General features: G+C 65.1%; 99 protein-coding genes and 1 pseudogene (2 of these 100 running past the window's edge). 41 read left to right on the plus strand and 59 right to left on the minus strand.

The window, feature by feature from the left end:
* The 7 genes from HU772_RS11020 to ku all read left to right on the plus strand — a co-directional run.
* Positions 1-569, plus strand: partial view of an iron-containing redox enzyme family protein gene (locus tag HU772_RS11020; RefSeq protein ID WP_186657980.1) — the end only. Its footprint begins 751 nt before the window's first position; 569 of the gene's 1,320 nt are visible here — the last part of the coding sequence; the start codon falls outside the window, past its left edge; its stop codon occupies positions 567-569.
* Positions 569-1,522: a methyltransferase gene (locus HU772_RS11025; protein ID WP_186657479.1), complete on the plus strand. Its 954-nt coding sequence runs from the start codon at positions 569-571 to the stop codon at positions 1,520-1,522. Before HU772_RS11020 ends, HU772_RS11025 begins: the two co-directional genes overlap by 1 nt.
* Positions 1,523-1,529: 7 nt before the next feature.
* Positions 1,530-2,654, plus strand: coding sequence for a carboxylate-amine ligase (locus HU772_RS11030; RefSeq protein WP_186657481.1), 1,125 nt, complete (start codon positions 1,530-1,532; stop codon positions 2,652-2,654).
* 229 nt (positions 2,655-2,883) lie between these two features.
* Complete coding sequence (locus tag HU772_RS11035; protein ID WP_050705663.1) at positions 2,884-3,096, plus strand: PLDc N-terminal domain-containing protein; 213 nt, start codon at positions 2,884-2,886, stop codon at positions 3,094-3,096.
* A 353-nt stretch (positions 3,097-3,449) separates the two neighbouring features.
* Complete coding sequence (locus tag HU772_RS11040) at positions 3,450-4,355, plus strand: SDR family oxidoreductase (RefSeq protein ID WP_186657483.1); 906 nt, start codon at positions 3,450-3,452, stop codon at positions 4,353-4,355.
* Between the two features lie 81 nt (positions 4,356-4,436).
* Positions 4,437-4,574, plus strand: coding sequence for a PSPA7_2676 family Cys-rich small protein (locus HU772_RS11045; RefSeq protein WP_186657485.1), 138 nt, complete (start codon positions 4,437-4,439; stop codon positions 4,572-4,574).
* A gap of 9 nt (positions 4,575-4,583) precedes the next feature.
* Positions 4,584-5,420 (plus strand): non-homologous end joining protein Ku, encoded by an 837-nt coding sequence (gene ku, locus HU772_RS11050; protein WP_186657493.1) that lies wholly within the window; start codon positions 4,584-4,586, stop codon positions 5,418-5,420.
* A 15-nt stretch (positions 5,421-5,435) separates the two neighbouring features.
* On the opposite strand, the gene HU772_RS11055 is transcribed toward ku, so the two are convergent.
* The 5 genes from HU772_RS11055 to ligD are packed head-to-tail and all read right to left on the minus strand — an operon-like array spanning position 5,436 to position 10,948.
* Entirely contained in the window at positions 5,436-6,098 is a 663-nt protein-coding gene (locus tag HU772_RS11055; protein WP_186657496.1) for a glycosyltransferase, read from the minus strand.
* Positions 6,095-6,694: a class I SAM-dependent methyltransferase gene (locus tag HU772_RS11060; RefSeq protein WP_186657499.1), complete on the minus strand. Its 600-nt coding sequence runs from the start codon at positions 6,692-6,694 to the stop codon at positions 6,095-6,097. The genes HU772_RS11055 and HU772_RS11060 overlap by 4 nt, the downstream gene beginning before the upstream one ends.
* A complete protein-coding gene (locus HU772_RS11065; protein WP_186657502.1) occupies positions 6,691-7,461 on the minus strand; it encodes a PIG-L deacetylase family protein in 771 nt (256 codons plus the stop codon). The genes HU772_RS11060 and HU772_RS11065 overlap by 4 nt, the downstream gene beginning before the upstream one ends.
* The gene (locus HU772_RS11070) at positions 7,458-8,480 is read right to left on the minus strand and encodes an acyl-CoA dehydrogenase family protein (protein WP_186657504.1); all 1,023 of its coding nucleotides are present in this window, start codon (positions 8,478-8,480) and stop codon (positions 7,458-7,460) included. Before HU772_RS11070 ends, HU772_RS11065 begins: the two co-directional genes overlap by 4 nt.
* Positions 8,480-10,948, minus strand: a complete 2,469-nt coding sequence (gene ligD / locus HU772_RS11075) for a DNA ligase D (RefSeq protein WP_186657511.1) — start codon at positions 10,946-10,948, stop codon at positions 8,480-8,482. Before ligD ends, HU772_RS11070 begins: the two co-directional genes overlap by 1 nt.
* Before the next feature lie 156 nt (positions 10,949-11,104).
* On the opposite strand from ligD, the gene HU772_RS11080 reads away from it, so the two are divergent.
* On the plus strand, positions 11,105-11,566 hold the full coding sequence (locus tag HU772_RS11080; protein WP_186657513.1) for a phosphotransferase system, HPr-related protein: 462 nt from the start codon (positions 11,105-11,107) through the stop codon (positions 11,564-11,566).
* Positions 11,566-11,796, plus strand: a complete 231-nt coding sequence (locus HU772_RS11085; protein ID WP_186657516.1) for a metallothionein — start codon at positions 11,566-11,568, stop codon at positions 11,794-11,796. The genes HU772_RS11080 and HU772_RS11085 overlap by 1 nt, the downstream gene beginning before the upstream one ends.
* Positions 11,797-11,887: 91 nt before the next feature.
* Here the strand turns inward: HU772_RS11085 and HU772_RS11090 are convergent, their stop codons facing one another.
* Genes HU772_RS11090 through HU772_RS11115 form a run of 6 tightly spaced genes read right to left on the minus strand, consistent with a single transcriptional unit; the run spans position 11,888 to position 16,584 of the window.
* Complete coding sequence (locus tag HU772_RS11090) at positions 11,888-12,265, minus strand: Rho termination factor N-terminal domain-containing protein (protein ID WP_186657519.1); 378 nt, start codon at positions 12,263-12,265, stop codon at positions 11,888-11,890.
* A gap of 17 nt (positions 12,266-12,282) precedes the next feature.
* Positions 12,283-12,711, minus strand: coding sequence for a hypothetical protein (locus tag HU772_RS11095; protein ID WP_186657522.1), 429 nt, complete (start codon positions 12,709-12,711; stop codon positions 12,283-12,285).
* A 27-nt stretch (positions 12,712-12,738) separates the two neighbouring features.
* The gene (locus tag HU772_RS11100) at positions 12,739-13,698 is read right to left on the minus strand and encodes a lysylphosphatidylglycerol synthase domain-containing protein (RefSeq protein ID WP_186657525.1); all 960 of its coding nucleotides are present in this window, start codon (positions 13,696-13,698) and stop codon (positions 12,739-12,741) included.
* Positions 13,698-14,900, minus strand: coding sequence for a cardiolipin synthase ClsB (gene clsB, locus HU772_RS11105; protein WP_186657528.1), 1,203 nt, complete (start codon positions 14,898-14,900; stop codon positions 13,698-13,700). The genes HU772_RS11100 and clsB overlap by 1 nt, the downstream gene beginning before the upstream one ends.
* Positions 14,897-15,670, minus strand: a complete 774-nt coding sequence (locus tag HU772_RS11110; protein ID WP_186657540.1) for an endonuclease/exonuclease/phosphatase family protein — start codon at positions 15,668-15,670, stop codon at positions 14,897-14,899. The genes clsB and HU772_RS11110 overlap by 4 nt, the downstream gene beginning before the upstream one ends.
* Positions 15,667-16,584, minus strand: coding sequence for a DUF72 domain-containing protein (locus HU772_RS11115; protein ID WP_186657542.1), 918 nt, complete (start codon positions 16,582-16,584; stop codon positions 15,667-15,669). The genes HU772_RS11110 and HU772_RS11115 overlap by 4 nt, the downstream gene beginning before the upstream one ends.
* Positions 16,585-16,730: 146 nt before the next feature.
* On the opposite strand from HU772_RS11115, the gene lexA reads away from it, so the two are divergent.
* Genes lexA through HU772_RS11135 form a run of 4 tightly spaced genes read left to right on the plus strand, consistent with a single transcriptional unit; the run spans position 16,731 to position 22,464 of the window.
* Entirely contained in the window at positions 16,731-17,348 is a 618-nt protein-coding gene (lexA, locus tag HU772_RS11120) for a transcriptional repressor LexA (RefSeq protein ID WP_186657544.1), read from the plus strand.
* Positions 17,348-17,968, plus strand: coding sequence for a translesion DNA synthesis-associated protein ImuA (imuA, locus tag HU772_RS11125; protein WP_186657554.1), 621 nt, complete (start codon positions 17,348-17,350; stop codon positions 17,966-17,968). The genes lexA and imuA overlap by 1 nt, the downstream gene beginning before the upstream one ends.
* A gap of 6 nt (positions 17,969-17,974) precedes the next feature.
* Positions 17,975-19,393 carry a Y-family DNA polymerase gene (locus HU772_RS11130; RefSeq protein ID WP_186657556.1) on the plus strand — a complete coding sequence of 473 codons (1,419 nt, stop codon included), beginning with the start codon at positions 17,975-17,977 and terminating at the stop codon, positions 19,391-19,393.
* The gene (locus HU772_RS11135) at positions 19,390-22,464 is read left to right on the plus strand and encodes an error-prone DNA polymerase (RefSeq protein WP_186657558.1); all 3,075 of its coding nucleotides are present in this window, start codon (positions 19,390-19,392) and stop codon (positions 22,462-22,464) included. Before HU772_RS11130 ends, HU772_RS11135 begins: the two co-directional genes overlap by 4 nt.
* Before the next feature lie 53 nt (positions 22,465-22,517).
* On the opposite strand, the gene HU772_RS11140 is transcribed toward HU772_RS11135, so the two are convergent.
* Together HU772_RS11140 and HU772_RS11145 are read right to left on the minus strand one after the other, a co-directional pair.
* Positions 22,518-23,339: an aldo/keto reductase gene (locus HU772_RS11140; protein WP_186657560.1), complete on the minus strand. Its 822-nt coding sequence runs from the start codon at positions 23,337-23,339 to the stop codon at positions 22,518-22,520.
* Positions 23,327-24,232, minus strand: a complete 906-nt coding sequence (locus tag HU772_RS11145) for a LysR family transcriptional regulator (protein WP_186657562.1) — start codon at positions 24,230-24,232, stop codon at positions 23,327-23,329. The genes HU772_RS11140 and HU772_RS11145 overlap by 13 nt, the downstream gene beginning before the upstream one ends.
* 120 nt (positions 24,233-24,352) lie before the next feature.
* Between HU772_RS11145 and HU772_RS11150 the strand changes: the two genes are divergently transcribed.
* The 4 genes from HU772_RS11150 to HU772_RS11165 all read left to right on the plus strand — a co-directional run bounded on the left by HU772_RS11150 (position 24,353) and on the right by HU772_RS11165 (position 29,696).
* Positions 24,353-25,051 carry a CoA transferase subunit A gene (locus HU772_RS11150; protein ID WP_134693009.1) on the plus strand — a complete coding sequence of 233 codons (699 nt, stop codon included), beginning with the start codon at positions 24,353-24,355 and terminating at the stop codon, positions 25,049-25,051.
* A gap of 35 nt (positions 25,052-25,086) precedes the next feature.
* A complete protein-coding gene (locus tag HU772_RS11155) occupies positions 25,087-25,743 on the plus strand; it encodes a CoA transferase subunit B (RefSeq protein WP_110739718.1) in 657 nt (218 codons plus the stop codon).
* A 142-nt stretch (positions 25,744-25,885) separates the two neighbouring features.
* The gene (locus HU772_RS11160; RefSeq protein WP_186657564.1) at positions 25,886-27,304 is read left to right on the plus strand and encodes a short-chain fatty acid transporter; all 1,419 of its coding nucleotides are present in this window, start codon (positions 25,886-25,888) and stop codon (positions 27,302-27,304) included.
* A gap of 166 nt (positions 27,305-27,470) precedes the next feature.
* Positions 27,471-29,696, plus strand: a complete 2,226-nt coding sequence (locus HU772_RS11165; protein ID WP_186657566.1) for a TonB-dependent siderophore receptor — start codon at positions 27,471-27,473, stop codon at positions 29,694-29,696.
* 117 nt (positions 29,697-29,813) lie between these two features.
* On the opposite strand, the gene HU772_RS11170 is transcribed toward HU772_RS11165, so the two are convergent.
* Entirely contained in the window at positions 29,814-30,698 is an 885-nt protein-coding gene (locus HU772_RS11170) for a dihydrodipicolinate synthase family protein (RefSeq protein WP_186657575.1), read from the minus strand.
* Positions 30,699-30,731: 33 nt separating this feature from the next.
* Positions 30,732-31,514 carry an aldolase gene (locus tag HU772_RS11175; RefSeq protein WP_186657579.1) on the minus strand — a complete coding sequence of 261 codons (783 nt, stop codon included), beginning with the start codon at positions 31,512-31,514 and terminating at the stop codon, positions 30,732-30,734.
* A gap of 154 nt (positions 31,515-31,668) precedes the next feature.
* Here HU772_RS11175 and HU772_RS11180 point away from each other — a divergent pair, with 154 nt between their 5' ends.
* Both HU772_RS11180 and HU772_RS11185 read left to right on the plus strand, forming a co-directional pair.
* The gene (locus HU772_RS11180) at positions 31,669-32,211 is read left to right on the plus strand and encodes a helix-turn-helix domain-containing protein (protein WP_186657582.1); all 543 of its coding nucleotides are present in this window, start codon (positions 31,669-31,671) and stop codon (positions 32,209-32,211) included.
* 10 nt (positions 32,212-32,221) lie between these two features.
* Positions 32,222-33,064 carry a helix-turn-helix transcriptional regulator gene (locus tag HU772_RS11185; RefSeq protein ID WP_186657584.1) on the plus strand — a complete coding sequence of 281 codons (843 nt, stop codon included), beginning with the start codon at positions 32,222-32,224 and terminating at the stop codon, positions 33,062-33,064.
* Here HU772_RS11185 and HU772_RS11190 read toward each other — a convergent pair.
* Complete coding sequence (locus HU772_RS11190) at positions 33,009-33,590, minus strand: LysE family translocator (RefSeq protein WP_186657587.1); 582 nt, start codon at positions 33,588-33,590, stop codon at positions 33,009-33,011. The two genes, HU772_RS11185 and HU772_RS11190, sit on opposite strands and share 56 nt — an antisense overlap.
* 314 nt (positions 33,591-33,904) lie before the next feature.
* On the opposite strand from HU772_RS11190, the gene HU772_RS11195 reads away from it, so the two are divergent.
* The gene (locus HU772_RS11195; RefSeq protein WP_186657589.1) at positions 33,905-35,476 is read left to right on the plus strand and encodes a TerC family protein; all 1,572 of its coding nucleotides are present in this window, start codon (positions 33,905-33,907) and stop codon (positions 35,474-35,476) included.
* On the opposite strand, the gene rarD is transcribed toward HU772_RS11195, so the two are convergent.
* Positions 35,439-36,326 carry an EamA family transporter RarD gene (gene rarD / locus HU772_RS11200; protein WP_186657605.1) on the minus strand — a complete coding sequence of 296 codons (888 nt, stop codon included), beginning with the start codon at positions 36,324-36,326 and terminating at the stop codon, positions 35,439-35,441. The two genes, HU772_RS11195 and rarD, sit on opposite strands and share 38 nt — an antisense overlap.
* Before the next feature lie 34 nt (positions 36,327-36,360).
* Entirely contained in the window at positions 36,361-37,947 is a 1,587-nt protein-coding gene (locus HU772_RS11205; RefSeq protein ID WP_186657607.1) for an EAL domain-containing protein, read from the minus strand.
* Between the two features lie 314 nt (positions 37,948-38,261).
* Between HU772_RS11205 and hppD the strand changes: the two genes are divergently transcribed.
* Positions 38,262-39,335 (plus strand): 4-hydroxyphenylpyruvate dioxygenase, encoded by a 1,074-nt coding sequence (gene hppD, locus HU772_RS11210; RefSeq protein ID WP_134691997.1) that lies wholly within the window; start codon positions 38,262-38,264, stop codon positions 39,333-39,335.
* Between the two features lie 85 nt (positions 39,336-39,420).
* Here hppD and HU772_RS11215 read toward each other — a convergent pair whose 3' ends face one another.
* The gene (locus HU772_RS11215) at positions 39,421-40,107 is read right to left on the minus strand and encodes a type 1 glutamine amidotransferase domain-containing protein (RefSeq protein ID WP_186657608.1); all 687 of its coding nucleotides are present in this window, start codon (positions 40,105-40,107) and stop codon (positions 39,421-39,423) included.
* A 127-nt stretch (positions 40,108-40,234) separates the two neighbouring features.
* Between HU772_RS11215 and HU772_RS11220 the strand changes: the two genes are divergently transcribed.
* The gene (locus HU772_RS11220) at positions 40,235-40,684 is read left to right on the plus strand and encodes a nucleoside deaminase (protein WP_225923129.1); all 450 of its coding nucleotides are present in this window, start codon (positions 40,235-40,237) and stop codon (positions 40,682-40,684) included.
* A gap of 67 nt (positions 40,685-40,751) precedes the next feature.
* On the plus strand, positions 40,752-42,731 hold the full coding sequence (locus HU772_RS11225) for an ATP-binding response regulator (protein ID WP_225923131.1): 1,980 nt from the start codon (positions 40,752-40,754) through the stop codon (positions 42,729-42,731).
* A 30-nt stretch (positions 42,732-42,761) separates the two neighbouring features.
* Here HU772_RS11225 and HU772_RS11230 read toward each other — a convergent pair whose 3' ends face one another.
* The 6 genes from HU772_RS11230 to HU772_RS11255 form a co-directional block, all read right to left on the minus strand.
* Positions 42,762-43,817, minus strand: coding sequence for a tetratricopeptide repeat protein (locus HU772_RS11230; RefSeq protein ID WP_186657610.1), 1,056 nt, complete (start codon positions 43,815-43,817; stop codon positions 42,762-42,764).
* A 229-nt stretch (positions 43,818-44,046) separates the two neighbouring features.
* Entirely contained in the window at positions 44,047-45,462 is a 1,416-nt protein-coding gene (locus tag HU772_RS11235) for an efflux transporter outer membrane subunit (protein WP_186657612.1), read from the minus strand.
* The gene (locus tag HU772_RS11240; protein ID WP_186657614.1) at positions 45,459-48,638 is read right to left on the minus strand and encodes an efflux RND transporter permease subunit; all 3,180 of its coding nucleotides are present in this window, start codon (positions 48,636-48,638) and stop codon (positions 45,459-45,461) included. The genes HU772_RS11235 and HU772_RS11240 overlap by 4 nt, the downstream gene beginning before the upstream one ends.
* 12 nt (positions 48,639-48,650) lie before the next feature.
* A complete protein-coding gene (gene mexE / locus HU772_RS11245) occupies positions 48,651-49,892 on the minus strand; it encodes a multidrug efflux RND transporter periplasmic adaptor subunit MexE (protein ID WP_186657617.1) in 1,242 nt (413 codons plus the stop codon).
* Between the two features lie 174 nt (positions 49,893-50,066).
* Positions 50,067-50,660 carry an eCIS core domain-containing protein gene (locus HU772_RS11250; RefSeq protein ID WP_186657620.1) on the minus strand — a complete coding sequence of 198 codons (594 nt, stop codon included), beginning with the start codon at positions 50,658-50,660 and terminating at the stop codon, positions 50,067-50,069.
* On the minus strand, positions 50,647-51,210 hold the full coding sequence (locus HU772_RS11255) for a TetR/AcrR family transcriptional regulator (RefSeq protein WP_186657622.1): 564 nt from the start codon (positions 51,208-51,210) through the stop codon (positions 50,647-50,649). Before HU772_RS11255 ends, HU772_RS11250 begins: the two co-directional genes overlap by 14 nt.
* 89 nt (positions 51,211-51,299) lie before the next feature.
* Between HU772_RS11255 and HU772_RS11260 the strand changes: the two genes are divergently transcribed.
* Entirely contained in the window at positions 51,300-52,031 is a 732-nt protein-coding gene (locus tag HU772_RS11260; RefSeq protein WP_186657625.1) for an SDR family oxidoreductase, read from the plus strand.
* Between the two features lie 25 nt (positions 52,032-52,056).
* Positions 52,057-52,656, plus strand: a complete 600-nt coding sequence (locus HU772_RS11265; protein ID WP_186657627.1) for a 2-hydroxychromene-2-carboxylate isomerase — start codon at positions 52,057-52,059, stop codon at positions 52,654-52,656.
* Positions 52,657-52,797: 141 nt separating this feature from the next.
* Here HU772_RS11265 and HU772_RS11270 read toward each other — a convergent pair whose 3' ends face one another.
* The 5 genes from HU772_RS11270 to HU772_RS11290 form a co-directional block, all read right to left on the minus strand.
* A complete protein-coding gene (locus tag HU772_RS11270) occupies positions 52,798-53,085 on the minus strand; it encodes a DUF7693 family protein (RefSeq protein ID WP_186657629.1) in 288 nt (95 codons plus the stop codon).
* Positions 53,086-53,092: 7 nt separating this feature from the next.
* A complete protein-coding gene (locus HU772_RS11275) occupies positions 53,093-53,638 on the minus strand; it encodes a cupin domain-containing protein (protein WP_050705832.1) in 546 nt (181 codons plus the stop codon).
* A 79-nt stretch (positions 53,639-53,717) separates the two neighbouring features.
* Entirely contained in the window at positions 53,718-54,923 is a 1,206-nt protein-coding gene (locus tag HU772_RS11280) for an MFS transporter (RefSeq protein ID WP_186657631.1), read from the minus strand.
* A 76-nt stretch (positions 54,924-54,999) separates the two neighbouring features.
* Positions 55,000-55,533 (minus strand): cytochrome b, encoded by a 534-nt coding sequence (locus HU772_RS11285; RefSeq protein ID WP_186657635.1) that lies wholly within the window; start codon positions 55,531-55,533, stop codon positions 55,000-55,002.
* Positions 55,530-56,555: a catalase family peroxidase gene (locus HU772_RS11290; protein WP_186657637.1), complete on the minus strand. Its 1,026-nt coding sequence runs from the start codon at positions 56,553-56,555 to the stop codon at positions 55,530-55,532. Before HU772_RS11290 ends, HU772_RS11285 begins: the two co-directional genes overlap by 4 nt.
* Before the next feature lie 156 nt (positions 56,556-56,711).
* Here HU772_RS11290 and HU772_RS11295 point away from each other — a divergent pair, with 156 nt between their 5' ends.
* The gene (locus HU772_RS11295) at positions 56,712-57,233 is read left to right on the plus strand and encodes a sigma-70 family RNA polymerase sigma factor (RefSeq protein WP_186657639.1); all 522 of its coding nucleotides are present in this window, start codon (positions 56,712-56,714) and stop codon (positions 57,231-57,233) included.
* The gene (locus tag HU772_RS11300) at positions 57,230-57,982 is read left to right on the plus strand and encodes an anti-sigma factor family protein (protein ID WP_186657641.1); all 753 of its coding nucleotides are present in this window, start codon (positions 57,230-57,232) and stop codon (positions 57,980-57,982) included. Before HU772_RS11295 ends, HU772_RS11300 begins: the two co-directional genes overlap by 4 nt.
* Before the next feature lie 11 nt (positions 57,983-57,993).
* Here the strand turns inward: HU772_RS11300 and HU772_RS11305 are convergent, their stop codons facing one another.
* Positions 57,994-60,429 carry a translocation/assembly module TamB domain-containing protein gene (locus tag HU772_RS11305; RefSeq protein WP_186657643.1) on the minus strand — a complete coding sequence of 812 codons (2,436 nt, stop codon included), beginning with the start codon at positions 60,427-60,429 and terminating at the stop codon, positions 57,994-57,996.
* Positions 60,430-60,539: 110 nt separating this feature from the next.
* On the minus strand, positions 60,540-61,352 hold the full coding sequence (gene xthA / locus HU772_RS11310) for an exodeoxyribonuclease III (protein WP_186657645.1): 813 nt from the start codon (positions 61,350-61,352) through the stop codon (positions 60,540-60,542).
* Between the two features lie 163 nt (positions 61,353-61,515).
* On the opposite strand from xthA, the gene HU772_RS11315 reads away from it, so the two are divergent.
* From HU772_RS11315 to HU772_RS11325, 3 genes are read left to right on the plus strand one after another with little or no spacing between them, the layout of a single operon-like run.
* On the plus strand, positions 61,516-62,166 hold the full coding sequence (locus HU772_RS11315) for a GNAT family N-acetyltransferase (RefSeq protein WP_186657647.1): 651 nt from the start codon (positions 61,516-61,518) through the stop codon (positions 62,164-62,166).
* Positions 62,167-62,219: 53 nt separating this feature from the next.
* Positions 62,220-63,962 (plus strand): autotransporter assembly complex protein TamA, encoded by a 1,743-nt coding sequence (locus HU772_RS11320; RefSeq protein ID WP_186657650.1) that lies wholly within the window; start codon positions 62,220-62,222, stop codon positions 63,960-63,962.
* Positions 63,962-67,633, plus strand: coding sequence for a translocation/assembly module TamB domain-containing protein (locus HU772_RS11325; protein WP_186657653.1), 3,672 nt, complete (start codon positions 63,962-63,964; stop codon positions 67,631-67,633). Before HU772_RS11320 ends, HU772_RS11325 begins: the two co-directional genes overlap by 1 nt.
* A gap of 122 nt (positions 67,634-67,755) precedes the next feature.
* On the opposite strand, the gene HU772_RS11330 is transcribed toward HU772_RS11325, so the two are convergent.
* Entirely contained in the window at positions 67,756-68,136 is a 381-nt protein-coding gene (locus tag HU772_RS11330; RefSeq protein ID WP_186657656.1) for a Mor transcription activator family protein, read from the minus strand.
* A 399-nt stretch (positions 68,137-68,535) separates the two neighbouring features.
* Between HU772_RS11330 and HU772_RS11335 the strand changes: the two genes are divergently transcribed.
* Positions 68,536-68,724, plus strand: a complete 189-nt coding sequence (locus HU772_RS11335; RefSeq protein WP_186657660.1) for a hypothetical protein — start codon at positions 68,536-68,538, stop codon at positions 68,722-68,724.
* A gap of 34 nt (positions 68,725-68,758) precedes the next feature.
* On the opposite strand, the gene HU772_RS11340 is transcribed toward HU772_RS11335, so the two are convergent.
* The gene (locus tag HU772_RS11340; protein WP_186657663.1) at positions 68,759-69,121 is read right to left on the minus strand and encodes a fe2+ zn2+ uptake regulation protein; all 363 of its coding nucleotides are present in this window, start codon (positions 69,119-69,121) and stop codon (positions 68,759-68,761) included.
* Positions 69,122-69,321: 200 nt separating this feature from the next.
* Between HU772_RS11340 and pvdQ the strand changes: the two genes are divergently transcribed.
* Entirely contained in the window at positions 69,322-71,634 is a 2,313-nt protein-coding gene (gene pvdQ, locus HU772_RS11345; RefSeq protein WP_275959741.1) for a bifunctional acylase PvdQ, read from the plus strand.
* A gap of 47 nt (positions 71,635-71,681) precedes the next feature.
* Here the strand turns inward: pvdQ and HU772_RS11350 are convergent, their stop codons facing one another.
* Positions 71,682-72,689, minus strand: coding sequence for an aldo/keto reductase (locus HU772_RS11350; RefSeq protein ID WP_186657678.1), 1,008 nt, complete (start codon positions 72,687-72,689; stop codon positions 71,682-71,684).
* A gap of 224 nt (positions 72,690-72,913) precedes the next feature.
* Between HU772_RS11350 and HU772_RS11355 the strand changes: the two genes are divergently transcribed.
* The 3 genes from HU772_RS11355 to HU772_RS11365 are packed head-to-tail and all read left to right on the plus strand — an operon-like array spanning position 72,914 to position 78,603.
* Positions 72,914-74,056 carry a MexC family multidrug efflux RND transporter periplasmic adaptor subunit gene (locus HU772_RS11355; RefSeq protein ID WP_186657681.1) on the plus strand — a complete coding sequence of 381 codons (1,143 nt, stop codon included), beginning with the start codon at positions 72,914-72,916 and terminating at the stop codon, positions 74,054-74,056.
* Positions 74,057-74,071: 15 nt separating this feature from the next.
* Entirely contained in the window at positions 74,072-77,200 is a 3,129-nt protein-coding gene (locus tag HU772_RS11360) for a multidrug efflux RND transporter permease subunit (protein WP_186657683.1), read from the plus strand.
* Positions 77,200-78,603 carry an efflux transporter outer membrane subunit gene (locus HU772_RS11365; RefSeq protein WP_186657686.1) on the plus strand — a complete coding sequence of 468 codons (1,404 nt, stop codon included), beginning with the start codon at positions 77,200-77,202 and terminating at the stop codon, positions 78,601-78,603. The genes HU772_RS11360 and HU772_RS11365 overlap by 1 nt, the downstream gene beginning before the upstream one ends.
* A gap of 230 nt (positions 78,604-78,833) precedes the next feature.
* Here HU772_RS11365 and mobA read toward each other — a convergent pair whose 3' ends face one another.
* The 3 genes from mobA to HU772_RS11380 form a co-directional block, all read right to left on the minus strand.
* Positions 78,834-79,409: a molybdenum cofactor guanylyltransferase MobA gene (gene mobA / locus HU772_RS11370; RefSeq protein ID WP_186657689.1), complete on the minus strand. Its 576-nt coding sequence runs from the start codon at positions 79,407-79,409 to the stop codon at positions 78,834-78,836.
* 61 nt (positions 79,410-79,470) lie between these two features.
* The gene (locus HU772_RS11375; protein ID WP_186657693.1) at positions 79,471-82,596 is read right to left on the minus strand and encodes a multidrug efflux RND transporter permease subunit; all 3,126 of its coding nucleotides are present in this window, start codon (positions 82,594-82,596) and stop codon (positions 79,471-79,473) included.
* A gap of 11 nt (positions 82,597-82,607) precedes the next feature.
* On the minus strand, positions 82,608-83,777 hold the full coding sequence (locus HU772_RS11380; RefSeq protein WP_275959743.1) for an efflux RND transporter periplasmic adaptor subunit: 1,170 nt from the start codon (positions 83,775-83,777) through the stop codon (positions 82,608-82,610).
* 164 nt (positions 83,778-83,941) lie between these two features.
* Between HU772_RS11380 and HU772_RS11385 the strand changes: the two genes are divergently transcribed.
* Both HU772_RS11385 and HU772_RS11390 read left to right on the plus strand, forming a co-directional pair.
* Positions 83,942-84,643 carry a response regulator gene (locus tag HU772_RS11385; protein WP_186657701.1) on the plus strand — a complete coding sequence of 234 codons (702 nt, stop codon included), beginning with the start codon at positions 83,942-83,944 and terminating at the stop codon, positions 84,641-84,643.
* Positions 84,644-84,649: 6 nt separating this feature from the next.
* The gene (locus tag HU772_RS11390) at positions 84,650-85,948 is read left to right on the plus strand and encodes an ATP-binding protein (protein WP_186657703.1); all 1,299 of its coding nucleotides are present in this window, start codon (positions 84,650-84,652) and stop codon (positions 85,946-85,948) included.
* Positions 85,949-85,976: 28 nt separating this feature from the next.
* On the opposite strand, the gene HU772_RS11395 is transcribed toward HU772_RS11390, so the two are convergent.
* From HU772_RS11395 to wecB, 5 genes are all read right to left on the minus strand, one after another.
* The gene (locus HU772_RS11395) at positions 85,977-87,065 is read right to left on the minus strand and encodes a GGDEF domain-containing protein (protein WP_186657705.1); all 1,089 of its coding nucleotides are present in this window, start codon (positions 87,063-87,065) and stop codon (positions 85,977-85,979) included.
* A gap of 171 nt (positions 87,066-87,236) precedes the next feature.
* Positions 87,237-88,085: a DUF4434 family protein gene (locus HU772_RS11400; protein ID WP_186657708.1), complete on the minus strand. Its 849-nt coding sequence runs from the start codon at positions 88,083-88,085 to the stop codon at positions 87,237-87,239.
* The gene (locus HU772_RS11405; RefSeq protein WP_186657710.1) at positions 88,085-91,087 is read right to left on the minus strand and encodes a phage receptor; all 3,003 of its coding nucleotides are present in this window, start codon (positions 91,085-91,087) and stop codon (positions 88,085-88,087) included. Before HU772_RS11405 ends, HU772_RS11400 begins: the two co-directional genes overlap by 1 nt.
* The gene (gene nfrB, locus HU772_RS11410; protein ID WP_186657712.1) at positions 91,084-93,258 is read right to left on the minus strand and encodes a cyclic di-3',5'-guanylate-activated glycosyltransferase NfrB; all 2,175 of its coding nucleotides are present in this window, start codon (positions 93,256-93,258) and stop codon (positions 91,084-91,086) included. Before nfrB ends, HU772_RS11405 begins: the two co-directional genes overlap by 4 nt.
* Positions 93,255-94,409, minus strand: coding sequence for a non-hydrolyzing UDP-N-acetylglucosamine 2-epimerase (gene wecB / locus HU772_RS11415; protein ID WP_186657714.1), 1,155 nt, complete (start codon positions 94,407-94,409; stop codon positions 93,255-93,257). Before wecB ends, nfrB begins: the two co-directional genes overlap by 4 nt.
* A 316-nt stretch (positions 94,410-94,725) precedes the next feature.
* Between wecB and HU772_RS11420 the strand changes: the two genes are divergently transcribed.
* Positions 94,726-95,163 (plus strand): PACE efflux transporter, encoded by a 438-nt coding sequence (locus HU772_RS11420; protein WP_186657723.1) that lies wholly within the window; start codon positions 94,726-94,728, stop codon positions 95,161-95,163.
* A 99-nt stretch (positions 95,164-95,262) separates the two neighbouring features.
* Here the strand turns inward: HU772_RS11420 and HU772_RS11425 are convergent, their stop codons facing one another.
* The 9 genes from HU772_RS11425 to pnuC all read right to left on the minus strand — a co-directional run bounded on the left by HU772_RS11425 (position 95,263) and on the right by pnuC (position 103,928).
* Entirely contained in the window at positions 95,263-97,464 is a 2,202-nt protein-coding gene (locus tag HU772_RS11425) for an LTA synthase family protein (protein ID WP_186657725.1), read from the minus strand.
* 137 nt (positions 97,465-97,601) lie between these two features.
* Positions 97,602-98,888: a fibril amyloid transporter FapF gene (gene fapF, locus HU772_RS11430; protein ID WP_186657727.1), complete on the minus strand. Its 1,287-nt coding sequence runs from the start codon at positions 98,886-98,888 to the stop codon at positions 97,602-97,604.
* A 45-nt stretch (positions 98,889-98,933) separates the two neighbouring features.
* Entirely contained in the window at positions 98,934-99,680 is a 747-nt protein-coding gene (fapE, locus tag HU772_RS11435) for a fibril amyloid subunit FapE (protein ID WP_186657729.1), read from the minus strand.
* A gap of 35 nt (positions 99,681-99,715) precedes the next feature.
* Positions 99,716-100,396, minus strand: a complete 681-nt coding sequence (fapD, locus tag HU772_RS11440; protein ID WP_186657731.1) for a fibril amyloid maturation endopeptidase FapD — start codon at positions 100,394-100,396, stop codon at positions 99,716-99,718.
* Between the two features lie 61 nt (positions 100,397-100,457).
* Positions 100,458-101,432 (minus strand): amyloid-like fimbrin subunit FapC, encoded by a 975-nt coding sequence (gene fapC, locus HU772_RS11445; RefSeq protein ID WP_186657745.1) that lies wholly within the window; start codon positions 101,430-101,432, stop codon positions 100,458-100,460.
* Between the two features lie 53 nt (positions 101,433-101,485).
* A complete protein-coding gene (fapB, locus tag HU772_RS11450) occupies positions 101,486-102,055 on the minus strand; it encodes a fibril amyloid subunit FapB (protein ID WP_186657988.1) in 570 nt (189 codons plus the stop codon).
* A gap of 10 nt (positions 102,056-102,065) precedes the next feature.
* Positions 102,066-102,518: a functional amyloid chaperone FapA gene (gene fapA, locus HU772_RS11455; RefSeq protein WP_186657747.1), complete on the minus strand. Its 453-nt coding sequence runs from the start codon at positions 102,516-102,518 to the stop codon at positions 102,066-102,068.
* 295 nt (positions 102,519-102,813) lie between these two features.
* On the minus strand, positions 102,814-103,365 hold the full coding sequence (locus tag HU772_RS11460) for an AAA family ATPase (RefSeq protein WP_186657750.1): 552 nt from the start codon (positions 103,363-103,365) through the stop codon (positions 102,814-102,816).
* Positions 103,362-103,928 carry a nicotinamide riboside transporter PnuC gene (gene pnuC, locus HU772_RS11465; protein ID WP_186657753.1) on the minus strand — a complete coding sequence of 189 codons (567 nt, stop codon included), beginning with the start codon at positions 103,926-103,928 and terminating at the stop codon, positions 103,362-103,364. Before pnuC ends, HU772_RS11460 begins: the two co-directional genes overlap by 4 nt.
* Positions 103,929-104,135: 207 nt before the next feature.
* On the opposite strand from pnuC, the gene HU772_RS11470 reads away from it, so the two are divergent.
* The gene (locus HU772_RS11470) at positions 104,136-105,377 is read left to right on the plus strand and encodes a DUF2599 domain-containing protein (RefSeq protein WP_186657767.1); all 1,242 of its coding nucleotides are present in this window, start codon (positions 104,136-104,138) and stop codon (positions 105,375-105,377) included.
* 88 nt (positions 105,378-105,465) lie between these two features.
* On the opposite strand, the gene HU772_RS11475 is transcribed toward HU772_RS11470, so the two are convergent.
* From HU772_RS11475 to HU772_RS25260, 3 genes and pseudogenes are all read right to left on the minus strand, one after another.
* Positions 105,466-107,142 (minus strand): DUF2599 domain-containing protein, encoded by a 1,677-nt coding sequence (locus tag HU772_RS11475; RefSeq protein WP_186657771.1) that lies wholly within the window; start codon positions 107,140-107,142, stop codon positions 105,466-105,468.
* 95 nt (positions 107,143-107,237) lie between these two features.
* Positions 107,238-107,972, minus strand: coding sequence for a methyl-accepting chemotaxis protein (locus tag HU772_RS25255; protein WP_437182435.1), 735 nt, complete (start codon positions 107,970-107,972; stop codon positions 107,238-107,240).
* 186 nt (positions 107,973-108,158) lie between these two features.
* Positions 108,159-108,872 (minus strand): annotated as a pseudogene (locus HU772_RS25260) (cache domain-containing protein); the annotation flags it as partial.
* Positions 108,873-109,172: 300 nt separating this feature from the next.
* Here HU772_RS25260 and HU772_RS11485 point away from each other — a divergent pair.
* Both HU772_RS11485 and HU772_RS11490 read left to right on the plus strand, forming a co-directional pair.
* On the plus strand, positions 109,173-110,003 hold the full coding sequence (locus tag HU772_RS11485; RefSeq protein WP_186657775.1) for an undecaprenyl-diphosphate phosphatase: 831 nt from the start codon (positions 109,173-109,175) through the stop codon (positions 110,001-110,003).
* Complete coding sequence (locus HU772_RS11490; protein WP_186657777.1) at positions 110,003-110,425, plus strand: DUF1294 domain-containing protein; 423 nt, start codon at positions 110,003-110,005, stop codon at positions 110,423-110,425. Before HU772_RS11485 ends, HU772_RS11490 begins: the two co-directional genes overlap by 1 nt.
* Positions 110,426-110,580: 155 nt before the next feature.
* On the opposite strand, the gene HU772_RS11495 is transcribed toward HU772_RS11490, so the two are convergent.
* The 4 genes from HU772_RS11495 to HU772_RS11510 form a co-directional block, all read right to left on the minus strand.
* On the minus strand, positions 110,581-110,943 hold the full coding sequence (locus HU772_RS11495) for an MmcQ/YjbR family DNA-binding protein (RefSeq protein ID WP_186657779.1): 363 nt from the start codon (positions 110,941-110,943) through the stop codon (positions 110,581-110,583).
* Entirely contained in the window at positions 110,936-111,820 is an 885-nt protein-coding gene (locus HU772_RS11500) for a LysR substrate-binding domain-containing protein (RefSeq protein WP_186657999.1), read from the minus strand. Before HU772_RS11500 ends, HU772_RS11495 begins: the two co-directional genes overlap by 8 nt.
* A 186-nt stretch (positions 111,821-112,006) precedes the next feature.
* On the minus strand, positions 112,007-112,930 hold the full coding sequence (locus tag HU772_RS11505) for a LysR substrate-binding domain-containing protein (protein ID WP_225923132.1): 924 nt from the start codon (positions 112,928-112,930) through the stop codon (positions 112,007-112,009).
* Positions 112,931-113,568: 638 nt separating this feature from the next.
* Positions 113,569-113,813: the 3' end of a WYL domain-containing protein gene (locus HU772_RS11510; protein ID WP_186657781.1), read on the minus strand. The gene runs 484 nt beyond the window's last position; only the last 245 of its 729 coding nucleotides appear in the window; its start codon lies beyond the right edge, outside the window — the gene reads right to left on this strand; the stop codon is at positions 113,569-113,571.

Below are 113,813 nucleotides of genomic sequence, written 5' to 3' on the forward strand. Positions count from 1 at the left end.
ACGAGCGCGTCAGGCACGGCTATAGGCTCAATGACCTGGGCGTCGACACGCCGTCATTGATCGCGTCGTTCGACCTGAAGGCAGAGTTGCTCAGCACGCTGGAACGCAAGCGCGTCTATGGACAGTGCATGCATTCGGACCGCTGTCGCCTGCAGGGGCGTACCATCAACCAGTGGCTGGCCGAGCCCGGTGCGATGCCCGGGTTCCTGGATGCACTGCAAGCCCAGGGGTGGATCAAGCGCAATAGCGATCCTCGTCAGAGTCGATTCTGGTCGTTGATCGATGGTCCGGTGGCGGCCATGTTCGGTGTGTTTGATGCCTATGAAAAGCAGCTCTGGCACGACTGGATCGCCGGCACCTGGCAGAGTGCCGATGTGCGTCGGGTGCCGCCGGGGCAGTGGGAGCAGGCCTTGCGACTGGAGAATGACGTGCCCGGCGAAGCGCCTGCTGCGGACATGGCTGCGCTTATCGAAGCAATGGCTGGCAATCGCCACTCCACACCTCAGGGCCTGCGCGCCACCCGCGCGTTCATCCAGGCCACCGGTTTAATGCAGGGAGGGCCGAACTGATGCTGCTCGACCAGGACCAGCCCCGTGGCGACGAGGCCTTGCTGCAGCTGGGGCGGCGCCTGCGTGCCGACGGCTACCGTTTTACTTGTGTGACCCCGGCGACCCAGGCCAGGGTCAATGCCCGCGCCGAAGCAAGCCAGGCTCGCACCCTGCGCGATGTGTTTGGCTGGAGCCGACCGTTCGCCGCGTCGTTGCTCAGCGCTGACGAACTGCAACACCTGCATAACGCCGGCGTACTCGAACCACAAGGGACGCTGTGGCGCAGCAGAGTGCGCTGGTCGAGCCTGGACGACCTGCTGCTGGTGCATTCCGCCTGGCCGACCGACAGCCGCGATGCGGTGTTCTTCGGCCCCGACAGTTACCGGTTCGCCCAGGTGATCCAGGATCACCTGCGGCACAGTCCCCAGCGCGTGCAGCATGCCGTCGACATCGGCTGCGGCAGTGGCGTCGGCGCGTTACTGATCGCCCGGGCCGTGCAGCATGCGCAGGTCAGCGCGGTGGACATCAACCCTGTGGCCCTGCGCCACACCGCCATCAATGCGGCACTGGCCGGCGTGGCCAACGTCTCGGTCGAGCCCAGTGACCTGCTCGATGGTATCGTCGGCACGTTCGACCTGATCGTCGCCAACCCGCCCTACATGCTCGACGTCGCCCAGCGCGCCTACCGCCATGGTGGTGGCGCGCTGGGTGCCGAACTGTCATTGCGCATTGTCGAGCAGGCCCGTGAGCGACTGTCGATCGGCGGCACGTTGCTGCTATACAGCGGTGTCGCGATCGTCGAGGGGCGCGACGCGCTGCTTGAGAACGTACGTCTGCGCCTGGCCGGGCCTACATTCGGATGGTCCTATCGGGAGCTGGACCCGGATGTGTTCGGCGAGCAGTTGCTCGAGCCTGGCTACGAGCAGGTCGAGCGCATCGCCGCCGTCGCCCTGACCGTCACCCGCCAGGGCTGATGCCGCCATGGCGCGGCCTTGCACGTTCGGCATCGAGGAGGAATACCTGCTGGTGGACCTGGTCACGGGGCGTGTCTTGGCCGCGCCATCCCCGGCCGTGGCCCGTTGTTGCCGCGATGTGCTGGGGCCCTGGTTCGCCGAGGAAATGTTCCGCAGCCAGGTGGAGGTCGCCTCGCCGGTGTTCGATACGCTGCACCAGGCCTGTTGTTTCTTCACCGAGCAGCGTCAGCGCCTGAACCAGGCACTGGCGGGCGAGGGGGCCGGCCTCTACGGCGCGGGGAGCCACCCGAGTGCCCAGTGGTTGCGCCAGCGTCCACGGGATACCCCGCATTACCGTCAGCTGTTCGACGACTACCGGTTGGTGGCCCGGCGCAGCCTGTTGAACGGCTTGCACGTGCATGTCGGTGTGCCGGCCGGCGTCGATCGCATGCAGGTGATCAATCGGGTGTTGTACTGGCTGCCCCTGCTGTTGGCGCTCAGCACCTCGTCCGCGTACTGGGGCGGCCAGGACACGGGCTACATGAGCTATCGACGCGTGGTGTGCGGGGAGTGGCCGCACATGGGGCTGCCCGAACCGCTGCCGGACTGGGGGGCCTACGAGCGCTACCGGTCGCTGCTGCAACGCACCGGCAGCCTGGCCGAGGACGGCGACTTCTGGTGGGCAATCAGACCCTCGCGGCGGTTTCCGACCGTCGAACTGCGTATCTGCGATGGTTGTCCCCGGTTGGAAGATGCCTTGGCCATCGCCGGGCTGTTTCGCCATCTTGTCGAGCATGCGCTTGGGCGCAGTGACGCCGTCGCGAGCCGTGAAATGCGTTGGGTGACCCAGGAAAATTATTGGCGTGCCCTGCGTCAAGGCCGCCTGGGCATCTTCATCGGCGTGCAAGAACAACAGCCGGTGAGCGCCGAAGGCTGGCTGATGCAGCTGCAGATGCAATGCCCGGCCGACACCGCCGATGCCGAACGCGCCTTCATCCAGGCCCGGCGCATCTTGCGCGACGGTACCAGTGCCGATCACCAGCGCGAAACCTATGCGCTGGCCCGCGAACAAGGCCTGGATGAGCGGCAGGCGATGCGCAACGTGGTCACACAGGTCATGGACGACCACCTGTTGGCGTCCGTGGCAGGTTGAGTAAACCGTGCATACCTGGCGAATTCTGGGAATCGGATCGCTTCCTTGCCAGATCTTCGCGTAGGCCTGAAGCCTCAACTGGGCCGTCATCAATAATCGTTTGTTCTGAGCTTTTCAGCTGCCCCTTTTGACCGTTAGCGACTTGCTAGCCTGTGCGGTTGACAAGATTTGAATGAACCATGAGCCAACCGGGCCAACCAAAGCAGAACATGCCAATGGGAGAGTACTCATGGAAATCGCAACGATCTGGTTCTTTGTCGCCCTGATGGTCATCGCCCTTGAGATTTACGCCATCTGGCACATCATCGGCAGTGACCGGAGGGCTGAGCGCAAGATGCTCTGGGTGATCTTCGTCGTCTATGCCCCATTGCCAGGGTTGCTGGTATGGGCCTGGTTGGGCCCAAGGGCGGTGAAGGGGCGGGCGGTGCTGCAGGAGAAGTGAACTGAGCGGGGTCCTCAAGAGGGCCCGGCGGGAGTGTATGCCGCACTTGGGGGGGGGCCGACCCGCTGCCGGATTGGAGCGCCGACGGTGCCTTGGTCATCGCCAGGCTGTTTCGCCAGCTTGTCGAGCATGCGCTGGGGCGCAGTGACGCCGTCGCTAGCCGTGAGATGCGCTGGCCCGTGAACAAGGCCTGGATGACCGGCAGGCGATGCGCAAGGTGGTGAATCAGGTGATGGACCACCAGCTGTCGGTGCTCGGGTCTCATTGAGTAAACCATCCGCTGGTCGCCTGCCTCGAAAGCTGTATGCACCGCAATTCGGCAACACGAAGCCAAACCAGAAGGAGCCCCACCCATGCCCGGCAAGCCACAGAACCAATTCACCCTGCAAAATCCCCTGACCCAATACCCCCATCCGCCATTTCCGGCCCAGGGTCAACCTGCCCCTGGCCTGGATGCCCACATGCAACCCAAGCCCGACCACGGTGAAACCACCTATACAGGCTTTGGCCGCCTGGTCGGTCGTCGCGCCCTGATCACCGGCGCCGACTCGGGAATCGGGCGCGCCGTGGCCATCGCTTTCGCCCGCGAAGGCGCCGACATCGCCCTCAACTACCTGCCCACGGAGGAGCGGGATGCCCGAGAAGTGGTCCAGCTGATCGAGACCGAAGGCCGCAAGGTCGTGGCGCTTCCCGGCGACCTCAAGGACCCGCGCTTCTGCAGCCAGTTGGTGGACCAGGCCCACGAACAGCTCGACGGCCTGGACATCCTGGTCAACGTTGCCGGCAAGCAGGTGGCGCGCAAAGACATTGGCCAGATCACCCACGAACAGTTCGATCACACCCTCAAGACCAACGTCTACGCGTTGTTCTGGTTGTGCCAGGCCGCCGTGCCGCTGATGCCGGCCGGGGCGACCATCATCAACACCGCCTCGATCCAGTCCTACCAGCCATCGGCGACGCTGCTCGACTACGCCACCACCAAGGCGGCCATCGTTGCCTTCACCAAGGCGCTGGCCAAGCAGGTAATCGAACGCGGCATCCGCGTCAACGCGGTGGCGCCGGGACCGATCTGGACCGTGTTGCAGCCCAGCGGCGGCCAACCGCCGGAGAAGATTCCCGACTTCGGCGGGCATACACCGATGAAGCGTCCCGGCCAGCCCGCCGAGTGTGCGCCGTTGTACGTGCTACTGGCCAGCCAGGAGTCGAGCTATATCACCGGGGAGGTGTTCGGCGTCACCGGGGGTAATCCATTGCCATAGGGCAAAGTCGAATAAACCTCGGGCGCGCCGTGCAGTCAGTCCTAGTAAGAGCCCCCAATATACGGGCCAAGGAGGTGGCTGATGAAACTCGTCTGCCTGCTGCGCGGCTGCCAGTGGCGCAGCCTGCTGGTCCGGGAAATCGCCGGGCTTGACTGCCAGTGCTGCGAACGCTGCGGCGCGCTGCGCTACAGCCAGCCCGGCCAACCGTTCGAAGCGTAGGAGCCGACCATGGCCCGGGCAATCTGGAAAGGCGCGATCAGCTTCGGCCTCGTGCATATCCCCGTCTCTCTCAATACCGCCGTGCGCACCGAGCGCGTCGATTTCGACTGGCTCGACAAGCGCAGCATGGAGCCGGTGGGCTACAAGCGGGTGAACAAGGTGACCGGCAAGGAAATCGACAAGGCGCACATCGTCAAGGGCGTGGAGTACGAGAAGGGCCGTTATGTGGTGATCAGCGAGGAGGAGATTCGCAAGGCCCGGCCTGAGGCGACCCAGACCATCGATATCTTCTCGTTCGTCGATTCCGGGGAGATCCCGCTGCAACAGTTCGACACGCCTTACTACCTGAGCCCTGACCGGCGTGGCGGCAAGGTCTATGCCTTGCTGCGCGAGACCCTGGAAAGTACCGGCAAGGTGGCCCTGGCCACCGTCGTCCTGCACACCCGCCAGCACCTGGCGCTGCTGCGCTCCCTGGAGGACGCGTTGGTGATGATCACCCTGCGCTGGCCCGAGGAGGTGCGCGACCTCGCGTCGCTGGAACTGGACAAGAGCGTGACCGACAGCAAGCTGGACAAGCGCGAACTGGACATGGCCAGGAAGCTGGTGCAAGACATGAGTGGGCCATGGACACCCGACGAGTACCATGATGCCTTTCGCCAGACCATCCTCGACCTGGTGGAGGAGAAGGCCAGCAAGGGCAAGATCGAGACTGTGGACAAGGGGGAGGGTGCGCCGGCGGAGAAGGGCGCGGACATCATCGATCTCACCGAGCTGCTCAAGCGCAGCCTGGGTGGCAAGGCCAAGGCGAAGAAGCCAGCGGCCAAGCGACCACGCAAAGCGTCATAGGGAGGTTGCGCAGAGTTATGGCAGTTGCCCCTCCAGTCCATTCAGGTAGTCGCCGAAGCCCTTGCGGGCGCGGCTGTCCCGGCGACTGCTGGTGGCCACGCTGTGCGCCGCCGTCCAGACAATCTGCGCGCCACTGGCCTCGAGGGCCAGCACCAGTTGCACATCTTCGTGGGCCGGCAATGGCTGGAATCCGCCGACGCGCTCATAGGCCTTGGCGCACACGCCCAGGTTGGCGCCGTGGATATGCCGGTGCCCGTCCCGGGCCTGGTAACGGCTGCGGTACAACTGGCGCAGGGCGGCACCATGCCAGGGTTGCCAGCGCTCGATGTGCACCGTGCCGCAGACCGCGTCGGCATGCCATTGCAGTTGCGACACCAGCCAGTGTGCGGGCACGCGACTGTCAGCGTCGGTGAAGGCCAGCCATTGGGCGCCGCGCTCGATCATCCACGCCGCGCCCAGGCGTCGGGCAATGCCGACGTTGCCAGCCTGCAGTTCCAGAGTGTGCACGCCATGACGGCGAGCGATGCGCGCGCTGGCATCGACGCAGCGATCGAGCACCACCAGCACCTCGACCACCAAGCCCGCCACCTCGGCCCGCGCCACCGCCAGCTTGACGGCGGCCAGGCAGTGCCCGAGGCGGCGGGCCTCGTTGTGGGCCGGAATGATGACGGCGATCATGGGCAGGTCTCGTCCAGGTCCACAAGGCTGGGCTGGCACGACCAGTACTCGAGCAGGAAATCCGCTTCTTCGTGGCGCAGCAGCGGGTACAGCGGCAGGTGTCGGGCCAGCAGGGCATGGACCTCGCGACCCTCCTGCGGGCAACCAGCGATGGGATGGCGCCAATGGCAGGCCAGCAGGCCGCCGTCATGGCTCAGGCTGGCCACCGACTGCTCGATCACCTGCAGCCACTCGGTGGGGTCCAGGTAGTAGCCGATCTCGCTGAGCACGATCAGGTCGAACTGCCCGCCCGGCCAGTCGCCCGGCAGGTGCCCCTGTTCGACGCGGGCATGGCTCACGCCCGCCAGCCGCTGGCGGGCCAGGGCCACGGCGGTGGCGTCGATGTCCTGGCACAGCAGATCGGCGCAGCGCTCGGCCAGCAGGACGCTCAGTTCGCCGTTGGCGCACCCCGGCTCGAACACGCGTTCGTAGCACTGGCGAGGCAGGCTGGCCAGGACCAGGTCGCGCTTGCGTCGTTCGTACCAGCGGGTCCGAAAGGCCCACGGGTCATCGTTGCTGGCATACAGGTCGGCGAAGTACTGCGCGTCGAGGCTCATGGCGACTCCATTGACAGGAAGACCAGTTCGAAGGGTTGCAGCAGGCACGCCTGCAACTGTTCGGGCAATACCGGCGGACGATCGCCATCGGGTAGCAGCTGGCTGGCATGGACGGCCAGGGCCTCGCGCTTGCGCGCCAGGCGCGTTTCGTCGAGCTGGAGGCGATGTGCCTGGGGCCAGGGTAGGCGTGTATCCTCAGGGGTCGCCCAATGCCAGGCCCATACCGGCACTTCGGCCAGTTGCGCGCGGCACGACTGGGCCGCCCGCGCGCAGGCGCGGCCGGCTGCTTCATGATCGCAGTGCCCGTCGCCGCGCCAGGTAGTCAGCAGCAGGTCGTCGGGCTGGAGCAACTGTTCCAGGTGCGTGACCAGGAAAGCCTCATCGCGGGGCAGGGCGCCGTCCTTGAGGTTGAGTCGTCGCCAATCGACGCGGTTGAGGTCCAGCTCCAGCTTTTGCAGGGCATGGCGGCTCTCAAGCGGGCGCTGATGGCGCAGGCGGTGTTCGGTCCACTGGCTGGAGTGCGGATGGCTGGCCTCGCCGTTGGTGGCGGAAATCAGCACCAGGTCCTGTTCCCTGCCGTGGAAGCTGGCCAACAGGCCGCCGGCCATGAGGATCTCGTCGTCCGGATGCGGCGCCAGCAGCACCAGCCGTTTGCCGGGCGGGCACAGTCGGTCCGGCGTAAGCCAGGTGGCGCGGGCCAAGTGCGTGGATTGCTGCCAGGCGCTCCATGGCGTGCCGTCAGCGGCCTGAATCAGATTCTGGCTCATAGTTGCCATGCGCCTGCAGGCATGTCGGTCAGTTGCCGCCCCAGCTCGGCCAGGTCGCGTTCAGCGTGGCTTTGCCGCAGGTATACCGGCAGGTCGGCGCTGAGGCGGGCGAAGTGGCTGCTGCAACAGTACGGCGTGGCGCCGAGCGCCCGGCCGACGTGCTGGATGACCAACTCGACCGCCTGCTCGACCTGGGCGCGGGTGCGGCGCACCTCGAAACTGGCATCGTCGCCTGGGTGCCGGTCGATCCAGGCGGCGCATTCGTGCAGGGCGGCGCGGGCTCCGAGCAAGGCCGCATCGACGGCGCCCAGGTGGGCGTCGGCGTGTGGGTCGGGCCGGGGTTTGCGGCAGTGTTCGCGCAGGTAGTCCGCCAAGGCTGCGGCCGCGCCGTACCAGCAGGCGGCGATGCCCGCGCCGCCGTGCCAGAAGCCTGGGCGGGACAGGTACTGGTCGGGCTCGCCGATGGCCAGTCCTGGCGAGTCGTCGAACGTGATGGCGACACTGGCGGTGGTGGCCATGCCAACGGCTTGCCAGTGGTCGGCCTGAATGCGCTGGCTGGGATGGCCCAGCTCGATGGCCACCAGTTGAGGCTGGTCGTCCTGCCAGGCGGTCAGCAGCGCACGGTCGATTTGCAACGCCCCCGAACACCAGGCCTTGCGGCCCTGCAGACGAACCCGCTCGCCGTTCCGTTCGACGATGAGGGGGCGGGCATCCGGCGGCTCGGCAGCCCACACGCCCCAGATTCCGTCGTCTGCATGATGGGCGGCGCCGCATTCGGCGAGGATCGCCAAGGCGTCGGTATGGCCTTCGTAGAGTTTGGCCAGACTGAGATCGCAAGCAGCGACCCGCGCCAGGGCCCGCCAGCGCTCCAGGGTCTGCCCCTGGCCAGGCAAGGGGAGCAGGTCGAGGTGTTCGCGCTGCAGAGCCTGCAACAGTTCCGGCAGCAAGGGTTCGAGTTCGAGGGACTGCAAACGGGCAGCGAGCCGGTGTAGCAGCTGATCGAAGTGGGTCGAATCCATCAGGCAATCCCCAGTTGCTTGCGCATGCGCACGGTGATCGATTGGCGGGTCCTGGCCATTTCGGCCCACGGATCGTCCACCTCGGCAAGCCGCGCCTGCAGGTTGCCGATGTTCCATTGGTTGGCGCCCTTGAGCTGAGTCAGTTCCTCGCGCCAGATCGGCACCGACACCGGCAGGCCCTCGCGGGCGCGCAGCGAGTAGGCGGCGACGGTGGTGGCGCCCTTGCCGTTGCGCAGGTAGTCGATGAAGATCCGCCCGACCCGGTTCTTCGGCCCGGACACGGCGCTGAGGCGATCGGGGAACAGGCCGGCCATGTGTTCGACCAAGGCATGACTGAAGTCCTTCACTTCGTCCCAACCGGCGCGCCGGGTCAACGGCACGACCAAGTGCATGCCCTTACCGCCGCTGGTCTTGAGGAACACCTTCAGGCCCAGCTCATCGAGCAGGGTAAGGGTCAACTGGGTGGCCTCGAGCATGGCTTTCCAGGGCAGCGCGGGATCAGGGTCCAGGTCGAGCACGAAGCGGTCGGGCTTGTCGAAGTCCTTGGTGGTGGCATTCCAGGTGTGCAATTCCAGTGTGTTCATCTGTACCGCGCCCAGCAGGCTGTCGGCGCGATTGAGCACCATGGCCGCCTGGCCGGCCTGGGCCTTGCTGTAGCTGAGCACGTGGGGAATATGCAGCTGGCCGGCGTTCTTCTGGAAGAACAGCTCGCCGCCCAGGCCATCCGGTGCCCGGACCAGGGCGACAGGCCGATCCTTGAGCTGTGGCAGCAGCCGATCGGCGACCTGGGCGTAGTACTGTGCGACCTGGCGCTTGGTGGCCCCGGTGGTCGCGTCGACCACACGCTCGGGGTGGGTCAGGCGCAGGTTGCCCAGGCCCTTGGATCGTGTCTGTGCTGCGCGTTTGGCGGGCATCGCTCGCTCCAGGTCGATGGCGGTGGCGGGTTTGTCGTCGCGCAGACCGTGGAACACCGAATGGCGCACGATGCCTTCGCGGGTCATCTGGGCGTAGGCGACTTCCGCCAGCAGTTGCGGCTTGAGCCAGTGCACGCCGCGAGCTTCGGCCCCTGTGGGGGGGCTGGCCAAGGGCGGCTTGACGATCTGCAGCGGTTTCAGGCGGGCGAGGATGCTGTCCAGGGTGGCGGCGCTGAAGCCGGTGCCGACCTTGCCGGCGTAGCGCAGCTGGCCGCTGTCGTGGTCGTGCAGGGCCAGCAGCAGGGCGCCGAAGCCGTTGCGACTGCCCTTGGGGTCGGTGTAGCCGACAATCACGAATTCCTGGCGCTGTTTGCACTTGAGCTTGATCCAGTCGCTGCTGCGTCGGCCGACGTAGGGGCTGTCGGCACGTTTGCCGATCAGTCCTTCGAGCTCTAGACGGCAGGCGCTGTCGAGCAGCGAGTCGACTGGCTCCTTGAAGTCGGCTGAATACCTGAGCAGTGGCGAAGCATTGTCTTCCAGCAGCTTGGCCAGGGTGTCGCGACGTGCCTGTAGCTGCAGTTCGCGCAAGTCTTCATCGCCCAGCCAGGGCAGGTCGAACAGGTAATAGGTGATACGTTCGTCGTGCTCGGTGTCGAAGGCGTTCTGCAAGGCCTGGAAATCGGCTGCACCATTGTCGCCGACTACCACCATTTCTCCGTCCAGCCACGCCGCGTCGAGCCCCAGTGCCTTGAGCGCCTCGACCTGGCGGGGCATCTTCGCGCTCCAGTCGTGGCCATTGCGGGTGAACAGGCGTATGTCGTCACCGTCGATGCGGGCCAGGATCCGGTAGCCATCGAACTTGACTTCGTAACGCCAGTCGCCGCTGGGAGGTGAGTCGACCAGCGTGGCCAGTTGTGGCTGGAGCAGCGCCGGCAGGGCTTTGCGGCCGGCCTTGCGTTTGCGCGTGGAAGCGCTTGCCTTGGCCGGGCGCCGCGGTGGCAGGGTGCGCTCGCTCAGCACGCTGTCCGGCAGGGCCTCGACGATGCGGTAGTCGGTTTCGCTGCGCGCCTGTCCGTCATGGGACTTGACCAGCATCCACTGCTCTTTCTTGCCGGCCAGGTGGGTACGGAACAGATTCCAGATCCCCGATAGCTTCTCGCCTTGCAGGCGAAAGCGCAGCTTGCCCTTGGCGTAGGCTTCATGCGGATCGCCCTCAGGCTCCCAGACACCCCGATCCCAGACGATCACATCACCAGCGCCGTAATGGCCTTCGGGAATGTGTCCTTCGAAATCGGCGTAATTCAGTGGGTGATCCTCCACGTGCACCGCGAGGCGCCGGACCTTGGGATCGAGCGAGGGTCCCTTGGGGATCGCCCAGCTCTTGAGGGTGCCGTCGAGTTCCAGGCGGAAATCGTAGTGCAAGTGGCTGGCATCGTGTTTCTGGATGCAGTACTGCAGCGCGTGGGCCAAGCGTGGCCTGGCGCGTTTGCCAGCCGGCTCGGGCGTGGCATTGAAATCGCGCTTGCGCTGGTACTCCTGCAGGGGCTTGGCCATGGCGGGCTCCGGGAGGGTTCGCGGGTCTCAAGATTGGGAGGCGGCGGCGTGGCGCGGAGTTCAAAAAAAGCGCGGGGCGGTGCTTTGTGAAGAAACTCTGAATCATTGCTTCGTGGGGGCAGTCGACCGTGTGAAGCCCACTGACGGAGAACGTTCATGCCTAGACCCGATGACCCAAGACCGCAGGTCGAGATCGACGACACTGAGGATCGCATGGGCAGCGTCCACGAGCTGGATTTCAGCGAGCGTCGCGATGAACGCCAGGGGCGTGTCGGCGACCAGCGTCCGGCGCGCGAGATCGCTGAGGACTACCCGCCCCGGCGTGTCGCCGAAAGCGGCATGACGGGTGGCGAGACCCTGAGCGACAGCCTGCACGAGGACAATGTCAGCCTCGACGACCTGAGCCCGGATACGCTGTTCGATGAAACTGGCGCTCGCGACACGCATGAGCCTGGCACAGGCAGCGGACCTGCCGACCAGACCCTGCGTCAGGTGGAGGCCAATGAGATCGGCGGCGGCATCGGCCTGGACGAGGCCGAACTGGCCCGCTCGGCGCCGTTGGACGGTGAGCCGTGGACCGACGACGTGGAGCCCGATGACGATAGGAGAGAGCCGTGATGAACGAGCAACGCTGTTCCTGCAACCACTGTTCTTGCACCGTGGATGCCAATGCCGTGGTCCAGGATGGCAAGGCCTATTGCTGCGAAGCCTGCGCGACTGGGCATCGCAATGGGGAGCCTTGTCGTATGGCTGACTGTAAATGTGGAGAGATGACCCAGCCGAAGGAGAGCACTGTCGATAGCGCATTGGATGAAACGTTCCCGGCGAGTGATCCAATTTCGCCATGAGGGTCAGGTTTTTGAGGATGTAGACGGGAGAGCCAGCGCATCGTCGAGATCAAGCCGCAACTCGCCCGTCACGCATCTTTTGAGATCGACCTCACTCCTTGCTGCTCAATGCCTTGATCAATTCGTCTTTACGCATTGTGGAGCGCCCGGCAATGTGCCGCTTGCGGGCACGGTCCATCAGTTCGGCCTTGGTCATATCCTCCAGCTGCTGTCCGGAACGAGGCACGCCATGCTTCGTCGCCACCGCGCGCCGGGCTGATGAAGCCCGCGCCTGGGCCTTGGCCGCCGGGCTTTTCTTCTGCCCGGAACCGCCTATGCGCTCGCCGCCCCCGGACTGCTTGTTGACCGTGGCCCAGGCGCGGGCCTCAGCTTCATCCTTGGACACGCCCTTGTCCTCGTAGCTCTGCTCGATATGCTCGGCCTTGCGTTTCTGCTTGTCGGTGTACTTGTCTTTGTCTCCACGTGGCATGGTCGTTCTCCTCTGCGTCAGTGAGTCTGCCAGACCCCGTTGTTGCGCTCGCAATCGCTGCGCGCCTGGCCCAGGCTCGGGGTGTCGTAGTAATAGGTGATGATCCGCGCATCCTTGGGCACGGCTGGGCGGGTGGAGGGCTCGTCACGCCCAGCGGCATCGGGGTTGGCCAGGGTTTCCTGGGTCAGCGGCGCGATGCAGCTGCCGACGCTGCCGTCGGCGCAACGCTGGACCCTGCGTTTCTGGCTGTTGAGCATTTCCTTGCTTTCGTTGCTGCACGACCAGGCGATCGCTTCGGCAGGCATGTTGCCGTAGCTGTAGCAGGTGTGCTGCTGCACCGGCTTGACCGCCTCGCTGGATGAGCGGGTGACCACATCGCAGCCTTCGGCCAGCACCTGCCCGCTGGCCAAGGTGCCCAGCAGTGCCATACACAGAATGAACCGCATGATGTATCTCCCGGGCCCGATGGCCCATCAGCGCTTGTCGAGGGCCGGCCCGGCCTGTCGGCGCAAGGTCTTGGCGCGCTTCTCGAGGATCAGGTAGATAACCACCGCCAACAGCAGCGGAATCAGGTAGTACAACGTTCGATAACCCAGCAGCGCGGCGACCAGCGTGCCCTGGCCGAGCTGGCCATGGAGCAGCGCGAGGAACACGGCCTCCAGCACGCCGAGCCCAGCGGGGATATGGGCGACCACGCCGGCCACGCAACTGATCAGCAACACACCCAGCACCGAGGGATAGAATAGGTCCGGCGGCAGCAGCAGGTGGATCAGTGCTGCCATCAGCGCCCAGTTGCTCGCGCCCAGGGCCACCTGGCACAGCGCCAGGCGCAGGCTCGGCAGGGTGACCTCATGCCCTCGCAGGTCCCATGTGCGCCGCTTGGCGAAGGCGCAGGCGAACAGGTAAGCCAACGCGACCGCCACCATCAGCACGCCGATCAGACGAAGGCCGCCAGCGCCCACCACCCAGCTATCCGGCAGCTTGACCAAGCCCAAGGCGAACACCGTGCCGGCCAGCAGCAGGTAGCCCATCCAGTTGGTCAACAGGCCCAGGGTGAGGATGCGGGTGATGGTCGGGGTATCCAGCCCCAACCTGTTGTACAGGCGATAACGCAGGGCCACGCCACCGACCCAGGTGGTGAAGTTGAGGTTGAACGCATAACACACGAACGCCACCGGCAGCACCTGGCGAGCTGGCAGGCGGTGGCCGGTGTAGGCGCGGGCGAGCAGGTCGTAGCTGGCGAACACCAGGTAGCTGCACAGGGCCAGCAGCAACCCCAGGGCCAGGGTCGAGGATCGGTAGGCCAGCAGCGACTGGCGGACTTCGTTCCAGTCCAGGTTACGCGCCAGGGTGAACAGCAGCACCGGGATCAGCACCAGGAACAGCACGGTCAGCAGGCGTTTGCCCCAGGTCTTCCAGCGTGGCGTGGCCATCAGGTCTTGCCCCCGTGGTAGCCGGCCGAGGCCTCGCTGTCGGCTTGCAACGACTGCAGGCGTTGCCGGTGCGCCGGGAACCAGCCGGCGATGCGCGGGAAGTAGCGGGTGATGTGGAAGCCCAGGAAGATCAACGGCGCGCGCCACCAGTAGCCGCGCACCATGCGCTCCAGCGTCACAGCCTTGCAGTGCTCGCGGGTCAGTTCGCTCAAGTGCTGGTAGAGCACATCGTTGAACCCACGGTCGCGGATCAGCAGGTTGGCCTCGAGGTTGAACGACAGGCTCAGCGGGTCGAGATTGCTCGAACCCACCGTGGACCAGTCGTCGTCCACCAACGCCACCTTGCCGTGCAGCGGACGCTGGCAGTACTCGTGGATGCGCACGTTATCGCGCAACAGGTAGTTGTAGAGCAGCCGCGAGAGCGCGCGCACCCAGCGCATGTCCGGCTGCCCCTGGAGGATAAGCGTCACCTCGACCCCGCGCCGGGCGGCATTGCGCAGTTCGCGCAGCAGGCGATAGCCGGGGAAGAAATAGGCGTTGGCCACGACGATACGTTGCCTGGCTTCACGGAAGACCTGCAGGTAGCAGACCTCGATATCGTTGCGATGGCGGCGGTTGTCGCGTTCCACCAGCGCGGCGCTGGCCGTGCCTGCGGTGGTGCGGGTCGGCTGGACCTGGCTGGCGGCGTCCAGCACCGCTGCGAGCATACGGCACGAGGAAGCGTGCACCTGGGCCACCACCGGGCCGATGACCTCCACGGCGTAGTCCTGCTTGGCCTGCGGACCGAAATCGCCGAGGTGGTCGGCGCTGTAGTTGATACCGCCAATGAACGCGCGCTGCCCGTCGATCACCAGGATCTTGCGGTGCAGACGGCGGAACAAATTGGTGCGCATGCCGGCCAGCCGGGGTTGCGGATCGAACGAATGGAAGCGTACCCCGGCCTCGGTCATCGAGGCGATGAAATCGTCGGGTAGGTCCGCGGTGCCGTAGCCGTCCACCGCGACCTCCACCCGTACCCCGCGCCGCGCGGCGTCGATCAGGGCCTGGCGCAAGGGTTGGCCGACCTTGTCGTCATAGATGATGAAGGTTTCCAGGAGGATTTCCTCGCGTGCCTGGGCCATGGACTCGAATACGCGCGGGTAGTACTGCTCACCGTTGATCAACAGTTCGACGTGGTTGCCGTCGCTCCAGGACTGCTTCATAGCGTCACCTGCGCCACCAGTGGGGCATGGTCGGAGAGGTGTGACCACGGGTATCGGGACAACACCCGTGCCTCGCAGGCCTGTGCATTGCGCAGGTAGATGCGGTCCAGGCGCAGCAGCGGCAGGCGGGCGGGAAAGCTGCGTGCTGGTTTGCCAAAGGCTTCGCGCAGATGGCCCGACAGTCGCGCATCGGCTTTCAGGCGCCAGTCGTTAAAGTCGCCGGCGACGATGACCGGCTCGTCCGGCGGCAGGCTGTCGAGCAACGCCAGCAGCAGGCCGACCTGGCGCTGACGATGGCCTTCGCGCAGCCCCAGGTGCACGCAGATCGCGTGCACCTGCTCATGGCCGGGCACTTCGAGGAGGCAGTGCAATAGACCGCGCTCCTCGTTGCCGTGGATCGTGACGTCGAGGTTGTCGTGGGCGCGGATCGGAAACTTGGACAGCAGGGCGTTGCCATGGTCGCCCTGCGGATAGACCGCGTTGCGCCCGTAGGCGAACTGCGGCCACATGCTGTCGGCGAGGAATTCGTACTGAGGTGCCGTCGGCCAGGTCGGATGGCGTTCGGCATGCCGCTGATGGCTGCCGTGCACCTCTTGCAGGAACACCAGGTCGGCCCCGGTGGCGCGCACCGCCTCGCGCAGCTCCGGCAAGATGAAGCGGCGGTTGAACAGGGTGAAGCCCTTGTGCACGTTGAGGGTCAGCACCGTCAGGCGGTGCACGGTGGTCACCTTGTCGATGATGCAGCGGGGGGCAGGCAGGGTCCCGTTCATAGCGGCTCCTGCGGCTTGACGCCAGGCTCGGTCACCAGCTCGCCGTCAAGGTCGAGCTTGGCCAGCAGGCGGCGGGCATCGTAGGGGGCATGCACTTTCTGGTCGTTGTCGAAGTAACAGTACACGTCACGGGAGGCGCGTTTTGCCGGGGCGCGGCGTACCACGCGCTGGGCATCCTTTGGCTGGCCGCCGGCAGCCCAGGCCTGGATGCGCAGGCGCCAGCGGCGTAGTGCGCTGGCGGTGTAGCCGCTGCTATAGAGTTCGACATCGCCATGCAGGCGCAGGTACACGAAATCGGCCGTGACCTCCTCGACATAAGGCCATTTGCCCGCGCTGTCAGCGACCACCAAGGCAATCTTGTGCTTGCGCAGCAGGCTGATGAAGGTGTCGCAGAGGAAGCTGGGGTGGCGAATCTCCACGGCGTGGCGCAGGCGTGCGTTACCTCGGATGGCAGTGCCGCCGTTGCCTTGCAGGCGCTCGGCCGCCTGGCGGGCGAGGAGGCGGGCAGCGTTGCGGTCACGCGGCAGCTTGGCCAGGAAGTCGCTGAAGCGGTGCGCGTCGAACTTCAGGTTCGGCGGAAACTGCCAGAGAAATGGCCCCAACTTGTCGCCCAGCAGCAATGGGCCCGATGCGAAAAAGTTGGCAAGCGCTTCATCGATCTCGCGAAGCCTGCGCACATGGGTGATGTAACGCGGTGCCTTGACCGAGAACACGAAACCCTGCGGTGTCTCGTCACGCCAATGACCATAGCGTTCCGGTGTCTGCAGTGCGTAGAACGAACCATTGATCTCGATGCTGTTGACCGCCCGCGAGGCGAACGCCAGCTCGTCGTCCTGGCGCAGCCCCTTGGGGTAGAAGTCCTTGCGCCATGGGCCATAGCGCCAACCGGAAATACCAATGCGGATCTCGCTCACGAGAGCCCCCTGCGTTCGAGTACTCATCAGTAGCGACTGGTAGCGGGGCGGGAGGGTTCAGCACGATTGACGAGTGGCGCTGGCAGGAAAGCTAACCAATGCCGCCGACGAAGGGGGCTGTTAAGTGTTCGTCGAAAAGAGTACAAATGTACTCCATGGACAATCTACCCCCCAAACGCCGCGCCATCCTCGCGTTCATCCGCGAGCGCATCACCGATCAAGGCCAGCCGCCGTCGCTGGCCGATATCGCCGAGCGCTTCGGTTTCGCCTCGCGCAGCGTGGCGCGCAAACACATCACCGCCCTGCACCAGGCCGGTTTCATCGACGTCACGCCCAATCAGGCGCGGGGTATTCGCCTGGCCGAGCCCTTGCGCCGGCCGGAAATCCTCGAAGTGCCGGTGCTTGGCCAGGTGGCCGCCGGCGCGCCCATCGGCCCCGACCTTGATATCCACGAGCAGTTGCTGCTCGATCCCAGCCTGTTCCGGCGCACGCCGGACTACTTGCTCAAGGTGCGCGGCGACTCGATGATTGACGACGGCATCTTCGACGGCGACCTGGTCGGCATTCGCCAGCAGGGCGAGGCCCGCGATGGGCAGATCGTGGTCGCCCGGCTCGATGGCGAGGTGACCATCAAGCGTCTGCAGCGCACCCGTGGCGGCTATCGCCTGCTGCCGCGCAACCCTGCCTATGCCCCGATCGACATCAGCCCGGAGCGCGAATTCTTCATCGAAGGCGTGTTCTGCGGCCTGCTGAGGCGTGACTGATGGGCGCGGTAGTCGACCTCGAGCGGCTGCTCGACCAGCGTCAGGTCTGGCGTGGGCGGCAAGCTCAGGCGCGGCCACAGGCGTTGCAGCCCAGCGGGCATGCCGCGCTTGATGCGCGGCTGCCAGATGGCGGCTGGCCTGCCGCTGCGCTCAGCGAACTGCTGCTGGCCAGCCCGGGTTGTGGCGAGTTGCAATTGCTGTGGCCGACCCTGGCGCGCTTGACCGGCGCGGGCGAACGGGTGGTGCTGGTGGCGCCGCCGTTCATTCCCTACGCGCCGGCCTGGCAGGCGGCGGGGGTGGACCTGCGTTGGCTGGCGCAGGTCGAGGCCGAGGGCAACGATGGCTTGTGGGCTGCGGAGCAATGCCTGCGCTCGGGCAGTTGCGCGGCTGTGCTGTGTTGGCCGGCGCGCGCCGATGACCGCGCGCTGCGTCGCCTGCAGGTTGCGGCGGAAACCGGCGAGGCCCTGGCCTTTGCCTGCAGGGGGCAGCAGGCCGCGCACAACCCGTCGCCCGCGGCCCTGCGCATCGCCATCGACAGCCGGCCGGCGCAATGGCGTGTGCTCAAGTGCCGGGGCGGCTTGCCGCCGGCCGCGCCCATCGCCTGCCCGGGATGGGGCTGATGCGCCATGCTCTGGGCCTGCATCCTGTTTCCCCAGCTGGCGCTGGACACGGTCCTGCGCGAGCGCGACGACCCTGATACCCCGCTGGCCGTGATCGGTGGACCGACCCAGCGTCGCGTCCTCCAGGCGGTCAATGCGCCAGCCCGCGCCCTGGGCTTGCGCGCGGGGCAGACCCTGACCGCCGCCCGGGCCTTGGCTGACGGCTTCAGCTGTGTCGAGGTCGAGCCGGCACGCATCGACCAGGTTCAGCAACTGCTTGCGGCCTGGGCCTATCGCTTCAGTGCTCAGGTCAGCCTGCATTACCCGCGGGCGTTGTTGCTGGAGATCGGTTCGAGCCTGCAATTGTTCGGTCCCTGGCCCGCGTTCGAGGCGCGGCTGCGCCAGGAACTGGCCGAGCTGGGGCTGCGTCAGCGCATCGTCGTGGCCAGCAACCCGGTGGCGGCGCGAATCCTTGCCAATGGCCATGACGGTCTGGCGTTGACTTGCCCGCAGGCCACCCGCGACAGCTTGCAGCACCTGCCGGTCGAGCGGGCCGGCCTGCCCGCCGAGGTGGCCGAGGCGTTCAGCCGCATGGGCCTGCGTCGGCTCGGGCAGGTCCTGGCCTTGCCGCGCGAGGCCTTGGCCAGGCGTTTCAGCGCCCAGGTGCAGTTGCACCTGGACCAGTTGCTTGGCCTGCGTACCCTGGGCCTGGACTTCTACCAGCCGCCCGATCGCTTCGACGCGCGCCTGGAACTGAACTTCGACGTCGAGTCGCACCAGGCGCTGCTGTTCCCCTTGCGCCGGCTGATCAACGACCTGGCCGCGTTCCTCGGCGGACGCGATTGCGGCGTACAGCGTTTCGAGCTGCACCTGGAGCACGCCGAAGGGCCTGATACCTTGCTCAAGGTCGGGCTGCTGGCTGCCGAGCGCGAGGCCGCGATGCTGTTCGAACTGGCCCGTGGGCGCCTGGAGCCGCTACGGATTCCAGCCCCGGTACGTAACCTGCGGCTGGTCGCCGCCGACCTGCCCCCCTTTGTACCCCAGCACCAGGCTTTGTTCGAAGCCCGCGCCCAGCAGGCACAGCCTTGGGAGCAACTGCGTGAGCGCCTGCGCGCCCGCCTGGGCGATGACGCGGTCACAGGGTTGTGCGCTGCCGCCGATCATCGTCCCGAATGCGCCTGGCAGCCGGCGGAGCAGGGCGCCCAGGGCCACCTGGTGATGGCCCCCGGCAGTCGCCCTGGCTGGCTGCTGGCCGAACCCCAGGTGCTGTCCGAGGTCGGCTTGCAGTGGTTGGGGCCGGCCGAGCGGATCGAGTCCGGTTGGTGGGACGGTGGTGATGTGCGACGTGACTATTACCGGGTCCAGACCCGTGACGGCCTGCGTGGCTGGGCCTTTCGCGACTTGGCGGCGCCCGGGCCGCTGTGGTTGCAAGGCTGGTTCGCATGAGCGGGCAGGGTTACGCCGAGCTGCATTGCCTGTCGAACTTCAGTTTCCAGCGCGGCGCCTCCAGCGCCGACGAGCTGTTTCGTCGAGCGCGCGAGCAGGGCTACCAGGCCCTGGCGATCACCGATGAATGCTCCTTGGCCGGCATCGTTCGGGCCTGGCAGGCTGCAAGGCAGCATGAGCTGCGCCTGATCGTCGGGAGCGAGGTGCAGGTGCACCAAGGGCCCAAGCTGGTTTTGCTGGTGCAGGACCTTGCTGGCTACCAGAACCTCTGCGCGCTGATCACCCGTGCGCGACGGCGGGCTGAAAAAGGCAGCTACCTACTGCTCGCCGAGGATCTCGAGGCGCACCACCAAGGCTTGCTGGCCTTGTGGGTGGCGGCGAGCGACGACGGCGAAGCCGCCCGTTTGCACGCTGTGTTCGGCGAACGCCTGTGGCTCGCAGTGCACCTGCATCGCGGCGTCGACGACCGGCGGCGCCTGGCCGAGCTGCGGGCGCTGGGCGCACGCACGGGCATACCGCTGGTGGCCTGTGGTGATGTACACATGCATGTGCGCGGTCGACGCGCGCTGCAGGACTGCATGACCGCCATCCGCGCGCACTGCCCGGTGACCGAGGCCGGCCGATTCCTGTTCGCCAACGGCGAGCGCCACCTGCGCAGCCTCGAGCAGTTGCGCGAGTTGTATCCGCCGGACCTGCTGGCGCAGACCCTGGCGCTGGCCGAGCGCTGCAGCTTCGACCTGGGCGAGTTGCAGTACCAGTATCCACGTGAGCTGGTACCCGAGGGCCAGACGCCGGCCAGCTGGTTGCGCACGCTGTGTGAGCGTGGCTTGCCCGAACGTTGGCCGCATGGGCCGAGCGATAAGGTGCGCGAGGTGCTGGGCCGGGAGTTGGCCCTGATCGAGGAGCTGGGTTACGAGAGCTATTTCCTCACCGTCCACGACATCGTCGCCTTCGCCCGCCGCCAGCGCATCCTGTGCCAGGGGCGTGGCTCGGCGGCCAACTCGGTGGTGTGCTTCGTGCTCGGCATCACCGAGCTCGACCCGATGGAGCATCGGCTGCTGTTCGAGCGCTTCCTGTCCCGCGAGCGCAACGAGCCGCCGGATATCGACGTGGACTTCGAGCACGAGCGCCGCGAGGAGGTGATCCAGTACGTCTTTCGCCGTTATGGCCGGCACCGCGCCGCCTTGACCGCGGTGGTCAGCAGCTACCACGCCGCAGGCGCGGTGCGTGATGTGGCGCGCGCGCTGGGGCTGCCGGCCGACCAGGTAGACGCCCTGGCCAAGTGCTGCGGGCGCTGGAGTGATCGCATCCCGGATGCCGCGCGCCTGGCCGAGGCTGGGTTCGATGCCCAGAGCCCTTCGCTGCGACGCATCCTGGTACTGGCCGGCGAGCTGATCGGCTTCCCCCGGCACCTGTCGCAGCACCCGGGAGGTTTCGTCATTTCCGAGCAGTCGCTGGACCAGCTGGTGCCGGTGGAGAACGCAGCCATGGCCGAGCGCACGGTGATCCAGTGGGACAAGGACGATCTGGACATGGTCGGCTTGCTCAAGGTCGATGTGCTGGCCTTGGGCATGCTCAGCGCGCTGCGCCGTTGCTTCGACCTGATGGCGTTGCACCGGGGGCATGAGTACCGCCTGGCGACCCTGCCCAAGGAAGACCCGGCCACCTACGCCATGATCAGCCGCGCCGAGACCATGGGCGTGTTCCAGATCGAATCGCGGGCGCAGATGGCCATGCTGCCCCGGCTGAAGCCCGAGAAGTTCTATGACCTGGTGATCGAGGTGGCGATCGTGCGCCCCGGGCCGATCCAGGGCGACATGGTCCACCCGTATCTGCGGCGGCGCTTGAAGGAGGAGCCCGTCAGCTATCCCTCGGAAAAGCTCAAGGCGGTTTTCGAGCGTACCCTGGGCGTGCCGCTGTTCCAGGAACAGGTCATGGAGCTGGCCATGGTCGCCGCCGACTACAGCCCGGGCGAGGCCGACCAGCTACGGCGCAGCATGGCCGCCTGGAAGCGCCATGGCGGCCTGGAGCCGCACCGGGTGCGGCTGATCGAAGGCATGCTGCGCAACGGCTACGATCGGAGCTTCGCCGAACGCATCTTCGAGCAGATCAAGGGCTTTGGCAGCTACGGCTTTCCCGAGTCCCACGCCGCCAGCTTCGCCTTGCTGTGCTATGCCAGCAGCTGGCTCAAGTGCCATGAGCCGGCGATCTTCACCTGCGCGCTGGTCAACAGCTGGCCGATGGGCTTCTACAGCCCCGACCAACTGTTGCAGGAGGCGCGCCGCCAGGGCATCGAGGTGCGCCCGGTGGATGTGTTCCACAGCGCCTGGGATTGCACCCTGGAGCCAGTGGGCGAGGGTGTCCTGGCGATCCGCCTGGGTTTGCGGCAGATTCGTGGCTTCAATGAGGCGGATGCCAGGCGCCTGGAGCAGGCGCGCGCGCAGCGACCTTGGCGCGATGTCGAGGACCTGTGCCTGCGTGTCGGCCTCGATGCCCGGGCCAGGGCGCGGCTGGCGGATGCCGGGGCCTTGCGCGGGTTGGCCGGCGACCGGCACCAGGCGCGCTGGCAGGTGGCGGCGGTGCAGGCGCAGTTGCCGTTGTTCGCCCAGCTTGAGCGCGCGCCGGAGCCGGAGGTGACACTGCCGACGCCGACGCAGGGCGAGGACCTGGCCGCCGACTATCACACGCTGGGCACCACCCTGGGGCCGCATCCACTGACGTTGCTGCGCCCGCGCTTGCGGGCGTTGGGATGCCGCAGCTCCCAGGAGCTGGCCGCTGTCGAGCATGGCGACAGCGTGGCGGTGGCCGGCATCGTGGTGGGGCGACAGCGGCCGCAAACGGCCAGCGGCGTGACCTTCGTCACCCTCGAGGATGAGTTCGGGATGGTCAACGTGGTGGTCTGGCGCGCGCTGGCCGAGCGGCAGCGGCGGGCGCTGGTGGGCTCGCGGTTGCTTAAGGTCAGCGGGCGACTGGAGCAGGAGAAGGGCGTGCGGCACCTGATTGCGCGGCGTCTGGAGGATATCAGCCCGCTGCTCAATGGGCTGGATGTACGCAGCCGGGACTTCCATTGATGCCGCCCACGACGCTGTAGGAGCCTTGCCGGCTGGCCCCTACAGGCGGGTTGTCAGACCATCGCCAGGCGCTGCTTGCGTGTCGGAGGCGCAAACGCCTGGTCGATCGCCCGCAGGTCTTCTTCGCTCAACACCAGCTCAGCGGCTTGTGCATTCAAGCGCACATGCTTGGGGTTCACCGCCTTGGGAATGGCGATCACCCCTTCGTCGCGCGTCACCCAGGCCAGGCTCACCTGCGCTGGCGTGGCGCCATGGCGTGCGCCAACCTGGGCCATCACCGGGTGATGCAACAACCGTCCGGCTTGGGCCAGCGGGCAGTAGGCCATGACTGGCAGCTGCTGCGCGCGGCTCCAGGGCAGCAGGTCGAACTCGATACCCCGTTCGGCCGGGTTGTACAGCACCTGGTTGGTGGCACAGGCGGCGTTGTCCAGCTCGTGCATGTCGTCCAGGTCGAAGTTGGACACGCCCCATCGGCGGATCTTGCCCTGTTCGATCAACCGCTCGAACGCCTCCACCGTCTCTTCCAGCGGGTACTGCCCGCGCCAGTGCAGCAGGTACAGGTCGATGCAGTCGGTGCCCAGCCGTTTCAGGCTGCGTTCGCAGGCGGCCGGCACGCCGCGCTGGCTGGCATTGTGCGGATAGACCTTGCTGACCAGGAACACCTGTTCGCGACGCCCGGCGATGGCTTGGCCGACCACTTGCTCGGCAGCGCCTTCGGCGTACATTTCCGCGGTGTCGATGAGGGTCAGCCCCAGGTCCATGCCTTGTTGCAGGGCCGCCACCTCGGCGGCCTTGCGCCCGGGGTCCTCGCCCATGTACCAGGTACCCTGGCCAATGCTCGGCACGCGGTTGCCCGCCAGATTCACGTAGCGCATGTCACCTCCTGTGGATGGGTATGGGTAAGCAGGATATCGAGCAGTGCCTCGGCGGCTTTCGACAGCTTGTGATCGTTAAGGGCGATCACGCCGATGCGTCGCTCCACGCTGGGGTCGACCAGTGGCACGCAGCGGGCGCCGAGTTCCTGCATCTGCCCGATGCACAGGGCCGGCACGGCGCTGACCCCCAGGCCACTGGCGACCATGCGGCCAATGGTCGACAGTTGATGGCTCTCGAAGGCTACCGCCAGCTTGCCATGGTTGGCGGCCAGGTGTTGCTCGAGTAGCAGGCGTACCGCCGAGGGGCGCTGCAGGGCAATGAAATCCTGGGCCAGCAGTTCTTGCCAGCGCACCTGGGATTGGCGGGCGAGGGGCGAATCGGCGGGGACCACGGCGACGAACCGGTCCAGGTACAACGGATGAAAACGCAATGCTTCGCTACTGTCGGGCTCGAAGCCGATGCCCAGTTCGACGCGGCGGTGGCGCACCAACTCCAATACTTGCTCGTTGATCACGTCGTGCACGGTGACGTTGACCTTGGGGTAGCGCTGGCGAAACACCTTCAGCGACTGCGGCAGCAGGTTGCCGGCAAAGGCCGGCATGGCCGCCACCGACACCCGGCCCAGTTGCAGGGTGAAACGCTGGCGCAGCATCTCCTCGGTGTCGTCCCAGTCGGCCAGCAGGCGCCGGGCCAGGGGCAGCAGCACCTCGCCCTCGGGCGTGAGGCTGACGCTGCGGGTGGTGCGGCTGAGCAGGGCGCCGCCGAGGTTGTCCTCCAAGGCCTTGATGGTCAGGCTCAGGGCCGGTTGCGACACGTGCAGGTGCTCGCCGGCCTGGGCGAAGCTCTGGTACTTGGCCACGGTGACGAAGGCACGCAGCTGCTTAACGTTCATGACAGGCTCGACCTTTGTTTTGGAAAAGTTATCAATCGATGATGAAAACAAAATTAACAAATCAGTCGACTACAGTGAAGATGACCGTACGGTTCCAACAACTACAAAAGGCGACTGAGCATGGCCGGACTGGACAAGCGTGTAGCAACCTATGAAGAGGCCCTGGCAGGCCTGACCGACGACATGACGGTACTGGCCGGCGGCTTTGGTCTGTGCGGCATCCCGGAAAACCTCATCGCCGAGATCAAGCGCCGCGGCGTCAAGGGCCTGACCGTGGTCTCCAACAACTGCGGCGTCGACGGCTTTGGCCTGGGCGTGCTGCTCGAAGACCGGCAGATCCGCAAGATGATCGCCTCCTACGTGGGCGAAAACGCCGAGTTCGAGCGCCAGTTGCTCAGCGGCGAGCTGGAAGTGGAACTCACCCCGCAAGGCACCCTGGCCGAGAAGATGCGCGCCGGCGGCGCCGGCATCCCAGCCTTCTTCACCGCCACCGGCTACGGCACCCCGGTCGCCGAAGGCAAGGAAGTGCGCGAGTTCAAGGGCCGCAAGTACATCCTCGAAGAATCCATCACCGGCGACTTCGCCATCGTCAAGGGCTGGAAGGCCGACCACTACGGCAACGTGGTGTACCGCAACACCGCGCAGAACTTCAACCCGCTGGCCGCCACCGCCGGCAAGATCACCGTGGTCGAGGTCGAGGAGATCGTCGAGCCTGGCGTGCTGCTGCCCAGCGAGATCCACACCCCGGGCATCTATGTCGACCGGGTCATCGTCGGCACCTTCGAGAAGCGCATCGAAAAGCGCACCGTCAAGGCCTGAGCGCCGCCCTCAAGAACAACAAAGAGATCCTGACCATGGCATTGACCCGCGAACAAATGGCGCAACGCGTCGCCCGTGAACTGAAGGACGGCTACTACGTCAACCTCGGCATCGGCATCCCCACCCTGGTGGCCAACTACGTGCCCGAGGGCATGGAAGTGATGCTGCAATCGGAGAACGGCCTGCTGGGCATGGGCGAGTTCCCTACCGAAGCCACGATCGACGCCGACATGATCAACGCCGGCAAGCAGACCGTCACCGCTCGTCGCGGCGCGTCTATCTTCGACTCGGCGCAGTCCTTCGCCATGATCCGTGGCGGCCACGTCGACCTCACCGTGCTCGGTGCCTTCGAGGTGGACGTGGAGGGCAACATCGCCTCGTGGATGATCCCCGGCAAGCTGGTCAAGGGCATGGGCGGCGCCATGGACCTGGTGGCCGGTGCCGACAACATCATCGTCACCATGACCCACGCTTCGAAAGACGGCGAGTCCAAGCTGCTGCCCAAGTGCAGCCTGCCGCTGACCGGAGCCGGCTGCATCCGCAAGGTGCTCACCGACCTGGCTTACCTGGAGATCGACAACGGCGCTTTCATCCTGCGCGAGACCGCACCGGGGGTGAGTGTCGAGGAAATCATCGAGAAGACCGCCGGCAAGCTGATCGTGGCGGACGATGTGAAGGAAATGACCTTCTAAGCCTCACTCTTCAACCCTGTGGGAGCGGGTTTACCCGCGAATGCGCCGGTACATTCACCAGCGCATTCGCGGGTAAACCCGCTCCCACAGGTTTTTGCGTTTTTGCTGAAATCTCCGATAAAACCAATAAAAGGAAGTCCCCGTGGCCGCTGATATCCAAGACAGCCGCTCCGCCCGCTTTGCCCTGCGTTGCTCCAACTGGGCCGAACGCTGGTTCCCCGACTCCTGGGTGTTCGCCGCCCTGGCCGTGATGCTGGTGTCGCTCGGCGCCCTGGCCATGGGCGCCAAGCCCACCGACACCGCCAAGGCGTTTGGCGATGGGTTCTGGAGCCTGATCCCGTTCACCATGCAGATGGCCTTCGTGGTCATCGGCGGCTATGTGGTGGCCAGTTCGCCGCCTGCCGCGCGGCTGATCGATCGCCTGGCGCGGCTGCCGCGCAACGGGCGCTCGGCGGTGTGCTGGGTGGCGTTGATTTCGATGCTCGCGTCCCTGCTCAACTGGGGCCTGTCTCTGGTGTTCGGCGGTTTGCTGGTGCGGGCCCTGGCCCGGCGCAAAGACCTGCAGATGGACTACCGCGCCGCCGGTGCCGCCGCCTACCTGGGCCTTGGCGCCGTATGGGCGCTGGGCCTGTCGTCGTCGGCCGCGCAGCTGCAGGCCAACCCGGCCAGCCTGCCGCCGTCGATCCTGTCGATCACCGGGGTGATCCCGTTCACCGAGACCATTTTCCTCTGGCAGTCCGGAGTGATGCTGGCGGCGTTGGTAATCGTCTCGCTGGTGGTCGCCTATGCCACCGCGCCCGGCCCGAACAGCGCGCGCAGCGCCGAGGACTGCGGTGTCGACCCAAGCTTCAGCGCACCGCCGTCGCCGCAGCGTACCCGCCCCGGCGAGTGGCTGGAGTACAGCCCGATCCTGATCCTGCTGCTGGTGGCCCTGGCCGGTGGCTGGCTGTACCAGGAATTCGCCACCAAACCGGCGATCACCGCGATTTCCGGGCTGAACACCTACAACCTGCTGTTCATCATGCTGGGTGCGTTGCTGCACTGGCGCCCGCGCAGCTTCCTCGACGCCGTGGCCCGCGCCGTGCCGACCACCACCGGGGTGTTGATCCAGTTCCCGCTGTACGGCTCGATCGCGGCGATCCTCACCCAGGTCAAGGGTGCCGATGCCCAGACCCTGGCGCACCATATCTCGCTGTTCTTCACCCAGATCGCCACCCACGACACCTATGCGCTGCTGATGGGCGTCTACTCGGCGGTGCTGGGCTTCTTCATCCCTTCCGGCGGTGGCAAATGGATCATCGAGGCGCCCTACGTGATGCTGGTGGCCAACGACCTGCAGTATCACCTGGGCTGGGCGGTGCAGATCTACAACGCCGCTGAGGCGCTGCCGAACCTGATCAACCCGTTCTACATGCTGCCGCTGCTGGGTGTGCTGGGGCTCAAGGCGCGTGACCTGATCGGCTTCTCGTTCGTGCAGCTGCTGGTGCATGTGCCGTTGGTGCTGGTGCTGTTGTGGGCATTGGGTACGACCTTGCAGTATGTGCCACCTGTGATGCCGTGATCCCGCAGGCCCTTTCGTAGCCTGGCGCGCGAAAGGGTCTCGGCCGGGGTAAAGGCTTCCTTTCTCAGATTTCGATAATGAATCTCAAACGAGATTCGTTTTCATGTGAATGCCGCTTGTCGGCAGTCAATGGACTTCATCGAAACGAACAAGGAGAAAGGCAGCGATGTTCGCGCCCATCAGCCGTTCCATGACCCTCACCCTGGGCCTGTGTGCCAGCGTGGCCAGCCCGCTATCCCTGGCCGAGCCAACCGAGCCCAGGCCTGAAGGCGAAGCCCTGGAACTGGGCTCCACCGAAATCTTCGCCCTTGGTCTGGGGAGCACCACGGAACACACCGGCTCCTACACCACTGGCAGCATGAGCGCGGCGACGCGCCTGAACCTGTCGATCAAGGACACGCCGCAATCGGTGTCGGTGGTGACCCGCCAGCAGCTCGACGACTTCCAGCTCGGCACGCTGTCCGAGGCGATGGGGCGGGTCACCGGGGTCACCGTGCAGCGTTACGACTCCGAGCGGCCGGCCTATTACGCCCGTGGCTATGAGATCAACAACTTCCAGGTCGACGGGATGCTCAACACGTTCGCCGGGCTGAAGTCCGATTCGGACACCATCATCTATGACCGCATCGAAGTGGTGCGCGGCGCCACCGGCCTGACCACTGGGGCAGGGGATCCGTCCGGCACCATCGCCATGGTGCGCAAGCGCCCAACCGGGCAACTGGCGGTGCAGAGTGGCGTGAGCGCCGGCAGCCACGACGATTACCACAGCTATGTCGATGTCGGCGGACCGCTGGGCTGGGACGGCCGCCTGCGTGGGCGCACGGTGCTGGCCTATCGCGACAGCAAGTCGTTCATGGAGCGCTACGCCAGCCAGCGAGAGGTGGCCTACGGCATCCTCGAGGCGGACCTGAGCGACAGCACCGTGCTGGCGGTGGGTTATGACTACCAGAACAAGCATGTGCAGGGCGCCTCCTGGGGCGCCGTGCCGTACTGGAACGCCGAAGGCGGCAAGGCGCACCTGCCGCGCTCGACCAACATGGCCGCGCCCTGGTCGTCCTGGCCGCTCAAGGACCAGACGCTGTTCGTCACCCTGGACCAGGACCTGGGCAACGACTGGCTGCTCAAGGCAGCCCTTACCCATCGCTGGAGCGACAGCGACGGCAAGGTCTATTACGGCGGTTCGGGCTTCCCCGCCGCTGATGGCAGCGGCATGAGCGCCTGGTACAGCCATTTTTCCGGTGAAGAGCGGATGACCGCCGTCGATCTGAATCTGGCCGGCCCCTATCAGTTGTTCGGTCGTCGTCACGACTTCATGCTCGGCTACGGTGAGTCCGAGCGGCGCAACGAGTCGCCTTACCTGCTCGATCCCGTGGTGCCCGCCGATTACCGCAAGATTCCAGACTGGAAACACCTGAGCGCGGTCGCCAAGTTCCACGATCCCTCCACCGGACGCGATGGCTCGCGTGACGATACCCGGCAGAAGGCCGGTTACATCGCCACGCGCCTGAATGCGACCGACCGCCTGCACTTCGTGCTGGGCAGTCGCTACGGTAGCTGGGAGACCAAGAGCCGCCAGTGGAGCTACGATCAGAACCTGGCCCTGACGGGCGTGTCGACCAGCTCCCAGACCCACAACGACCAGTGGACGCCCTATGCCGGCGTGCTCTTCGACCTCACCGAGCAGTACACCCTGTACGCGAGCTATACCGACATCTTCCAGCCCCAGAATGTGCGCGACGTCAATCGCAAGTACCTGGAGCCAGTGGTCGGCAAGGTGTACGAGATCGGTTTGAAGGGTAGCCTGTTCGATGACCGCGCCAACCTGAGCGCCGCGGTGTATCGCAGCAAGCAGGACAATGTGCCGGAGATCGATGATTCGGTGCCGCTGGGCCCCAATCGTGAGCAGTACTACAAGTCGGGCGGCAAGGGCGTGGTGGTTGAGGGCTTCGAGGCCGAGTTGGCCGGCGAGGTGATGACGGACTGGCAGATGAGCCTGGGCTACAGCTACAACCATGCCATCAGCGGTGACAAGACCCGCAAGAATACCGAGCAACCGCTGAACCTGGTGCGCTTCTCGAGCACCTACAAATTGCAGCCGAAGCTGACAGTTGGCGGCACGCTCGACTGGCAGAGCGACATCTACGGTACCGGCCAGCGTCCGGTTGGTCGCGATGCCGACGGCAACCTGGTCACCGCTGCCGGGCGTATGACCCAGGGGGCCTTCGCCGTGGTTGGGCTGATGGGACGCTACCAGTTCGACGAACATGTGTCGGCGTCGCTAAATGTGAAGAACCTGTTCGACCAGCACTATTTCAACAATGTTGGTTTCTACAACGGGGTGTACATGGGCCAGCCACGCACCTTGATGGTGAGCCTGGACTGGAAACTGTAGGGCGTCGTTGCTTGCACGGCAGGTGCCTGGCACCGGCTGCGCCGGTGTTCGCGGGTAAACCCGCTCCCACAGGGATTGTGTCCTCTGTGGGGGCGGGGTTACCCGCGCAGCAAGCAATTAGCGCAGCGCGTCGAGCAGCGACTTGAGCCTCAGCTGACCCGGCTCATTCAGGCCGAACACCGGTCGACGAGGCTCGCCCACCGCCAGCCCGGTCATGCCCAGCCCGGCCTTGATGGTCGCGGGCAGTCCGCCCTTGAGAATGAACTCCAGCAGGGGCAGTTGGCGGTAGAACAGGGCCTTGGCCTGTTCCAGCTCGCCGGCCAGCACGGCCTGGTACAGCTGCTGGTTCAAGGCGGGAATCAGGTTCGCCGCCGCCGTGCACCAGCCTGTGGCCCCGGCCACGAAGGCCTCCAGCGCCAGCGGGTTGCAACCATTGTAGAACGGCACCTGGCCCTCGCCGAGCAGGTGTAGCTTGTGCATGCGCTGGATGTCGCCGGTGCTCTCCTTGACCATGGTCACGTTGTCCACCTCGCGCACGATGCGCAGGATCAGCTCCACCGGCATGTCGGTGCCGCTGGTGGCGGGGTTGTTGTAGAGCATGATCGGAATATCGATGGCCGCGCCGATGGCCCGGTAGTGCTGGAGGATCTCCGCTTCGCTGAGCTTCCAGTAGGCCGCGGGCAGCACCATCACGGCGTCCGCGCCGTGCTGCTGGGCGAAGCGTGCGCGGCGCACGGCACCGGCGGTGGTCAGGTCGGAGACGCTGACGATGCTCGGCACGCGCCGGTCGATGCGCTCGAGGCTGTACTGGGCGACCTGCTGCCATTCGCTGTCGCTCAGGTAGGCGCCTTCACCGGTGCTGCCCAGCGGTGCGATGGCCTGGACATGGCCATCGACCAGGCGGTCGATGGACTGGCCCAGGGCCGGTAGGTCGAGTTGTTCGCCATCCTGGCTGAACGGGGTGATGGTGTAGCCGATGATGCCGTGGAATCGAGTAGTCATGGGTGCAAGGCTCCGCAAGCAAGGCAGTCAGGGTCAGTTCAGGCAATCGGCGTGGGCGCGCAGGGCCTGTCGGGCGAAATAGTTGAAGGCCGCGCCGTGGCGCTTGGGCCGGTCGATCCAGTCGTGGGCATCGCGGCCCAGTTGCGCGGCGATCGGCTTGATGGTGCCGGCGGCCATCGCCAGCAGCTGCAGGCGCGCCGCGCGTTCGATCAGCTGGGCGTAGACGCAGGCCTGCTCGATGCTGCCGCCGGTGGATAACTGACCATGGTGCGAGAGCAGGATGGCGCGCTTGTCGCCCAGGGCGGCGCTGATGATCTCGCCTTCCTCGTTGCCCACCGGCACGCCTGGCCAGGCCTCGAGGAACGCGCAGTCCTCGTACAGCGGGCACAGGTCCATGTGCGAGACCTGCAGCGGTACTTCAAGCATCGACAGCGCGGCCACGTGAGTGGGGTGGGTGTGGATGATGCAGTTGACGTCCGGGCGGGCGCGGTACACCCAGCTGTGGAAGCGGTTGGCCGGGTTGGGCATGCCCTGGCCCTCGAGTACTTCAAGGTCTTCGTTGACCAGCAGCAGGTTGCTGGCACTGATCTCGTCGAAACCCAGGCCCAGTTGCTGGGTGTAGAAAGTGCCTGGTTGCGGGCCGCGGGCGCTGATCTGCCCGGCCAGCCCTGAGTCGTGGCCATGATCGAAGAGAATTCGGCAGGTCAGGGCCAGCTTTTCGCGCACAGTCCACGTATTATCGGCGAGCGAACCTTGCATCTGCGTCAGTGCCTTTTGCACCAGCTGGTCTTTGCTGAGGGAAAGGGTGTTGGCCATGGGGATCTGTCCTCGGTGGCGTGATGGTGGATGTCAGGGCTGGCCCACCCCTGTGCTTTCGACGGTGGAGGGGTGGGCCATCAAATGACACAAATAATCCTATATGACACAAAGTGTCATAAGCAAGTGCGTTTGTCCGGGAAACCTGCTTCACATGTCTATCCGACTGAAACTGCTGCGAAAGAAACTGGGAATCACCCTCGACGTGCTGGCTGACAAGGCCGGCATGACCAAGAGCTATCTGTCCAAGGTCGAGCGCGGCCTGAATACGCCGTCGATCGCCGCCGCGTTGAAGCTGGCGCGGGCACTGAACGTCAATGTCGAGGAACTGTTCGCCGATGAGTCCGAGGGCCAGGCGCGTTATAGCCTGGTGCGCCATGGCGAGCGTCAGGCGCTGGTGGGCGACGGCGAAGGGCCGGGCTATTCGGTACTGACCTCGCAGGTTGGCCAGCGCAGCCTGTTGCCGTTTCTGATTCAGCCGCCGAGCGAATTCAGTGACCCAACCTTCAAGGAACATGAGGGCGAGGAGTTCCTGTTCGTCCATGCCGGCCAGGTAGAGGTGGACTTCATGAGCGAGCGGGTGTTGCTGGAGCCCGGCGATGCCCTGCATTTCAACGCCCAGACCCCGCACCGCCTGCGCTCGGTGGGCGAGCGCCAGGCGCAGTTGCTGGTGGTGGTGCAGGGCGGCGAAGGCTGAGGGCAGGGCGATGATCGAGGGCTCGCGGTTCTGGCGTGATCCGGCATTGCCCTTCGTCGAGGCCCGCTGTGTGGGTGATGGCCGCCAGGTGTGCTACGCGGCGCATTCCCACGAGAGTTTTTCCATCGGCGTGATCACCGGCGGGCGCAGCACCTACCTGACGGGTGATCAGGCGTACCTGGTGGCGAGCGGCACTACCGTACTGATGAACCCAGGCGTGGTGCACACCTGCAACCCGATTGCGGGCGAGCCCTGGTCCTACCTGATGCTGTTCGTCGATATGCCTTGGCTGTTGGCGCAAGGTTTCGCGCTGCCCGATGCGACCATGAGTACCTCGCGCGCGCTGTACGGACGGCTGCTGGAACTGTTCGCGAGGCTGTTCGACAGCGAGGCCGAGGATAAGGCCGCACAGCTGGAAGCCTTTTTCGCGACGCTGCCAGGGTGTCTCGACCAGGGGACGGCGCTTGGTCCGGCGCCGCATCCACGCCTGGAGCTGGCTGCCGCGTTCATTCGCGCCCATCGCCTCGACCCGCTGAGCCTGGAGGACATCTGCGCCGCGGCGGAGTTGTCCCGGGCCTACCTGACGCGGGCGTTCGGCAAGCGCTTCGGATTATCGCCCCATGCCTACCTGCTCGATCAGCGGGTGCAGCATGCCCGGGCGCAGTTACGTGCGGGGCGGCCGATTGCCGAGGTGGCGCTGGAGTCCGGCTTCGCCGACCAGGCCCACCTGCAGCGGGCCTTCAAGCGCCACCTGGCCACGACCCCAGGGCACTATCGCGGGGCCAGCAGTGACACCCTCACAGCATCAAGTAAGCCGCACTCGCCACCAGCAAACCGGCCAACACCCGATTGAACAGGCGCATCCGCCGGGGCTCGCCGAGATACTGGCGGATCACACTGCCCGCCCAGGCCCAACTGGCGACTGAAACGAAGCAGATCGGCGCATAGATCCAGGTGAACAGCCACAGCAGTTGGTGTTCGCCAGCGGTATAGGCTCCGATCCCGGCCACTGCCGCCAACCAGGCCTTGGGGCTCAGCCATTGCATCGCCGCGCCGTGCCAGGCGCTGGGGGCCTGTCGGGCATCGTCACCGGTCAAGCCACCGTCGTCGCTGGCGAGCTTCCACGCCATGTACAGCAAGAACAGCACCCCACCCCAATGCAGCAGGCGCCCCAGCAGCGGCCAGCGCAGCAGCAGCTCATGCACGCCCAGCCCCACCAGCACCAGCAACAGGCAGAACCCCAGGGTGGCGCCGGCCGCATGCCCAAGGCTGGCGCGCAGGCCGTGTCGAGCGCCGCTGCCGAGCGCGACGATATTGACCGGGCCAGGGGAGATGGAGGCGGCCAGGGCGAAGGCGGCCATGGACAATGTCAGGCTCATCGAGGGTTTCCTTGTGGGGGATGGCGTGGCTATGCTGCTTGAGCTTGCGAGGTGCGTATTGAACGAAAATGCTCTCTGGGGGGATGGCTGTCGGTCAATCGGCGCTGGCAAGGATCGCGGCGAGGCACATCCGACTATTTGCTACAGCTTTTGTAATAGTTTTGCACTGTCAGAGAAAACTGCTTCGATTGTAGGATCACCTCCCCAAATTTTTATAAGGTCTATATGAGCACCTTCGCGGAGCCCCCCAGTCCCTGGCCGTCCCGGCCATCCTTCCCGCGTCCCCGTGACGCTTCCCCTGTGAGTACCCGCTAATGGAATGGCTAGCCGACCCCACGGCCTGGCTGGGCCTGTTGACGCTTATCGTCCTCGAGCTGGTGCTGGGTATCGACAACCTGGTGTTCATCGCCATCCTCGCCGACAAGCTACCGCCTCATCAGCGCGACCGCGCCCGGGTGATCGGCCTGTCGCTGGCGCTGATCATGCGCCTGGGCCTGCTGGCGAGTATCTCGTGGATGGTGACCCTGACCGCGCCGCTGTTCGAGATCTTCGGCAAGAGTTTCTCCGGCCGTGACCTGATCATGCTGTTCGGTGGTGTGTTCCTGCTGTTCAAGGCCACCATGGAGCTGCATGAACGCCTCGAGGGGCATGTCGCCCAGGCCAGCGGCGCGGTGCGTCATGCCGCTTTCTGGCCCATCGTCGCGCAGATCGTGGTACTGGATGCGGTGTTCTCCCTGGACGCGGTGATCACTGCCGTGGGCATGGTCGAGCAGTTGTCGGTGATGATGATCGCGGTGATCTTCTCCATCGGCATCATGATCGTCGCCAGCAAGCCGCTGACCCGCTTCGTCAACGAACACCCGACGGTGATCATGCTGTGCCTGGGCTTCCTGATGATGATCGGCTTCAGCCTCACCGCCGAAGGCCTGGGTTTCCATATCCCCAAGGGCTACCTGTACGCGGCCATCGGTTTCTCGCTGCTGATCGAACTGTTCAACCAACTGGCCCGTGCCCGCCGCAAGCGCAGCGTGCAGCAGCACCGGCCGTTGCGTGAGCGCACCGCCCATGCCGTGCTGCGCCTGATGGGCGGGCGCCGGGTGGAGGCCGACGAGGTCGGCGAGGAGATCGCCGACCTGGTGGAAGGCGGTGCCGAGCAGGTGGTGTTCGACCGCCGTGAGCGAGTGATGATCAGCGGCGTGCTGAACCTGGCCGAACGGCCGATCCGCACGGTGATGACAGTGCGCGCCAAGGTCGATGCGATCGACCTGTCGCAGCCTGCCGCGGCCATCACCCAGGCCTTGATCAACTCGCCGTACTCGCGCCTGCCGCTGATCCGCGATGGCCGCATCGAGGAACCCTTGGGCTTCGTGCACAAGAAAGAGCTGCTCAAGGAACTGCTGGGTGGCACCTCGCCCGACCTGGAAGCCCTGGCCCGGGCACCGTTGAACCTGCTGGAGAGCTTCAGCATCCTCAACGCCCTGGAGCAGATGCGCGGGCAGTCGACGCACATTGCCTTCGTGGTCAACGAGTTCGGTGACTTCACCGGTGTGCTGACCATGACCGACATCCTCGAATCGATCGCCGGCGAGCTGCCGGACGCCAGCGAGGTCGAAGGGCCCGGCGTGGTCGAGGAAGAGGGCGGTTTCGTGGTCAGCGGTGCGCTGAACCTGGCCCAGGTCCAGGCGCGCACCGGATTCGTGGCCCGCGCCACCGAGGACTACCAGACCCTGGCGGGCCTGGTGATGAGCCTGCTGGACCGCTTGCCGGTGGTTGGTGATCGTCTGGCCTGGAATGGCTGGGTCATGACCGTGGTCGCGGTGGAGGAGCGCCGCGTGCGCCAGGTGCGCCTTACACCGGGCGCCGACGTTGACGCAGCAGGTGCTTGAAGCCTTCGAGCACCAGCACCAGTACCGCGGCCCAGATCGGCAGGTAGGTCAGCCACTGGTCAGGGCCGATGGTCTCGCCCAGCAGCAGGGCCACGGCCACCAGCAGCACCGGCTCGACATAGCTGAGCAGGCCGAACAGGCTGAACGGCAGCAGACGGCTGGCCAGCACGTAGGCGATCAGGGCGCTGGCACTGATCGCCCCGAGCAGCGGGATCAGCCCGTACAGGCCTGGGTGTTCGGCCAGGTCTGCCGTCGACAGCGGGCCCTGGATGACGAAGTACAGGGCCCAGGGTAGCAGCAGGCACATGTCGCACCACAAACCGCCCAGGTGGTCGGTGCGGCAGCGTCGGCGCAGCACGAAGTAGATTGGGTAGCCGATCATCACCAGCAAGGTCTCCCAGGCGAAGCTGCCGTGCTGGTACAACTCGTGGCCCACCCCCAGGGCCGCGCAGCTCACCGCGACCTTCTGCAAGCGTGACAGGCGCTCGCCATAGACCAGTCGCCCGGTCAGGACCATGGCCAGCGGCAGCAGGAAATACCCCATCGACACTTCCAGGCTGCGCCCGTGCAGCGGTGCCCAGAGGAACAGCCACAGCTGCACGCCCATCAGCCACGATGTGCCGACCATGCCCAGCAACAGCAGTGGCTGTTGGCGTACGCGCCCGAGCAGTTCGCCGACCCGTTTCCAGTCCTTGGACAGCAGCATGAACAGTGTCAGGCAGGGCAGGGTCAGCAGGGTGCGCCAGCCGAAGATTTCCTCGCCGTCGAGGGGCTTGAGGAAAGAGGTATAGAAGTACATCACGGCGAACAGACAGGACGCCATGACCGACGAAAGAATGCCTTTTGACACGAATGCCTCGGAAACGGGAAGTTGAGCGAGTGGATCAGCCGCGCATGATCTCAGGGGCGTTGTCTTGCGGCAACCTTAGGCTACCGGGGCGGGCGGCCAAGGCCAGCAGCAGCTCGTTGCCGGGCATCGGTCGGGCGAACAGATAGCCCTGCTGGAAGTCCACGCCATGATGGGCCAGGTAGTCGCGCTGCACCTCGGTTTCCACGCCTTCGGCGACGATGCCCAGCTCCAGCTTGGCCGACAGCTCGATGATGGTGTCGAGGATGTGCTGGGACAGCGCGTCGCCACCGATCATGGCGACGAAGCTCTGGTCGATCTTCAGGTAGTCGACCTTGAACTGGCGCAGGTAGTTGAGGCTGGACTGGCCGGTGCCGAAGTCGTCGAGGGCGATCATGATCCCCATTGCGTGCAGCTTCTCGAACAGCTCTAGGGTGACCGGGGTGGGCTCGATCAGCTTGCGCTCGGTCAGTTCCAGGGTCAGCACCACCCGCCCGGGCGGGAAATGCTGGAGGAACGTCTGGCAGTCATCCAGCAAGGTCAGGTCGCGGCAATGGTCGGCCGTGATGTTGATACCAATATGGAAGCCGTCCTCGAGCAACGCGGCATGGGGCGACAGCATCTGCGCGGTGCTGAGCATCAGGCTGCGGGTCATGGCGACAATCTGGCCGCTGTGTTCGGCGTAGGGGATGAACAGGTCCGGGCGTACCAGGCCTTCGCGCGGGTGCTGCCAGCGCATCAGCACTTCGATACCGGCCCAGTGGTAGTCACCGTCGCGGACCACGGGCTGGAAATAGGGGACGAACTCATTGGCTTCCAGCGCGCGGTCCAGTTCCGCCCTGGGCGAGCTGGCCCGCCGCAGTTGCCAGCGGCAGGCGCCGCCGGCAATGGCGCCGAGCACCAGCAACAGGCTCAGCAGCGCCGGGTAGCGCGCGCGCATCACCGCGCCCGGCTTGTCGGCGCCATAGCCACCATGCACGCTGAACGGGTAGCGTGTGGAGGCAAAGGTCACCGCGGCGCTGGCAGCGATCGGTGGGGTGCCCTGATGAACCTTGCCATCCGCGCCCATCCAGTGGTTGCCTACCTGCACCCGCAGCACGTCGTCCTCGCCGATCAGGCGCAGGGCGGTCAGCAGGTGGCTGCCGTCCACTGTGCTGATCGCGCCGCGGCTGTCTTCGCTGACCCGGTAGACCAGCAATGGATGGCCCGGGGTCACTGAATTACCGTCCATCAGCCACAGATGCCCATCGGTGTAGTCCTGGGCATCCACAGGCTCGTCGAAATCGCCGAACAGTGACGAGCAATAAAGCGTGTCATGCTCGAACAGGTTGGTCGAGCGGACGAAGGCATTGCGGGTGACCTCGACGCGCAGTGCCAATTGCGCCCGTTCACAGGGCTGGCCGGCCATGGGCAACAGGTGATTGGCTGCGGTGGACAGGCTGTCGAGGATCTGCTCGATATGCCGCACCACCTCCTGGCTGGTGGCCTGGCTGCTGGCGCGCAGGTCATGTTCGGTCTGCCAGCGTATCACCAGCAATCCGCACAGCAGCGGCAGTACGCCGACGACCCAGGGCAGCAGCGAGCGCCAGCTCCAGCGGGCAGGGCGTTTGGCGGTCAGGGGCATGGGCAAGTGGACCTTGTGGCGGACGGGCATGATGAGACGAAGAATAGCCGTTTGTCGGCACCGGTTGCGAACTAAAGCGCGACAAAGCCATTTACGCCCTGTAGAATCGATTTACGAATAAAACAATAAGGTTTCCCGCTTCCCGGGGAATCAAGCCCGCCGAGAATGGGTCCATATGACATACCATGGGTTCAAGCTGATCATTGGTGACTTCCTTGCCCGCAGCGTGCGCGGTATTCCCTGCTCACCACCACCCCTGTTCGACATCCAAAGCAACTGATCAATCGTTATTCGCTGCAGATGAGGACACGAACATGGCAGATATCTTCGAAAATCCGATGGGCCTGGAAGGCTTCGAATTCATCGAGCTCGCCTCGCCGACCCCAGGCGTGCTGGAGCCGGTATTCCAGATGCTCGGTTTCACCAAGGTGGCGACCCACCGCTCCAAGGATGTACACCTGTATCGCCAGGGTGGCATCAACCTGATTCTGAACAACGAACCTGGCATCGCCTCGTACTTCGCCGCCGAGCACGGCCCGTCGGTGTGTGGCATGGCCTTCCGCGTGCGCAACGCCCACGAAGCCTACCGCCGTGCCCTTGAGCTGGGCGCCCAGCCGGTGGAAATCGAAACCGGCCCGATGGAACTGCGCCTGCCGGCGATCAAGGGTATCGGCGGCGCGCCGCTGTACCTGATCGACCGCTACGAAGAAGGCAGCTCGATCTACGATATCGACTTCAAGTTCATCGAAGGCGTCGACCGCAACCCGGTCGGTGCGGGCCTGAAGATCATCGACCACCTGACCCATAACGTCTATCGCGGGCGCATGGCCTATTGGGCCGGTTTCTACGAGAAACTGTTCAACTTCCGCGAGATCCGTTATTTCGACATCAAGGGCGAGTACACCGGCCTGACCTCCAAGGCCATGACCGCTCCTGACGGCATGATCCGCATCCCGCTCAACGAGGAATCGTCCAAGGGCGCGGGGCAGATCGAAGAGTTCCTGATGCAGTTCAACGGCGAAGGCATCCAGCACGTAGCCTTCCTCACCGACGACCTGCTCAAGACCTGGGATGCCCTCAAGGCATGCGGCATGCGCTTCATGACCGCGCCGCCACAGACCTACTACGAAATGCTCGAGGAGCGCCTGCCGGGTCACGGCGAGCCGGTCGACCAACTGCAGGCCCGTGGCATCCTGCTGGATGGCGCCTCCGAGGCCAACGACAAGCGTCTGCTGCTGCAGATCTTCTCGGAAACCTTGCTCGGCCCGGTGTTCTTCGAGTTCATCCAGCGCAAGGGTGACGATGGCTTCGGTGAAGGCAACTTCAAGGCGCTGTTCGAGTCGATCGAGCGTGACCAGGTACGTCGTGGCGTGCTGAGCGTCGAATAACACGCTTCAGGCCATGAACCAGCGCGGGGCAAGCCCGCTCCCAGATTGATGGGAGTGGGCTTGCCCCGCGCTGCTTTTGTGCTGGCTAGCGGTTGCCCAGGAAGCGAATGACGGCCTCGGCAACCCCGCTAGTGGAGGCGGGATTCTGCCCGGTAATCAGGCTGTTATCCTCGACCACAAAGGCTGCCCAGGGATCATCGGCCTGGCTGTATTCACCGCCGCGGGCAATGAGCTCATTTTCGGTCAGAAACGGCACTACTTTATCCAGTTCGGCCAGTTTCTCTTCAGTGTTGGAGAAGCCGGTTACTTTGCGTCCCTTGAGCAGTAGGCTGTTGTCGCTGAGCTTGATGTTGAGCAACCCGACCACACCATGGCAGACCGCTGCCACGGCGCCGCCGCGCTCATGGATACGCCGAGCCAGCTCCTGCAACGGCTGATTGTCGGGGAAGTCCCACATCACGCCGTGGCCACCGGTGTAGTAGATGGCGCTGTACTGCTCGGCCTTGACCTGGCCAGGGCTCAGGGTGGCGCCCAGGCGGTTCATGAAGGTCTTGTCGTCGTACCACCGCCAGTCCAGTTCCGGCGCCATTTGCAAACTGTGCGGGTCGATCGGCACATAGCCGCCGGCCGGGCTGACATAGTCGACCGTGAAACCGGCCTGCTGCACCGTGTCGACGAAGTGCACGGCTTCACCCAGCCACAGCCCTGTGGCGCGCTTGGTTGTCGGATACTTGGCGGTATTGGTCAGCACGACCAGGATCTTCTTGTTCATGTGTGCATACCCGTCGAGTCCATGGAGAGCGGATGATCAGGCCAGCGAAAAGCCTATAGAGCATAGCTTTGATACAGCGCGTGTTGTGCTAGTCTGCTGCAAAACAATCGCACCCCGGGAAAACACCATGGAACAGGGTTCTTGCTCCTTCATGCAGGCCGCTATCGACGAGGCCCGCAAAGGGCTGGAGGAGGGCGGTATCCCAATCGGTTCGGTGCTGGTGCACGCTGGCAAGATCATCGGTCGCGGCCACAATCGGCGCGTGCAGCAGGGCAGCGCCATCCTGCATGGTGAAATGGACGCCCTGGAAAACGCCGGGCGGCAACCGGCGAGTGTCTATCGCGATGCCACGCTCTATACCACCTTGTCGCCGTGCGCCATGTGCAGCGGGGCGATCCTGTTGTATGGCATCAAGACGGTGGTCATCGGCGAGAACGAGACATTCCTGGGCGAGGAGCAACTGCTGCGCACGCGTGGCGTGACCCTCGATGTGCGCCATGATCAAACCTGCAGGCAACTGATGGACGCATTCATCAGCAGTAAGCCTGAATTGTGGAACGAAGATATTGGCCGCTGATCCGAACCCGCTTCCCGGAGCGGTACAGGGTATCTCGTTGCGGCCGTCAGCCGCCGAAGCCACGGGCATGAGCGCGTCGGTCACCGACTTCGACTGGAGCACCACGCCCCTGGGGCCCCTGGTGTTGTGGTCGCCCGCCTTGCGCATTGCCGTGGACATGCTGTTGTTGTCACCCTTTCCTTGCGCGCTGGCCTGGGGGCCGGAGCTGACGGTCATCCACAACGAAGGCTACAAGCAGCTGCTGGCCGAAGAGACGGATTTCCAGGGTTGTCGTTTCGAGCAGTTGTGGGCCCATGCCTGGGACAGCCTGGGCGCCGCGGTGTTCATGGCCCTCGAGGGGCGGGGCAGCCTGCTGGCGGATGCCCCGCTGCCGATTGCCCACCCGGGCAGTGCGACGACGGTATGGTTCACCGGCTGCCTGTCTCCCTTGCATGACGACCGACGAACAATCGCCGGCTTTCTGCATACCTTGATCGAGACTACCGCCAGCGTCGAGACGACCCGTAGGTGGCGGGAGCTGGCGCAATCCTTCGAAGCGCGGCTGGAGCATCACCTTAGTCACTCCACGTCGACCTGGCAGTTGTCGCCCGACCTGATGTTGACGCTCGATAAGGACTTGCAGGTGCGCATGGCCAACCCGACCTGGCATAACGCGCTAGGCTGGCCGGCGGATGGCACCCCCGAATATCCATTGCCGGAGCTGTTTCACCCAGCTGATCGCACCGAAGCCGAGTTGATGCTGAGCACCTTGTTGCAGGGTGCGCAGACGGTGGCCTTCGATGGGCGTGTGCGGCATCACGATGGCCATTACTGCTGGTTTCGCTGGCACGGTACGTGCGAGCAGGACGTGCCGACGCTGGTGGGACGCGATATCAGCGAAGAGCGCCAGGCCGTGCAGCGTTTGGCACAGGCCGCGGTGGAGGAAAGCCAGCGCATGGACTCGATGGTCAAAGTGGCGGGCGGCCTGGGGCATGAGATGAACAATGTGCTGTCGGGGGTCAGCAGCAGTCTCGAACTGTTGGACCGACGGCTTGCCCAAGGGCGTTTGGAAAATCTGGCGAGCTATGTAGCCATAGCGCGCGAGGCTACCAGTCGAGCGATTGGCCTGACGCACAATCTGTTGGCGTTTGCTCGCAGCCAGCCGTTATCCCCCAACGTGCTTGACATCAAGCATTTGCTCGAGTCCGTGACGCCGCTGTTGCAACAGACCCTTGGCAGCGGTATGCGCCTGCACTGGCACATGGACCAGGCGCCCTGGCCGGTCAGGCTGGACCCCGACCTGTTACGCAATGCCTTGATGCACCTGTGCCGCAACGCCCGCGACGCCTGCCTGGGGCAGGGCAATGTATCGATTCGAATTGCCAATGAGCGGGTCGAGGGCGTGAGTGAGTATTCGGCGCAATGGGTGGCGGGTGATCATGTCGTGTTGCAGGTCGAGGATGATGGGCATGGCATGTCGCCAGATGATGTGGCCCGCGCTTTCGAACCGTTTTTCACCAGCAAGCCGCTCGGGCAGGGGGCCGGCCTGGGTTTGCCGATGGTCCACGGCTTTGTCCAGCAATCCAGTGGTCAGATCTGGATCGAGTCGCAGCAAGGCCAGGGCACGCGGGTCGTGCTGATGTTTCCGCGTTGTCACGAGAGCTTGCCTGAGCCTCTGGCAGGCATGGATGCCCAGGTCCAGGGTGGGCGCCTGTTGCTGGTCGATGACGAGACCAGCTTGCGTGGGGTGATGAAGGAGGCCCTGGTCGAGCATGGCTTCGAGGTGTGCGCCGTGGCCGATGCCAACAGTGCCCTGGCGGAGTACCGTCACAACGGTCCGTTCGAGCTGGTGGTGACCGACATCGGCTTGCCGGGTGGCTTCAGCGGGCGGCAAGTGGCCAGGGCACTGCGCTTGATCAACCCTGAACAGAAGATCATGTTCATTACCGGCTTCAACGATGATCCAGAGCAGCAGGCGCTGCTTGATGAGCCCGGGACCGACCTGTTGCTCAAGCCGTTCTCGCTGGTGACACTGGTCGAACGGATTCAGCGTCTGCTGCAGGCCTGACTCGGCGGCCAAGCATGCGCCCGGCGCGTCTCAAAGGCCTTGTTGCAGGTAGGGATCGTCGGGGTTCTGGCGTTCCAGTTCGGCCAGCAGCACCTGGACGTTCTGCAGTTGCCCGGTTTCCTTCCAGTACTGGATCAGCAGAACCCGCGCCCGGCGATTGGCCGGCTCGCGGCTGAGCACGGCCTCCAGTTGCTTCTGTGCGGCATCTACCTGCTCCAGTTCATGCAGAGTCAGGGCCAGGGTATAGCGGTAGTCGTTGTTGTCGGGCTCCAGCTCCACGGCGCGCGCCAATGCCAGCAAGGCGTATTCCTGTTGCGCATGGCGGCTGAGCCACAACCCCAGTTCGTGTTGCAGGAACGCGGAGTCCGGCCGCAGGGCCAGAGCCTTGGCCAGCACCGCCCGGGAGGCATCGTGCTGCCCCTGGGCTTCGAGCAGGCGCACCTGGGTCGCCAGGGCATCGAGGTTGTCGGGGGCTACCTCGAGGCTGCGCGCCAGTGCCTGCGCCGCGGCATCGAAGGCTTGTTCGTGCATGTACAACCTGGCCAGGTGCACCTGCGCGGCAGCGTCCTCGGGCTGTTGCTCCAGGGTCTGCTGGTATTGCTCCAGGGCGGCCTGCAAGGGGCCGAAGTACAGGCCGATGGCATCAGGGTCGAGCCCCAGCAGGGCGTCCACCGCGGCGAAGCGCACGCTTTGCTCGTCATCTTCCAGCAGGGGGCCGAGCACCAGGCTGCGTTGGGCGGCCGGCAACAGCCTGCGCACGGCCGCGATGGCGGCACGGCGTACCATCGGATCGTCGTGTTCGAGGTCCAGTCTGGCCAATTTCAACGCCTGGGGCGAGGGGTAGTTGGGCAGTTCGGCGTACAGCGCGGCGCGGCGGATCGGCGCCAGGTCGTCACGCTGCAACTGCTGGTACAGCACGCGGGCGGCTCCTGGTTGGCCTTCATGGGCCTGGCGCAGGGCTTTGGCATAGCTGTGCGGGGGCAGCTCCGGCACGCTGGGTTGCGGGGTGCGCCACAGGTAGCCGAGCGCAACGGGCACCAGTACTGCGAGCAGCAGGGCGAGCAGGTAGCGGTGGCGTCTGGGCATCGTGCGCGGCGGTCCATGGCGGAAGAAGGCAGAGCTTGGGGCAGAATGGTCCGGGCTGCAAGCACCAAGGTAGGCGCCATGCTGGCGAACCTGGCAATACAGTAGTGGCTGGCATAGGCTTTGCTGGCTCCGACGCCATGGCCATCAAAAAAAGCCCCGCGGGCCAAGGCCAGCGGGGCAAACGGTTGGGGGAGGAACCAACCAAAGGAGTCTTTACATCTGCTTGCGATCAGCGCGAGCTGGCGACCACTTCTGGCTGCCAGCCACCGCCGAGGGCCTTGTAGATCGCCACGATGCCGCTGTACAGCTCGACCTCGCCCTGGGCCTGGGCATCCTCGGCGCTCAGCCGCTCACGCTCGGCATCCAGCAGCACCAGGTAATCCACCGTCCCTTCGCGATAGCGGATCGAGGCCAGCTCGGCGGCCTTGCGGCTGGCGTCGCTCTGGCGCATCAGTGCCAACAGGCGTTGCTGGCGCTTGCCGTAGTCGCTGAAGGCGTTGGCGGACTCCTCCAGGGCCAGCAACACCTGTTGCTCATAGTTGGCCAGGGCGCCGTCGGCGTCGGCCTTGGCCCCGCGCAGGCGGGCACGCACACTGCCCAGGTCGAACGCGGCCCAGCTGATGCTTGGGCCGAGGGCCCAGGCATTGGCGGCCGAGGAGCCGATCTGCGAGCCTCGGGCGGCGGTGAAGCCGAGGAAGCCGCTCAGGCTGACCCGCGGGAACAGATCGGCAGTAGCCACGCCCACATTGGCGGTGGCTGCCGCCAGTTGGCGTTCGGCACTGCGAATGTCCGGGCGGCGGCGCAGCAGCTCGCCGGGGTCGCCCACCGGCAGGGCCTTGGCGATGGCCGGCAGGGCCTTGGGTGCAAGGTCCACGGTCAGGGCGTCCGGGCGTTGGCCGAGCAGGGTGGCGATACGGTTTTTGGCGCGTACCTGTTCGGCCTGCAATTGCGGCACGGTGGCCTCGACGCCCGCTAGACGGGCGTCGGCGCGGACCACGTCGAGCTCGTTGCCGACCCCGGTGTCACGCAGGGTCACGGTGATGTCCCGCGACTCCTGCTGGGTCTTGAGGTTGGCCAGGGCGATCTTCTCGCGTAACTGGGCACCGCGCAGTTGGCCATAGGCATCGACCAGCTCGGCGATCAGGCTGACCTGCAGCTGTTGCAGGTCGGCTTCGGCGGCGGCTTCCTGGGCCTCGCTGGCCTCGATCTGGCGCTGGATGCGGCCGAAAAGGTCGAGCTCCCAGGCCATGTCCAGGCCCAGGTCGTAGCGCTCGCTGTTGACCCGGCGTTCGGTCTGGCCGGGGATCTGGCCTTTGCCCAAGTCGCTGCTGGCGCGGCTGGTGACCACGGGGAACTGGTCGTTGTCGGCATCCTCGCGGATCGCCCGCGCCGCCTTCAGCCGGGCGAAGGCCACGCGCAGGTCGCGGTTGCCGTCCAGCGAGGCCTGCACCAGTTGGTTCAGCACCGGGTCGTCGAACTGCTTCCACCACACACTCTCGAAGCGGCTGCGGTCGAAGGCCTTGGCTTGCAGGCTGCTGTCGAGCTGCGCCGGTGCCGTGGCCGGGGTCTGGTAGTCCGGGCCCACCGCGCAGGCCGCCAGGGCCAACGCCAGCAGGCTCGGGGTCAGGGGTTTGAGCAGCTTCATGCATGGTTCTCCAATGCCGGGGCGTGCGCGGCCTTGCGGGCCTGGCGACGTTCGACGAAACGGCGGATCAGGAAGAAGAACACCGGGGTCAGGAACAGGCCGAACACGGTCACCCCGATCATCCCCGAGAACACCGCCACACCCATGGCATGACGCATCTCGGCACCGGCGCCGGAGGAGAACACCAGCGGCACCACGCCCATGATGAAGGCGATCGAGGTCATCAGGATCGGCCGCAGACGCAGGCGGCAGGCTTCCAGCACCGCGGCCAGCGGGTCGAGGCCCTTGGCTTGTTCATCCTTGGCGAACTCGACGATCAGGATGGCGTTCTTGCACGCCAGGCCCACCAGTACGATCAGGCCGATCTGGGTGAAGATGTTGTTGTCGCCACCGGAGACGATCACCCCGGTGATGGCCGACAGTAGGGTCATCGGCACGATCAGGATCACCGCCAGCGGCAGGCTCCAGCTTTCGTACTGGGCAGCCAGCACCAGGAAGGCCAGCAGCACGCACAGCGGGAACACGAACAGCGCGGTGTTGCCCGAGAGAATCTGCTGGTAGGTCAGGTCGGTCCATTCGAAGGTCATGCCGTTGGGCAGTTCCTCCTTGAGCAGTTTCTCGATCGCAGCTTCGGCTTGGCCGGAGCTGTAGCCGGGGGCCGCGGCACCGTTGATTTCGGCGGTGATGAAGCCGTTGTAGTGCATCACCCGGTCAGGTCCGGAGGTGTCACTGACCTTGAGGAAGGTCGCCAGCGGGATCATTTCGCCGAGGTTGTTGCGCACCTTCAACTGGCCGATCTGCTCGGCGTCGAGACGGAACTGCTGTTCGGCCTGGACGTTGACCTGGTAGGTGCGGCCGAAGCGGTTGAAGTCGTTGGTGTACAGCGAACCCAGGTAGACCTGCAGGGTGTCGAAGATATCGTTGATCGCCACGCCGTGGGTCTTGGCTTTTTCGCGGTCGATGGCAGCATCGACCTGGGGCACGTTGACCTGGTAGCTGGTGAACAGGCCCGCCAGTTCCGGCACGTTGTGGCTCTTGGCGATGATGTTCTGGGTTTCCTTGTACAGCGCCTCATAGCCCAGGTTGCCACGGTCCTCGATCTGCAGGCGGAAGCCGCCGATGGTGCCTAGGCCTTGTACCGGCGGTGGCGGGAAGATCGCGATATAGGCGTCCTGGATGTCGGCGAACTGGGCGTTCAGCGCGGCGGCGATGGCACCGGCCGACTGGCTCGGGTCCTTGCGCTCGTCGAATGGCTTGAGCGGGGTGAACACGATGCCGCTGTTCGGGCTGTTGGTGAAACCGTTGATCGACAGGCCCGGGAAGGCGACCGAATCGGCCACGCCCGGTTGTTTCAGGGCGATCTCGCTCATGCGCTTGATCACCGCCTCGGTGCGGTCGAGGCTGGCGGCGTCGGGCAATTGGGCGAAGGCCACCAGGTACTGCTTGTCCTGGGCCGGGACGAAGCCGGTCGGGGTGGACGAGAAGCCCAGGTAGGTCAGGCCCATCAGGCCGGCATAGACGAACAGGGCAATGCCGCTGGAGCGGATGACCCGGCGCACACCGCCGACATAGCGGTGGCTGGCGCGGTCGAAGAAGCGGTTGAACGGCGCGAACAGCCAGCTGCCGAGCAGCTTTTCCAGGATCCGCGAGAAACGGTCCTTGGGCGCGTGATGTTCCTTGAGCAGCACCGCGGCCAGGGCTGGCGACAGGGTCAGCGAGTTGAACGCCGAGATCACGGTGGAGATGGCGATGGTCAGGGCGAATTGTTTGTAGAACTGCCCGGTCAGGCCAGAGATGAACGCCGCCGGCACGAACACTGCGCACAGCACCAGGGCCGTGGCGATGATCGGCCCGGTGACTTCGCTCATGGCCTTTTGCGTGGCCTCCAACGGTTTCAGGCCCAGGCCGATGTTCCGCTCGACGTTCTCCACCACGACGATGGCGTCGTCCACCACGATACCGATGGCCAGCACCAGGCCGAACAGCGACAGCGCATTGAGCGAGAAGCCGAACAGGTGCATCACCGCGAAAGTACCGATCAGCGACACCGGCACGGCCATCAGCGGGATGATCGAGGCACGCCAGGTCTGCAGGAACAGGATCACCACCAGCACGACCAGCACCAGCGCTTCGAACAGGGTGTGCACCACCGCCTCGATGGAGCCGCGGACGAACACGGTCGGGTCATAGACGATGCTGTAGTCCATGCCTTCCGGGAAGTCCTTCTTCAGCTCGGCCATCTTCGCCCGCACTTCGTCGGAGATTTCGATGGCATTCGAGCCTGGGCGCTGGAAGATCGGCAGGGCCACCGCCGGCTGGTTGTTCAGCAGCGAGCGCAGGGCGTACTGGCTGGAGCCGAGCTCGACCCGGGCGATGTCCTTCAAGCGGGTGATCTCGCCGTCGGCGCCGGCGCGGATGATGATGTTCTCGAACTCTTCCTCGTTGACCAGGCGGCCTTGGGTGTTGATCGACAACTGGAAGCTGGTCGAGCCGGGGGCGGGCGGGGCGCCCAACTGGCCGGCGGCGACCTGGCGGTTCTGCTCGCGAATGGCGGCCACCACGTCGCTGGCGGTCAGGTTGCGCGAGGCAGTCTTGTTCGGGTCGAGCCACACCCGCAGCGAGTAGTCGCCCATGCCGAACAGCTGCACGTCGCCGACGCCGCCCAGGCGCGCCAGCTCATCCTTGATGTTGAGGATGGCGTAGTTGGACAGGTAGAGCATGTCGTAGCGGTTGTCCGGCGACGTCAGGTGCACGACCATGGTCAGGTCGGGCGAGGCCTTGTCGACGGTGATACCGATGCGCGTCACTTCTTCCGGCAGCTTGGGCTGGGTACGGGTCACGCGGTTCTGCACCTGCACCTGGGCGTTGTCCAGGTCGGTGCCCAGGGCGAAGGTAATGGTCAGGGTCAGCTTGCCGTCGGCGGTGGACTGTGAGGACATGTACAGCATGTTCTCGACACCGGTGATGGCCTGCTCCAAGGGCGCGGCGACGGTCTCGCCGATCACCTTGGGGTTGGCGCCGGGGAAGTTGGCGCGCACCACCACGGTAGGCGGCACCACTTCGGGGTATTCGCTGATCGGCAGCTGGAACAGCGAGATCGAACCCGCGATCAGCAGCACCAGCGACAGCACCGCGGCGAAGATCGGCCGGGTAATGAAGAATTTCGAAAAGTTCATCGGTGTGGTCCCTTAACCGCGCGGCGCTTGGGCGCTGGCGACTTTTACATTGGCGCCGGCAACCTTGGGCGCCGGGTTGCTGGCCTCCAGGGCCTGGCGCTGCTGGGCGAGGGCGGCGAGGGTCTGTTCGCTGGCCATCGGCGTTTCCTCAGGCGTCACCGGCGAGCCCGGGCGTACCCGCTGCAAGCCCTTGACCACGATGCGGTCGTCCTTGTCCAGGCCGCTGCGCACGATGCGCAGGCCTTCGAGCTTGGGCCCCAGTTCCACGGCGCGGTAGGCGGCCTTGTTTTCCTTGTCCATGACCAGCACGAACTTCTTGCCAAGGTCGGTGCCGACCGCTTCGTCGTTGATCAGCACGGCGTCGTACTGGGCGCTGCCGACCAGCTTCAGGCGTGCGTAAAGGCCGGGGGTGAACTGGCCATCGCGGTTGTCGAACACGGCGCGGCCACGGATGGTGCCGGTGCGCGGGTTGACCTGGTTGTCGACGAAGTTCATCTGGCCCAGGTGCGGGTTGCCGGTTTCGTTGGTCAGGCCCAGGTACACCGGGGTGCTCTGGCCGCGCTGGCCTTCGCGGGCCAGTTGGGTGTACTTGAGGTACACGCGCTCGTCGGCGTCGAAGTAGGCGTAGACCTTATCGGTGGAGACCACGCTGGTCAGCGGGGTGACGTCGGCTGTGACGATGTTGCCGGCGGTGAACTGGGCACGGCTGACGCGGCCGCTGATCGGCGCGCTGACCCGGGTGAAACTCAGGTTCAGGCGGGCCAGGTCGAGCTGGGCCTGGATCGCGTCGACCCCGGCGCGGGCTTCGGCGGCGGCGCTGCTGCGCGACTCGGCCAGTTCCGCGGAAATCGCGTTGCTGTCGCGCAGGCGTTCGCCACGGCGGGCTTCGTTGGCACTGCGGATGGCGGTGGCCTTGGCCTGTTGCAGCTGGGCTTCGAGGCGGCGCACTTCGGCCTGGAACGGGCGTGGGTCGATCTGGAACAGCAGGTCGCCTTTTTTCACCTGGGCGCCTTCGGTGAAGGCTACCTGGTCGATCTGGCCGGAGACGCGTGGGCGCACCTCGACGGTTTCCGGGGCTTCCAGGCGCCCGGTGAACTCGTCCCATTCGTTGATCGGCTGTTCGATGACCTTGGCGACGCTGACTTTGGGCGCGGCGGGAGCCTGCACGGCGTCAGGTGTGCGGCCACAAGCGCTGAGCACCACCACGGCCAGGGCAGCGAGGGGGAAGCGCAAGGGTTTGAGTGAGTGATCCATGGAGAACTCCGCCAATGTATTAGTAGTGGGCGGAGTGTGAGTGTCTTGCGTGTGGCGCACGAATCAAACGGAGCGAAGGTTATTATCACGCGCAATGATAGGTCGCAGGACTTCATCGATCCGCACGCATGATCCCAGGCCGACATCATTCCAGGGGATGGTGTAACTCGGCCGTCAGCGTGGCCCGCCGGATGCCTTTTCGCGCGACGCCTTGGCCACCTGCGCCTCGACCTCGTAGGCCGGCCCTTCCAGCGCCTGATAGTCGCGGGTGTAGCGCCTGGCGAATTCCTCCACCCCCAGTTCCTGGTACTGCTGCACGTGCTTGAGCTCATGGGCCCATAACGCCACGTTGTCCTCGGCATCGGCGGTGCGGCGGAAGATGATGGTGTCGATCAGGGTCACCGCATTGACGTCGGGGTTCTGCAGCAATGCATTGGCGGCGCTGATCTGCTGTTCGTCACCCACCCGGTAGCGCGCCGCATCGAGCACGGCGAAGTCGTACCAGGGTTCGAGCTGTGCACGAATATGCAGAGGGATTGGTTGGCTGCCGCTGGCAGTCGCCTCGTCGCGGGCCTGGCGCAGGGCGAACACCAGGCTGGCGCTGGCCATGCGTTCGACGTCCTGCAATACCTGGCCACCCTGGTTGGGATCGACAGGAGCGCAGAAGCACACCACCAGGCACACCGGATATTGCCCGACGGGGCAGCTCTCCTGGGCGAAGACCGGAGGCGTCAGCAGCAGGCCGAGCAGTGCGCTAGCGGCCCTCATCAAAGACCTGGTCAACCAGTTTGCGGCTTGCCTGCAGCAGCTGTGCCTGGAGCGGTTCGCTGGCCAGCATACGGCCAACCACCAAGGCGCCGACGCACTGGCTGAGCAAGGCCCAGGCCAGCTCGGGATCCTCGAGTGTTTCGCTCCAGGCCTGGTGCAGCGTCACCACCCAGTGTTCGGCTTGCTCGCGCACTGGCCGTTCGGCGCGGGCGATTTCCACCCCCAGCGGCGGCAGCGGGCAACCACCTTCGGCATTGTGCAGGTGGGCGAGGGTCAGGTACTGCTCGAGCAGGCGCTTGAGCCGCGGGCGGTCGGCGCCGCGCTCGATCAGCCGGCCCAGGGGGCTGTTGTCCAGCTCGCGGCGGACAATCTCGCTGAACAGGTCGTCCTTGGAAGGGAAGTGATTGTAGAAGGCACCGCCCGTCAGGCCGATGGCCTTCATCAACTCGGCCACGCCGGTGGCGGCGAAACCGCCGCGCTTGGCCAGGGCGCCGCTGCTGGCCAGCAGTTTCTCGCGGGTCTGTTGCTTGTGGTCGGTGGCGTAGCGCATCCGTGGAACCTCGTGCTGCGGGCTTGACGATGACGGCATCGTAGCATAGCGTTCGTTTACTAAACGATCATTCATCAATGGAGCGGTCCATGACAGAACAACAAAAGGTCGTGCTGGTGATCGGCGCGGGTGACGCGACCGGTGGCGAGATCGCCAAGCGCTTTGCCCGCGAGGGCTATATCGCCTGTGTGACCCGGCGCCAGGCCGAGAAGCTGCAACCCTTGCTCGATGAAATCCGTGCCGAAGGTGGTCAGGCCCATGGCTTTGGCTCGGATGCGCGCAAGGAAGAAGAGGTGACCGACCTGGTGGAAACCATCGAGCGCGATATCGGCCCGATCGAGGCGTTTGTTTTCAATATCGGCGCCAATGTGCCTTGCAGCATTCTTGAGGAAACGCCGCGCAAGTACTTCAAGATCTGGGAAATGGCATGCTTTGCGGGGTTTCTCACCGCCCAGGCGGTGGCCCGGCGCATGGTGACCCGCGAGCGCGGAACCATTCTTTTCACCGGCGCCACCGCCGGTACGCGTGGCGCGGCCGGTTTCGCCGCCTTCGCCGGGGCCAAGCACGGCCTGCGTGCCCTGGCCCAAAGCATGGCGCGGGAACTGGGCCCACGAAACATCCATGTCGCCCATGTGGTGGTCGATGGCGCCATCGACACCGCGTTCATCCGCGACAGCTTCCCCGAACGCTATGCGCTCAAGGACCAGGATGGCATCCTCGACCCTGCGCACATCGCCGACAGCTACTGGTTCCTGCACGCCCAGCCACGGGATGCCTGGACCTTCGAGCTTGACCTGCGCCCGTGGATGGAGCGCTGGTAAGTCCCCCTCATACAAGGATCGAATCATGAGCAAGACCGTCGAGTTCTTCCTGGACCTGGGCAGCCCGGCCACCTACCTGGCCTGGACCCAACTACCTGGCCTCTGTGCTCGCCATGGCGCACAGTTGGTGTACAAGCCGATTCTGCTGGGCGGCGTGTTCCAGGCCACCGGCAATGTTTCGCCGATCACGGTACCGGCCAAGGGGCGCTACGTGTTCATCGACCTCGCGCGCTACGCCGATCGCTATGGCGTGCCATTGACCTTGCCTACGGGGTTTCCGGTCAACACCCTGACCCTGATGCGCGGGTTGACCGGTGTCCAGTTGTTTGCCGAAGAGCATTTCGAGGCGCTGTTGAAGGTGTTGTTCGAAGGGCTGTTCGTGCACGGACGCAACCTGGCGGATCCTGCGGTCCTGGATCAAACCCTGGCTGGCGCTGGTTTCGAGGCCGAGATGTTCCACGAGCTGGCCGCTCGGCCCGAGGTCAAGGATGCCTTGCGCAAAGCCACCGAGGAGGCGGTCGAGCGCGGCTTGTTCGGAGCGCCGACGTTCTTTGTCGGCAAGCAGATGTTCTTCGGCCAAGACCGGCTGGACTTCGTCGAGCAGGCCTTGGCCCGGCAGGCTTGATGTCTGGGCCATACCACCCCCTGTAGGAGCGGCCTTGTGTCGCGATTGGGCCGCGAAGCGGCCCCGGCGATCTTTGCGTCAACGCTGAAAACCTGGGGCTGCTTCGCGACCCAATCGCGGCACAAGGCCGCTCCTACAGGGTCAAACCAGCAGTCGTTCTATTTGACCGCGTTCCCAGAGGCTCAGGTGATCCACCGGATTGGTGCCGTAGCGGTGCCAGTCATCCAGCGTGCCTCGGCGCCCATGGGGGCACTGGCATTGGCTGCAATGGGCCAGGCCTTCGTTGTCACACACCAGGGTCAGCCGCCAGCCGTCGACTAGCACCTCAACCTGCCCGCCGGCCTGGCGGGCGACCGTCACCAGCGAACGGACGCCAAGCGCGGCGTCGCGCAGGCACTGGTAAGCCTCGCGGCTGGTGACGGTGGGCATGTGCAGGTCAGAAATTCGCCGGGGTGTTGGCGCTGATGATCTCGGCCTCGTCCGGGCCGATGTTCTTGAAGGTGTGGGGCAGGGTGGTAGGGATGTAGTAACCGTCGCCAGCATTGAGCACGCTAACCTGGCCATCGACCCACAACTCCATGGTGCCGCGGGTGACCAGGCCGCATTCCTCGCCCTCGGCGTGCACGATCGGCTCGCCGGAGTCGGCGCCGGGAGCATACAGCTCGCGCAGCATGCGCATCTGCCGGCCTTCGACGCTGGCGCCGACCAGCAGCATGCGCAGGCCGTTGCGGCCCAGGTCTGGCTGTTCGCCGCCACGGAACACGTAGCGCTCTTCGCGCACCGGTTCGTCGAAGCTGAAGAATTCCGCCAGGGACATGGGGATCCCTTCGAGCAACTTCTTCAGGGAACTGACCGAAGGGCTGACCCGGTTCTGCTCGATCTGCGAGATGGTCGAGTTGGTCAGGCCGCTGCGGCGGGCCAGTTCCCGTTGGGAGAGGTTGTTGCGTTCACGCACCAGTTTGAGTCGTGTCCCCGTGTCCATAGCCGCCTTGTTTGCAGAGGTGTCAAAAATAATGGGCGACGCATTAAAACACACTCTGCCGTCTTGCGCGCTGTGCGCATCAGTGGCGCTGGTCGGGCGTTTTCGGCCACAGGCCGACCACCAGCAACAGCAGGCCTACGGCCAGGAACGGCAGGCGTGGATCGAGGGCATAGACCAGGGTCCCGGCCAGTGGTCCGACCACCGCACCCATGCCTTGGGCGGCGCCGATCGAGCCTGCCGTGGCACCTTGTTCGCCGGCCTCCATGGCATTGGCCGCCAGGGCGGAAAACGCCGGGAAGACGAAGCCCATGCCGAACGCGGCGACGAAGAATGCACTCCACAGCCAAGGCGCGTGCGTAGCCAGCGCGGCAGCGGCAAACCCCAGCCCAGAGACGCAGGCACCGATGCGAATCATCTTCGCCGGCGGCCAGTCGAGCTTGCGCAGGAACACCTGGGCCAGCATCAGCGCCACACCCACGCAGGTCAGGGCGATGCCCGCGGCCTGGGCGGCGTCCCCGGCTTCCAGGCGCAAGCGGTCGAGGGCGAAGAACCCGACGGCGATCTGCGACACAGTGATGCTCAGCATGGCGCTGAAAGCCACCAGCAGTGGGCGACGCAGGCGCGGGTCGGACAGCCGTACCGGATTGGGCGCGTGGACTTGCGCCAGTGGCTGGGGCTTGAGCTTGAACAGCAAGACCAGGAACGCCGAGGCTGGCAGCAGTGACATGGCATAGAACGGCAGGCTCAGGCTATAGCGCGACAGCAGCGCGGCCAGGGCTGGGCCCACCACCAGGCCAACGGCATTGGCCGCGCCCAGCGATGCCATTGCCCGGGCGCGGCGCTGCGGCTCAACATGGTCGGCAATCAGTGCGTTGCCGCCTACCGGGAGCGCGGCATAGAACGCGCCGATCATGCCGCGGGCCAGCATCAGCCCGAAGAACGCCAGGGTCGCGCCCGGCAGCCAGCGCAAGGCGCCATCGATGAACAGGCACAGCACCCAGTAGGCCAGGGTAAAACCGCCGCTGCCTAGCAGCAGCACCCGGCGCCGGCCATAGCGGTCGGCCAGGCGCCCCCACGGACGGGCCAGGATCACCCAGACCACGCCAGCCACGGTCACCGCCGCGCCAGCCTGCCAAGTGGCCATGCCCAACAATCGGGCGATCGGGCCGATCAGGGCGACGAACGCCATCATCGACATGGTGCAGGCCATGTTGACCAGCATCAGCGGACGCAGGTCCAGGGTGCTGGCGGGGGTGAATGCGGCAGGGTCCTTTGCAACGTTCATGGGGTATCCGGATCGGTTCGACAAGATGAGTGTCGATGTTAGTAATAATTATTTACAGTTGTCGACCCTGCGCTGTTCATTCACCACGGCGCAGCGGGCCTGGCCACATGCTACGCAACACGCAGTCGCGGCGCACCAGGGCATGCAGCAAAGCGGCCCCCAAATGTGCCAGCACGCAGGCGAACAGCAGATAGCCCGCCCAGCCATGAGCCTGGCGCAGCAAGGCATACAGCTGCAGATCATGGGGCGCTATGGCCGGCAGTTGCAGAGGCCGTGGATAGCCACCAGCCGAGAGCATGGCCCAGCCAAGCAGCGGCATGGCCAGCATCAGGGCGTACAGCAGCAGATGCGAAACCCCGGCAGCCAAGCGCTGCACGGTAGGCAGGTCGTGCGGCAGCGGCGGGTGCGGCAGGCCCAGGCGCACGGCGATGCGCAGGATCACCAGCACCAGCAGGGCCAGGCCGGTGGCCTTGTGCAACTCGACCAGCAGTGGATGGCGCGGCGACAGGTCGCTGACCATGTCCACGCCGATGAACAGCATGGCCAGGATCAGCAGCGCCATCAGCCAGTGCAGCAGGCGGGCCAGTGGGTGGAAGGCGGTGACGCTCATGGCTGGGCTCCTTCGCTCAGTGCTTCGTGGCTGCGGCGGTTGAATGACACTGAATAGGCGGCCGAGCGGGCGGCAAGGATCGGGTCGGCGGACGGTTCGATGCCATGGGGCAGGATCAGTGGGTCGAAATTGAGGTCGCGGCAGGCGCCTTGCTCGGGGGCGTCGACCTTTTCCAGCACCAGGGTGCCGGCGTCGATGGCACGGCGTTCGGCGGGCCAGGGGCGGGCCGGGTCGTCCACCGGGTCGCCGGGCGCGGCCAAGGTCAGGCGCAAGGTCCAGCGCAATGGCCCCTGGGCCAGGCGCTGTTGCAGGTCGTGCTGGAGAAACTGCTTGTCATCGACTTGCGCGGGCAGGGCGGCGAATGGCGTCTGTGGCTCCAGGGCCCAGCGCACCGGTTGCGCCTGGCCATTGGCGGCGATCAGGCGAAAGGCGTTGATGCTGTAGTAGGCCGTGCTGGCAAAACTGTCGCTGGGCTTGTAGCTGGCGGCCCATTGGCGAAACGCCGCGCTTTCCGGGTGGCTGGCGAAGAACGCTTGCAGCTTCGCCGGGTCCGGCTTGCCGGTGGCCGGGTCGGGCGCGCCGGCCAGGACCTGCGCGTAGAACCCTTCAGGGTCGCTGACCGCCAGTACCGGCGGGTTGTTCATGCCGGTACGCCAGACTTGGCCGTCGTCGCTGGTCAGCTGCAGCGCCAGGCTGCGCACGGGGATCGCGGTGTCCGGCGCGAACGGATTGGCGCCGCCGATGGCGAAACGGCCGATCACCGGCACCCGCGCCTGGCTGAAGACCCGCGCGCTGGACAGCGCCGCGGCCTGGCCACTGCTCTGGAAGTAGCCGCTCACGCACAGGCCTTTGGCGTGGTTCTTGCGATACCCCGCGTAGTGCCCGGCCTGGGCCTCGAAGGTGTCGATGATGCGCTGCGGCGTCAGCCTGGACGCGCCGATCCAGCCGGCGGTGTAGGCGAAGGCCGTGCCCAGTGCCGCGAGGGTGGCGCCGATGGCGGCCAGGCGCAAAGGGGTGTTCATGGGGCGGTCCCTGTTGTTGGAGTGAGCCGGTACGACGAACAGGGAGGTGATTTATTCCCCCAGCTTAGGCGCCGGGAGTGGGATGACGGGGAATAAACTTCGTGCCGGCGCGTCTGCCCTTTACACTGACAACCCACAGGGGCCCGGAACCCGACCATGCACGATTTGGATGAGCAACAATGGCGTGAGTTGTTGCAGCGGCTACGGCGTTTCGCCCTGTGGCTGACCCGCGAGTCCGGCAGCGCCGACGACCTGGTCCAGGCCACGGTGGAACGCGCCCTTGCTCGGCGCGGCCAACAACGCGAGCACGAGGGCTTGCGCCCTTGGCTTTTCACCATCCTGTACCGCTTGTTTCTCGACGCCAAGCGTCGCGAACGCCTGCATGCGCGCTGGCTGTCCTGGTTTGGCCAGGGGCAGGCCGAGCAACAGGCGACGGGCGACGAAACCGAGCGCATCGTGCTGGCCCAGGCCGACCTGCAGGCCTTCGCCCGCCTGCCCGCCGAGCAGCGGGCCCTGTTGTTGCTGGTCAGCGTCGAGGGCCTGAGCTACAAGGAAGCCGCCGCTACCCTCGGCATTCCCATCGGCACGGTGATGTCGCGGCTGTCGCGTGCCCGGGCCGCGCTGCGTCAACTGACCGAGGGCAACCCCGTGCCCCCGGCCTTGCGGAGACTCAAATGACCCGTCTGATCCCTACCGAGCATGAGCTGCACGCCTATGTCGACGAGCGCCTGGAGCCCGCGCGCCGGGCCGAGGTAGACGCCTGGCTGGCCGCCAACCCGCAGGAGGCGGCGCGCGTCGAGGCCTGGCGCGACGACGCCCGCCGCCTGCGCGCAGCCCTGGCGGACTTTGCCGAGCGGCCAGTCGAACCGGCGCTGGAGTTGGCTGCATTGCGTCGGCGCTTGCGTCAACGACGGCAGCGCCGCCTGGCTACGGCGGCGCTGCTGATGCTGGCCGTGGGCTTGGGTGGCCTGGGCGGCTGGCAGGCACGGGAAGCCACGCTGTTTGCCGGCATGTTGCCCATGGCCGATGCCGTGCAGGCTCACCGGATGTTCGCCGACGCCAGCGCGCTGGATATCCGGGCCAGCGATCCAGCGCGCTTGCAGGCGTGGTTGGGCCGGCACTTCAATCGGGTTGGCCGATTGCCGGACCTGGCAGGCTATGGCTATCAGCCGGTGGGCGCGCGCTTGTTGAGCAACGAGGCCGGCCCTGCGGCCTTGCTGGTGTTCGAAGATCACCAGGGTCAGCGCATCAGCCTGTTCCTGCGCTCGCCCGGCGAGCACTTCGAGCGCATGCCCACCGGGCAACGTACTGACGGCCAGCTCGCGGCCCGTTACTGGTCACATGGTGACTACAACTTTGCCTTGGTCAGCGCCGCGAACGACACGCGTGTGGAGCCGTTGCGACAGGCGCTGGGCGTCAGTTTGTAGAGGGGCTGGGCTTACTCGGTCTTGCGCGCCAAGCCAGAGATGATGGCTGCCGCCAGCAGGCCAATGCCCCAGCCGATCAAGGTCTGCAGCCAGATCACCAGGCGTACGGCATGCTGCGCCGTGAGTGCCCGGAACTCTTGCTCGGGGTCGGCGTTTGGGGTGGGGACCAGAGGCGCCCAGTCGGTTTCCTGCTTGAGATCGACAAAAGGCATGAGCACATCCAGTGAATAGGCCAGGGGGCTGAATCCTGTGTATTCGGCGGGCAGATCGGAACACAGGTACCAGTTTTCCTTGGTTCGGACCTCAATGGGTGGCCAGGCCTCCGAGTTATTGGGACGGCAGGCCTGATAGGCAGGGTTCTGATAGATGCGTGGGTCGGTTGGGGCGAAGATGCCCACCAACGCGGCGGCCCAGTAGATCAAGGCGCATACCAGCCAAGTACCAAAGAAATAGTGGAACAGCCGGATGGGGCGGTAGCCGTAGCTGGTAAAGTGGCCATACGCCCAGTGCAGCCGCCTGCTCAGCAGACGGCTGAGCAGGCCTTTGTTGGGGCGCTCAGGGTCGAGTGGTTGATCGACAAGGCCCAGCTTGCGCCGTTCTGTTTCCAGTTCAATGCCAACCCTGCGTGCCTCGGCAAAGTGCGCGGAGTCCTCAAGTACCTGCTTGAGTTGCCACCAAGGTTGAGGGCGAAAGTCCTCGGCGCGCCGGGTGCTGGCTTTGCGTATAGCAGGCCAGCGCTTGTCCAGCCACCGAGCCAGCCGTTGGCATCGGCCTGATGGCTCGGGTGGATTAGACGCTCGCAGTACCGCAACCTGCGATCGTAGCCATTTGAGCCGGCGGTTCAGGGTCAGGGGCGGATTGGCGGCCAGTGCGTCGTACTTGAAGCCATTGAGGACGATCTGCTCGCCCCAGGTGCGCTCATCGTCATCCAGGCGCCCCACTTGGGCATGTTCGAATGAGGCCCGGTTCAATGGGCGGGTGAACTTGAGAAGCGAGAGTGTACCCTTGATTCGGGTCTTTTTCAGGCTGAGTGTTTCGCTCGCCTCGATGGCGAATAGGCTGCGGTCGCAGCGCAGCTCGCCTTCAATGCATGCATCATTGAACGCGATACTGCCGCTGGCTTGAACATTGAGTACCACTTTGCCCAGGACTTTCGATTGGTTCGCATTAAGTGATCGGTTAGTACTATTGCCGTCGAATCGCGCCTCATTGAAGATCAAGTCTCCCTCGAACGTGGTGCAGAGCAGGCGGACGGTGCCATTGGCAACGAAGCCTGATATGAAATGCGCGTCTCTCCCGATTGTGGCGGCGTCGGCGCTCAAGGCGTAACCGTCGCTTGCGTGCAGTTGGGTACCTTTGCAAATCAGTTGTCCGCCGATCTTGGTGGTAATCAGGCGGACCTCGCCATAGACTTCGGCGCGCGAAAGATTGAGGCGGCCGTCAATTTTGGCGCTATCGAAGATAATTGCCGATCCAGTCGCTTCGAAGCGCCCCAGCAACTCGGCGTTGTCATAGATTTGCGCCTTGCTGAACCTCACGGCGCCTTTGGCGTTGAAGCCTTTGGATAGGGATACCTCTCCCTGCAGCACAGCGCCATGGGCGTAAATAGCCTCGGCACCACCCCCATCGAATGTGCCTGCCAGTGAGAGTTTTCCGTCTACGCGGGTGGCGGCAAGCATGAGCTGGCCCTGAATATGCGCGTCGACCATGAGAAGGTTGTGCCGCAGTTGCGTCCCTCGCAAATCGAGCGCTACACCGTCGTGCTCCAGCAGGGTGGTTGCGTGCAGGCGAAATCCGCCACTGATCGTTGCGTTCTGGCAACGCAGGCTCTGGATCCTGGTATCGGCAAGGTGGATGTCCGAGCCCAGGGTGATGCTGTTGAGAATCAGAGCCGGTCCGTTTGCCGCGTGTAGCGAAGACTTCGAACAATGAAGCATGCCGCTGATCTGCGTGCCCGGCAATGCCAGCGCCCCGTCGCTTTTGACTTTTCGTACAATCAGGTTGCCCTGGACACTGGCGTTCCAGGCCGTAAGTCCCCGTTCCAGCCAGGTATTGCTCAGATGAAGATCGCCGTGGAGGACACTGCGGTTGGCCAGCAGTTCGGGTAGGCGACATCCGGTGAGGCGAATAGTCCCGGTGATATCGGCTTCATTCAGGTTCAGTGGCTGCTCGAAGGTACAGAGGCGCAACTCGAAGGGGGTCGAAGTCTTCGAATTGCGCAGGTCGAGTACCCCAGTGATATAGGCACCCTGCACGCGAACCCCACGCTCATGAATAGCCGTGTCGCGGTCACCGCCAAGAATCAGAAATCTCAGAAACTCCGCGCGAATGGCGCGAATGGGGTAGGGGACATGGGGCCTGCTCTTGCTGATGCGAGCCAGTTGGCCACTGTTGCAACACGCCAGCAATTGTTGCTCCGCCACGCTAAGAGGCTCGAAGCCTTTCAACGACCTTCCTTTGATTCCGTTCGTACTCACAGTGATCTCGATAACAAGCGCCAAGCCCCCGGGTACTGGGGGCTGGTGATTCAGGTAGGGGGAGAGCGGGGTGTCAGGTTTCAGGCCAGCTCAAGCCAGATCGGCGCATGATCCGACGGTTTTTCCATCCCACGCAGCTCGTAGTCGACCCCGGCTGCCTTCAGGCGCGGCAGCAGCCCCTGCGACGCCATGATCAGGTCGATGCGCAGGCCTCGCTTGGGCTCGTCCTCGAACCCACGGCTGCGGTAGTCAAACCAGCTGAAGCGGTCGGCGACCTCCGGGTGCAGGTGACGGAAACTGTCGACCAGCCCCCAGCCCTTGAGCCGCTCCATCCACTCGCGCTCTTCGGGCAGGAAGCTGCACTTGCCGGTCTTGAGCCAGCGTTTGGCGTTGTCCGCGCCGATGCCGATGTCGCAGTCCTGGGGCGAGATGTTCACGTCGCCCATCACCACCAACGGCTGATCGTTTTTGAACTGCCCTTCGAGCAGGGCTTGCAGGTCGCTGTAGAAGCGCTGCTTGGCCGGGAACTTGGTGGGGTGGTCGCGGCTTTCGCCCTGGGGGAAGTAGCCGTTCATGATGGTGATCGGCGTGCCATCGGCGTCGGCGAAGGTGCCCCAGATGAAGCGCCGCTGGGCGTCCTCCTCGTCAGTGGCGAAACCCTTGGACAGCGACAGCGGCGCCTGCTTGGAGAGCAAGGCCACGCCGTAGTGGCCTTTCTGGCCATGGAAATGCACGTGATAGCCCAGTGCCTGGACCTCGGCCAGCGGGAACTGATCGTCGCTGACCTTGGTTTCCTGCAGGCCGATCACGTCCGGCTGGTGCTTGTCGATCAGTGCCGCCAACTGGTGGGGGCGGGCGCGCAGGCCATTGATGTTGAACGAGACGATCTTCATGACAGGACGATCCTGGTAAAAGCCCCGAATGCTAGCCGACATCACCGGTCACGGCCAGCGTGGCGCCATGTCGAGGGCGCTGCTAACGTGCTGGAAAAGGTGAACGAAGTGCCGGGGCGCAGCTCCAAGACACTGTACGCCCATTCCAGGAGGACCGCTCGCAATGCCCGACACTGCCACCGCCCAGGCGCGGACCTGCCCGCTCGACGAAGGCTATGCCCGCGAGGTGCGATCATTGCTCTACCACGCCTATCGCCACGAACCCACGTTCGCCTGGTTGTTCGAGGCCCAGCGCCCGGGCTATGAGCGGCGCTTGCGGGTGATGGTGCGGGAATGGGTACGCCAGCATTTCTACCTGCAACTGCCTGCCGTCGGCCTGCTGCTGCAGGATCGCCTGATCGGCGTGGCCCTGATCGTGCCGCCGCAACGGCGCCTTGGCGTGGCGGACAGCTGGGCCTGGCGCCTGCGCATGATGCTGGGCACCGGCTTGCGCTGTACCCGGCGCTACCTGGACTACCAGGCGGCCTTGGCCGGTTGCCTGCCGGGCGAGCCGGTGCACATGCTGCCGTTGCTCGGCGTGCACCCGCAGTTCCAGGGGCAGCACCATGGCGAACAACTGCTGCAGGCAGTACATGATTGGTGCGCCGAGGACCCGAGCACCGAAGGCGTGGTGCTGGATACCGGCAATGCCCACTACCTGGCCTTTTACCAACGCCAGGGCTACCAGGAGATCGGCGAGATTGCCGTGGGGCCGATCCGTGAGCGAGTGTTCTTTCACCCCAACCCCGAGTCGTCCAGGGTGGCCAACCTGTGACAGGTATTGTCCAACGGCTCCGTTGACCTCCCTGCTCTGGTAGCATGCGCCCCATGACGTATTCAGGAAGACTTGGCTGGGGCCTGCTGTTACTGGCCGCCAGCTCCATGGCATGGGCCCAGAGCGAATTGCTGGTGCGGGTGAAACCCGCCAACAAGGCGCTCAAGGCCAATATCGAAGGTTACATCGGCAGCCTGGGCGACCGCGATGAAGAAGCGCTCTTGCGTTTCAGTCGCGGCGCTGAGGAGCAGGCGCGCAAGGCGGCCCAGGCCCTGGGGTATTACCAGGCGCGGGTCGACAGCGAGGTCAAGCCGCCAAGCGACAAGGACAAGCCCCCGCAGCTGATCCTGCGGGTCGAGCCTGGAGAGCCGGTGCACCTGCGCAACGTGACGGTACGCATCGAAGGACCGGCCAGCGCGCTCAAGGTTTTTCGGATTCCCGACAGCAAGGCCTTGCGTCCAGGCGAACAACTCAACCACGGCATCTACGAGGATGCCAAGCGGCTGATCCAGAACCAGGCCTCGCGTTACGGCTTCTTCAACGGCCGTTTCGAGCGCCAGCGCCTGGCCATCGACCCCCAGGCCGGCGTCGCCGATATCGAACTGGTCTACCAGAGTGGCCCACGCTTTCACCTGGGCGCGGTGAATTTTGGCGGCGACACGCCGCTGGACAACGACCTGCTGCAGCGCATGGTGTCGTTCAAACCCGGCACGCCCTACGACTCCGAACTGATCGCCGAACTCAACAACGACCTGCAGTCGAGCGGTTACTTCGAGGGGGTGCGGGTGGATGCCGCGCCCACCGCCGCGGTGGGCGAGGAGATCCCCGTCGAGGTTCACCTCGACACCCGCAAGCCGCGCACCATGGGCTTGGGCCTGGGCTTCTCGACCGACGTCGGCCCGCGCGGCAAGGCCAACTGGACCCGCCACTGGGTCAACCCGCAAGGCCACAGCTACGGCTGGGAGACCGAGCTCTCGGCGCCGCGACAAAACGTCGGCCTGTGGTACGACATTCCGCTCGACCCGCCGCTGACCGACAAGCTGCGCTTTGCCGGCGGCTACCAGAATGAGGACATCTCCGGCACCGACACCCTCAGCAAGCTGCTGACCGTCGGCCCGGAGTGGCACAGCAAGCTGCCCAGCGGCTGGCAGCGGGTGATCTCGTTGAAGTACCAGCGCGAAGAGTACCGCCTGGGCGACGACTCGGGGCTGAGCAACCTGTTGATGCCGGGCGTGAGCTTTTCCTACCTGCGCAGCGACAACCGCATCGACCCGCACAATGGCTATCGCTTGCAGTTCGACTTGCAGGCGGCCAAGGAGGGGTTGGGCTCGGACACCAACCTGGTCCATGGCAACGTGCTGCTCAAAGGCCTCACCACCCTGGGCCAGCACCATCGTTTTCTCGGGCGTGTGCAATTCGGTGGCAGCGCCACCAACGGCTATCAGCAGAATATCCCGCCGTCGCTGCGCTTCTTCGCCGGCGGCGACCAGAGCGTGAGGGGCTACGACTACCAGTCGTTGTCACCGAAGAACAACAAGGGCGACCGTATCGGCGGGCGCTACCTGGTCGCCGGCAGCGCCGAATACCAGTACTCGATTGCCGAGAAGTGGCGCGTGGCGACTTTCATCGACCAGGGCAACTCGTTCAATTCGCTAGAACTGCCCAGCCTCAAGACCGGCGTCGGCATAGGCGTGCGCTGGGTCTCGCCGGTGGGGCCGCTGCGCCTGGACCTGGCCCGCGCGCTCGATGACGATGGCGGTTTTCGCCTTCATTTCTCCATGGGGCCCGAGCTGTGATGCGTGTGTGCAAATCCGTGTTGTTCGTGTTGCTTGGCCTGTTGTTGCTGGTCTTGCTCGGGCTGGGCCTTGTGCTGGGGACCGGTGCCGGCAGCCGTTGGCTGCTGGAGCGCGTACCGGGGCTCGAGGTCAGTGAGTTCAATGGCCGACTCGGCGGCCAGTGGCAGGCCCGCCAGTTGCGCTGGATAGACGGTGACAACCGGGTCGAGTTGCAGGCGCCGCAGATGATCTGGTCGCCGGCCTGCCTGTTACGCGCCACTTTGTGTGTGCAGCGATTGCAAGCCGAACGTATCGACCTGGCGTTTGCCCCGGGTGATGCAAAGGCCGATAGCGAACCATTGCAGTTGCCGACCTTGCGTCTGCCGCTGGCCATCGAGCTGGGGGAGATCAAGGTGGGCCAGCTGCGCCTGGACGGCAGCGATTTACTGGCCGACTTGCAGCTTGCCGCGCAATGGACCACCGGCGGTTTGCGGGTCGATGCCTTGCACCTGCGCCGTGACGATTTGGTCCTCGATCTTTCCGGCGATGTGCAGCCCGAGGGCGACTGGCCCCTGCAATTGCAAGGGAAATTGCAGTTGCCGACGGTTGACGGCAAAGCCTGGCAATTGGCATTGACCGCCAAGGGTGAGTTGCACAAGACACTCACGCTGGAAGCCAACAGCTCGGGGTATCTGGAGGCGCGCCTGACTGGCGAGCTGCAAGCCCTGGCCGAACACCTGCCGGCGCGCCTGAGCCTGCGCAGCGATGGCTTCAAGCCGGCGGGCAGCCTGCCCGACACCCTGCAATTGAATCAGTTGCGGCTCGATGCCCAGGGCGACCTGCTCAAGGGGTACCAGTTGTCCGGCAGTGCCAGCTTACCGGCAGAGCAAGGGCCGGTGGCGCTGGTGCTGGCCGGCAAGGTCGATGCCAAGGGCGTCAGGCTCGATGCGCTGGACCTCGATGCCAGCGCCAGCCAACGGCTCAAGCTGCAGGCCAGCGCCGACTGGCAGCAGGGGTTGAGTGCCGAGGCGAGTCTCGATTGGTTGGACTTCCCCTGGCTGCGCTTGTACCCGATGGACCCGGCGCCCCAGGTCAGCCTGAAGCGCCTCGACGCTCAGGTGCAGTACCGCGATGGCGCCTACAAGGGGGCTTTCAAGGGGGATCTGCAAGGGCCGGCCGGCGCCTTCAGCCTGGCCAGCCCGTTCGAAGGCGACTTGGGCCAGGTACGCCTGCCGCAACTGGCGCTGACCGCGGGGCAGGGCAAGGCGGCAGGCAACATCGTCCTGCGCTTCGCCGACACCTTGGCCTGGGATGTCGACCTGCAGCTGTCGGCCCTGGACCCGTCCTATTGGCTGGCCGAGCTGCCGGGTACGCTGGCCGGGCCGCTACGCAGTCAGGGCGAATTGCACAATGATCAGCTCAAGCTCAAGGCCCTGCTTGACCTCAAAGGCCGCTTGCGCGGCCAGCCGGCCCTGGTCAAGGTCGATGCCGAGGGCGCTGGTGAACGTTGGACCCTGGCCAGCCTGGCAGTGCAGCTGGGTGACAATCGCATCAATGGCAGTGGCAGCCTGCAGCAGCGCCTGGCCGGGCGTATCGACCTTGACCTGCCACGCCTGGGCCAGCTGTGGCCGCAACTGCAAGGGCAGGCCAAGGGCCGCCTGGACGTGGCGGGCAGCCTGACGGCCCCGCAGGGCACGTTCACGCTGCAAGGACAGCAGCTGGGACAGGCGGATAACCGTCTCCAACGCCTGGACCTGGACGCGCGCCTGGACAGCGCCCAGCGTGGCCAACTGGCGCTCAAGGCTGCTGGCATCCGCGTGGGCGATACCGCCCTGGGCGACCTCGAGGTGCAGGGCAAGGGCGATAGTCGTCAACAGGCCGCCACACTCGCCCTTGTTGGACCGCAGCTCAAGCTCGACCTGGCGCTCGATGGCACTCTGGGCAAAGGCGACTGGCGTGGCCGCCTGGCCAGTGGGCGTATTCAGGCCGGGGGCCAGGACTGGCAACTGCAGGCCCCGGCGAAACTGCAGCGCCTGGCCAACGGTCAGCTGGATTTCGGCGCCCATTGCTGGCGCTCGGGCCAGGCCAGCTTGTGCGGCGAGGACCAACGCCTGGCCCCTGAGCCACGCTTACGCTACCACCTCAAGCAGTTCCCGCTGGACAGCCTGGCGCAATGGTTGCCCAAGGACTTTGCCTGGCAGGGACTGCTCAACGCCGATATCAACCTCGATATTCCGGCCAGCGGTCCCAAGGGCAATGTGCGCATCGATGCCAGTGGCGGTACCTTGCGCGTGCGTGACAAGGAACGCTGGGTCGACTTCCCCTATCAGGCGTTGCGCCTGGACAGCACCCTGGCGCCCCGCCGGATCGATACACGGCTGGATTTCCGTGGCGAGCGTCTGGGTGAACTGAGCGTCAACACTCGCCTTGACCCGTTGGGTCGCAACAAGCCGTTGTCCGGCGATTTCCGCCTGGCCGGGCTGGACCTGTCGATCATCAGGCCCTTCCTGCCGATGGTCGAGCGCCTGGCCGGTCAGCTCAATGGCAGCGGGCATCTGTCCGGCAGCCTGTTGGCGCCGCAGGTCAATGGCAGCCTGGCCTTGAGCGACGGTGAAGTCGGCGGTGCCGAGTTGCCGGTGAGCCTGGAGAGTTTGTCGCTGCAAGCCCTGATCACTGGCGAGCATGTGCAGCTCAAGGGGGACTGGCGCAGTGGCGACAGCGGGCGCGGGCAACTCGCCGGGCAAATGACCTGGGGACAGGCGCTGGGCATGGACCTGCACCTGCAGGGCCAGCAGCTGCCCGTCAATGTCGAGCCCTATGCCGCACTGGAGGTAGCCCCCGACCTGATGATCCGTCTACTGGACGACAGGCTGGCGGTTACCGGCAAGGTCCATGTGCCCAAGGGCAAGATCACCGTGCGCGAGTTGCCGCCGTCAACCGTGAAGGTGTCCGACGACACCGTTATCGTTGGCCGCCAGACCGAGGCGGGCAAGCCACCGATGGCGGTTGCCATGGACATCGATGTCGATGTCGGCAGCGAGAAACTGTCGTTCAGCGGGTTTGGCCTGAGCGCCAACCTGCTGGGCCACGTGCACATCGGTGACAACCTCGACACCCGTGGCGAACTCAGCCTGGCCGACGGTCGTTATCGTGCCTACGGGCAACGCCTGACCATTCGCCGTGCGCGTCTGTTGTTCGCCGGGCCCATCGACCAGCCATACCTGGACATCGAGGCCATTCGCCAGGTCGACGATGTGATTGCCGGTATTCGCCTGAGCGGCAGTGCCGAACAGCCGACCACCAAGGTCTTTTCGGAGCCGGCGATGAGCCAGGAGCAGGCGTTGTCCTACCTGGTCCTGGGCCGGCCCCTGGGCAGCTCGGGTGAGGACAACAACATGCTGGCCGAAGCGGCCCTGGGCCTGGGCCTGATGGGCAGCGCCGGCTTGACCGGAGGGCTGGCGTCGAACCTGGGCATCGATGACTTCCAGCTCGACACGCAAGGGTCGGGCAACAGCACCAGCGTGGTGGCCAGTGGCAATCTGACCGAACGTCTGAGCCTGCGTTATGGCGTGGGTGTGTTCGAACCGGCAAGCACCATCGCATTGCGCTACAAACTGAGCAAAAAGGTCTATCTCGAGGCCGCCAGCGGCTTGGCCAGTTCGCTGGACATCTTCTACAAACGCGACTTCTAAGCGTTTGCGCTGACCCGCACCGGCCATCCGTGGCCGGCCGCGGGTACCTCTCACCACATTGTTGTCCCTGGATCCTGCCGTAACACCGTGTCGGACGCTGGGCGGGCTCTGCGCGGGAATCCTCAACGGGCGTGGCAGTCCTGGCGACGGATGTTGCCGATTTGGCGCAGACTCAACCCGTACTTGTCGGCCAGCAGGCTGCGGGACAGACCGCTGGCGCTTTCTTTCTGGATCTGCTGGTTGCGCAGTTGGCGCTGGAAGTGGTCTGCCTTGGGGATTTCCAGTGCCAGTCCGGCGAAGCGCTCGATCAGCGCGTCAAGGGCATCCGGCGGCAGCACGTCTGCCAGCTTGGTGCGGGCGCGATGCTTAGGGATGTACTTCGGACGACCACCAAAGGCGCAGGTCAGGCGGTAGGCGTTTTCCAGGCCGATGCATTCGATCAACGATTGCAGGGATTGTGGGAGCTGGCTGGTTTCGATGTTGCTGAGGTCCGGCATTTCCATGGGAAGGTTCCTAAGAGCTTGAATGGTTTTCAGGGGGCTTGGCCGTAGTGGCAAGCGCCATGAATCGATTCTCGAACAGCTCAGGAAAGCGTCGCTAGGCGCGAACTGGACCAGAACTTGTAGCTTTCGTGGCTTCTGGCCTGAAGGCAGCTAGCTTGTTCGACGTAGGAAATGCCTTCACCCTTGCGCTACAGGCCTCAAACCTGCGGGAGAAAAGCTTCCATGATGGCGTTTTGGGTGCTTACCCCATGCTTGAGTGCAAGGGAAGCCATTCCGGGGCGATGCACGCTCGGGCTGCAGATAAGATCGTCAGGAAAGTCAGCGTGGGAAAAGGCAGCGAGGTATCATGGCGCCGGCTCGATGGGAGCCTCTTGTCCCCGATGTCGCAAGGAATCTTCGATGACACATGTGCAGCGCCTGAAATATTCGATCCTGATCATCCTGATGGTGCTGGGCATCATGCTCGGCCTAAGTTATCTGCAAAAGCAGGGGACCATCAGTGAGCAGACATTCCAATACATCGCCATCGCCATCGCGGTGGTCGTGGTGGTGATCAACGGGATCCTGCGGCGCAAGGTCAAGCCCTGACGAGCGGGCCGGCGTTTCCGTGCCGGCCATGCACTCAGCGTGGTGCGTGTTGCTCGAGCACGGCGCGGGCCTCTGGCTTGAGGCTGTAGCACTTGTCGTGGCCCAGGCTGATCACGCCTTCGCTGCACAAGCGTTTGAGCACCTCGCGCACGCTCAGGAACGACAGCGGGATGTCCAGCTGTTCGAGTTGGGCATGGACGCCGCGCACGCCAATGCTGCGGCCATTGCGGTCGGCGCTGTGCAGGGCGTCGATGACCTTCAGGCGAATCAGGCTGGTGCGCAAACCGTAGGTGCGCAGCAGTTCGCGAATCTGCTCGTTGCCCAGGCGCTCTTCCGGCGGGGCCGGGGGTTGACCCGGGCTTGGCGCCTCCGACAGCGAACGTTGCGGGTTGTACATGTGAATGCTCCTTTTCGTGGACTGTCCCGAAATCGTGGGTGCCTCACTTCTAAAGACGAACGAGATCGACAAAACTGCAACTCCTCGGTAAAAAAATCTGACAGCTTCTGTAGAAAACGTTACAGGGCGCTGTAGTCCGTAAAATTTTCATGTGGCCACTCGTCTGTTCGGGATACCCCCGGATTGCATGAGGAATGCCCGTGACTTCCCTCTCACGCCCCCTGTACCACCTTGGTCTTGTCGCTGTGCTGGCAGGCGCCAGCCTGGCCGCCCAGGCCCGTGAAACGACGGGTGACGCGTCCGCGCAGATCCGCCGTACCAGCTTCGGCGTGCCGCATATCCTGGCCAAGGATGAGCGCGGCCTGGGCTATGGCATTGGCTATGCCTATGCCCAGGACAACCTGTGTCTGCTGGCCGACGAGGTGCTGACCGTCAACGGCGAGCGTTCGCGTTTCTTCGGCGGGCAAGGCAAGACCGTCGATCAGCGTGACAACCTGTCCAGTGATGTATTTTTCACCTGGCTCAACACGCCTGCCGCAGTCGATGGCTTCCTGCAGGCGCAGCCCGTCGCGGTGCGGGCTTTGTTGGAGGGCTACGCCAGTGGTTACAACCGGGCCTTGGTGGAGCGGCGGGCGCAGGGCCTGCCGGCCGAGTGCGGTAGCGGTGAGTGGCTGCGACCGATCAGCAGCCGTGACCTGGCCAAGCTGACCCGGCGCTTGCTGGCCGAAGGTGGGGTAGGGCAGTTCGCCGAGGCGCTGGCGGGCGCCACGCCGCCGCAATTGGCCGCGCAACAGCCGGTACAGGATTATCGTGGTGCCCTGGCACGCCAGGCGCGCTTTGCCGCCGAGCGTGGCAGCAACGCGGTGGCCGTGGGTGCGGAGCGTTCGGCCAGCGGTCGTGGCCTGTTATTGGCCAATCCGCATTTCCCCTGGATCGGCGGCCTGCGCTTTTATCAGATGCAACTGACCATTCCGGGGCAACTGGATGTGATGGGCGCCGCCTTGCCCGGGTTGCCGGTGATCAATATCGGCTTCAACCAGCACCTGGCCTGGACTCACACCGTCGACACCTCGAAGCATTTCACGCTGTATCGACTCCAGCTGGATGCCAAGGACCCGACCCGCTATCTGCTTGATGGCCAGTCACTGCCCATGCAGCGCCAGGCCGTGACCGTCACGGTGAAGGGTGAAGATGGCACGCTCGGCCAGGTCGAGCGCACGGTCTACCTGTCGAAATTCGGCCCGGTGGTGCAGTGGCCGGGGCGTCTGGATTGGGATCGCCAGGCGGCCTACAGCTTGCGCGATGCCAACCTGGACAACACCCGGGTGCTGCAGCAGTGGTACCAGATCAACCGCGCGCACAGTGTTCAGGCGTTGCAGGCGTCGGTCACGCAGTTGCAGGGCATTCCCTGGGTCAACACCCTGGCGACGGATGATACCGGCCAGGCCCTGTATCTGAACCAGTCGGTGGTCCCTTACGTCGACCAGGCCCTGCTCGAACAGTGCGGCAACCCAAAGGCCCCGGGCGGGCTGGTGGTGCTTGACGGTTCACGTAGTGCCTGCCAGTGGAAGGTCGATGCGCAAGCGGCCCAGCCAGGCATCTTCCCGGCCCGTCTGTTGCCAAGCCTGGCGCGGCGCGACTTCGTGCAGCACGCCAACGACTCGGCCTGGATGGCCAATCCGGCGCAACCGCTGACAGGGTTCTCGCCCGTGGTCAGCCAGGCCGACCAGCCACTGGGCATGCGCAGCCGTTTTGCCCTGCAGCGCTTGCAGGGGCGCGACAAGCTGGCCGCCAGTGACTTGCAGTACATGGTCTTCGATGACGAGGTGTACCTGGCCAGCCTGCTGATGCCCGACCTGCTGCAGTGGTGCAAAGGCGCCGCGGCTGACGTCAAGGGCGTTTGTGACAGCTTGCAGGCCTGGAACGGCAAGGCTGACCTGGACAGCGGCATCGGCCTGATCCACTTCGGCAATATCCTCGAAGCGCTCGCGGCTCACCCTGAAAGCTGGCGGGTGCCCTTCGACCCTGCCGATCCGCTGCACACCCCGCGAGGCTTGGCGGTTGAGCAGGCCGCGGTCGGCCAGTTGCTGCGCGAGGCGGCGTTGGCGTCGCAGCAGGCGGTCGGCGCGTCCGGCGTGGCGGCGGACCAGCGGTGGGGGCAGATCCAGCAGGCCGCCGATGGCACGCCGGTGCCTGGCGGCCCGCAGGAGCTGGGGGTGTACAACGCCATGGTCAGCGTGCCGGTCGGCGCGGGCAAGCGCCTGGTGGTCAGTGGTTCCAGTTACCTGCAACTGGTCACTTTCACCGCGCAAGGGCCACAAGCCCAGGGCCTGCTGGCGTTCTCGCTGTCGAGCGAGGCGGCGTCGGCGCATGCTGGGGACCAGACGCGGGCCTTCTCGGCCAAGCGCCTGGCACCGATTCCATTCACCGAAACGCAGATCAAGGCTGATCCTCAGTATCGACACTATGTGATCAGCGAGCGGGATACCGGGCCGGTGGTCAGCACCCAGTAATCGAGGCTGGCAGCCGGCGCTGTGGCGCCGGCCCGCCAGTGACGCTGTCAGCGCGGCAGGCGCCCGCTGACGAAGTGCGCGACATCGTTGAAGCCAGGGGTGGATGCATGCCCCGGCGTCACCAGCGAATCGATGAACGCTTCATCCTCCGCCGTCACCTTCACCTGCAGCGCACCGGCATAGGTGTCCCACTGCGCCTCGGTACGCGGCCCGACGATCGCCGAGCTGACCAGGCGGTTGTTCAGCACCCAGGCAATGGCGAACTCGACGATGCCGACGCCCTTGGCCTCGGTATAGGCATGGATCTTCTGGGCGATGGCCAGCGACTCCTGGCGCCATTCCACTTCCATGATGCGCTTGTCCTGGCGTCCGGCGCGGCTGCCTTCGTCCGGGGTCGAGCCCGGCGCGTACTTGCCGCTGAGCACGCCGCGGGCCAATGGGCTGAAGGGCACCACGCCCAATCCATGGTAGGCGGCGGCGGTCAGTTGCTCGGGCTCGGCCTGACGGTTGACGATGTTGTACAGCGGCTGGCTGACCACCGGTTTGGCGACGCCGAGCTGCTGGGCCAGGTTGCAGATTTCGGCGATGCGCCAGCCGCGGAAGTTGCTGACGCCCCAGTAGCGGATCTTGCCCTGGGCCAGCAGGTCGCCGATGGCCCGCACGGTCTCTTCCAGCGGCACCGCATGGTCTTCACGGTGCAGGTAGTAGATATCCAGGTAATCGCTGCCCAGGCGCGTGAGGCTGGCTTCCAGGGCATTGAACAGGTGCTTGCGGGACAAGCCGCTGCGGTTCGGCAAACCGTCGACCGGGCCATAGCCGGCCTTGGAGGCGACGATCCAGTCCTGGCGGTTGCGCGCCACCGCCTCGCCGACGATCTCCTCGGAGCGCCCGCCGTTGTACACATCGGCGGTGTCGATGAAGTTGATGCCCTGGTCCCAGGCCTTGTCGATGATACGCAGCGCGTCTTCGGTGCAGGTCTGCTCACCGAACATCATGCTGCCCAGGGTCAGGGCCGAGACTTGCAGGCCGCAGTGGCCAAGGGGGCGGTAGAGCATCGCGAGTTATCCTTTTCCGGCAGTGTGGGGGATTTGTTTTACACAGTTCATCCCGGCTTTGAAAGGGTGGTGCGGGGAGCGGTTCTGGATGTATGTGATGAGCCCGCAGTGCTTGCTGAATGCTTACACTTCTTCGCGCAAAGTTCATATGAGACAAAATTGACTCATATCGAATGTAGAAGTACCATTAGCGCCGTTTTCTAATCAAAGGCTCGGGTGAGTACATGAGCAACTTGCGTGCAATTGGAGTGGCCAGCTGGCTGGCGGTGGCGGTAGCGCTGGCCGGCTGCGGCGCCGCGGATGAACAGCAGGCCGCAGCCGAAGCGGTGTTTCCGGTCGAGACCCTGACCGTGGCTGGCGAGTCGTTGGCATTGGCCTCGACCCTGCCGGGCCGGGTCGAACCGATGCGGGTGGCCGAGGTGCGTGCCCGGGTGGCCGGCATCGTCCTGCACAAGCGTTTCGAGGAAGGCGCCGACGTCAAGGCCGGCGATGTGCTGTTCCAGATCGACCCGGCACCGTTCAAGGCCGCCCTGGCCCGCGCCGAGGCCGACCTGGCCCGGGCCCAGGCCGTGCAGCACGAGGCCCAGGCGCGGGTGAAACGCTACGAGCCGCTGGTGAAGATCGAAGCCGTCAGCCAGCAGGACTTCGACAGCGCCACCGCCGAGCTGCGCAGCGCCCAGGCCGCCGTGCGTTCGGCCCAGGCCGACCTGCAGACCGCGAAGCTGAACCTCGGCTATGCCACGGTCACCGCGCCGATTTCCGGGCGCATCGGCCGGGCCCTGGCCACCGAAGGCGCGCTGGTCGGGCAGGGCGATGCCACGCTGATGGCGCGTATCCAGCAGCTCGACCCGATCTATGTCGACTTCACCCAGTCCGCCGCCGATGCCCTACGCCTGCGCCAGGCCCTCAAGGACGGCGCGCTGGGTGGCGGCGACGACAAGGCGCTGACCGCCCAGGTGGAAGGCACCGACTACCAGCGCCAGGGCGCGCTGATGTTCACCGACGTGGCGGTCGATCGCGGTACCGGCCAGGTCAGCCTGCGCGGGCGTTTCGACAATGCCGACGGCATTCTCCTGCCGGGCATGTATGTGCGCGTGCGCACCCCACAAGGCACCGACCAGCAGGCGATCCTGGTGCCGCAACGCGCGGTCCAGCGTGGCAGCGACGGCGAGGCGCGGGTGATGGTGGTGGGCACCGGCAACCTGGCCGAGGCGCGCAGTGTGCGCACCGGCGTGATGCAGGGTTCGCGTTGGCAGATCGTCGAAGGCCTGCGCAGCGGCGACCAGGTCATTGTCGGCAGCCCTGCCGGCCTGGCCCCGGGCATGCCCGTGGCGCCGGCCCAGGCGCAACAGGCCGCGGCGCACTAAGGCGAGGGTAGCGAGATGTCCAAGTTCTTCATCAATCGGCCGAACTTCGCCTGGGTCATGGCGTTGTTCATTTCCCTGGCCGGCCTGCTGGTGATCCCGGCGCTGCCGGTGGCCCAGTACCCCAGCGTGGCACCGCCACAGATCTCCATCACCGCCAGCTACCCGGGCGCTTCGGCCAAGGTACTGGTGGAGTCGGTGACCAGCATCATCGAAGAGTCGCTCAACGGCGCCAAAGGCCTGCTGTACTACGAGTCCACCAACAACTCCAACGGCGTCGCCGAGGTGCTGGTGACCTTCGAGCCCGGCACCGAGCCAGACATGGCCCAGGTCGATGTGCAGAACCGCCTGAAAAAGGCCGAGGCGCGCATGCCCCAGGCCGTGCTGACCCAGGGCCTGAAGGTCGAGCAGGCCAGCTCTGGCTTCCTGCTGATCTACGCCCTGACCAGCAAGGCCAGCGACAGTGGCGACACCACGGCCCTGGCCGACTACGCGGTGCGCAACATCAACAACGAACTGCTGCGCGTGCCCGGCGTGGGCAAGCTGCAGTTCTTCGCCTCGGAGGCGGCGATGCGGGTCTGGGTCGACCCGCAGAAGCTGGTGGGCTATGGCCTGTCCATCGACGACATCAACAACGCCATCCGTGGCCAGAACGTCCAGGTGCCGGCCGGCAGTTTCGGCAGCACCCCGGGGGCCAGCGAGCAGGAGCTGACCGCGACCTTGGCGGTGCAGGGCACCCTCGACACTCCCGAGGCGTTCGCCGGCATCGTTCTGCGCGCCAACCCGGATGGCTCCCGCGTGCTGCTCGGTGATGTCGCGCGCCTGGCCATCGGCAGCGAGAACTACAACCTGTCCTCGCGCCTGGACGGCCACCCGGCCGTGGCCGGCGCGGTGCAGCTGGCGCCCGGCGCCAACGCCATCCAGACCGCCACCCTGGTCAAGGAGCGCCTGGCGGAGCTGTCGCAGTTCTTCCCTGAGGGCGTCGAGTACTCGGTGCCCTACGACACCTCGCGCTTCGTCGACGTGGCCATCGAGAAGGTCATCCACACCTTGATCGAAGCCATGGTGCTGGTGTTCCTGGTGATGTTCCTGTTCCTGCAGAACGTGCGCTACACCCTGATCCCGTCGATCGTGGTGCCGGTGTGCCTGCTGGGCACGCTGATGGTGATGAAGCTGCTGGGCTTCTCGGTGAACATGATGACCATGTTCGGCATGGTCCTGGCCATCGGCATCCTGGTGGACGACGCCATCGTGGTGGTGGAGAACGTCGAGCGCTTGATGGCCGAGGAAGGCCTGTCGCCGGGGGCGGCCACGGTCAAGGCGATGGGGCAGGTGTCCGGGGCCATCGTCGGTATCACCATGGTCTTGGCGGCGGTGTTCCTGCCGTTGGCGTTCATGTCTGGCTCGGTGGGGGTGATCTACCAGCAGTTCTCGGTGTCGCTGGCGGTGTCGATCCTGTTCTCCGGCTTCCTCGCCCTGACCTTCACCCCGGCGCTGTGCGCCACGCTGCTCAAGCCGGTACCTCATGGCCACCACGAGAAGGGCGGTTTCTTCGGCGCCTTCAACCGCGCCTTCGCCCGCGTGACCGAGCGCTACTCGGTGATGAACAGCGCCCTGGTGGCCCGCGCCGGCCGCTGGATGCTGGCCTACGTCGGCATCCTGGTGGTGCTCGGCTACTCCTACCTGCGCCTGCCGGAGGCCTTCGTGCCATCCGAGGACCTGGGCTACAGCATCGTCGACGTGCAGTTGCCACCGGGCGCCAGCCGGGTACGCACCGACCACACCGCCGAAGGCCTGGAGAAGTTTTTGATGTCCCGCGAGGCGGTGGCCAGCTCGTTCATCGTCAGTGGCTTCAGTTTCTCGGGCCAGGGCGACAACGCCGCGCTGGCGTTCCCCACCTACAAGGATTGGTCCCTGCGCGGCCAGGACCAGTCGGCGGAGGCGGAAACCGCTGCCATCAACGCTCAGTTCGCGGCCAATGGCGATGGCACCATCACCGCGGTCATGCCGCCGCCGATCGACGGCCTGGGCAACTCGGGTGGTTTCGCCCTGCGCCTGATGGACCGTGGTGGCCTGGGCCGCGAAGCACTGCTGGCGGCCCGCGACCAGCTGCTGGCCCGCGCCAACGGCAACCCGGTGATCCTCTACGCGATGATGGAAGGCCTGGCCGAGGCGCCGCAGCTGCGGGTCAAGATCGACCGCGAGAAAGCCCGTGCCCTGGGCGTGAGCTTCGAGGCCATCAACAACACCCTGGCCACCGCCTTTGGTTCGGCGGTGATCAACGACTTCACCAACGCCGGGCGCCAGCAGCGCGTGGTGGTGCAAGCCGAGCAGGGCGAGCGCATGACCCCGGAAAGCGTGCTGCGCCTGTATGCGCCCAACGCCAGCGGCGAGCAGGTACCGTTCAGCGCCTTCGTCACCACCCAGTGGGAAGAAGGCCCGGTGCAACTGGTGCGCTACAACGGCTATCCGTCGATCCGCATCGCCGGTGACGCCGCGCCCGGCTACAGCACCGGCCAGGCAATGGCCGAGATGGAGCGCCTGGTCAGCGAGCTGCCGCCTGGCATTGGCTATGCCTGGACGGGCTTGTCGTACCAGGAGAAGGTCTCCAGCGGCCAGGCCACGGCCTTGTTCGCCCTGGCTATCCTGGTGGTGTTCCTGCTGCTGGTGGCGCTGTACGAAAGCTGGGCGATCCCGCTGACGGTGATGCTGATCGTGCCGATCGGCGCCCTGGGCGCGGTGTGGGCGGTGATGCTCACCGGCCTGCCCAATGACGTGTACTTCAAGGTCGGCCTGATCACCATCATTGGCCTTGCGGCGAAGAACGCCATCCTCATCGTCGAGTTCGCCAAGGAACTGTGGGAGAAGGGCTACAGCTTGAGCGACGCCGCCATCGAGGCCGCGCGCCTGCGTTTCCGCCCGATCGTGATGACCTCCATGGCCTTCATTCTTGGCGTGGTGCCGCTGGCCATCGCCACCGGCGCCGGCGCGGCCAGCCAGCGCGCCATCGGTACCGGGGTGATCGGCGGCATGCTCAGCGCCACCTTGCTGGGCGTGGTGTTCGTGCCGATCTGTTTCGTATTCGTGCTGAAGCTGCTCAAGCGCAAGCCGGCCCCCGTGCAACACGCTGTCGAGGTGACCCAGTGATGCTCATGCGCAATCTTGCAATTCCGTTCGCGCTGGCCGTCACCTTGGCCGGCTGCTCCCTGGCACCGACCTACCAGCGCCCCGAGGCGCCGGTAGCGGCTGCCTGGGGCGATGCCGCCGGCCACCACGGCAAGGTGGTGGAGCAATTGGACTGGCAGGCGTTCATCGTCGATCCGGCGCTGCGCCAGCTGGTGGGTACCGCGCTGGACAACAACCGCTCGCTGCGCCAGACGTTGCTGGATATCGAGCAGGCCCGCGCGCAGTACCGCATCCAGCGCGCAGACCGCGTGCCGGGCCTGAGTGCCGGTGCTTCGGGCAACCGCCAGCACTTGCCGGCGGACCTGTCGAGCAACGGTCGCGAGGGTGTCAGCAGTACTTATCAGGTGGGCCTGGCGCTGCCGGAATACGAAGTTGACCTGTTTGGCCGGGTGAAAAGCCTGAGTGACGCGGCCCTGGAGCAGTACCTGGCCACCGAGGAAGTTGGCCGTGCCGCGCGCATTGCCCTGATCGCCGAAGTGAGCCAGGCCTACCTGACCCTGGACGGTGCCGAACGGCGCCTGGCATTGACCCGCCAGACCCTGGCCAGCCGCGAGGACTCGCTGGCCCTGGTCGGCCAGCGGCGTGCGGCCGGCACGGCCACGGCGCTGGATCACCAGGAGGCGTTGGGGCTGGTCGAACAGTCTCGCGCCGAGCTCGAGGCCACCGTGCGTCAGCAGCGCCAGGCTCACAACGCCTTGGTCTTGCTGCTGGGCAGTGCCGACGTGGCCAAGGCGATTCCGGGCGAGCGTCTGGCCGAGCCTATGGTATTGCAGGACATTACCCCGGGCGCGCCATCGGCGCTGGTCGAACGCCGGCCAGACATCCTCGCCGCCGAGCACCGGCTGCGGGCGCGCAACGCCGATATCGGCGCGGCGCGGGCGGCGTTCTTCCCGCGGATCAGCCTGACCGGCAGCTTCGGCACATCCAGTGCGCAGATGTCCGGGCTGTTCGACGGTGGTTCACGCAGTTGGAGCTTCATGCCGCAGCTGTCGCTGCCGTTGTTCGATGCCGGGCGCAACAAGGCCGGCCTGAGCCTGGCCGAAGCACGCAAGGACTCGGCGGTGGCGGCCTACGAAGGCACGATCCAGACCGCCTTCCGCGAAGTCGCTGACGCCCTGGCCGCCACCGACACGCTGCGCCGTGAAGAAGCCGCGCGCCGGGCCCTGGCCGATACCAGCCGGGCGACCGTGGCGCTGGCCAAGGCGCGCTACGAGGGCGGGGTGGACAACCACCTGCGCTACCTGGACGCGCAGCGCAGCAGCTATGTGAATGAGGCGGCCTTCATCGAGGCCAGCACCCAGCGCCAACTGGCCCTGGTCGACCTGTTCCGCGCCCTGGGCGGTGGTTGGCCGGACAAGGGCTGAAACGAACTCCTTTGGTTGGGGAATCCAACAGCTCGGCCCTGGGGATCCTTGCCCCGGGGCTTTTTTTATGTGGGTTTGCACAATCTGTGTAGGAGCGGCCTTGTGCCGCGAAAGGGTCGCAAAGCGGCCCCAGCAATCTTCAGGTGGGTATACAACCCGGGGCTGCTGCGCAGCCCTTTCTCGGTACAAGGCCGCTCCTACAGGGGAGCGCGGTGTACTTTGGCGACAGGTTAATCCTGCAACAATTCCGGGCTATTGAAATTGCTCAGGCGCAGGTCATCTTCGGCACATTCCAGGCCCTGCACGCTGTCCTGCAACAACGCCTTCTGCAAACTCCGCTCACCCGCCTGCCAGGCCTGTTCCAGCAGTGGCAACAAGCGTCGCGGCAATACACTGAACATCGGCTGCCAGTAGCCACCCTGGCGCACCATGGCCGCGCTGTCGTGGGCCACCGCCAGTGCCAGCAGGTCCTCGATCAAGGCCCGGTCGATCCGTGGCGCATCGCAGGCCAGCAACACCACCCAGTGATGCCGCGCCACCTTGAGCCCGCTGATCACCCCGGCCAGCGGCCCGGGAAAATCCGCGTCGGCGTCGCCGACCAGTTGGTCGGCATAAACCGCATAGACCTCCTGGTTGCGGTTGCAGGAGATCACCAAGTCATCGCTGAGCGCACGCACTGCACGCTGCACATGGGCCACCAGCGGCTCGCCGCGCCAAGCCACCAGGCCCTTGTCGCGGCCGCCCATGCGCTGGCCACGGCCACCGGCGAGGATGAGAATCGAGCAGGGGGGGAGGGTGTCGGGCATGAAAAAGGGTTCCGGGCAATCAATGCCGGGAACCCTCCCATTTAACGCCTGGCTTGTCCAGTCAGGCTTCGCTGCTGACCAGTTCGCTGGCCTTGGCCTTGCCACGTCCGGCCAGGCGCATCACCACCACGAAGAACACCGGCACGAACACCACGGCGAAGGTGGCGCTGAGCATGCCGCCAATCACCCCGGTGCCGATCGCCTGCTGGCTGGCCGAGCTGGCACCGCTGGCGATGGCCAGGGGCACCACGCCGAGGATGAACGCCAGCGAGGTCATGACGATCGGTCGCAGGCGCAGGCGCGCGGCCTGGATCGCTGCGTCCGCTGCGTCGTGCCCCTGGTCCACCAGATCCTTGGCGAACTCGATGATCAGGATGGCGTTCTTCGCCGACAGGCCGATCAGGGTGATCAGGCCGACCTTGAAGAACACGTCGTTGGGCAGCCCGCGCAGGGTGACCGCGACCACCGCGCCGAGCACGCCCAGCGGCACCACCAGCAGCACCGCGGTGGGGATCGACCAGCTTTCGTACAGCGCCGCCAGGCACAGGAACACCACCAGCAGCGACAGCGCCATCAGCAACGGCGCCTGGCTGCCGGACAGGCGCTCCTGCAACGACAGGCCGGTCCATTCCAGGCCGGCGCCAGCCGGCAGCTGTGCCACCAGGCGCTCGATCTCGGCCATGGCCTCGCCCGAGCTGAAGCCGGGGGCCGGTTCGCCGGAGATCGACACCGCCGGGTAGCCGTTGTAGCGGGTCAGCTGCACCGGGCCGCTCTGCCAATGGGCGCGGACGAAGGCGCCCAGCGGCACCATCTTGCCGCTGCTGTTGCGCACGTGGATCTTCAGCAGGTCTTCGACCTGGCTGCGCTGGTCACCTTCGGCCTGCACCACCACCCGCTGCATGCGGCCCTGGTTGGGGAAGTCGTTGACGTAGTTGGAGCCCACCGCAGTGTCCAGCACCGCGCCGATATCGCCGAACGACACACCCAGGGCATTGGCCTGGCGGCGGTCGACTTCCAGCTCCACCTGCGGGCTTTCGGCCAGCGAGGCTTCGCGCACGTTGACCAGCACCTTGCTCTTGCGCGCTTCGTCCAGCAGTTGCTCGCGCGCCTGCATCAGTTCGCGGTAGCCCATGCCGCCACGGTCCTGCAGGCGGAACTCGAAACCGGTCGACTCACCCAGGCCATCCACCGGTGGCGGCAGCACGGCGTAGGCCACGGCGTCCTTGAGCTGGCTGAAGGCGATGGTCGCGCGCTCGGCGATCGATTGCGCGTGGTCCTCGGCGCTGCCGCGCAGCGACCAGTCCTTGAGCGTGGTGAAGGCCAGCGCCGCGTTCTGGCCACTGCCCGAGAAGCTGAAGCCGAGGATCAGCGTGGTGTTGGCCACGCCTGGTTCTTCGCTGTTGTGCGCTTCGATCTGCTTGGCCACCTCGATGGTGCGGGCCTGGCTGGCCCCCGGCGGCAACTGGATATCGGTGATGGTGTAGCCCTGGTCCTCGGTGGGCAGGAAGGCGGTGGGCAACTGGCTGAAGCCATAGCCCAGCGCCACCAGCAGCGCGGCATACACCAGCAGGTAGCGGCCACTGCGCAGCAGGGCGTGGCTGACCCAGCGCTGGTAGCCGTTGCTCATGTGCTCGAAGCGACGGTTGAACCAACCGAAAAAGCCCTTGCGCTCATGGTGCTCGCCCTTGGCCAATGGCTTGAGCAGGGTGGCGCACAGCGCCGGGGTCAGGCTCAGGGCGAGGAACGCCGAGAACAGGATCGACACCGCCATCGACACCGAGAATTGCTGGTAGATGACCCCCACCGAACCTTTCATGAAGGCCATCGGCAGGAACACCGCCACCAGCACCAGGGTGATGCCGACGATCGCGCCGCTGATCTGGCTCATGGCCTTGCGCGTGGCTTCCTTGGGCGGCAGGCCTTCTGCGGCCATGATCCGCTCGACGTTCTCGACCACGACGATGGCGTCGTCCACCAGGATGCCGATGGCCAATACCATGCCGAACAGGGTCAGCACGTTGACCGAGAAGCCCAGCGCGTTCATCACCGCGAAGGTGCCCATCAGCGCCACCGGCACCACCAGGGTCGGGATCAGGGTGTAGCGCAAGTTCTGCAGGAACAGGAACATCACCGCGAACACCAGCACCATGGCCTCGAACAGGGTGCTGATCACCTGCTGGATGGAGACCTTGACGAACGGCGAGGTGTCGTAGGGGATGTCGTATTTAACGCCGGCCGGGAAGTAGCGCGACAGCTCGTCGAGCTTGGCCTTGACCAGGCCGGCGGTTTCCATGGCGTTGGCCCCCGGCGACAGCTTGACGCTGAAGGCACTGGTGGCCTTGCCGTTGAGGCGGGTGCCGTACTGGTATTCCTGGGCGCCGATCTCGACCCGGGCGACATCGCCGACGGTGACCGCGGAGCCGTCGGTGTTGGCGCGCAGCACGATGGCGGCAAATTCCTCAGGCGTGCTCAGCTGGCCTTTGACCACCACATTGGCGGTGATTTCCTGGGTCGGCCGGGCTGGCAGGTCGCCGATGCTGCCCGGGGCTACCTGGGCGTTCTGCGCGGCGATGGCCTCGGCCACATCGTTGGGCGTCAGGTTGAAACCGACCAGCTTGGCCGGGTCGATCCAGATGCGCATGGCCCGCTCCGAGCCGTACAGCTGCGCCTTGCCTACGCCCTTGATGCGGCGGATCTCGTTCATCACGTTGCGCGCAAGGATGTCGGACAGGGCGATCTCGTCGAGGCTGCCGTCCTCGGCGGTGAGAGTGGCCAGCAGCAGGAAGCCGGTGGACACCTTTTCCACCTGCAGGCCCTGTTGCGTCACCGGTCGCGGCAGGCGCGACTCGATCACCTTCAGGCGATTCTGCACGTCCACCTGGGCCATGTCCGGGTTGGTGCCCGGCTGGAAACTGGCGGTGATGGTGGCGCTGCCCAGGCTGCTCTGGGATTCGAAGTACAGCAGGTTGTCGGCGCCATTGAGTTCCTGCTCGATGATGCTGACCACGCTCTCGTCCATGGTCGCCGCCGAGGCGCCCGGGTACACGGCGTAGATTTCCACCTGCGGCGGCGCCACGTCGGGGTATTGGGCCACCGGTAGCTGGGGCAGGGCCAGGCCGCCGACCAGGAGAATGAACAGTGCGACCACCCAGGCGAATACCGGGCGGTCGATGAAGAACTGCGGCATGGATCAGGCCCTCACTGGCCGGTGTGCTGGGCGACGGCGGTGGCGCCCGGTTGTTCGTCGACCTGCACCTGGTCGCCGGCCTTGACATGCTGCAGGCCTTCGACCACGACGCGCTCGCCGGCGCTCAGGCCTTCGCTGACGATCCAGCGGTCGCCCTGGGCGCTGCCCAGGGTCACCTGGCGCTCGCTGACGCGGTCCTGCTGGTCGACCACTAGCACCTTGGGTACCCCGGCGCTGTCGCGCAGGATGGCCCGCTGCGGCACGCTGATGCCCTGGGGCTGCACGGCCTGTTCCAGGCGCACGCGCACGTAGCTGCCCGGCAGCAGGTCGAGGTCAGGGTTGGGGAACTCGCTGCGCAGGGTGATCTGGTTGGTGCTCGGGTCGACGCTGATGTCGGAGAACAGCAGCTTGCCGGCCAGCGGGTAGGCGCTGCCGTCATCCTGGATCAGCGTGGCCTTGACCTGGTCCTGGCCGACCCGCTGCAGTTCGCCGGCGCGCAGCGAACGGCGCAAGGCGTTGAGCTCGCGGGTCGACTGGGTGACGTCGGCATGGATCGGGTTCAGTTGCTGGATGGTCGCCAGCGGGGTGGTCTCGCTCTGGCCAACCAGCGCGCCCTCGGTCACCAGGGCGCGACCGATGCGCCCGGCGATCGGCGCGGTGACCGTGGCGTAACTCAGGTTCAGGCGTGCGCGTTCCAGCGCGGCCTTGGCTTCGGCGACCGCGGCATCGGCCTGGAGGAAGGCGGCGCGGGCGTTGTCGTACTCCTGGCGGCTGACCGCCTTGTCGTCGACCAGTTCGCGGTAGCGCTGCTCTTGCAGGCGCGCCTGGTACAGGGTGGCCTCGGCCTTGGCCAGGGTGGCGCGGGCACTGTCGAAGTCGGCCTTGAATGGTGCCGGGTCGATGAGGAACAGCACATCGCCCTGTTTAACGTCGCTGCCTTCGCGGTACACGCGCTTGAGCACCACGCCGGCGACCCGGGCACGCACTTCGGCGGTACGCGGGGCGAGGATGCGACCGCTGAGTTCGGTGCTGATGGCCAGGGGCTGGACAGCAAGGGTCTCGACCCGAACCTGTGTAGCGGAGGCCTGTTGTTCCTGGTCGGTGGCGTCATTGCAACCGGCCAGGGCGAGGGTCATCAGCGCCAGCAGCGCCAGAGGGCGCAGGCGCAGGGTGCAGGGAATGGACATACGGATCTTCCGGAATTGATCGAGCGTATGCTAAGGCAGCCGTTCGCGTGGGCGCTGTTAAGCTGTGTAGGGCGTGTGTGAAAAAGTGTGAACAAGCGAAGGTGCCCGGCGCAGGATTCTATATCCTGCCTTACTTCACTCCCTGTGCAAAACCACTTATGCCGAACATCCTCCTGGTCGAAGACGACAGCGCGCTGTCCGAGCTGATTGCCAGCTACCTGCAACGTAACGATTTCCATGTCCGGGTGATTGCCCGAGGCGACCATGTGCTGGAGGACTTTCACCGGCAGAAGCCTGACCTGGTCATCCTCGACCTGATGCTTCCGGGCCTGGACGGCCTGCAGGTGTGCCGCCTGCTGCGCCAGGAGTCCCAAGGCCTGCCGATCCTCATGCTGACCGCCCGCGACGACAGCCACGACCAGGTCCTGGGCCTGGAAATGGGCGCCGACGACTATGTCACCAAACCCTGCGAACCACGGGTGCTGCTGGCCCGGGTGCGCACCTTGCTGCGGCGCAGCAGCGTCAACGAACCACGCCTGGACAGCGACCTGATCCAGATCGGCGGCCTGCGCATCGACCTGGCCGAGCGCACGGTCAGCTGGCGCGACGAGGAGGTGGAGCTGTCCAGCGGCGAATACAACCTGTTGGTGGTGCTGGCGCGCAATGCCGGCGAGGTGATGAGCCGCGACCGGATCCTCCAGCAGCTGCGCGGTATCGAGTTCAACGGTACCGACCGCTCGGTGGACGTGGCGATTTCCAAGCTGCGCCGACGTTTCGACGACAGCGCCGGCGAGGCGCGCAAGATCAAGACCGTGTGGGGCAAGGGTTACCTGTTCAGCCGGGTCGAGTGGGAGTACTGACGCCGCATGCTCAAGATCCTGGTGCGCCTGTATCTGGTGATCATCGTCGCCTATGCCGGTGCGATCGCCCTGATTCCCGACAGCATCGTCGGGCTGTTCCATGAGCGCTTCATGGCCTACAACCTGGAGCAGGCCAAGGGCGTGCAGACCTTGATCGTCCGCCAGTTCCAGCAGACCCCGCGGGCGCAGTGGCCGGCGCTGGAGCAAGACCTGGCCGCGGCCTTCAAGCCGCTGGAAGTGCAGTTGCTGCGCTTGGACCAGGCCGGCCTGGCGCCCGAGGAGAGGGCGCGGCTGGAACATGGCCTGTACGTGGTGCGCCTGGCCGACTGGGGCTATTACGAGACGGCCCTGGCGCCCCTGGACAAGGAATGGCTGGTGCGCCTGCACTCGCCGGACGATCCGCTGGACATCAACGTGCTGTCCTGGGGCGTGACGGTGTTGATCGGCGCGGCCATGCTCGGCTGCCTGTTGCTGTGGGTATGGCCGCACTGGCGCGACCTGGAGCGCCTGAAGGAAACCGCCCGGCGCCTGGGCCAGGGCGAGATGAGCGAGCGCACGCATATTTCCCCGCGCTCGAACATCGGCGAGCTGGCGGGGGTGTTCGACACCATGGCCAGTGACCTGGAGCGGCACGTCAACCAGCAACGCGAACTGCTCAACGCGGTGTCCCATGAACTGCGCACCCCGCTGACGCGCCTGGATTTCGGCCTGGTGCTGCTCTACGACGAAGTGCCGCCGGCCAGTCGCAAGCGTCTGCTCGAGCTGGTGGGGCATGTGCGCGAGCTGGACGAACTGGTGCTGGAACTGCTGTCGTACAGCCGCCTGGAAAACGCCGACCAGGCCCGCGAGCGGGTCGAGGTGTCGCTGCTGGAACTGGTCGACAGCGTGCTCGGTGGTTTCGCCGAGGAGCTCGACAGCCGAGGCATCCAGTGGGAGGTGCGGGCCGAGTCGGAGCTGCCGCGTTTCGTGCTCGACCCACGGCTGACCGCGCGGGCGGTGCAGAACCTGGTGCGCAATGCCATGCGCTATTGCGACGAAAGCCTGTTGCTGCGTCTGCGCCTGGAGGATGGGGCCTGCCTGTTGACGGTCGAGGATGATGGCATCGGTATTCCGCCCGAGGAGCGCGAGCGGATCTTCCAGCCGTTCTACCGCCTGGATCGCAGCCGCGATCGCAACACCGGCGGGTTCGGCCTGGGGCTGGCGATCAGCCGGCGGGCCATCGAGGGGCAGGGCGGCACGCTGACGGTGGCGCAGTCGGCGCTGGGCGGGGCGCAGTTCCGGATTCGCTTGCCGGCCGGCGGCTGACGCCGCATGCACAGGGCCACGGCAGGCCTCAGGGAGTAATCACCTGGGCCTGCCACAGCACGAAACGGTCCTTGCCAGCGTGTTTGGCCGCGTACAACGCCTGGTCCGCGCGTACCAGGGCCGCGCTCAGGGTGTCGCCGCAATCAATCCGGGTCAGGCCAATGCTGATGGTCACCGGGTGCTCGTTGTAGTCCTCGCGCACACGCTGGCACAACGCTGCGACCTGTTGCTCGGCGGCGCCGTCGTCCAGGCCCTGGAAGAAGATCGCGAACTCCTCGCCGCCCAGCCGGGCGATCTCGAAACCACTCATTGCCGCCTTGATGTGACCCGCCACCCGCTTGAGCACTTCGTCGCCGATGTCATGGCCGAAGCTGTCATTGACCCTCTTGAAGTTGTCGATATCGATCATTGCCAGGAACTGCCCAGGGGCGCCCAGTTGCAGTTGGCGCTCGGCCTTGGCCATGAACGAGCGGCGGTTGGGGATTTCCGTCAGGGCATCGACATAGGCCTGCTCCAGCAGCACCTTGGTCAGGTAGAAGTTGTGCAGCTTGGCCTGGCGGATGCGCAGGTAGCTGTAAGTCACCAGGCCGCTGAGGCACAGCGCGTAGCTGATCAGCATCGCGCCTTCGAGGTCCAGGGCGTGGATTCGGGTATGGAAGAACGGGTTGAGCATGATCCAGGTGATACCCAGGGCGCAGAAGAACGACCAGCGCCGCACCGGTAGCACCGACACGGTGTACAGCACGGTCGAGACGCCTAGCACCAGCCACACTGGGCGCAGGACGATGGGGATGCCTTCGATCACCAGGCGCATGGCCAGGGTCAGCACGGTCACGAACAGCAGGTTGAGCACGTCGAAATGCGGGCTCTTGCGAGTGAAGCCCAGGACCACGGTGAGGCAGCCCAGCAGGGCGATGAACGCCCCGGAACGCCAGGTGAAGCCCTGGCCACCGAGGTAGCTGACGATCAGGTCGAAGACCAGCCAGATGGCGATGCCGACGCAGAAGATCAGCAGGCAGAAGCGGCGCATGGCCTCGAACTCATGCTGGCGGAACTCGGCGCGCAGGGCGGCGGGGGCGACTTGCTGGCGGATATGGGCTTCGAGGGTTTTGTACATGGAGGCGATGGTGGCCTTGAAGTTGTTGTCTGTTATGCCTTCCAGGGCTGTGAGGTCTCTGTAGGCGTGGCCTTGTGTCGCGAAAGGGACGCGCAGCGGCCCCGGCGATCTTTGCATGAACGCTGAAATCCTGGGGCCGCTGCGCGGTCCTTTCGCGACACAAGGCCGCTCCTACAACGAACCTGGTTTCAGCACATCCTTGGCCCAGGGCCGGTAGCGCAAGGCGAACACTGCCTCGGCATGACAGCCGCCGCTCAGCGCCGGCTTGGCCGGCTCGGCGCGGAACGGCTGGCCAGGCTGGCTGACCTGGCGAAACGCCTCGCGCACGATCCCCACCCGGCACGGCAAGGCCTGTTCATAGCCCTGGCGCACCAGTGGTGCCAGGCGGCCGGTGCCGGCACCGTCCTGCCACCACACACTCAGGCCAAGATCGGCCAATTGGTCCAGCCACGCGCCGTTGACTCGCGGTGACAGCTGGCCGGCACTGAAAGCGCTGATGTGCAGGGGCTTGTCCAGTTGCCGGTTGAACGCCTGCAATTGCGTGTACAACGCATCGCGCCTTGCCTGCTCGCGAAAGTGCAGGTCGTCCAGTTCCAGGGGCAGGTACCAGCCCGAGACCGGCAGCGCCCAGCTGGCCTTGAGCTGCTGGTATTGGCTCAGGGAGCGGCCCAGTTGCGCCTTGAAGTAGCTGTTCAGGCCCTCGCCGTCGAGTTGTTCCAGGCGTTGGTAATAGGCTGGGTCCATGTACAGGCCCAGCACCAGCTCCAGGCCCTGGGCCCGGGCTTCGCGCAGGCTGTTGGCGAGCCAGCCCTGGGCGCCGCCGAAGTCGCTGTCGCCGTAGGCGCTCCATTGCACGATCAGGGTCTTGCCGCCCTGGGCCACGGTGGCGCGCCACACCTGTTGCCACTGCGCCGGCGTGACACTGGCGTCACGGTTGAGGGGTTGGTAGAACAGGCGTTGGTCGGCCTGGGCGGGCAGGCACAGGGCAAGCAGGCAGACAGCCAGGAAGGTCGTACGCATCAGAAATTCATCTCCACACCCACCAGCACGCCATTGGCGCGCACGTAGAGGTTGCCGCCGAGCGACTGCTGGTACTCGGCGCGCACCTTGAGCGAGCCACGGTAGGCGTTGTAGCGGTCGTCGTCGAACCACCACTGCCAGCGCACACCGACCCCGGCGCGGGCGTCCTGGCGCCAGTCGTTGCTCGGGTCCTGGCTGGCGAACTCGAGGAAGCCGTAGGGCATGATGCTCTGCGGCGAGTTGCCGGGCAGCTTCCAGGCATGGCCTTGCTGGAAGCGCGACAACCAGGCGTGGTCGCCGGCGCGGGTCCACCAGGCGGCGTCCAGGTAAAGGAAGCGCTCGTCCCAGTCGTCTTCGTCGACCCGCCAGTCGTTGCGGTAGCGGCCCTGGTCGAGGAATGACGCGGTGGCACGCAGCAGCAGGTCGTTGCTCGACTCGGCGTGGTGGCGCAGGTCGCCCCAGTTGCCGCCGACCTTGGCCGGGCTGAGCAGCTCGCCCAGGCTCAGGCCGTTGTAGTGCTCGCTGTCGATCTGGCGCTGGTGGTACAGCTCGGCGTACAGGTTGAGGTTGGCCTGGCCCAGCGGCTTGTAGCGCAGGCCCACGCCGGTGCCCATGCTCTGGGCGTAGTCGGTGCGGCTCTGGCCGCCGAACAGTACCCGCCCATACACCGACAAGGTGCTGCCATTGCGGCTGGGCTCTTCGCCCAGGGCATGGTCCCACATGGCCAGCTGGACATTCTGCGAGCGCGCCTTGCGCGAAGTGCCGCTGCGCTCACCGGTGTCGAGGAACTTGTCGTTGGTCGAGGTGCCGGCCGGCGACCAGGTGCTGGCCAGGGTGATGGTGTCGCGCCGCGACAGGGTTTCATGGGCGCGTCGTTGCCGGTATTTGCGGGCCTCCAGGCTGCCGTACTCGTCGTCGCCGTCGACCAGGTTCTGCTCGACGTCCAGCACCCGGCGCAGTTCGGCGCGGGCGGCAGCGCTGTCCTCGGCTTCGTCGTAGCGCAGGGCCAGGGTTTCGCCGAGGCGATAGTCCTCGGGGAAGTCGCGGGTGGCGCGTTGCAGGTAGGGAATCGACTGGCGGCGCAGGGCCTTGTCCTCGGCGCCGGCCAGGCGCATGCCGTAGTCGGCGCGATAGCGCGGCTGTTCCGGTGCCAGGCGCACGGCCTCGGCCAGCCAGGCGGTGCTCTGGGCCGTGTCGCCAGCCTGTTGGGCGGTGCCGGCGGCGGCATAGTAGTGATCGGCGCGTGGCCCGTGGCGCAGCGCTTCACGCTGGAAGGCCAGGGCCTGCTGAGCGTCGCCCTGGTGCTGGGCAATGGCGGCGCCCAGCGCCCAGTCATCGGCACTGCGGTGCGCCGCCGCGTCCCAGTGACGGCGGGCGGCATTGGCGTCGCCGGCACTCAACGCGCCACGGGCGGCGGTCAGTCGAGCGTTGTCGTTCCAGGCGCTGGCCGGCAGGCTGTTCCAGATCGGCAGGGCCGCGACAGAGTCACCCGAAGCCTCCAGCGCATAGGCCAGGGGCAGGCGGCTGGCGTGGTCGCCGAGGCGCTCGGCGGCCTGGTAGTAGACCACCGCCTCGCCGGGCTGGGCGGGCATGGCGCAGCGGCCAAGCGCGCGGTACTGGCCGGGCTCGGTGGGCGTGGCCGGTACCGCCTGGCGTACCGCGTCGCACTGCCCGGCCTCGGCCAGGCGGCCCAGCAACTGGGCACGGGTGGCGGCATCGACTCTCGGGATCAGGGGCAGCATGCGCTGGCGGTTCAGCGGGCCATCGTTGCGCGCATAGAGGTTGCCCAGACGTTGCAACAGCGAGGGCGTCAGCCGCCCCTGGCGCTGGTCGTAGGCGCGTTCGAGCAACTGCCGGGCACGGTCGGCCTGGCCTTGCTCGAGCAGCATGAAGGTAGCTTGCTCCAACGCGGCGAGGTCGCCGCTCTGGCGGTAGCGCTGCTCCCATTGCGCCACGGTACGTGGCTGTGGGGGCTGGGGCGGATCACCGTAGAGGCGCTGCTTGAGGACCGCGTAGCTCCGTTGGTTGTCGCTGGCCTGACATTGGCCCAGTTGCTCGCGGGCCAGGGCCAGGTCCTTGTGCGACAGCCAGTCGACGGTCTCCAGGCACGGGCGCTGCAATTCATTGCTCAGGCGCCGCACCAGCGGCGCGTCATCGCCTTCGCGTGCCAGTTCCCACAGTTGCTGGCGTTGTTCGGGGTGTTGCAGTTGCTCTTCGGGCAGGCTTTGCAACCAGCGTTCGGCCTGCTGGTTGTGGCCCATGGCGATGGCGCGGTTGGCCATGGCCAGGCGGGTGCGGGTCGCAGCCTCCTGCGACGGCGCGCTGGCCAGCAGCTTGTTCAGGCCTTTTTCGTCGACCTGCTGCACATAGGCGTTGGCCAGGCGTTGCCAGTCTTCGGCGGGCAGCTCGCCCTTGTCGGCCAGTGGTTGCAACTGGTCGATGGTTTCGCCCCAATTGCGCAACTGCTCGGCGAAGTTGGCCCGGGTGGTGCGCAGCACCAGGCCGTCATCGCGCACCGGCAGCTGGTTGAGCCATTCCAGTGCCTTGGCCGCGCCGCCGAACTTGGCCAGGCTGACGCTATAGGCTTGCCACAGGCGCACGCGCTGCTGGCCCTGGCTGTTGGCGAGCCAGGCCTCTACCTGGCTGGCGGGCGGTGGGTCCTGCTCGATCCAGGTCAGGCGCAGCTCCAGCAGGGCATCGGCGTGCTCGGGGTTGTCGTCGAGCTCCTCGGCAATCGCCTGGGCCTCCTGGTAGCGGCGCTGATGAGCCAGGGCCTGGGCCAGCAGGGCGCGTGCCTCGTTGTTGTTCGGCACGCGCTTGAGCACATGGCGGGTCAGGCGCTCGACCTCCGCCCAGTTGTCCTTCTGCGCCTCACGATAGCCGCGCTCCATGAACGGATAGCTGGTGAAACGCTGGAAGTCGGTCATCGGCGCGGTGGGCGCGGCCAGGGTGGAGGAACACAGCAACAGGCTGGCGAGGGTCAGGGAAATACGCGGCTTCATGCCACCTCCCGGGTCAGGTCATAGGCGGCCTGCTGTTCGCTGGCCTGTTCGGCGAGGGCTTGCTGGAGGATCTCCTCGGTGATGATGCCGCGGGCGATCAGGTGTTCGCCGAGGCTCTGGTGCTCGGGGTCGAAGTCGATCAACGCCTGGTTGAACAGGGTGACCGGGACCATGCCGCGCACCTGCAGCAGGGCACCGAGCATCACCTGGTGGGTGGCGACCCTTTCCAGCAGCTCGGCGTCGTCCTGGTGGCGCTCCAGCACGGCGAGCATTTCGCGGGTCTCGGGCTTTTGCCAGGGGCTGGGGTAGTGGTAGCGCAAGCCCAGGGTAACCCGGCCCTGGGGCGCCAGGCGGGCGCGCACCGGGCGTTTGAGCTGACGGCTGATGACGCCCAGGGAAACCTGGCTGACCGGGCTCTCGCTGGCCAGGACCAGGGTGTCGCCATCCTCGTCCACCGGCAGCACGCCATAGTGGGTAGCGAGCTTGCGCGGCAGCTTGGCGATCAGCGCGGGCGCGAGCTTGAACGGGTTGAGCGGCGCCCAGGGCAGGTCCAGCTGTTCGGCCAGGGCTTCAGCCAGTTGCTCGCTGTTCAGCCAGCCGCGCAACAGCAGCTCGCGGCCCAGGCGTCGGCGTACCGGGCTGGTGATCGCCTGCTCCAGTTGCGTTTCGCTGATCAGGCCTTTGTCCACCAGGCGCTGGCCCAGCGGTGTGCGTGCCGGCGAGGCGAGGGCGGGGAATTCATGGGTGGTCTTGTCCCAGGCCACGCGCCGCGAGTCGCCCATCTCCATCACCTGGCGCAGGGCGCGCAGGTTGGCGAAGAAGTTGACGAAGTTGCTCCACATCATCCGTGGCGCCGACAGCAGCCCCTCGAAGATGCCGTAGTAGCGGGTGACGAACCAGAACCGCTGGAACAGGCGGTTGAACAGCAGCAGGCCGTTGAGCCACAGCAGCACCGTGAGTAGATGGCTGTCGCTGAGAATCGACATGAAGCGCCACGACTCCGGCGCAATGGCGGTCACCAGCCACATCGCCAGCAGCACCAGCAGCAACAGGTTGACCAGGAAGCTCAGCAGGTAGGCGAACAGCCCCCGGCGGTCACGCCAGAGGAAGTAGTTGAGCGCGCCTTTGCGGCTCCAGCCCAGGTTGCTGGTGCCTTGGAACACGATGCCGACGATCCATCGCGACTTCTGCCGAATGGCGTGCTGCCAGTCGCGGGGGAAGTGCTCGCGCACGCAGATCACTTGGGCGAATTCGCGGCTCATGCCCAGGCGCCATTCCTGTTTCAGGGCCAGGCTGGGGTCGGTGATCGAGTAGCGGGCGAAGATGCACTTCATGCCTTTTTGCTTGAGACGAAAACCGATGTCGTAGTCTTCGGTCAGCGATTGCACGTCGAAGGCGATGCCGTCGCCGTCCTCGAGCAGGGCGCTGATCGCCCGGCGACTGAAGCAGGTGCCGACCCCGGCGCTGGGCACCTGGCCGGTGAGCGCTTCGCGCACGATAACGTCCTTGCCGTGGTTCTCGGCGAACTCATCGACGTAGTGGCCGGCGGTGAAGCCTTTCCATTCCGGGGCGTAGGGGTACACCGGGATCTGGATCATGTCCTTGTTCGGCAGTAGGTAGTTGTACAGCCGCAACTCCATGGGCGAGATGACGTCTTCGGCGTCATGCAGGATGAACCCGGCGAACTCGATGCGCGCGTCCTGCTGGAAGCGCAGGATGGCGTCGATGATGTTGTTCAGGCAGTCGGCCTTGCTGGTCGGACCGGGGCGGGCGCAGACCACTTTGTGCACGTTGGGGTAGTGCAGGCACACGGCGTCGACGTCGGCCTGGGTCTGCGGGTCGTTGGGGTAGGTGCCGACGAAGATCTGGTAGTTCTCGTAGTCGATGGTCGACGCCGCCAGGCGCGCCATCTCGCCGACCACGCCGACTTCGTTCCAGGCCGGGACCATGATCGCCAGCGGTTTTTCCGGCACTTCGAACAGGCGTTTCTCGTCGGCCTTCTCGTGCTTGTCGTAGATCCGGAAGCGCCGGATCAGCTTGCGGCCCCAGTAGCACAGGTCGATGAACAGGTCGTCGAGGCCGAGCACGAACATCAGTGTGGCCAGGACGATGGCGAGGATCTTCAGGCCGAACAGGACATAGGTGAGGAAGTCGATGAAAGCCAGGCTCATGCGTTGTCCCGTGCGGCGGATTGGTCGGCGAACCAGCGAGTCAGGCGTTCGGCGATGCGCTCGCTGGCGTGGCCGTCGCCGAACGGGGTGAACACCCGCGCCATGCGCGCGTAGGCGGCGGGGTCGTCGAGCAACTGGCTGGTTTCATGGACGATGCGTTCGGTCAGGGTGCCGACCAGCTTGACCGTGCCGCCCTTGAGCACGGCCGGGCGCTCGGTGACCTTGCGCAGCACCAGCACGGGCTTGCCCAGCGCGGGGGCTTCTTCCTGCACGCCGCCGGAGTCGGTGAGGATGATGTGGGCGCGGTTCATCAGCCAGACGAAGTGCGGGTAGTCCTGGGGCGCGACCAGGTGGATGTTGTCCCGGCCGGACAGCACGCTGTACACCGCGTGCTGTACCTGCGGGTTGAGGTGCACGGGGTAGACGAACTGCACATCCGGGTAGCGCAGGGCCAGTTCGGCCAGGGCCAGGCAGATGCGTTCGAAGCCGCTGCCGAAGTTCTCGCGGCGGTGGCCGGTGATCAGCACCATGCGCTGGTCGTCGCGCAGCACCTTGAGCGGGGATTCGGGCGCGGGGCGCCAGTTATCCCGCTGAAGTTTGTCGCGCATCCACAGCAAGGCATCGATCACCGTGTTGCCGGTAACCTCGACGTGCTCCGGGGGTACGCCTTCGCGAATCAGGTTGGCATCCGAGTCGCGGGTTGGGGTGAAGTGCAGGTCGGCAAGCACCCCGGTCAAACGCCGGTTGGCTTCTTCCGGCCAGGGTTGCTGCAGGTTGCCGGTGCGCAGGCCGGCTTCGACATGGCCAATGGGGATATGCCGGTGGAACGCCGCCAGGCTGGCGATGAAACTGGTGGTGGTGTCGCCGTGTACCAGGACGATGTCGGGCTTGACCTGTTCGTAGGCCCGGTCGAGCTTGTCCAGCAGGTCGCGGGACAGGCCGTTGAGGGTCTGGTTCTGGGTCATCACCTGCAGGTCCTGGTCGACTTTCAGGCCGAAGGCGGTGAGCACCTGCTCGAGCATTTCGCGGTGCTGGCCGGTGGAGCAGATACGCAGGTCGACCTCGGGCCAGTGGCGCAGTACCCGGGCCAGCGGGGCCATCTTGATCGCTTCCGGGCGGGTACCGAATACCATCATCACGGTGTAGGCCATCGTGGAGTTCCTCGTTCGATTCCCTGGACGAAGTTGTACGACTTGTCGCCGTTTGCACGTGATAGATACAAGCAGCGGAATGCGGGGTTGTCCAATGTGCCCGATGACCCTCGAAGCGGCAGGGCAAGCCCTGGCGAGGCGTCATGCAAGCGGGGTCGTGTCGGCGCTGGGAGGGGCCGGACACCAGGGAGGTGCAGCTTGCGGAAACGTTTATGCTAAGTTTTCTTGATTGAACGGTCAGTCAATAAAGTATTTCTGACTTTTACTTGTAGGACAGTTTTAGTAGTTTGGTAGGTCTTTTCCCTGGGAGCTGCACATGCAAGGCAAGGCGCGCAAGATCGTTCAGGCCATTCTCTACGAGGCCATTGCCGTGGCCTGCGTGGCCCCGGCGCTGGAACTGGCGTTCGGCGCGGGCATGGCGCAGTCGACGGTGCTGTCGATACTGATGTCGGGCATCGCCATGAGCTGGAACATGGCCTACAACTGGGCGTTCGAGCGCTGGGAAGCGCGCCAGCAAAAGCGCAGCCGCACCTTCATGCGGCGGTTGCTGCACGCGCTGGGCTTCGAGGGGGGGCTGGTGCTGATCCTGCTGCCGCTGGTGGCGTACTGGTTGCAGATCAGCTTGTGGGCAGCGCTGGTGACCAACCTGGCGCTGTTCGTGTTCTTCTTTGTCTATGCCTTTGTGTTCCAGTGGGGCTTCGACAAGGTCTTCGATGTGCCGGTATCGGCACAGGAAGCGGTCAAGGGCTGCTGAGGGGCGGTTGGCGGCGGGCTGGGTGACACTGTAGGAGCCGGCGTTGCCGGTGCCAGCAAGGCTGGCTCCTATGCGGTCAGCTTGGCGGATGACGTCCGTTCAGCTCGAATGGGCAATAGGGGCGTCCACCAGCTCCTCGGGTGTCTCTTCTTCCCCCGGCACGGCCGTGATCACGCTGAAATCACTGACCTCGACCTCGCCACCGCCATAACCGAGCAGGTGGAAGGAGAACGCCTTGCGCACGGTCGGGTTGTCGAAGTCGAACTCCATTTCCAGCGGCTGGTCGGCGCTGACCCGCATCTCCTCGGGCAGACCCAACTGGACATCCTGCTCCAGCTCCTTGGCCTTGAGCTGGATATAGGCGTCGTGCCGTGGGTCGAGGGCGCGGACTTTCAAGCGCACCCGGGTGCGGGTGCCTTCCGGCATCTCCAGGTACTGCGCGCCGATCAGGTTGTCGGCCCAGTCATCGCGGATGCGAGCTTGCAGGGCAATAGGCGACGGGCCACCGAACTGGTAGCGCAGGTTGAGCGGTGTTTGCAGCAATGACTGGTCCAGGGTCGCGGCCAGCAGGCTGATCTGCGGGCCGGCACCGTCCTCGGCACGTCCGAGGAACCTGGCCTGTTCGGCGATGAAGCCCTCGCTGGCGTAGCGCCGGCAGCGTTGCTGGAAGTCGCACTCGCTGAAGGTGCCGTGGCCGTCGTGATAGCGCAGCACGCCGTTGGTGTAGGAAATCATCTCGCGGCCACTGTCGTAGTCGCGGTACAGCGAGCGGCCAGCCAGCGCCGCCGGGATCGGCAGGGCGAAGTAATCAAGCAATGAAGTGCTCAGGTCGACATGACCGTAGGTGCCGCGCTTGAGCCGCGGCAACTGCGCCTGCTCTGGCGCCAGGGTCAGGTTGAAGCCCCAGGCCGAGGCCAGGCGCACCCCATCGATGCCGTGGGATTCGTCCGAGGTAACCACCACCAGGGTGTCCCGCAGCACGCCCTGGCGCTCGAGGTTGTCGAGGAAACTGCCCAGGGCGTCGTCCAGGTAGGCCACCGCGGCCTGCTTGGCGGTGGGGTAACGTTGCAGGTAGGCCTCGGGCGCGGAATAGGGCTGGTGGGTGCCGACCGTGAGCAGGGTCAGCATCCAGGGTTGCGGCTGCTTGCGCAGCTGGCCGACATAGTCCAGCGCGCCTTCGAAGAAGGCCCGGTCGTCCTTGCCCCAGGGGAACTCCAGGTAGTTGGCATTGCCGAACCACTCCAGGCCATGCACCGACTCGAAGCCGATATGCGGCATGATCCGGTCCTTGGCCATGAAACGCAGGCCGGCGCCTTGCAGGTAGTGGGTGGTGAACCCGGCCTGGCGCAGTTGGGCCGGCAGGCAGGACTGGTTGCGCAGGTCCTGGGTCAGCAGTTCGACGCCCTTGGGCGTGCCGTTGGCCAGTTTGTCGTAGTCGCCGCAGAGCATTGCGTACAGGCCGCGGATGGTCTGGTGGGTGTGCAGCACGTAGTCGGGGGTGTTCATGCCCCGCTCGGCCCAGCGGCTGAGATTGGGCATGAGCTCATCGCCGAAGTGGCTGCCGATGGCCTCGCGGTTGCTGCGAATATAGGCCCCGGGGATGCCCTCGACGGTGATCACCAGCAGGTTGCGCGCCGCGCCGGGGCCGTCGAGCAGGCGGCGGCCATCGAGGTCGGCCTGGGTCAGGCCGGTAGTGGGCAGGGGCGTTACCGGGGGTTCACCCGTCACCAGCACCTTGACCCGGTGTTGCAGCGTACCAGTGGCGGCTGACAGCAGCTGATGCGGCAGGTTGTACTGGCGCCACTGGTCGGCATCCGACGGTGCCAGTTGCTGGCTGCCCCAGTGCGCGGCCAGCAACACGGCCGGTACCGCCCAGGCCTTGCGTGGCAAGGAGGCGGGACGCTGATTGCGGCCCAACCAGTGGCTAGCCAGCCAGGTGACCAGGGCGCCACCCAGCAGCCACGGCAGCCAGGGTTGCGCCAGGCTGCCGCCGGTGGAGTTTTCCATGAACTGAGGGTCGAACAGGTAGCTGAGATCGGCCTGGTTGGGCAGACGGCCCACGGCGCTGACCAACTCGGCCGAGGCCACCATCAACCCGCCCCAGGCCAGCAGCACGGGCAGCGCCAGCCATAGCGGGCAACGCTGCAACAGGAGCAGCAGCAGGCTGCCGACGGCCAGGTCGGAGATGAAACCGAGGGGATCCGCCCAGCCCAGCAGGGCCCGCGCGCACAGGGGGATGACCAGCACCAGGCTGGCCAGGGTGATCAGCCGGGCCCGGGGGTGGTCAAGCAAATTTCTCACTGCAGCATTCCTTCTTGCCATCAAACCGTCACACAAATCTGCCGGATGATATCAGGCTGGGCGTACGAAGGTGCTGTAGGACAAGGCTGGTTACGAAACGCCGGCCCCGCAACACGGGGCCGGCGCGGCTGGCAGGCTCAGAAGTAGTAGGGGAATTTCAGGCTGAAGGTGAAGTCCGGGGCGTCGTCGGTCAGGCCGATCGACAAGTTGGGCACGATGGTCAGGTTCTCGCTGGCCGCCAGGGTCATGCCGACGTTGAAATAGGCGGCATTGGCGTCGCTGGACTTGACGTCGGTCCAGTCGCCGCCGTCGGACTTGATCCGCGAACGCCGGGCGATCAGGTCGGACACCGAGAACGACATGGACATCTTCTCGTTCAGGGCGAACGCCACCCCCGCGCCCACTTGGAAGCTGTCGCCGATCTTGACCTTGCCTGGCTCCTTCACGCCCTGGGTGGAGCTGATGTCGCTGAACGACTCCTCGAAGGTATGGGTATAGGACAGGCTGCCGAACAGCACGGCCGGGTCGTAGGTCTTGACCAGCGAGATACCCGGGGTGATCGACCAGACGCCGTTGCCGGTGGGCAGGTCCTCGGGGTAGTTGAGGTTGTCGTTGCTCGGGTCGCGACGCAGTTTGATGCCGAACGGGTCCTTGCCGGTCGGGGCCTTGACCCGCAGGCTGACCACCGCGTCGGGGCTGTTCTCCGACTCGTCGAGGAACTTGTAGGCCACGCCGAAGTTGACGTCGCCGATGGTCGGGTCGCGGGTGACGGTGCGTTCGGATACCCCATCGGTGCTGTTGCCGACCCCGCCGGACTGGTAGGTGCTTTCGCGGTAGACCACCGGGACGTTGATGTCGAACTGCCAGCGCTGGTCGAGGTTGTAGCGACCGGTCAGGTCCAGCGTCCAGGTGTCGGCCTTGATCCGGTCGATGTTGATGTTGCCGAGGAAAATCGAGTCCAGGGCCAGGAAGCCGTTGAGGATCAACTGGCGGGTGTCGTAGCGGGCGTAGGTGATGCCGGTCTCGAAGCTGAACTTGCCGCCGCCGAAGAAACCGCTGGCCTCGTCGTACAGGTTGGACACGCTCTGCGCCGGTTCCGAGTCGTCACGCAGCGACTCGCCATAGGAGGCACCACCTGCCGCCGCGCCCCCGGCGCCGGCAGCGGCCACCGCCTGGTTGTTGCGCGGCTGCGAGGCCGGCGAGCGGGTCAGGCGCTTGGGCGGTGGTGCCGCCGGTTGTTCCTCGACCTGGCGGACCCGCTGTTCGAGGACCATCAGCGCCTGTTGTTGTGCCTCGTAGCGCTGCTTGAGCGCCGCTAGCTCCGCTTTCAGTAGCTCCACCTGAGGATCGGCGGCTGCGTAGAGCAGCGACGATGGCATCAGGCTCCCCAGGCAGACCACTGCCCCCCACGACAATCGATGCATAGTTAGCCGTCCCTTCCAACTGCGATAAGTGAGACGAAGCGTAGATCAATATCCTGTGAGGCGTAGGCCCTTGAGCTGGTCGAGGTTGCAGTTCAGCGCGCCGGCCGAAGGCAGGTTGTCGCGCAGTACCACGTTCAGCTGGGTCAGGTTGTTCACCGCGTTGCTGCCGCCGAGCAGGGTGGTGGACTGCAGCAACCCGCCATCGGCCAGACGTTGCAGGGCCTGGCCCTGGTTCTGGTTGGCGTTGATCGCCATCTGCAGGCCATTGCCACTGTTGGACACGCTGACGGTGCCAGCGTTGCTGCTGCTGCTCAGGGTGGCGCCGGTGGCCAGGGCCTGGCCCACGGCGGCGGCATTGGCCGGGGCCACGCCGCTTTCACTGACATTGAGCTGCACATTGTTATAGGCGCTATTGTAGTCGCCCGCCGAGCGTACCGACTGGGTGACGCCCTGGGTGTTGTTGGCCAGGCCCGCGCCGCCGCTGACCACGCCGGTACCCGTGTTGGGCGCGGCGTTGCCGCTGTTGCCGCCGTTGAACGACACATAGAACTGCGGCTTGTAGATGTTCTGCTGGACCTGCAGGTTGGCCGTGGCGCCGATTCGGTCGCCGGCGGCATTCTGCCAGGTGCTGCTCATGACTACGCCGAAGCTGATGATTCGCCCCGGCATCACGTATTTGCCGCGCAGTTGGGCCAGTTCCTGGTCCTTGACCTCGATCGGCTTGAATACCTGCGCGTAGGCCGGGAGGCTGGTGGCCAGGCAGGCGGCGACCAGCCAGATGGTAGTCTTCATCACTGCTCCCCGGGGCCTCGTGGCCCTTGTAATCGTCAGAAGAAGTCGCTCTGGATGAACCCGAACTCCATCAATTGCGCGTCCTCGACCGGATAGAAGCCATTGACGCGGTTCTTCGCGGTGATTGGCGCCGGTGGGTCGAGCAGGGCGTTGGCCTTGTCGTAGCCGGGGCCAATGACGGCGAAGATGATGCCGTTCCAGCCTTTGACGAAATCGTCGAACGTGTAGCGTTTGTGGCCCAGCACCGGGTCGCCGATGTAGACATAGCCCCGGTGGACCCGTTGCAGCACGACGAAGTGCTTGTAACCACGGATGTCCATCAGGACCACCACCGGAATGCTGACTTTCTCCAGGGTGTCGGGTTCGACCCGATAGCCCCGGGCGCGCATGCCGATGCTTTCCACGTAGCGTTTCATGTCGAGCATGGAGAAGCCCTGGACCTTGACGGTGTCCTGGTCGGAATGGGCGAGCATGCCTTCGATGATCTGGTGCTCATCCACATCCAGCCAGTAGGCCTGCTTGAGGATGGTCGCCAGGGCGGCGGCGCCGCAGCTGAAGTCGGTCTTTTGTTGCACCAGGTCGGCGAAACGCCGTTCGCGCACGCTCTGTACCGGTTTGTAGACGAGGCTGCCGCCAGGCATGGCGGCAATCGGCATCTGCGCGGCTTCGATCACGCCGGCAAGGCACATCAGCACGGCAAGCAGGACAATGCGCATGACCTTCTCCACCTGGTTACGTACAGGGAAAGGGGCCCCGAGGGGCCCCGATCGGCTGCTGTTACATGCAGGCTTTGCAACCTGCGGCGATGGACAGCGAGTTGGTCTGCTGGTTGCCGTTACCGGCCGAGACGTTGGCGCCGACATTGCCCGACACGCCGTTGAGCGAGTTGACCATGGTGGCGTTGTTGGTCACAGGGTTTTTCCAGCCGGTGGGGGTCAGGACCTGATAGGAGGCGACGCCGGCCAGGCCGAAGGTGCCTTCCTCGTGGAACTTCAACGGATCCTTGTCGGTCCGTCCGCCACGGTCGTGGCCATTGCCATGGCCGCTGCTTTCGTCCTCGACGTAGCCCCAGCCGTTGCCCTGGTAGGTGCCATGGGCGGCGAAGGTGGAGTAGAGGGTGTCCTTGCTGTAGGTGCGGTCGGCCTTGTTGTCGACATTCAGGTTGCCGACGCTCTGGTTGGCGGCACCGGTGGCGGCGGCGACACGACCGCCGGACACGGCGATGGCCAGGTTGTTTTTCTGTTGGTTGAAGTCGCCGGCGGTCACGTTGATGCCGATGTTGCCGGAGCTGCCGTTGGCCGAGCCGGTGAGGGTGGCGTTGTTGGAGGTGGAATAGTTTTTCACCCCGTTGCTGAAGTTGCTCTGGTTGGCCTGGGCCATGGCCACGGCGCTGCCGAAGATGAAGTTCTCATCGGCGGTGGCGATGGCGGCGACGTTGTCCTGCTGGTTGCCGTCGCCGGCGGCGACGTTGGCGCCGAGGTTGCCGTTGGAGCCGTTGGCCGAGTTGTCCATCCGTGCGTCGTTGCGGGTGCCTTCGTTCAACACGCGGTTGTTGCCATTGCTCTGGGTGTCCAGAACGGTGGCGGCGGAGCCGGCGTTGACCAGCAGCGACAGCAGCAGGCTGTCGTTGTTGTTGCCGTTGTGTCCGCCATTGTGGCCGCCGTGCTCGTTACGCCCGCCGGCCTGTGCAGCAACTGCCATGACCGCAGCGAGGGCGAATACCAGAGGCTTGAGTGCCATTTTCGGTTTCATGGTGTTTCTCCGCTTTTTTTTCGTTGTTAAGTGTTGTGTGTTGCTGCTTCGGGTCAATCCGCAACCCGTACGCTCAGGGTGTTGGCCATTCGATTGCCTACCCCGGCGCTCTGATTCAGCTGGATCACCCCACGGCTGCCGGTGAAGGCCTGGTCACTGGTAGTGACCTGGCGACTGCCGGGTGTGTGATCCGCTGCTTCGGAGCCATTGGCCAGCGCGACGTTCTGCTGGCCGAGAATGCTGTCGTCGATGCTTTGCGGGACTGCGCTGATGCTGATGCGCACTGCGTTTGCCTGTTGCGTGGCCGCGCCCGCGGACTGATTGATGCCGAGCATGCCGTTGCCCTGGCTGAAGGCGTTGCCGCTGATGCCGGCCTTGGCGTCCAGCGCCGTGTTTGGGCGAAAGTCGTTGTTCTGGCGGATCTGCGTGCTGGCGTGGGCATCGGTGCCAATGGCTATGGCCTTGACGTTGGCCTGCTGCAGGGCGTCGCCAGCCGCCTGGTTGATGTTCAGGTTGCCTTGGTAGCCACGGCCACTGGCGTCCAGGTTGGCGTTGTCGACCACCGGGGAGCCGGCCAGGGCAGTGTTGGCGAGCAAGGCCAGGCACAGCAGGGAAGGGTGCAGGGTGCGCATGTCATTGCCCCCGGGTCAGGATTTGCAGCGGGGCCAGGCCGCGCTGGACGCTCTGGTTGACGCTGTTGGAGATGCCATTGCCACCGCCGGCACCGCTGCCCGAGCCACCGACCATACCGGGCAGGCGGGTCTGCACCGTGTCCATGCCGCGCAGGGTGCCGCTACCGTCTGGCTGGAACATGCGGTTGACCACCGAGCCACTGGCGACGCTGGCGAAATCGCCATCGGTCAGCTCATTGGTCTGGGCCTTGATGCGCGCGGACTCATTGGTATTGACCGTGGTCGGGTTGGGGTCGGGGATGCGGGTAGGGCGATCGCCCTGGCGTGGTTGCACGTCGCGGGTGAGGACCACCACGCCGTTGTTGCCGCCGGCCAGTGCCGGAAGGGGCAGGCTGGCGACGGCGAGGCAACCGAGGACAAGCAGTGCAGGCAGTGTCTTGTTGTGATTCGCCACGACGGTGCTCCCGTTCTGTGCGCTGGCCCTGGGGCGTTGCGGGGAGAAAGAGCAGAAGCTGTGCCGCTTTTGAAAAAAACAGTTGATTCAGCAGGTTACGGCTACTGATGGGCGGCGGGCGGGCGAATCTGTATCAACGGTGAGACAAAACGTCTGTGCGCAATCGTCCAGGCCCCATATTGCGGGGCCTGTAGCGGATTTGCCTGTGACTGTATCAAGGGCGAGACACATCACCCGATCCTGCGGCTAGTGCCCCAGTTGCGGGGGCTGTGGCAGCACGGGGTGTATCGGTGGGTTAACACTCGGTGGCACAGGCGGGCGCCTGGCCATCCAGCAGGCGGGCGACGGCGGCCAGGGCGGCGGCGCCGCGCTGCGCCCAATCGCCGTCGAGCACCTGGTACGGTTGGTGCTGGCGTTGCAGCCACTGGAGGGTGTCGTCGAAGAATTGTTGGCGTTCTTCCAGGCGCGGCTGGCAGCGCAAGCCGTCGCCGACCCACTCGACGCCTTCGGGGCGCAGCAGCAGGTGCAGGTCGTAGTGACGGGTTTTGAGGGTCTGCTCGAGCCAGGCGGGGCAGTCGTCGAACAGCGCGCGGCTCCAGAGGATGTTGCTCAACAAATGGGTGTCGAGGATCACCAGGCCCGGTGTCTGGGCCCGTGCCTGGTCTTCCCAGGCCAGTTGGCCGCGGGCGATGGCGGGGATGTCGGCATAGCAGGTGTCGCGCTGTTCGCGCTCCATGAAGTGGCGCACGTACTCACCCACCAGCACACCACCGAAATGCGCCTGGATCTCGCCGGCCAACCAGCTCTTGCCGCTGGACTCCGGGCCGCACAGCACCAGGACCTTCATACGCCGGCCAGCGCCGGGTCGCGGCGCCACTCCAGCCAGCCGCGCACGGCGATCAGGGTGAACAAGGCATACAGCGCGGCGGTCAGGTACAGGCCCTTGTACAGGAACAAACCGACGAAGATCACATCGACCACCACCCACAATGCCCAGCATTGCAGGCGCTTTTGCGCCATCCACAATTGCGCGACCAGGCTGAAACCGGTGAGCGCGGCGTCCAGCCACGGCTGGGCCGCGTCGGTCCAATGGGCCATGCCAGCGCCCAGCAGCAGGCTGGCCAGCAAGCCACAGGCCAGGCCCTTGAGCAGCGGGGCAGGGGCCAGGCGCGACACCAGGCGGGCATCCTCGACCCGGTCCGGGCGGGTCCATTGCCACCAGCCGTACAGCTGCAACACGGCGTACACCAGTTGCAGGAGCATGTCCGAGTACAGCTTCACCTCGTAGAAGATCCAGCTGTAGAGCACCACCATCACCAGGCCGATCGGCCAGCACCAGGGGTTCTGCTTGACGGTGAGCCAGACGGCGATGACGCCGAGCGCGGCGGCGAAGAGTTCGAGGCCGGACATCGGCGATCCTTGACGGGTTGGAGGGACGGTGGGGGATTGTACCGTTTGGCGCGTGGCGTGCCACTCACCTTGTGCCGAGCAACGACCTGTCATTCTTATCAGTTTCGCCTACCGGTGGGGGTTGGCAGGTTAACCCTGCAGGTGCGGAAAAGCCGCACCGCGGTGCACTCGTGCCGCACGATCAATAATGGATTCGTTGGAGGGGTGATGAAAACAACACTCACAAAATTGCTGCCGTGCCTGGTATTACCAGTGTTGCTGCAGCCGGTGGCCGCCAGTGCCGAATCGTGCGCTGAAACCTTGAAAACAATCGAGTCGCTGTATAACAACACGGTAGACAAGTGCCGTTCGGGACCTGCGTCGAACTGTTCGGGGTTGCTGATCAGGGGAACGCACCGTTCGCCAGATGGCAAGTACGACGTCTGGAATCCCAGTCCGAAGGCCCAGGAGTTAGGCACCTTCGCAGCCTCTTGGATGCGCGCCGATGGGATCAGCTACGAGGATCCTGGGCTGAAAACCAATAATGGTTATCTGATCATGCCGTTCGACAAGGTCGAGAAACCTGAGACGCCCGTCCATGTGTATTGTGCATTTCCCAATGATGCCTGGACCGATTTTCGTGATGACAACGGTTGTGGGGATAATAAGAACACCCCATCTACCCAGGAGCCGGTCTGCCAGTCAATGAAACCACCCATCAATGACGCCGCGGGGTGGTTGGCACTGTTCATCAAGTACCAGCGAGACAAAATGCAGGACCAGTATCAGTGCGGCTTCAACATGCGAGGGAATGGCGAGGCGGCGAATCAAGCACGTACGCTGGCGTTCCAGCAGTTCATCAAGGCGCGGCAGGCCATCAATACCCGTGAGTTCCAGACCCAGACCGAGCTGCGCCTGGGTAACCCGAAAACCGATGAATTACCGATATTGGCCTTCTTCTACAGCGACCCACGTGGCCTGGGGGATGCAAAGAAAAACGCCGCGGACTACAAGGCCAAGACCGGCAAGGACCGCAATATCGTCAAGATCGACTTCCCCAAGACCCCAAATGGCAAAGCTAGGTTTTCATGCCTGAGCCCGGATCCGACACCTCCCGAAAGTCAATACTGTAAAAAATACATTGCCTCCAGCGAGTGGATCCAGCGTGACGATCCTGAATTGGGCCCCAACACCTGGTCGCTGCAAGTAGTGCCAACCGACTGTGGCCGAAAGATCTCGAAAGAGCAGACTGCTCGGATGTGGGCCGAGCTGTACAACAAACACAAGGATGATGCGCAGTGGCGCGAATACAGCAAAAATGGCGGCTCGATGCGCCGGCAAATGGTCTGTCACCTGACCTTGGTGGACGATGGCCGGCAGGTACGCGATAAACCTGTCTGGAATTTGGAGCCTGCCCGTCCTTATGTCGATCATGAAACGGCCTTGAAGATGCAGTGCAATCCCTATTGAGGGGCATGTAACGGTGTAAGTTGCGCCATGAAACCGGCCCGCGGATATCGGCGGGCCAGTTTCGTTGCTGTTGGGTTATGGGCGTTGGTCAGGGATTGCACAGGGCTGCTTCTGTCTGAGCCGGCGAAGTGGCCTTGCGGAAGGGCTCGAGGTTCCAGTCCTTTTTCTGGCTGTAGTTTTTCCGCAGGCAGGCCAACTGCAATTTCACGCTGCCGGCGACGCCTTCCTGCCACTGCTCGTCGCGTCCGCGTTGGCGGAACAGTTCGGCATACAGGTCATCGCTCGAAGCCTGCCGGCCAATCTGGGTCGGCACTACTTGCAGCCCGAAGAATGTCGTCCCGCTTTTGCTATCGGTCTGTTCGGACCAGAGCGCCGCCTCGATCAGCTTGCGCACCGGGTTGCAGCCGCTCCTCTTCATTTCGTCTGGGTTGACGGTCGGACGGAAGGGCTCGAGGTTCCACTCGCTCTTGCCCGGATAGTTGCTGACCAGGCATTCGACCTGAGCGCGCATGCTGCCTGGGTAGATCTCGTTTTCGCGCCAGTGCTGGCCGTCTCCATAGCGACTCTCCAGGGCTTCATACGCCGCCTGGACATTGCTCGCATCAATCTTGACGCCCGGCTTGAGCACGACATTGAGAGTCCACTCCTCGCGGCCCATACCTGGATCGTGTCGCCGTATCCACGTGGCGGAGTCGATATAGTCGCGGTTTTCCTGGCCGTCGTTGCCCGCTTGAGGTCGACCGCCCAGTGGTACTACCTGATCGTCGGCCACATAGCTGAAGCGCTCGCTGGGCGGCCTGGTGAAGTCCATGCGCAGCACCGGTACCGCATAGCCTTGCGCGTAGAGCTTGCGCTGGAAGGCCTGGGCCGGTTTGAGGCCCACGGTGGCCTTGGCCTTGCTGGTATCGCCGCGGGTGTTGGCGACATAGGTGCTGTTCGGATCCCAGACAAAAGCATCGATGTAGGGCAGGCGAGCGCTGCCGTCGGATTTCGGCGTTCCAGTCTGGTCATTGCGCAGGAGAAACTCGTTGATCAGCTCTTTGCGGGCGAAGGTATCGGTGAAACGCGTGCCCGGTGCCTGATGGACCTTGATCATCGCGTCCCAGTCACTGGGTTGTTCGGCGTTCCATGAGCATTGCTGGACCTGGATGCGGTTCATCGGGTTGAGCAGCGTCGGGCGGGTGCCTGACCAGCGCCTGCGCCATTGCTCGGCGTCGTTCACCTCCAGGCTGTCACACGACCCCCAGGCCAGCGCCGCATTGAGGTTGGCAGGTGTTGTTGCGGAGCGGGCCTGATGGTTGGCCGGCAACGCCGCATTGAAGGGCCCGCAGCCATGCCATTGGCGTTCCGGCCCGGTGAAACCGTCAAAGCTGTAGATACACATGAAGCCGGTTTCCATGACCGGTGCCTTGAGTCGCCTGGCATCTTCAGGCGTGCGCAGGATGAAGCCCGCGGGGCGGATCAGGCGGTTGGTGCTCAGGTCCGCGCGAATCCAGCTGAAGGAAGAGGCCCCCGTCTTGAGCGCATAGGGGCTGTAGTCCCATGGGTTGAAGGGGCCGTCGTCGACCATCCGCACGGTAACCCCGCTGCAGTAGTAGTAACCGCGTGGCGCGCCAGTGGGATCCTTGCAGTCGCCGCGGATGGCGTTGTAGTTCGCGTTGATGCGCTTGACGGTATTCTCCGGGGTATCGACGGCCACTACCGTGACGGCATGCGTGGCCGGCGCCCCGAGCAGCAGCGCAATTGCCAATGTCAGCTTGTTCATGGGACCTCCTGTCTTGGCTGGGAGGTCCACGTTCTGCCAGGCACGCAAAGGTGTCTACTGGGAGAAATGCCAGGTGGTCGAGGGCCGGTTCGCCTTCAGACCTTGAACTGGCGTAGCAGCTGCTCCAGCTCCTCGCTCAACTGTGCCAAGGCACTGCCGGCATCGCTGGACTGGCGCGCCGCTTCGGCGGTTTGTTGCGACAGGTCGGCGGTTTCGGTGACGTTGCGGTTGATCTCTTCGACCACATGGGATTGCTGCAAGGTGGCGCTGGCGATCGAGGCATTGAGTGCGCCGAGGTTGCCCAGGGCCTGGCTGATGGCGTCCAGGCTGCTGCCGGCCTCGCGGGCCTGCGCGACGGTCTGGCGCGAGGCCTCGCTGCTGGTGTCGATGGCCCTCACCGCCGCCTCCGATTGCCCTTGCAGATGCTCGATCATGGTCTGGATCTCGGCGGTCGACTGGGCGGTACGTTGGGCCAGCAGGCGCACTTCGTCGGCGACCACGGCGAAACCTCGGCCTTGTTCGCCCGCGCGGGCCGCCTCGATGGCGGCGTTGAGGGCGAGCAGGTTGGTCTGCTCGGCGATCGAGCGGATCACTTCGAGCACCCCGCCAATCTTGGTGCTGTGGCTGGCCAGTTCGCGGATCACCTGCACCGCCTGGTCGATGGTCGCCGAGAGCTGGTCGATCTGTTGCAGGCTGCCGTGAATCGCCTGCTGGCCATGGCCGACCTGGGTCTGGGCGTTGCGCATTTCGCTGGCGGCCTGTTCGGCGTGCTTGGCCACGTCCTGCACGGCATAGGTGACTTCGTTGACCGCCGTGGCCACCTGGTCCATCTGCAGCGACTGCTGGGCGCTGCGGGTCTGGGCTGCGCCGGCGTTGTCGCCGACATGCCCGGCGGACTCGGCCAAGGCATGGGCGGCGCCCTGCAACTGGCCGATAACGCCCTGCAACTTGCCGTTGAAGCGGTTGAAGTGCTCGCCCAGGTGGGTGATCTCGTCGCGGCCATGGGTGTCCAGGCGACGGGTCAGGTCGCTTTCGCCGCTGGCGATGTTGCCCATGGCCTGCACCGCCTCCTGCAGTGGGCGGGCAATGCTGCGGGCGATCAACAGCACCAGCAGGCCCATCACCAAGGCGATGGCCAGGCCCACCAGCGAGGCCTCGCGCAACTGGCGGGTAAACTCGGCCTGCACGTCGTCGACGTACACCCCCGAACCGATGATCCAGCCCCAGGGTTTGAACAACTGGATGTAGGAGGTCTTGGCCACCGGCTCGCTGGCGCCGGGCTTGGGCCAGCGGTAGTCGACAGGGCCGGCGCCCTGGCTGCGGGCCAGGGCGACCATTTCGTTGAACACGGCAAAGCCGTCGGGGTCGCGGATCGCCGAGAGGTCCTGGCCGTCGAGCTTGGGGTTGGCCGGGTGCATGATCATTTTCGGCTGCAGGTCATTGATCCAGAAGTAGTCGTTCTGGTCGTAGCGCAGCCCGCGCACTACCTGCAGGGCCTGTTGCTGCGCGGCTTCGCGGGTCAGGCTGCCGGCTGCCTCCAACCCCTGGTAGTAGGCCAGCACGCCGGCGGCGGTCTGTACCACGTGGCGGGTCTTCTCGGCCTTGGCCTGGTACAGGTCGCCATGCAACTGGCGCAACAGCAACAGCCCCAACACTACCAGCATAGCCACGGCCACCAGCAGGATCAGCCACAGGCGGCGGCTGATCGACATCGACCTCAGGGTCTTCATGATGCGCTACTCCAGTCTTGTTCTTTTTTTCGTCTGCATCCAAGCATGCTTTGCCGTCGGTCCCCACACGACCAACGGCTAATTGGGGAAAATCAGACATGCCATGTTGCAGGTAATACAGGAGCTGCAACACTTGCTCTGATAGGATTTCGGCCGCGCCAGATGAAACCTTTAGGCCACTGAACTTTTCAGCTGGCTTCGGGACCAACTGTCGCTGTAAAACAGCGTCGCCGCGTGCGGTACCTGTAGATAAATCAAAATAAGCGGCCTGCCACGCGCAGCGTCGCACTTGGGGGATTGATGGATTTTTGGAGTGCCTTGCAGGCAATCATCTTGGGCGTGGTCGAGGGCCTGACGGAGTTTTTGCCGATTTCCAGTACTGGGCACCAGATCATCGTTGCCGACCTGATCGGCTTTGGCGGTGAGCGCGCCATGGCGTTCAACATCATCATCCAGCTGGGCGCCATCCTCGCGGTGGTGTGGGAGTTTCGGCGCAAGATCCTCGATATCGTCGTCGGCTTGCCAACCCAGGCGCCGGCACGGCGCTTCACCGCCAACCTGTTGATCGCGTTCTTGCCGGCGGTGGTGCTGGGCGTGCTGTTTGCCGACCTGATTCATGAATACCTGTTCAACCCGGTTACTGTCGCCGCAGCGCTGGTGGTGGGCGGGGTGATCATGCTGTGGGCCGAGCGGCGCCAGCATCGGGTGGAAGTCGACCATGTCGACGAGATGCGCTGGACCCATGCCTTGAAGATCGGATTCATCCAGTGCCTGGCGATGATCCCCGGGACCTCGCGCTCCGGCTCGACCATCATTGGTGGGCTGCTGTTCGGCCTGTCGCGCAAGGCCGCGACCGAGTTCTCGTTCTTCCTGGCCATGCCGACCATGGTCGGCGCCGCCGTGTACTCGGGCTACAAGTACCGTGAGCTGTTCCAGCCCGGCGACCTGCCGGTGTTCGCCTTGGGCTTCGTGGTGTCGTTCATCTTCGCCATGATCGCCGTGCGTGGCCTGCTGAAGTTCATCGCCAACCACAGCTATGCGGTGTTTGCTTGGTACCGCATCGCCTTCGGCCTGTTGATCCTGGCTACCTGGGAATTCGGCTGGGTCGACTGGGCGACGGCGCACGGCTGATGGCACGGGAACAGACGGTGGGCCGGGCAGAGGCCCAAGGGGTGCGTAACCCGCGCCTGAAGTTGCTGGTGCTTGCGGGTTTGTGCCTGTTGCCACTGTTGGGGAGCTTGCAGATGGGGCTCAGTGGGCAGTCCTGGTTGCCGTTGGCGCTGTATCCGGCGGTGAGCCTGATCAGCCTGCTGCTGTATTGGCAGGACAAGCAGCAGGCACGCAGCCAAGCCTGGCGCACGCCGGAGAAGGTGCTGCATGCCAGCGAACTGCTGGGAGGCTGGCCCGGGGCATTGCTGGCCCAGCAACTGTTCCGCCACAAGACCCGCAAGCTGTCCTATCAGCTGGTGTTCTGGGCCATCGTTGCCGTGCACCAACTGTTCTGGATCGATCACCTGGTGCTGGGGGGCCGTTGGCTGGGCCAATTGTTCTGATCCATTCACCTGTAGGAGCCAGCCTGGCTGGCGAAACCGGCGACGCGGTGGCTGGCACCGGCTTTGCCGGTGTTCGCGGGTAAACCCGCTCCCACAGACCTCAAACCATGCGCGTCACCTGTATGAGCCAGGCGACGCGCTGCATGCACATTACATCAGTCCAGCAGCAAGCCCACCTGTAGCCGCTTGGGCAAGCGCCGTACCACCAACTGGTGCGAGCGGCGCAGCAAGTCGCTGATTTCCTCCCGGCCCATGGGGTAGGGATATTCCAGGCTGACCCACTTGGCCCTTGCCAGGTAGGGGGCCGGGCGTATCCCCGGGCGGTCGCAATAGCCCAGGAACAGTTCATCAGCCAGCTTGAACGCCAGCCCGTCGCCGCTCAGCCCTTGTATTGCGAACATCTTGTTGCCGGCCACCGAGAACACCCGTATGCCGCCCCACTTGTAGTCCTCCTGGGCCCCGGGCAGGGCCAGGCAGAAGGTCGCGACCTGTTCCGCTGTCATTCTTTGCTCAGACATAGCGCTCTCCACACGCCTCGAACGAAGCCGCCAGGTGGTCGATCCAGACCCTTACCGCCGGCAGCAATCCGCGCCGATGCGGATATACCGCCTGCAGGTAGCCGCCCGGCAGCGACCAGTCTGGCAGTAGCCGCACCAGTTCGCCACGGGCCAGTTCCTCTTCGCAGAACATGCTGGGCAGGGCAGTGAAACCCAGGCCCGCGCGTACCGCGGCGTTACGCACGACGAAGTCGTCGATGGCCAGGCGTGGCTCCAGCGCCACATCTTCCTGGCGGCCATTGGGGCCGAACAGGCGAAAATGCACCAGGCGGTCAGCCTCGGTCGCCCCCAGCACCGGCAGTGTCGCCAGTTGCGCTGGCTCGCGGACATGATCGGCAAAGCCCGGTGCCGCCACCAGTTGCATCTGCGCCTGGCGCAGGCGACGGGTCACCAGGGCCGGGTCCTCGTCGCCCAGGTCACGTACCCGCAAGGCCACGTCGATGCCCTCGGAAATCAGGTCGACGCGCCTGTTAAGCAGCACCATGTCCAGTTGCACCAGGGGATACTGCGCCAGGAAGCGGCTGATGACATCCGGCAGGAAGGCATGGGCCAGCGCCACCGGGCAGGACACCCGCAGGCGACCACGGGGTTCGCTGGACATGCTCGCCACCACTTCGTCGGCCATTTCCGCCTCCAGCAGCATGGCCTGGCAGTGGCTCAGGTAGCGCTCGCCCACGGCGGTGAGCTTGAGCTGGCGGGTCGTGCGTTGCAGCAGGCGGGTGCCCAGGCGCTCCTCGAGCTCGGCGATGCGCCGTGACAGCCGCGACTTGGGGATGCCCAGCAGTCGCCCGGCGGCGGCGAAACCACCGGCTTCGACCACCCGGGCGAAGTAGAACAGATGGCCTGTTTTCCTAGCCGCACCACTAATTAAAACTAGATTTATTGAAGAAAACCAATGTGTTAAGGCCTAAAAGGTTTTGACGATTCGTCAAAAACAACGCTCGAAACGTCACTGATGCTCTCCCTGAGCCTAGCGCTCAAACCAACCGAATCAACCCCTCCGGTTCATCAATTATTGAGATACTTAAAGAGGACGGTCGCCGCACTGATCGAATGCATGCGCCAGACATTCGAGCCAGGCCCTTACGGCTGGCAAGACTCCTCTCCGGTGTGGGTACACCGCCTGCAACCATGCAGGAGGGCAGTGCCACTCTGGCAGTAGTCGCACGAGCTTCCCCTCGGCGAGTTCCGATTCGCAATACATCATCGGAAGCACCGTAAAGCCCAGTCCGGCCAGCGCCATTTCTTTACGCATCGAAAAATCTTCGACCCCTAACCTTGCGGGCATGGTCAGCTCAAACCGTTCACCTGTCTCGTTGAAAAGCCGCGTTCGCGCTAAGCGATCCGGATCCAGCGCTCCGAGGAACGGTAGAGCAGCCAGTTCTCGCGGATGTCCGAACTTTCGACCGTCCGCGAAATCAGGCGAAGCTACCACTTCGGTATGGGCTTCACGTAGCCTCCTTGTGATCAGGTTAAGTTCCTCATCGTCTGCCTCGCGAACCCTGAGGGCGACATCAATCCCCTCATTGATCAGGTCAACACGACGATTGACCAGCAGCAGATCGAGCTCCACCTGCGGGTACTTCTCTAAAAATTCCCGCACAATCGGCGTCAGAAATTGACTCGCCAAACCCACTGGGCTGCTCACTCGTAGCGGCCCTCGTGGCACGCTAGCAGCGCTAGCCACCATCTCATCAGCCAGATCGGCTTCAATCAGCATCGCTTGGCAATGTCGCAAGTACCGCTCGCCTAGAGCGGTCAACTGCAGCTTGCGGGTGGTGCGCTGGATCAGCCGAGCATTCAAGCGCTCCTCAAGCTCAGCGATTCGACGGGAGAGTCGTGATTTGGGTACTCCCAAGATACGGCCTGCTGCTGAGAAGCCGCCTGATTCGACAACCTTGGCGAAGTAATACAAATCGTTCAGGTTTCTAGGATCGCCGGTAGGCACGTAATTTAAATCCAGTGAAGAGCGGTGAGTAGGCATCCGGCCTGAAGTGGTTGAACTCATAGATGGCTTAGGGCCTCGCCATTAAAAGGGCTCGACGTACTATGGAACTGCTCTCGTCCAGATCGTCTTCACAGCCAGTGCCACAGCCAGCGTCGCAACCCCAGAATGAGTACGGTGGGACGGCTTAAAACAGCTTAGGTACGTTATCACAGCGTGGCGTTTAAGGGTCACGAAAGCGTTGAGTCCATGGATTTGATGAGGACTTGAACACGCTGAAAGCAGCGCCATCCCCGCAGGTCGGACGGGAGCTGAACTTCTATATTCATGGCCCGTGATCCGAGACGAGCGCTTCAGAAGCGTCGATTTGGATCTTACCGTCAATGATCCCCCTATGCCCCAATGCCTGCCCGTTCTTACTCACCGTCGAGAAAACAAGGCCAATTGAATCCGGAGCTATCCCTCAAAAATCATAGATTCTTGGAGTGTGCATAAAGCGGACACAGCGTCCCTGCGTATCTTGGACGGAGCACTTCAAGATCGCTCCCGCTTCGGTAGGTTCGATCTTCTGTGTTTCGTTCAGGCGATTTTCTGTGAGCCGGTTCAAGAGCTTCGGCCCCAACCCCAGCACGAGATCGATCTCATCCTGGCCGTGGACGGTCATGAGATCTTTCTGGATAGCGAATGAATCGAACTGGTAATTTTTTGGGTCGGGAATGTCCAAAAAAGCTAGTGCTTACACTGACCACGCGATGCAGCATCAGGACACAGGTCATTCCAGGGCCATTGCTGCTGTACTTGCCACGCGAAGTTCCCGCAGCTGGTTCGCCGCTTGGCCATTGTTCTGACTCCACGTAAGCAGAAAGATAGATATTGGAATCCTGGA

It is taken from the genome of Pseudomonas xantholysinigenes (assembly GCF_014268885.2).
GTDB lineage: Bacteria > Pseudomonadota > Gammaproteobacteria > Pseudomonadales > Pseudomonadaceae > Aquipseudomonas > Aquipseudomonas xantholysinigenes.

Excerpts from the sequence above, each read along its gene's own strand:
- HU772_RS11025 (WP_186657479.1), top strand. The coding sequence starts at position 569 with ATGCTGCTCGACCAGGACCAGCCCCGTGGCGACGAGGCCTTGCTGCAG.
- HU772_RS11030 (WP_186657481.1), top strand. The coding sequence starts at position 1,530 with ATGGCGCGGCCTTGCACGTTCGGCATCGAGGAGGAATACCTGCTGGTG.
- HU772_RS11035 (WP_050705663.1), top strand. The coding sequence starts at position 2,884 with ATGGAAATCGCAACGATCTGGTTCTTTGTCGCCCTGATGGTCATCGCC.
- HU772_RS11040 (WP_186657483.1), top strand. The coding sequence starts at position 3,450 with ATGCCCGGCAAGCCACAGAACCAATTCACCCTGCAAAATCCCCTGACC.
- HU772_RS11045 (WP_186657485.1), top strand. The coding sequence starts at position 4,437 with ATGAAACTCGTCTGCCTGCTGCGCGGCTGCCAGTGGCGCAGCCTGCTG.
- ku (WP_186657493.1), top strand. The coding sequence starts at position 4,584 with ATGGCCCGGGCAATCTGGAAAGGCGCGATCAGCTTCGGCCTCGTGCAT.
- HU772_RS11055 (WP_186657496.1), bottom strand. The coding sequence starts at position 6,098 with ATGATCGCCGTCATCATTCCGGCCCACAACGAGGCCCGCCGCCTCGGG.
- HU772_RS11060 (WP_186657499.1), bottom strand. The coding sequence starts at position 6,694 with ATGAGCCTCGACGCGCAGTACTTCGCCGACCTGTATGCCAGCAACGAT.
- HU772_RS11065 (WP_186657502.1), bottom strand. The coding sequence starts at position 7,461 with ATGAGCCAGAATCTGATTCAGGCCGCTGACGGCACGCCATGGAGCGCC.
- HU772_RS11070 (WP_186657504.1), bottom strand. The coding sequence starts at position 8,480 with ATGGATTCGACCCACTTCGATCAGCTGCTACACCGGCTCGCTGCCCGT.
- ligD (WP_186657511.1), bottom strand. The coding sequence starts at position 10,948 with ATGGCCAAGCCCCTGCAGGAGTACCAGCGCAAGCGCGATTTCAATGCC.
- HU772_RS11080 (WP_186657513.1), top strand. The coding sequence starts at position 11,105 with ATGCCTAGACCCGATGACCCAAGACCGCAGGTCGAGATCGACGACACT.
- HU772_RS11085 (WP_186657516.1), top strand. The coding sequence starts at position 11,566 with ATGAACGAGCAACGCTGTTCCTGCAACCACTGTTCTTGCACCGTGGAT.
- HU772_RS11090 (WP_186657519.1), bottom strand. The coding sequence starts at position 12,265 with ATGCCACGTGGAGACAAAGACAAGTACACCGACAAGCAGAAACGCAAG.
- HU772_RS11095 (WP_186657522.1), bottom strand. The coding sequence starts at position 12,711 with ATGCGGTTCATTCTGTGTATGGCACTGCTGGGCACCTTGGCCAGCGGG.
- HU772_RS11100 (WP_186657525.1), bottom strand. The coding sequence starts at position 13,698 with ATGGCCACGCCACGCTGGAAGACCTGGGGCAAACGCCTGCTGACCGTG.
- clsB (WP_186657528.1), bottom strand. The coding sequence starts at position 14,900 with ATGAAGCAGTCCTGGAGCGACGGCAACCACGTCGAACTGTTGATCAAC.
- HU772_RS11110 (WP_186657540.1), bottom strand. The coding sequence starts at position 15,670 with ATGAACGGGACCCTGCCTGCCCCCCGCTGCATCATCGACAAGGTGACC.
- lexA (WP_186657544.1), top strand. The coding sequence starts at position 16,731 with ATGTACTCCATGGACAATCTACCCCCCAAACGCCGCGCCATCCTCGCG.
- imuA (WP_186657554.1), top strand. The coding sequence starts at position 17,348 with ATGGGCGCGGTAGTCGACCTCGAGCGGCTGCTCGACCAGCGTCAGGTC.
- HU772_RS11130 (WP_186657556.1), top strand. The coding sequence starts at position 17,975 with ATGCTCTGGGCCTGCATCCTGTTTCCCCAGCTGGCGCTGGACACGGTC.
- HU772_RS11135 (WP_186657558.1), top strand. The coding sequence starts at position 19,390 with ATGAGCGGGCAGGGTTACGCCGAGCTGCATTGCCTGTCGAACTTCAGT.
- HU772_RS11140 (WP_186657560.1), bottom strand. The coding sequence starts at position 23,339 with ATGCGCTACGTGAATCTGGCGGGCAACCGCGTGCCGAGCATTGGCCAG.
- HU772_RS11145 (WP_186657562.1), bottom strand. The coding sequence starts at position 24,232 with ATGAACGTTAAGCAGCTGCGTGCCTTCGTCACCGTGGCCAAGTACCAG.
- HU772_RS11150 (WP_134693009.1), top strand. The coding sequence starts at position 24,353 with ATGGCCGGACTGGACAAGCGTGTAGCAACCTATGAAGAGGCCCTGGCA.
- HU772_RS11155 (WP_110739718.1), top strand. The coding sequence starts at position 25,087 with ATGGCATTGACCCGCGAACAAATGGCGCAACGCGTCGCCCGTGAACTG.
- HU772_RS11165 (WP_186657566.1), top strand. The coding sequence starts at position 27,471 with ATGTTCGCGCCCATCAGCCGTTCCATGACCCTCACCCTGGGCCTGTGT.
- HU772_RS11170 (WP_186657575.1), bottom strand. The coding sequence starts at position 30,698 with ATGACTACTCGATTCCACGGCATCATCGGCTACACCATCACCCCGTTC.
- HU772_RS11175 (WP_186657579.1), bottom strand. The coding sequence starts at position 31,514 with ATGGCCAACACCCTTTCCCTCAGCAAAGACCAGCTGGTGCAAAAGGCA.
- HU772_RS11180 (WP_186657582.1), top strand. The coding sequence starts at position 31,669 with ATGTCTATCCGACTGAAACTGCTGCGAAAGAAACTGGGAATCACCCTC.
- HU772_RS11185 (WP_186657584.1), top strand. The coding sequence starts at position 32,222 with ATGATCGAGGGCTCGCGGTTCTGGCGTGATCCGGCATTGCCCTTCGTC.
- HU772_RS11190 (WP_186657587.1), bottom strand. The coding sequence starts at position 33,590 with ATGAGCCTGACATTGTCCATGGCCGCCTTCGCCCTGGCCGCCTCCATC.
- HU772_RS11195 (WP_186657589.1), top strand. The coding sequence starts at position 33,905 with ATGGAATGGCTAGCCGACCCCACGGCCTGGCTGGGCCTGTTGACGCTT.
- HU772_RS11205 (WP_186657607.1), bottom strand. The coding sequence starts at position 37,947 with ATGCCCCTGACCGCCAAACGCCCTGCCCGCTGGAGCTGGCGCTCGCTG.
- hppD (WP_134691997.1), top strand. The coding sequence starts at position 38,262 with ATGGCAGATATCTTCGAAAATCCGATGGGCCTGGAAGGCTTCGAATTC.
- HU772_RS11215 (WP_186657608.1), bottom strand. The coding sequence starts at position 40,107 with ATGAACAAGAAGATCCTGGTCGTGCTGACCAATACCGCCAAGTATCCG.
- HU772_RS11220 (WP_225923129.1), top strand. The coding sequence starts at position 40,235 with ATGGAACAGGGTTCTTGCTCCTTCATGCAGGCCGCTATCGACGAGGCC.
- HU772_RS11225 (WP_225923131.1), top strand. The coding sequence starts at position 40,752 with ATGAGCGCGTCGGTCACCGACTTCGACTGGAGCACCACGCCCCTGGGG.
- HU772_RS11230 (WP_186657610.1), bottom strand. The coding sequence starts at position 43,817 with ATGCCCAGACGCCACCGCTACCTGCTCGCCCTGCTGCTCGCAGTACTG.
- HU772_RS11235 (WP_186657612.1), bottom strand. The coding sequence starts at position 45,462 with ATGAAGCTGCTCAAACCCCTGACCCCGAGCCTGCTGGCGTTGGCCCTG.
- HU772_RS11240 (WP_186657614.1), bottom strand. The coding sequence starts at position 48,638 with ATGAACTTTTCGAAATTCTTCATTACCCGGCCGATCTTCGCCGCGGTG.
- mexE (WP_186657617.1), bottom strand. The coding sequence starts at position 49,892 with ATGGATCACTCACTCAAACCCTTGCGCTTCCCCCTCGCTGCCCTGGCC.
- HU772_RS11250 (WP_186657620.1), bottom strand. The coding sequence starts at position 50,660 with ATGAGGGCCGCTAGCGCACTGCTCGGCCTGCTGCTGACGCCTCCGGTC.
- HU772_RS11255 (WP_186657622.1), bottom strand. The coding sequence starts at position 51,210 with ATGCGCTACGCCACCGACCACAAGCAACAGACCCGCGAGAAACTGCTG.
- HU772_RS11260 (WP_186657625.1), top strand. The coding sequence starts at position 51,300 with ATGACAGAACAACAAAAGGTCGTGCTGGTGATCGGCGCGGGTGACGCG.
- HU772_RS11265 (WP_186657627.1), top strand. The coding sequence starts at position 52,057 with ATGAGCAAGACCGTCGAGTTCTTCCTGGACCTGGGCAGCCCGGCCACC.
- HU772_RS11270 (WP_186657629.1), bottom strand. The coding sequence starts at position 53,085 with ATGCCCACCGTCACCAGCCGCGAGGCTTACCAGTGCCTGCGCGACGCC.
- HU772_RS11275 (WP_050705832.1), bottom strand. The coding sequence starts at position 53,638 with ATGGACACGGGGACACGACTCAAACTGGTGCGTGAACGCAACAACCTC.
- HU772_RS11280 (WP_186657631.1), bottom strand. The coding sequence starts at position 54,923 with ATGAACGTTGCAAAGGACCCTGCCGCATTCACCCCCGCCAGCACCCTG.
- HU772_RS11285 (WP_186657635.1), bottom strand. The coding sequence starts at position 55,533 with ATGAGCGTCACCGCCTTCCACCCACTGGCCCGCCTGCTGCACTGGCTG.
- HU772_RS11290 (WP_186657637.1), bottom strand. The coding sequence starts at position 56,555 with ATGAACACCCCTTTGCGCCTGGCCGCCATCGGCGCCACCCTCGCGGCA.
- HU772_RS11295 (WP_186657639.1), top strand. The coding sequence starts at position 56,712 with ATGCACGATTTGGATGAGCAACAATGGCGTGAGTTGTTGCAGCGGCTA.
- HU772_RS11300 (WP_186657641.1), top strand. The coding sequence starts at position 57,230 with ATGACCCGTCTGATCCCTACCGAGCATGAGCTGCACGCCTATGTCGAC.
- xthA (WP_186657645.1), bottom strand. The coding sequence starts at position 61,352 with ATGAAGATCGTCTCGTTCAACATCAATGGCCTGCGCGCCCGCCCCCAC.
- HU772_RS11315 (WP_186657647.1), top strand. The coding sequence starts at position 61,516 with ATGCCCGACACTGCCACCGCCCAGGCGCGGACCTGCCCGCTCGACGAA.
- HU772_RS11320 (WP_186657650.1), top strand. The coding sequence starts at position 62,220 with ATGACGTATTCAGGAAGACTTGGCTGGGGCCTGCTGTTACTGGCCGCC.
- HU772_RS11325 (WP_186657653.1), top strand. The coding sequence starts at position 63,962 with ATGCGTGTGTGCAAATCCGTGTTGTTCGTGTTGCTTGGCCTGTTGTTG.
- HU772_RS11330 (WP_186657656.1), bottom strand. The coding sequence starts at position 68,136 with ATGGAAATGCCGGACCTCAGCAACATCGAAACCAGCCAGCTCCCACAA.
- HU772_RS11335 (WP_186657660.1), top strand. The coding sequence starts at position 68,536 with ATGACACATGTGCAGCGCCTGAAATATTCGATCCTGATCATCCTGATG.
- HU772_RS11340 (WP_186657663.1), bottom strand. The coding sequence starts at position 69,121 with ATGTACAACCCGCAACGTTCGCTGTCGGAGGCGCCAAGCCCGGGTCAA.
- HU772_RS11350 (WP_186657678.1), bottom strand. The coding sequence starts at position 72,689 with ATGCTCTACCGCCCCCTTGGCCACTGCGGCCTGCAAGTCTCGGCCCTG.
- HU772_RS11355 (WP_186657681.1), top strand. The coding sequence starts at position 72,914 with ATGAGCAACTTGCGTGCAATTGGAGTGGCCAGCTGGCTGGCGGTGGCG.
- HU772_RS11360 (WP_186657683.1), top strand. The coding sequence starts at position 74,072 with ATGTCCAAGTTCTTCATCAATCGGCCGAACTTCGCCTGGGTCATGGCG.
- HU772_RS11365 (WP_186657686.1), top strand. The coding sequence starts at position 77,200 with ATGCTCATGCGCAATCTTGCAATTCCGTTCGCGCTGGCCGTCACCTTG.
- mobA (WP_186657689.1), bottom strand. The coding sequence starts at position 79,409 with ATGCCCGACACCCTCCCCCCCTGCTCGATTCTCATCCTCGCCGGTGGC.
- HU772_RS11375 (WP_186657693.1), bottom strand. The coding sequence starts at position 82,596 with ATGCCGCAGTTCTTCATCGACCGCCCGGTATTCGCCTGGGTGGTCGCA.
- HU772_RS11385 (WP_186657701.1), top strand. The coding sequence starts at position 83,942 with ATGCCGAACATCCTCCTGGTCGAAGACGACAGCGCGCTGTCCGAGCTG.
- HU772_RS11390 (WP_186657703.1), top strand. The coding sequence starts at position 84,650 with ATGCTCAAGATCCTGGTGCGCCTGTATCTGGTGATCATCGTCGCCTAT.
- HU772_RS11395 (WP_186657705.1), bottom strand. The coding sequence starts at position 87,065 with ATGTACAAAACCCTCGAAGCCCATATCCGCCAGCAAGTCGCCCCCGCC.
- HU772_RS11400 (WP_186657708.1), bottom strand. The coding sequence starts at position 88,085 with ATGCGTACGACCTTCCTGGCTGTCTGCCTGCTTGCCCTGTGCCTGCCC.
- HU772_RS11405 (WP_186657710.1), bottom strand. The coding sequence starts at position 91,087 with ATGAAGCCGCGTATTTCCCTGACCCTCGCCAGCCTGTTGCTGTGTTCC.
- nfrB (WP_186657712.1), bottom strand. The coding sequence starts at position 93,258 with ATGAGCCTGGCTTTCATCGACTTCCTCACCTATGTCCTGTTCGGCCTG.
- wecB (WP_186657714.1), bottom strand. The coding sequence starts at position 94,409 with ATGGCCTACACCGTGATGATGGTATTCGGTACCCGCCCGGAAGCGATC.
- HU772_RS11420 (WP_186657723.1), top strand. The coding sequence starts at position 94,726 with ATGCAAGGCAAGGCGCGCAAGATCGTTCAGGCCATTCTCTACGAGGCC.
- fapF (WP_186657727.1), bottom strand. The coding sequence starts at position 98,888 with ATGCATCGATTGTCGTGGGGGGCAGTGGTCTGCCTGGGGAGCCTGATG.
- fapE (WP_186657729.1), bottom strand. The coding sequence starts at position 99,680 with ATGAAGACTACCATCTGGCTGGTCGCCGCCTGCCTGGCCACCAGCCTC.
- fapD (WP_186657731.1), bottom strand. The coding sequence starts at position 100,396 with ATGCGCATTGTCCTGCTTGCCGTGCTGATGTGCCTTGCCGGCGTGATC.
- fapC (WP_186657745.1), bottom strand. The coding sequence starts at position 101,432 with ATGAAACCGAAAATGGCACTCAAGCCTCTGGTATTCGCCCTCGCTGCG.
- HU772_RS11460 (WP_186657750.1), bottom strand. The coding sequence starts at position 103,365 with ATGAAGGTCCTGGTGCTGTGCGGCCCGGAGTCCAGCGGCAAGAGCTGG.
- pnuC (WP_186657753.1), bottom strand. The coding sequence starts at position 103,928 with ATGTCCGGCCTCGAACTCTTCGCCGCCGCGCTCGGCGTCATCGCCGTC.
- HU772_RS11470 (WP_186657767.1), top strand. The coding sequence starts at position 104,136 with ATGAAAACAACACTCACAAAATTGCTGCCGTGCCTGGTATTACCAGTG.
- HU772_RS11475 (WP_186657771.1), bottom strand. The coding sequence starts at position 107,142 with ATGAACAAGCTGACATTGGCAATTGCGCTGCTGCTCGGGGCGCCGGCC.
- HU772_RS25255 (WP_437182435.1), bottom strand. The coding sequence starts at position 107,972 with ATGGACCAGGTGGCCACGGCGGTCAACGAAGTCACCTATGCCGTGCAG.
- HU772_RS11485 (WP_186657775.1), top strand. The coding sequence starts at position 109,173 with ATGGATTTTTGGAGTGCCTTGCAGGCAATCATCTTGGGCGTGGTCGAG.
- HU772_RS11490 (WP_186657777.1), top strand. The coding sequence starts at position 110,003 with ATGGCACGGGAACAGACGGTGGGCCGGGCAGAGGCCCAAGGGGTGCGT.
- HU772_RS11495 (WP_186657779.1), bottom strand. The coding sequence starts at position 110,943 with ATGTCTGAGCAAAGAATGACAGCGGAACAGGTCGCGACCTTCTGCCTG.